This is a genomic window from Flavobacterium sp. GW823-FHT04A11 (assembly GCF_058796535.1).
This window is the reverse complement of the sequence record NZ_CM179503.1, coordinates 2,018,502-2,133,844: the sequence shown is the minus strand read 5'-3', so window position 1 is coordinate 2,133,844 and position 115,343 is coordinate 2,018,502. Positions and strand designations below refer to the sequence as shown.

103 protein-coding genes and 4 tRNA genes (2 of these 107 cut by a window edge) are annotated in these 115,343 nt (G+C 33.4%); 47 read left to right on the top strand and 60 right to left on the bottom strand.

Annotation, left to right across the window (positions count from 1 at the left end):
• Positions 1-336, bottom strand: partial view of a hypothetical protein gene (locus AC3QL1_RS09325; protein WP_492497020.1) — the 5' portion only. The gene continues 2,880 nt to the left of window position 1, outside the view; only the first 336 of its 3,216 coding nucleotides appear in the window; the start codon lies at positions 334-336; its stop codon lies off the left edge, out of view.
• 659 nt (positions 337-995) lie between these two features.
• Between AC3QL1_RS09325 and AC3QL1_RS09320 the strand changes: the two genes are divergently transcribed.
• Positions 996-1,067 (top strand) — tRNA-Glu (locus AC3QL1_RS09320).
• A 40-nt stretch (positions 1,068-1,107) separates the two neighbouring features.
• Here AC3QL1_RS09320 and AC3QL1_RS09315 read toward each other — a convergent pair.
• Positions 1,108-1,437, bottom strand: coding sequence for a hypothetical protein (locus AC3QL1_RS09315; RefSeq protein WP_492497019.1), 330 nt, complete (start codon positions 1,435-1,437; stop codon positions 1,108-1,110).
• A 123-nt stretch (positions 1,438-1,560) separates the two neighbouring features.
• On the opposite strand from AC3QL1_RS09315, the gene AC3QL1_RS09310 reads away from it, so the two are divergent.
• From AC3QL1_RS09310 to AC3QL1_RS09300, 3 genes are all read left to right on the top strand, one after another.
• Positions 1,561-1,773, top strand: a complete 213-nt coding sequence (locus AC3QL1_RS09310; protein WP_492497017.1) for a helix-turn-helix domain-containing protein — start codon at positions 1,561-1,563, stop codon at positions 1,771-1,773.
• Positions 1,774-1,996: 223 nt separating this feature from the next.
• Complete coding sequence (locus AC3QL1_RS09305; protein WP_492497015.1) at positions 1,997-3,091, top strand: exopolyphosphatase; 1,095 nt, start codon at positions 1,997-1,999, stop codon at positions 3,089-3,091.
• Between the two features lie 417 nt (positions 3,092-3,508).
• Positions 3,509-4,579 (top strand): acyltransferase family protein, encoded by a 1,071-nt coding sequence (locus AC3QL1_RS09300; protein WP_492497013.1) that lies wholly within the window; start codon positions 3,509-3,511, stop codon positions 4,577-4,579.
• A gap of 69 nt (positions 4,580-4,648) precedes the next feature.
• On the opposite strand, the gene AC3QL1_RS09295 is transcribed toward AC3QL1_RS09300, so the two are convergent.
• Together AC3QL1_RS09295 and AC3QL1_RS09290 are read right to left on the bottom strand one after the other, a co-directional pair.
• Positions 4,649-4,954, bottom strand: a complete 306-nt coding sequence (locus AC3QL1_RS09295) for a hypothetical protein (protein ID WP_492497011.1) — start codon at positions 4,952-4,954, stop codon at positions 4,649-4,651.
• A gap of 246 nt (positions 4,955-5,200) precedes the next feature.
• On the bottom strand, positions 5,201-6,061 hold the full coding sequence (locus AC3QL1_RS09290) for a leucine-rich repeat domain-containing protein (RefSeq protein WP_492497009.1): 861 nt from the start codon (positions 6,059-6,061) through the stop codon (positions 5,201-5,203).
• Positions 6,062-6,238: 177 nt separating this feature from the next.
• On the opposite strand from AC3QL1_RS09290, the gene AC3QL1_RS09285 reads away from it, so the two are divergent.
• Positions 6,239-6,727 carry a DUF1761 domain-containing protein gene (locus tag AC3QL1_RS09285; protein ID WP_492497007.1) on the top strand — a complete coding sequence of 163 codons (489 nt, stop codon included), beginning with the start codon at positions 6,239-6,241 and terminating at the stop codon, positions 6,725-6,727.
• Positions 6,728-6,845: 118 nt separating this feature from the next.
• On the top strand, positions 6,846-7,997 hold the full coding sequence (locus AC3QL1_RS09280; protein ID WP_492497005.1) for a peptidogalycan biosysnthesis protein: 1,152 nt from the start codon (positions 6,846-6,848) through the stop codon (positions 7,995-7,997).
• Positions 7,998-8,000: 3 nt separating this feature from the next.
• Here the strand turns inward: AC3QL1_RS09280 and AC3QL1_RS09275 are convergent, their stop codons facing one another.
• Positions 8,001-8,870 carry a diacylglycerol/lipid kinase family protein gene (locus AC3QL1_RS09275; RefSeq protein ID WP_492497003.1) on the bottom strand — a complete coding sequence of 290 codons (870 nt, stop codon included), beginning with the start codon at positions 8,868-8,870 and terminating at the stop codon, positions 8,001-8,003.
• 62 nt (positions 8,871-8,932) lie between these two features.
• Between AC3QL1_RS09275 and AC3QL1_RS09270 the strand changes: the two genes are divergently transcribed.
• Positions 8,933-9,895, top strand: coding sequence for an App1 family protein phosphatidate phosphatase (locus AC3QL1_RS09270; RefSeq protein WP_492497001.1), 963 nt, complete (start codon positions 8,933-8,935; stop codon positions 9,893-9,895).
• 206 nt (positions 9,896-10,101) lie between these two features.
• Here the strand turns inward: AC3QL1_RS09270 and abc-f are convergent, their stop codons facing one another.
• Positions 10,102-12,015, bottom strand: coding sequence for a ribosomal protection-like ABC-F family protein (gene abc-f / locus AC3QL1_RS09265; protein WP_492496999.1), 1,914 nt, complete (start codon positions 12,013-12,015; stop codon positions 10,102-10,104).
• Positions 12,016-12,089: 74 nt separating this feature from the next.
• Between abc-f and AC3QL1_RS09260 the strand changes: the two genes are divergently transcribed.
• Positions 12,090-12,473 carry a DUF983 domain-containing protein gene (locus AC3QL1_RS09260; RefSeq protein ID WP_492496997.1) on the top strand — a complete coding sequence of 128 codons (384 nt, stop codon included), beginning with the start codon at positions 12,090-12,092 and terminating at the stop codon, positions 12,471-12,473.
• Here the strand turns inward: AC3QL1_RS09260 and AC3QL1_RS09255 are convergent.
• From AC3QL1_RS09255 to topA, 8 genes are all read right to left on the bottom strand, one after another.
• Positions 12,454-13,527, bottom strand: coding sequence for an NAD(P)/FAD-dependent oxidoreductase (locus AC3QL1_RS09255; protein WP_492496995.1), 1,074 nt, complete (start codon positions 13,525-13,527; stop codon positions 12,454-12,456). The two genes, AC3QL1_RS09260 and AC3QL1_RS09255, sit on opposite strands and share 20 nt — an antisense overlap.
• 78 nt (positions 13,528-13,605) lie before the next feature.
• Positions 13,606-14,595, bottom strand: coding sequence for a type IX secretion system ring subunit PorN/GldN (gene porN, locus AC3QL1_RS09250; protein WP_492496993.1), 990 nt, complete (start codon positions 14,593-14,595; stop codon positions 13,606-13,608).
• A gap of 218 nt (positions 14,596-14,813) precedes the next feature.
• Positions 14,814-15,803 carry a type IX secretion system ring subunit PorN/GldN gene (gene porN / locus AC3QL1_RS09245; protein WP_492496991.1) on the bottom strand — a complete coding sequence of 330 codons (990 nt, stop codon included), beginning with the start codon at positions 15,801-15,803 and terminating at the stop codon, positions 14,814-14,816.
• Positions 15,804-15,848: 45 nt separating this feature from the next.
• Entirely contained in the window at positions 15,849-17,390 is a 1,542-nt protein-coding gene (gene porM, locus AC3QL1_RS09240) for a type IX secretion system motor protein PorM/GldM (RefSeq protein WP_492496989.1), read from the bottom strand.
• 53 nt (positions 17,391-17,443) lie between these two features.
• The gene (gene porL / locus AC3QL1_RS09235; RefSeq protein ID WP_492496987.1) at positions 17,444-18,091 is read right to left on the bottom strand and encodes a type IX secretion system motor protein PorL/GldL; all 648 of its coding nucleotides are present in this window, start codon (positions 18,089-18,091) and stop codon (positions 17,444-17,446) included.
• Between the two features lie 55 nt (positions 18,092-18,146).
• On the bottom strand, positions 18,147-19,553 hold the full coding sequence (gene porK / locus AC3QL1_RS09230) for a T9SS ring complex lipoprotein PorK/GldK (protein ID WP_492496985.1): 1,407 nt from the start codon (positions 19,551-19,553) through the stop codon (positions 18,147-18,149).
• Positions 19,554-19,816: 263 nt separating this feature from the next.
• Positions 19,817-20,968, bottom strand: a complete 1,152-nt coding sequence (locus tag AC3QL1_RS09225; RefSeq protein WP_492496983.1) for a formimidoylglutamase — start codon at positions 20,966-20,968, stop codon at positions 19,817-19,819.
• A 3-nt stretch (positions 20,969-20,971) separates the two neighbouring features.
• Positions 20,972-23,503 (bottom strand): type I DNA topoisomerase, encoded by a 2,532-nt coding sequence (topA, locus tag AC3QL1_RS09220; RefSeq protein ID WP_492496982.1) that lies wholly within the window; start codon positions 23,501-23,503, stop codon positions 20,972-20,974.
• A gap of 537 nt (positions 23,504-24,040) precedes the next feature.
• On the opposite strand from topA, the gene miaB reads away from it, so the two are divergent.
• The 9 genes from miaB to AC3QL1_RS09175 all read left to right on the top strand — a co-directional run bounded on the left by miaB (position 24,041) and on the right by AC3QL1_RS09175 (position 33,857).
• A complete protein-coding gene (miaB, locus tag AC3QL1_RS09215) occupies positions 24,041-25,486 on the top strand; it encodes a tRNA (N6-isopentenyl adenosine(37)-C2)-methylthiotransferase MiaB (RefSeq protein ID WP_492496980.1) in 1,446 nt (481 codons plus the stop codon).
• A gap of 46 nt (positions 25,487-25,532) precedes the next feature.
• The gene (locus AC3QL1_RS09210; RefSeq protein ID WP_492496979.1) at positions 25,533-25,916 is read left to right on the top strand and encodes a GxxExxY protein; all 384 of its coding nucleotides are present in this window, start codon (positions 25,533-25,535) and stop codon (positions 25,914-25,916) included.
• A gap of 162 nt (positions 25,917-26,078) precedes the next feature.
• A complete protein-coding gene (locus AC3QL1_RS09205) occupies positions 26,079-27,335 on the top strand; it encodes a sigma-54 interaction domain-containing protein (protein WP_042563870.1) in 1,257 nt (418 codons plus the stop codon).
• Positions 27,336-27,458: 123 nt separating this feature from the next.
• The gene (locus AC3QL1_RS09200) at positions 27,459-27,965 is read left to right on the top strand and encodes an LptE family protein (protein ID WP_492496976.1); all 507 of its coding nucleotides are present in this window, start codon (positions 27,459-27,461) and stop codon (positions 27,963-27,965) included.
• 92 nt (positions 27,966-28,057) lie between these two features.
• Positions 28,058-29,920, top strand: a complete 1,863-nt coding sequence (locus tag AC3QL1_RS09195) for a tetratricopeptide repeat protein (RefSeq protein ID WP_492496974.1) — start codon at positions 28,058-28,060, stop codon at positions 29,918-29,920.
• Between the two features lie 3 nt (positions 29,921-29,923).
• On the top strand, positions 29,924-30,265 hold the full coding sequence (gene secG / locus AC3QL1_RS09190) for a preprotein translocase subunit SecG (RefSeq protein ID WP_042563867.1): 342 nt from the start codon (positions 29,924-29,926) through the stop codon (positions 30,263-30,265).
• A 138-nt stretch (positions 30,266-30,403) separates the two neighbouring features.
• Complete coding sequence (locus AC3QL1_RS09185) at positions 30,404-30,679, top strand: co-chaperone GroES (RefSeq protein WP_012023920.1); 276 nt, start codon at positions 30,404-30,406, stop codon at positions 30,677-30,679.
• Positions 30,680-30,747: 68 nt separating this feature from the next.
• Positions 30,748-32,376, top strand: a complete 1,629-nt coding sequence (gene groL / locus AC3QL1_RS09180; protein WP_492496971.1) for a chaperonin GroEL — start codon at positions 30,748-30,750, stop codon at positions 32,374-32,376.
• Between the two features lie 272 nt (positions 32,377-32,648).
• Positions 32,649-33,857, top strand: a complete 1,209-nt coding sequence (locus AC3QL1_RS09175; protein WP_492496970.1) for an alkaline phosphatase family protein — start codon at positions 32,649-32,651, stop codon at positions 33,855-33,857.
• 252 nt (positions 33,858-34,109) lie between these two features.
• On the opposite strand, the gene AC3QL1_RS09170 is transcribed toward AC3QL1_RS09175, so the two are convergent.
• The 6 genes from AC3QL1_RS09170 to AC3QL1_RS09145 all read right to left on the bottom strand — a co-directional run bounded on the left by AC3QL1_RS09170 (position 34,110) and on the right by AC3QL1_RS09145 (position 39,178).
• Positions 34,110-34,949 carry an oxidoreductase gene (locus tag AC3QL1_RS09170; protein ID WP_492496968.1) on the bottom strand — a complete coding sequence of 280 codons (840 nt, stop codon included), beginning with the start codon at positions 34,947-34,949 and terminating at the stop codon, positions 34,110-34,112.
• A gap of 90 nt (positions 34,950-35,039) precedes the next feature.
• A complete protein-coding gene (locus AC3QL1_RS09165; RefSeq protein WP_492496967.1) occupies positions 35,040-35,948 on the bottom strand; it encodes a helix-turn-helix domain-containing protein in 909 nt (302 codons plus the stop codon).
• A gap of 308 nt (positions 35,949-36,256) precedes the next feature.
• Positions 36,257-37,786 (bottom strand): SulP family inorganic anion transporter, encoded by a 1,530-nt coding sequence (locus AC3QL1_RS09160; protein WP_492496965.1) that lies wholly within the window; start codon positions 37,784-37,786, stop codon positions 36,257-36,259.
• A gap of 258 nt (positions 37,787-38,044) precedes the next feature.
• Positions 38,045-38,257 (bottom strand): hypothetical protein, encoded by a 213-nt coding sequence (locus AC3QL1_RS09155; protein WP_154781253.1) that lies wholly within the window; start codon positions 38,255-38,257, stop codon positions 38,045-38,047.
• Positions 38,258-38,295: 38 nt separating this feature from the next.
• On the bottom strand, positions 38,296-38,877 hold the full coding sequence (locus AC3QL1_RS09150) for a hypothetical protein (RefSeq protein WP_492496963.1): 582 nt from the start codon (positions 38,875-38,877) through the stop codon (positions 38,296-38,298).
• Positions 38,807-39,178, bottom strand: coding sequence for a hypothetical protein (locus AC3QL1_RS09145; protein ID WP_492496961.1), 372 nt, complete (start codon positions 39,176-39,178; stop codon positions 38,807-38,809). The genes AC3QL1_RS09150 and AC3QL1_RS09145 overlap by 71 nt, the downstream gene beginning before the upstream one ends.
• A 179-nt stretch (positions 39,179-39,357) precedes the next feature.
• Here AC3QL1_RS09145 and AC3QL1_RS09140 point away from each other — a divergent pair, with 179 nt between their 5' ends.
• The 3 genes from AC3QL1_RS09140 to AC3QL1_RS09130 all read left to right on the top strand — a co-directional run bounded on the left by AC3QL1_RS09140 (position 39,358) and on the right by AC3QL1_RS09130 (position 42,346).
• Entirely contained in the window at positions 39,358-40,359 is a 1,002-nt protein-coding gene (locus AC3QL1_RS09140) for a sensor histidine kinase (RefSeq protein ID WP_492496959.1), read from the top strand.
• The gene (locus AC3QL1_RS09135) at positions 40,329-41,039 is read left to right on the top strand and encodes a LytR/AlgR family response regulator transcription factor (protein WP_492496957.1); all 711 of its coding nucleotides are present in this window, start codon (positions 40,329-40,331) and stop codon (positions 41,037-41,039) included. Before AC3QL1_RS09140 ends, AC3QL1_RS09135 begins: the two co-directional genes overlap by 31 nt.
• 167 nt (positions 41,040-41,206) lie before the next feature.
• Positions 41,207-42,346: a hypothetical protein gene (locus AC3QL1_RS09130; RefSeq protein WP_492496956.1), complete on the top strand. Its 1,140-nt coding sequence runs from the start codon at positions 41,207-41,209 to the stop codon at positions 42,344-42,346.
• Positions 42,347-42,631: 285 nt separating this feature from the next.
• On the opposite strand, the gene AC3QL1_RS09125 is transcribed toward AC3QL1_RS09130, so the two are convergent.
• Positions 42,632-43,051 carry a DoxX family protein gene (locus tag AC3QL1_RS09125; RefSeq protein WP_492496955.1) on the bottom strand — a complete coding sequence of 140 codons (420 nt, stop codon included), beginning with the start codon at positions 43,049-43,051 and terminating at the stop codon, positions 42,632-42,634.
• Positions 43,052-43,332: 281 nt separating this feature from the next.
• On the opposite strand from AC3QL1_RS09125, the gene AC3QL1_RS09120 reads away from it, so the two are divergent.
• From AC3QL1_RS09120 to AC3QL1_RS09110, 3 genes are all read left to right on the top strand, one after another.
• A complete protein-coding gene (locus AC3QL1_RS09120; RefSeq protein ID WP_492496953.1) occupies positions 43,333-43,800 on the top strand; it encodes a hypothetical protein in 468 nt (155 codons plus the stop codon).
• Positions 43,801-44,241: 441 nt separating this feature from the next.
• Positions 44,242-44,877 carry a hypothetical protein gene (locus AC3QL1_RS09115; RefSeq protein ID WP_492496952.1) on the top strand — a complete coding sequence of 212 codons (636 nt, stop codon included), beginning with the start codon at positions 44,242-44,244 and terminating at the stop codon, positions 44,875-44,877.
• A gap of 265 nt (positions 44,878-45,142) precedes the next feature.
• Positions 45,143-46,372, top strand: a complete 1,230-nt coding sequence (locus AC3QL1_RS09110) for a TMEM143 family protein (RefSeq protein ID WP_492496950.1) — start codon at positions 45,143-45,145, stop codon at positions 46,370-46,372.
• Between the two features lie 361 nt (positions 46,373-46,733).
• On the opposite strand, the gene AC3QL1_RS09105 is transcribed toward AC3QL1_RS09110, so the two are convergent.
• Positions 46,734-47,288 (bottom strand): DUF4494 domain-containing protein, encoded by a 555-nt coding sequence (locus tag AC3QL1_RS09105; RefSeq protein WP_492496948.1) that lies wholly within the window; start codon positions 47,286-47,288, stop codon positions 46,734-46,736.
• 266 nt (positions 47,289-47,554) lie between these two features.
• Here AC3QL1_RS09105 and AC3QL1_RS09100 point away from each other — a divergent pair, with 266 nt between their 5' ends.
• From AC3QL1_RS09100 to AC3QL1_RS09085, 4 genes are all read left to right on the top strand, one after another.
• Positions 47,555-48,256 carry a gasdermin gene (locus AC3QL1_RS09100; protein WP_492496947.1) on the top strand — a complete coding sequence of 234 codons (702 nt, stop codon included), beginning with the start codon at positions 47,555-47,557 and terminating at the stop codon, positions 48,254-48,256.
• An 81-nt stretch (positions 48,257-48,337) separates the two neighbouring features.
• A complete protein-coding gene (locus AC3QL1_RS09095; protein WP_492496946.1) occupies positions 48,338-48,802 on the top strand; it encodes an Mpo1 family 2-hydroxy fatty acid dioxygenase in 465 nt (154 codons plus the stop codon).
• Positions 48,803-48,807: 5 nt separating this feature from the next.
• A complete protein-coding gene (locus tag AC3QL1_RS09090) occupies positions 48,808-49,674 on the top strand; it encodes a class I SAM-dependent methyltransferase (RefSeq protein WP_492496944.1) in 867 nt (288 codons plus the stop codon).
• 81 nt (positions 49,675-49,755) lie between these two features.
• Positions 49,756-50,502 (top strand): hypothetical protein, encoded by a 747-nt coding sequence (locus AC3QL1_RS09085; RefSeq protein ID WP_492496942.1) that lies wholly within the window; start codon positions 49,756-49,758, stop codon positions 50,500-50,502.
• 114 nt (positions 50,503-50,616) lie between these two features.
• Here AC3QL1_RS09085 and AC3QL1_RS09080 read toward each other — a convergent pair whose 3' ends face one another.
• The 17 genes from AC3QL1_RS09080 to mraZ all read right to left on the bottom strand — a co-directional run bounded on the left by AC3QL1_RS09080 (position 50,617) and on the right by mraZ (position 74,036).
• Positions 50,617-51,516, bottom strand: coding sequence for a PorP/SprF family type IX secretion system membrane protein (locus AC3QL1_RS09080; RefSeq protein ID WP_492496941.1), 900 nt, complete (start codon positions 51,514-51,516; stop codon positions 50,617-50,619).
• Positions 51,517-51,578: 62 nt separating this feature from the next.
• Positions 51,579-56,552, bottom strand: a complete 4,974-nt coding sequence (locus tag AC3QL1_RS09075) for an MBG domain-containing protein (protein ID WP_492496939.1) — start codon at positions 56,550-56,552, stop codon at positions 51,579-51,581.
• A gap of 607 nt (positions 56,553-57,159) precedes the next feature.
• Positions 57,160-57,233 (bottom strand) — tRNA-Arg (locus tag AC3QL1_RS09070).
• A 72-nt stretch (positions 57,234-57,305) separates the two neighbouring features.
• Positions 57,306-57,755 carry a GatB/YqeY domain-containing protein gene (locus AC3QL1_RS09065; protein ID WP_074659845.1) on the bottom strand — a complete coding sequence of 150 codons (450 nt, stop codon included), beginning with the start codon at positions 57,753-57,755 and terminating at the stop codon, positions 57,306-57,308.
• A gap of 203 nt (positions 57,756-57,958) precedes the next feature.
• Positions 57,959-59,935, bottom strand: a complete 1,977-nt coding sequence (gene ftsZ / locus AC3QL1_RS09060; protein ID WP_492496937.1) for a cell division protein FtsZ — start codon at positions 59,933-59,935, stop codon at positions 57,959-57,961.
• A gap of 84 nt (positions 59,936-60,019) precedes the next feature.
• Positions 60,020-61,444: a cell division protein FtsA gene (ftsA, locus tag AC3QL1_RS09055; protein WP_492496935.1), complete on the bottom strand. Its 1,425-nt coding sequence runs from the start codon at positions 61,442-61,444 to the stop codon at positions 60,020-60,022.
• A 6-nt stretch (positions 61,445-61,450) separates the two neighbouring features.
• Positions 61,451-62,173, bottom strand: coding sequence for a cell division protein FtsQ/DivIB (locus AC3QL1_RS09050; protein ID WP_492496933.1), 723 nt, complete (start codon positions 62,171-62,173; stop codon positions 61,451-61,453).
• Positions 62,160-63,509 carry a UDP-N-acetylmuramate--L-alanine ligase gene (gene murC, locus AC3QL1_RS09045; RefSeq protein ID WP_492496931.1) on the bottom strand — a complete coding sequence of 450 codons (1,350 nt, stop codon included), beginning with the start codon at positions 63,507-63,509 and terminating at the stop codon, positions 62,160-62,162. The genes AC3QL1_RS09050 and murC overlap by 14 nt, the downstream gene beginning before the upstream one ends.
• A 156-nt stretch (positions 63,510-63,665) precedes the next feature.
• Positions 63,666-64,751, bottom strand: a complete 1,086-nt coding sequence (murG, locus tag AC3QL1_RS09040) for an undecaprenyldiphospho-muramoylpentapeptide beta-N-acetylglucosaminyltransferase (protein ID WP_492496929.1) — start codon at positions 64,749-64,751, stop codon at positions 63,666-63,668.
• 45 nt (positions 64,752-64,796) lie between these two features.
• A complete protein-coding gene (locus tag AC3QL1_RS09035) occupies positions 64,797-66,116 on the bottom strand; it encodes an FtsW/RodA/SpoVE family cell cycle protein (RefSeq protein WP_492496927.1) in 1,320 nt (439 codons plus the stop codon).
• Positions 66,117-66,198: 82 nt separating this feature from the next.
• On the bottom strand, positions 66,199-67,530 hold the full coding sequence (gene murD / locus AC3QL1_RS09030; RefSeq protein ID WP_492496926.1) for a UDP-N-acetylmuramoyl-L-alanine--D-glutamate ligase: 1,332 nt from the start codon (positions 67,528-67,530) through the stop codon (positions 66,199-66,201).
• A complete protein-coding gene (gene mraY, locus AC3QL1_RS09025; protein ID WP_492496924.1) occupies positions 67,531-68,760 on the bottom strand; it encodes a phospho-N-acetylmuramoyl-pentapeptide-transferase in 1,230 nt (409 codons plus the stop codon).
• A gap of 96 nt (positions 68,761-68,856) precedes the next feature.
• The gene (locus tag AC3QL1_RS09020) at positions 68,857-70,320 is read right to left on the bottom strand and encodes a UDP-N-acetylmuramoyl-L-alanyl-D-glutamate--2,6-diaminopimelate ligase (RefSeq protein ID WP_492496922.1); all 1,464 of its coding nucleotides are present in this window, start codon (positions 70,318-70,320) and stop codon (positions 68,857-68,859) included.
• Entirely contained in the window at positions 70,317-72,329 is a 2,013-nt protein-coding gene (locus AC3QL1_RS09015) for a penicillin-binding protein (RefSeq protein ID WP_492496921.1), read from the bottom strand. Before AC3QL1_RS09015 ends, AC3QL1_RS09020 begins: the two co-directional genes overlap by 4 nt.
• Positions 72,320-72,667, bottom strand: a complete 348-nt coding sequence (locus AC3QL1_RS09010; protein ID WP_492496919.1) for an FtsL-like putative cell division protein — start codon at positions 72,665-72,667, stop codon at positions 72,320-72,322. Before AC3QL1_RS09010 ends, AC3QL1_RS09015 begins: the two co-directional genes overlap by 10 nt.
• 12 nt (positions 72,668-72,679) lie before the next feature.
• A complete protein-coding gene (gene rsmH / locus AC3QL1_RS09005; protein ID WP_492496917.1) occupies positions 72,680-73,588 on the bottom strand; it encodes a 16S rRNA (cytosine(1402)-N(4))-methyltransferase RsmH in 909 nt (302 codons plus the stop codon).
• The gene (mraZ, locus tag AC3QL1_RS09000) at positions 73,563-74,036 is read right to left on the bottom strand and encodes a division/cell wall cluster transcriptional repressor MraZ (RefSeq protein WP_318802018.1); all 474 of its coding nucleotides are present in this window, start codon (positions 74,034-74,036) and stop codon (positions 73,563-73,565) included. The genes rsmH and mraZ overlap by 26 nt, the downstream gene beginning before the upstream one ends.
• Before the next feature lie 378 nt (positions 74,037-74,414).
• On the opposite strand from mraZ, the gene AC3QL1_RS08995 reads away from it, so the two are divergent.
• The 3 genes from AC3QL1_RS08995 to AC3QL1_RS08985 all read left to right on the top strand — a co-directional run bounded on the left by AC3QL1_RS08995 (position 74,415) and on the right by AC3QL1_RS08985 (position 76,656).
• A complete protein-coding gene (locus AC3QL1_RS08995; protein WP_492496914.1) occupies positions 74,415-75,179 on the top strand; it encodes an alpha/beta fold hydrolase in 765 nt (254 codons plus the stop codon).
• A 41-nt stretch (positions 75,180-75,220) separates the two neighbouring features.
• Positions 75,221-75,841 carry a ribosome biogenesis GTP-binding protein YihA/YsxC gene (gene yihA, locus AC3QL1_RS08990; RefSeq protein WP_492496912.1) on the top strand — a complete coding sequence of 207 codons (621 nt, stop codon included), beginning with the start codon at positions 75,221-75,223 and terminating at the stop codon, positions 75,839-75,841.
• 179 nt (positions 75,842-76,020) lie between these two features.
• Positions 76,021-76,656, top strand: a complete 636-nt coding sequence (locus tag AC3QL1_RS08985; RefSeq protein ID WP_492496910.1) for a hypothetical protein — start codon at positions 76,021-76,023, stop codon at positions 76,654-76,656.
• 110 nt (positions 76,657-76,766) lie between these two features.
• Here AC3QL1_RS08985 and gldC read toward each other — a convergent pair whose 3' ends face one another.
• The gene (gene gldC, locus AC3QL1_RS08980; RefSeq protein WP_026985662.1) at positions 76,767-77,102 is read right to left on the bottom strand and encodes a gliding motility protein GldC; all 336 of its coding nucleotides are present in this window, start codon (positions 77,100-77,102) and stop codon (positions 76,767-76,769) included.
• Positions 77,102-78,058: a gliding motility lipoprotein GldB gene (gene gldB, locus AC3QL1_RS08975; RefSeq protein WP_492496908.1), complete on the bottom strand. Its 957-nt coding sequence runs from the start codon at positions 78,056-78,058 to the stop codon at positions 77,102-77,104. Before gldB ends, gldC begins: the two co-directional genes overlap by 1 nt.
• Before the next feature lie 99 nt (positions 78,059-78,157).
• On the opposite strand from gldB, the gene nadE reads away from it, so the two are divergent.
• Positions 78,158-78,964, top strand: a complete 807-nt coding sequence (nadE, locus tag AC3QL1_RS08970) for an NAD(+) synthase (protein ID WP_492496907.1) — start codon at positions 78,158-78,160, stop codon at positions 78,962-78,964.
• Positions 78,965-79,057: 93 nt separating this feature from the next.
• Entirely contained in the window at positions 79,058-79,687 is a 630-nt protein-coding gene (locus AC3QL1_RS08965; RefSeq protein ID WP_026730588.1) for a response regulator transcription factor, read from the top strand.
• A 108-nt stretch (positions 79,688-79,795) separates the two neighbouring features.
• Here the strand turns inward: AC3QL1_RS08965 and dnaG are convergent, their stop codons facing one another.
• The 5 genes from dnaG to AC3QL1_RS08940 all read right to left on the bottom strand — a co-directional run bounded on the left by dnaG (position 79,796) and on the right by AC3QL1_RS08940 (position 85,770).
• Complete coding sequence (gene dnaG, locus AC3QL1_RS08960; protein WP_492496906.1) at positions 79,796-81,859, bottom strand: DNA primase; 2,064 nt, start codon at positions 81,857-81,859, stop codon at positions 79,796-79,798.
• A 129-nt stretch (positions 81,860-81,988) separates the two neighbouring features.
• Positions 81,989-83,044 (bottom strand): F0F1 ATP synthase subunit B family protein, encoded by a 1,056-nt coding sequence (locus AC3QL1_RS08955; protein ID WP_492496904.1) that lies wholly within the window; start codon positions 83,042-83,044, stop codon positions 81,989-81,991.
• 186 nt (positions 83,045-83,230) lie between these two features.
• Positions 83,231-84,001, bottom strand: coding sequence for a hypothetical protein (locus tag AC3QL1_RS08950; RefSeq protein ID WP_492496902.1), 771 nt, complete (start codon positions 83,999-84,001; stop codon positions 83,231-83,233).
• A complete protein-coding gene (locus AC3QL1_RS08945; protein WP_492496900.1) occupies positions 83,988-84,548 on the bottom strand; it encodes an RNA polymerase sigma factor in 561 nt (186 codons plus the stop codon). The genes AC3QL1_RS08950 and AC3QL1_RS08945 overlap by 14 nt, the downstream gene beginning before the upstream one ends.
• Positions 84,549-84,792: 244 nt before the next feature.
• Complete coding sequence (locus AC3QL1_RS08940) at positions 84,793-85,770, bottom strand: polyprenyl synthetase family protein (protein WP_492496898.1); 978 nt, start codon at positions 85,768-85,770, stop codon at positions 84,793-84,795.
• Positions 85,771-85,930: 160 nt separating this feature from the next.
• Here AC3QL1_RS08940 and AC3QL1_RS08935 point away from each other — a divergent pair, with 160 nt between their 5' ends.
• Complete coding sequence (locus AC3QL1_RS08935) at positions 85,931-86,791, top strand: hypothetical protein (protein ID WP_492496896.1); 861 nt, start codon at positions 85,931-85,933, stop codon at positions 86,789-86,791.
• 241 nt (positions 86,792-87,032) lie between these two features.
• Here AC3QL1_RS08935 and rlmN read toward each other — a convergent pair whose 3' ends face one another.
• A complete protein-coding gene (rlmN, locus tag AC3QL1_RS08930; protein ID WP_492496894.1) occupies positions 87,033-88,088 on the bottom strand; it encodes a dual-specificity RNA methyltransferase RlmN in 1,056 nt (351 codons plus the stop codon).
• A 323-nt stretch (positions 88,089-88,411) separates the two neighbouring features.
• Between rlmN and AC3QL1_RS08925 the strand changes: the two genes are divergently transcribed.
• The 3 genes from AC3QL1_RS08925 to AC3QL1_RS08915 all read left to right on the top strand — a co-directional run bounded on the left by AC3QL1_RS08925 (position 88,412) and on the right by AC3QL1_RS08915 (position 90,326).
• Positions 88,412-89,002: a YceI family protein gene (locus tag AC3QL1_RS08925; protein ID WP_492496892.1), complete on the top strand. Its 591-nt coding sequence runs from the start codon at positions 88,412-88,414 to the stop codon at positions 89,000-89,002.
• A gap of 171 nt (positions 89,003-89,173) precedes the next feature.
• Entirely contained in the window at positions 89,174-89,572 is a 399-nt protein-coding gene (locus AC3QL1_RS08920; RefSeq protein WP_492496891.1) for a hypothetical protein, read from the top strand.
• A gap of 112 nt (positions 89,573-89,684) precedes the next feature.
• Positions 89,685-90,326 carry an O-methyltransferase gene (locus tag AC3QL1_RS08915; RefSeq protein WP_492496890.1) on the top strand — a complete coding sequence of 214 codons (642 nt, stop codon included), beginning with the start codon at positions 89,685-89,687 and terminating at the stop codon, positions 90,324-90,326.
• A 100-nt stretch (positions 90,327-90,426) separates the two neighbouring features.
• On the opposite strand, the gene AC3QL1_RS08910 is transcribed toward AC3QL1_RS08915, so the two are convergent.
• The 7 genes from AC3QL1_RS08910 to AC3QL1_RS08880 form a co-directional block, all read right to left on the bottom strand.
• Positions 90,427-90,990 carry a phosphatase PAP2 family protein gene (locus AC3QL1_RS08910; RefSeq protein WP_492496888.1) on the bottom strand — a complete coding sequence of 188 codons (564 nt, stop codon included), beginning with the start codon at positions 90,988-90,990 and terminating at the stop codon, positions 90,427-90,429.
• 1 nt (position 90,991) lies between these two features.
• On the bottom strand, positions 90,992-91,351 hold the full coding sequence (locus AC3QL1_RS08905; RefSeq protein WP_492496886.1) for a Sec-independent protein translocase subunit TatA/TatB: 360 nt from the start codon (positions 91,349-91,351) through the stop codon (positions 90,992-90,994).
• 104 nt (positions 91,352-91,455) lie between these two features.
• The gene (locus AC3QL1_RS08900) at positions 91,456-93,702 is read right to left on the bottom strand and encodes a M1 family metallopeptidase (protein ID WP_492496885.1); all 2,247 of its coding nucleotides are present in this window, start codon (positions 93,700-93,702) and stop codon (positions 91,456-91,458) included.
• Between the two features lie 67 nt (positions 93,703-93,769).
• Positions 93,770-94,276 carry a DUF6702 family protein gene (locus tag AC3QL1_RS08895; protein WP_492496883.1) on the bottom strand — a complete coding sequence of 169 codons (507 nt, stop codon included), beginning with the start codon at positions 94,274-94,276 and terminating at the stop codon, positions 93,770-93,772.
• Positions 94,273-95,025, bottom strand: a complete 753-nt coding sequence (gene bamP, locus AC3QL1_RS08890; RefSeq protein ID WP_492496881.1) for a BamP family beta-barrel-assembly machinery protein — start codon at positions 95,023-95,025, stop codon at positions 94,273-94,275. The genes AC3QL1_RS08895 and bamP overlap by 4 nt, the downstream gene beginning before the upstream one ends.
• A complete protein-coding gene (locus tag AC3QL1_RS08885; RefSeq protein ID WP_492496879.1) occupies positions 95,015-95,740 on the bottom strand; it encodes a carboxypeptidase-like regulatory domain-containing protein in 726 nt (241 codons plus the stop codon). The genes bamP and AC3QL1_RS08885 overlap by 11 nt, the downstream gene beginning before the upstream one ends.
• Complete coding sequence (locus tag AC3QL1_RS08880) at positions 95,727-96,494, bottom strand: carboxypeptidase-like regulatory domain-containing protein (RefSeq protein ID WP_492496878.1); 768 nt, start codon at positions 96,492-96,494, stop codon at positions 95,727-95,729. The genes AC3QL1_RS08885 and AC3QL1_RS08880 overlap by 14 nt, the downstream gene beginning before the upstream one ends.
• 162 nt (positions 96,495-96,656) lie before the next feature.
• Between AC3QL1_RS08880 and pepE the strand changes: the two genes are divergently transcribed.
• The gene (gene pepE, locus AC3QL1_RS08875; RefSeq protein ID WP_492496876.1) at positions 96,657-97,364 is read left to right on the top strand and encodes a dipeptidase PepE; all 708 of its coding nucleotides are present in this window, start codon (positions 96,657-96,659) and stop codon (positions 97,362-97,364) included.
• 264 nt (positions 97,365-97,628) lie between these two features.
• Here the strand turns inward: pepE and AC3QL1_RS08870 are convergent.
• A tRNA-Gly gene (locus tag AC3QL1_RS08870) sits at positions 97,629-97,701 on the bottom strand.
• A gap of 106 nt (positions 97,702-97,807) precedes the next feature.
• Positions 97,808-97,880 (bottom strand) — tRNA-Gly (locus AC3QL1_RS08865).
• Between the two features lie 134 nt (positions 97,881-98,014).
• On the opposite strand from AC3QL1_RS08865, the gene AC3QL1_RS08860 reads away from it, so the two are divergent.
• Complete coding sequence (locus AC3QL1_RS08860; RefSeq protein ID WP_492496874.1) at positions 98,015-98,452, top strand: GNAT family N-acetyltransferase; 438 nt, start codon at positions 98,015-98,017, stop codon at positions 98,450-98,452.
• 1 nt (position 98,453) lies between these two features.
• Positions 98,454-100,043, top strand: coding sequence for a L,D-transpeptidase family protein (locus AC3QL1_RS08855; protein ID WP_492496872.1), 1,590 nt, complete (start codon positions 98,454-98,456; stop codon positions 100,041-100,043).
• Here AC3QL1_RS08855 and AC3QL1_RS08850 read toward each other — a convergent pair.
• Positions 100,032-100,754 (bottom strand): murein L,D-transpeptidase catalytic domain family protein, encoded by a 723-nt coding sequence (locus AC3QL1_RS08850; protein WP_492496871.1) that lies wholly within the window; start codon positions 100,752-100,754, stop codon positions 100,032-100,034. The genes AC3QL1_RS08855 and AC3QL1_RS08850 overlap by 12 nt on opposite strands.
• A 288-nt stretch (positions 100,755-101,042) precedes the next feature.
• Between AC3QL1_RS08850 and AC3QL1_RS08845 the strand changes: the two genes are divergently transcribed.
• Together AC3QL1_RS08845 and gpmI are read left to right on the top strand one after the other, a co-directional pair.
• The gene (locus AC3QL1_RS08845) at positions 101,043-103,472 is read left to right on the top strand and encodes a DUF5916 domain-containing protein (protein ID WP_492496870.1); all 2,430 of its coding nucleotides are present in this window, start codon (positions 101,043-101,045) and stop codon (positions 103,470-103,472) included.
• 141 nt (positions 103,473-103,613) lie between these two features.
• A complete protein-coding gene (gpmI, locus tag AC3QL1_RS08840) occupies positions 103,614-105,131 on the top strand; it encodes a 2,3-bisphosphoglycerate-independent phosphoglycerate mutase (RefSeq protein WP_492497551.1) in 1,518 nt (505 codons plus the stop codon).
• Between the two features lie 166 nt (positions 105,132-105,297).
• Here the strand turns inward: gpmI and AC3QL1_RS08835 are convergent, their stop codons facing one another.
• Entirely contained in the window at positions 105,298-106,554 is a 1,257-nt protein-coding gene (locus AC3QL1_RS08835; protein ID WP_492496869.1) for a DUF445 domain-containing protein, read from the bottom strand.
• Positions 106,555-106,808: 254 nt separating this feature from the next.
• On the opposite strand from AC3QL1_RS08835, the gene map reads away from it, so the two are divergent.
• The 6 genes from map (at position 106,809) to apaG (ending at position 113,932) form a co-directional block, all read left to right on the top strand.
• The gene (map, locus tag AC3QL1_RS08830; RefSeq protein ID WP_492496867.1) at positions 106,809-107,627 is read left to right on the top strand and encodes a type I methionyl aminopeptidase; all 819 of its coding nucleotides are present in this window, start codon (positions 106,809-106,811) and stop codon (positions 107,625-107,627) included.
• A 67-nt stretch (positions 107,628-107,694) separates the two neighbouring features.
• On the top strand, positions 107,695-108,099 hold the full coding sequence (locus tag AC3QL1_RS08825) for a GxxExxY protein (RefSeq protein WP_492496865.1): 405 nt from the start codon (positions 107,695-107,697) through the stop codon (positions 108,097-108,099).
• A 40-nt stretch (positions 108,100-108,139) separates the two neighbouring features.
• Positions 108,140-108,913: a class I SAM-dependent methyltransferase gene (locus AC3QL1_RS08820; RefSeq protein ID WP_492496864.1), complete on the top strand. Its 774-nt coding sequence runs from the start codon at positions 108,140-108,142 to the stop codon at positions 108,911-108,913.
• 116 nt (positions 108,914-109,029) lie between these two features.
• Positions 109,030-111,936 (top strand): DEAD/DEAH box helicase, encoded by a 2,907-nt coding sequence (locus AC3QL1_RS08815; RefSeq protein WP_492496861.1) that lies wholly within the window; start codon positions 109,030-109,032, stop codon positions 111,934-111,936.
• A gap of 269 nt (positions 111,937-112,205) precedes the next feature.
• Complete coding sequence (locus AC3QL1_RS08810) at positions 112,206-113,465, top strand: type IX secretion system plug protein (protein ID WP_492496860.1); 1,260 nt, start codon at positions 112,206-112,208, stop codon at positions 113,463-113,465.
• A gap of 80 nt (positions 113,466-113,545) precedes the next feature.
• Entirely contained in the window at positions 113,546-113,932 is a 387-nt protein-coding gene (gene apaG / locus AC3QL1_RS08805; RefSeq protein WP_492496858.1) for a Co2+/Mg2+ efflux protein ApaG, read from the top strand.
• Here the strand turns inward: apaG and pdeM are convergent.
• Both pdeM and AC3QL1_RS08795 read right to left on the bottom strand, forming a co-directional pair.
• Entirely contained in the window at positions 113,929-114,564 is a 636-nt protein-coding gene (pdeM, locus tag AC3QL1_RS08800; RefSeq protein ID WP_492496856.1) for a ligase-associated DNA damage response endonuclease PdeM, read from the bottom strand. The genes apaG and pdeM overlap by 4 nt on opposite strands.
• Positions 114,565-114,594: 30 nt before the next feature.
• Positions 114,595-115,343, bottom strand: partial view of a ligase-associated DNA damage response DEXH box helicase gene (locus AC3QL1_RS08795; RefSeq protein WP_492496854.1) — the 3' portion only. Its footprint extends 1,711 nt past the window's final position; the window shows 749 of its 2,460 coding nt (coding positions 1,712-2,460); its start codon lies off the right edge, out of view — the gene reads right to left on this strand; the stop codon is at positions 114,595-114,597.

Genomic DNA, 115,343 nt, shown 5'->3' with positions numbered 1-115,343 from the left:
ATCATCATTTTTATCTCTTACAGTACGAGTAATAACTCCACCAAAATTAAGATTCCATCCTAATCCAACATTCGAGGACACTTCATCTACCTTTATACCGTTTGAGCCATAAAAAAGTGATATCGGAGATTCTAAATCTTTTGCTTTAAAACTAATTAATGGAATCGAGAGATTCGCTGATCCCGTAAATAAACCTACAGGTACGTTCCCAAATTTTCCTAACTCTCCCGCTGTAGGTGACGGTGGTACTATATTAGGCAAAAATTTATCTGGATCAGACTGCGCAATACCACCTGCTGATATAAACATGAAAAGCAGCAAAAATAAAATTTTCACTGAATGCTTTAAAATTAACTTATACATTATAAAAATATTTTTAATGAATTGATTTTATGACTTTAACTGATTCCGTTTTAACATCGGTTTTTGATATAAATGATGGAAATTCCTGTTTAATCTGCATGGATTCTACCATACGATTTCTTCCAAAGAATATCTTGGGAATAACGAAAAAAGGGCAATAAAATAAGAAGTAATAAGTATAGTTTTTTCATAAAAACGCTTTTGTTATAAAGTTTTGGTTATTCTAGATTTGCGGGCAAATCTAAATCTCTCACTGGACAAAACTTTACGGCTTTCCTCATTTTGGAATAAAAATTTCGCAAATTATCAATATTTAAAATTTATAGTTTTCAAAATCAATTACTTTGGAAGATTCCCATATTTGGTTGTGATTATCCTGGATAGTAAAAAAAAAGAATATTCTTTCAAATTAAATAATTTGAAATATATATTATCATTTTATCAAGAGAACAAAAAAACTTGCTTGTCTATCTTTATATAAAATAATGAATTACTAATCAAACAACTACATCTAGTTCTGTTCAAAATCAATTAATGCTAAAATGGAATATTTTTAAAATAACTAAAAAAGTTTTAAAGAAAGTTTTGTGTATTTTAAAATTAATTGCATTTTTGCACCCGCTTAGAAAACAGGCCCGTTCGTCTATCGGTTAGGACGCATGGTTTTCATCCATGTAAGAGCGGTTCGATTCCGCTACGGGCTACTAACATAAAGCTTCAGAGAAATCTGGAGCTTTTTTTGTTTTAATTGTTTTTATCAATAAGCAGTTCATTAATCTCGCTTAGCAGCTCAAATTCATCCACAGGAAAGAGCTGCATTACGACTTCTAAAATAAGAGTCACATTAACAGATGAATTTTTCACCGTCCCAGAAATTTTTGGTGCCTCATGATCCAATGCCAAAATACATAATTTAAGCATGCTTGTAATAACACAGCCAAGCTCAAAATAATTTACTAACTTGATTTCGGCGGTATAAAATTCTGTTTTATCATTTGGCGCTTTTAATGTATTTAAATATAGAGCCATTAATTTTCTAAGATATTCTAGGTCTTTAACTTCTTTTATTTCCATTATAATATTATTCTCGTATGTTTATTTTTTACTTCTAGTAATTTGTACTTTTAGTTATCATATATGATAACCTGTTTATGCAAATATATGACAAAATTTGAATTATCATAAAAGATAATTATTTTGAAACAGACGATACAGCAAAAAGTTGGAAAAAGAATTCAGGAAATTCGGATTGAGAAGAATATTTCTCAACAGGAATTAGCTTCAAAATGCAATTTTGAAAAAAGTAATATGTCGAGATTGGAAAAGGGAAATGCAAATGCCACGCTTTCTACTTTAGAAAAAGTTTGCGATGCCCTTCAAATAGATTACAGTGAATTATTTAAGTTTTAAAAATAGAATTTTTAAAACATTCGTATATAAATCTTACAGTTTTAACCTTAAAAAACTTCTTAATAATTAAATAACCATATTTTCTTAAAATCAGTATTTATCTTAGTGATTGTTTTTATAAATTTGCGATCTCATATTAAAACCCATTATTTTTAATGCAAAATTGTGACTTTCATAATACCACAATTACTTTAAAGTCTTTAATTCAAAATAATTAAATCCAATGTTTAAGAAAAACAAATCCCAATTTTTATTTTTTATTCTTTTAAATCTCTTTTTTTCCAGTAATTCCTTTTCTCAAAAAAATCTTTATGCCGGAATTGAAATCGGACGCCGAGCAATAAAAACTTCAGTTCTGGATGTAGATAATATCAAAAAAGCTGATTATAAAATTCTTTATTTCTCGAATGAGAGACTTAGTCTTGCTGATCATATTACTGCTTCTGGCGAAGTTCCTCAAGATGATATTGAAAAAATTAGCGCTATCATTGTTGCGCAATTGAAAGAAGTTAGAGAAAAATTTAAAGTTCCGGAAGCAAATATATTTATTGTTGCTGCTCCAGTTTTTGCTTCTGCCCGCAACATCGATATTTTGAAAAATAAAATTTCGACTCAAACCAACAAGGGTGTTGATGTAATTAATGTTGACGAAGAACCTAAAATACTAGTTAAAGGCGCTATACCGCCTGTTGATTATTCTAACGCTATATTACTTGATATTGGTGCGCAAACTACTAAAGGCGGCTACATTGACGAACTTAAAGACAACAAATTAGAGTTTATTCCTTTAGAACTTGATTTTGGCACTATGACACTTACCGACGCAGTAAAGAAAACGGTTTTAAATCAAAGTCAGGCTAATGATATGTCAACTTATCAGGAAAAATCTTTTGATTATAATCCGGTTCTGCGCAAAAAGATCAAAGATATGCTGGACGCCAATCCTCTTATATTAAAAAAGGAAAAAATCTATTTGTCAGGAGGAGCCGTTTGGGCTTTTGCAACGCTTTATTATGATGAAAATGTTAAGGATCATTATATTTCTTTAAACTTAGAAGACGTTAACAATTATGATGCGATTCTTAAAAATAATTTTGTCAAGTTTACCAACCTTTCTAAAACCAATAAAGAAGTTGCCAGAGTTTTAAGTACCTACGACCAAAAATATCTTATATCGGCAAATAATATATTAGTAAACTTTCTGGAAAGTATTCCAAATGTAAATTCAAAGAAAATATATTTTGTAAAAGACGGGCAAGTAACCTGGCTAATGTCATACATCGCAGATCGTTCTAAAAAAGTAAACACAAATTTTTAAAACATCACATAAATCAACTAAAAAAAAGCTTCGGAGAAATCTGAAGCTTTTTTAGTTTACAGCCTTAGCAAAATTATGTCTTTCAATTACAGGCAATATTTAAGGCATTTTGTGTTATTTAAAATAAAGTTTTTAAATACTTCGTGTACTAATATTCTAAAACAAAAAGAATATTTAAATAATTTCTGACACAATATAAATCAAATAAATAATTTAAAAAATCATTAAAAAAAATCTATTTTTACCCGCTTTAATATTTGAATTATCTACATGGGGAAACTTTACTTTTTACAACTATCATTTTTATTAATAATTACATTAGGCGTTTACGAACTCCTATTAACCTATCAGTTCAATCTTGAGAAAAAATGTTTTGGCTGTCCTAATTATTCCGGAAAATAAAATCTCCTTTTCAAGATGAGAATTGAACAATTAACTTTCACCAGATTTATTGCGGCGGTATTCATAGTTATTTTTCACTATGGAAAAAATTCGGCTGTTTTTAATAATTCATACTTTGACTTTTTATTAAAACAAGCCAATATTTGTGTTAGTTATTTCTTTATTTTATCCGGTTTTGTAATGATTGTTGCTTATCAAAACAAATCTAAAATTGATGCCTTTGAATATCTTAAAAACAGATTTGCACGTATTTATCCCATTTATTTCTTCGGAATTGTTCTTGTATTAATTACTTTCATTCTATCCGGAACAGTTAATTCTTTGGATCTATTCCTAAATCTGTTCATGATTCAGGCCTGGATACCCGGAAAAGCGCTAACACTCAATTTTCCCGGATGGTCATTATCTGTAGAATGTTTCTTTTATATTGTATTTCCTTTTTTCTTTAATTCCGTTTACAAGAAATTCAACATCAAAATCATTACAATAGCTATTGCTGTATTTTGGCTAATTAGTCAAATCGTTTTGCATATCATGATTCCGGTAAATCCAATTAAAGGATTTCCATTAAGCACCACAGATTTACTTTATTCGCCATTGATGCATTTGAATGAATTTTTAGCGGGAAATATGGCGGGAATTTATTTCACTAAAAAATTATCTGCAAGTCAGAAAAATTTTGACTGGATAATATTATTGGTGCTTTTTCTAATTCTTATTACATTAAAATTCCCAATAGGATTAATATATCACAACGGAATGTTGGCCTTACTTTTTATTCCGCTTATTATACTTATTTCACTTAATAACGGAATTATCACCACTATTTTTAAAAGCAAAATCTGTGTTTTTCTAGGCGAAATTAGTTTTGGAATTTATATTCTTCAATGTCCGGTTTGGCTATGGATTACAGATTACAGGTTAAATAAATACTTTCATATTGATAAAGTCGAAGACTTTTCACTGGCCTTTTTTATTCGATTAATTGCATTAATAATAATTGCGGGTATTAGTTATATCTTTCTTGAAGTTCCTCTCAGAAATAAAATTAAAATTGTCGGATTAAAATTAAAGGAACAAGTTTAAATTGAATATACATCACAAAAAAAAGACTGCTCATTTGAACAGTCTTTTTTATTTTATATAATCAATAGCTTACGCCATGAACAAAGCATATTTGTTGTAGTTATACAATACCAAATCATAAGGAACTAACTTTGGTGCAATTTTTTCTGAAGAAGCATTGAATTTTATTCCATTATGTTTTCTGAATAAATAAATTTCCTTCAGACAATTCGATAAGCTTTGGTGAATTGATGTTGTAAAAGTTGGCAATTGTTTGTCGCCTACCAATAAATCAATTTGATAATTAGAACTACTTTTAGAAAGATTATTTCCAATAATTCTTATCGTAAAAGTGGTCGATTTTCCATATTGTTCGCCCTGATACTGTACTACCATAATATTAGTATTAAAAGTTTAAATTAATTTTTCCTGACTTCAACTTTGCTTCAGGCTGAATTAATATTAAAGTTATGAAAAAAAATAAGTTGTTTTACAAACTGATCCTTAAATATCAATCTCGGGCAAATGTACTATAATTCTGTTTTCAAAAAAATCATTCCTTAAAAACTTTACCGCATAAAAAAAACCGCAAAAAAATTACGGTTTTAATAATTAACTGATAGTAATTTTAATTCATAAGCATTATTCATTTTTGGTTATTAGTGTGGTTTCTTTTTCGGTATTTATTTCCAATAAAAACGGATTTCCATTTTTATCAAACATAGTCATATTTAGTGTATCTAACAAGGCTAAATTTTTAGAAACAGTTCCTTTAAATTTATTATAAGACAGATTGAGTTCTGCTAAATTATGTAATTTTTCGAGTCCGTTTGGGATTTCGCCTTCAAAATTATTATCAAATAAACTTAAATTTTGCAGCGCATGGAAATTTATAATTTCAGGCCTTAAAATTCCGGTTAGTTTGTTATTATTCAAAAGTAAAATTTTTAATGTCGAAATTTTATACAATGATTCCGGCAAATCGCCTTTGATTTCATTATTAAACAAAGCCAGAATTTCTAACCGATTTAATTTTCCAATTTCTAATGGTAATTCTCCCGAAATCTTATTTTTAAAAAGCTCCAAATCTTTAAGCTTCCTCAATTCGCAAATAGATTTTGGCAATAATCCGGACAATTTATTTTCTGAAATATCTAAAACTTCCAATTCTTTCAGGTTGGATATTGCACCGGACAATTGACCATCAATAGAATTCTGATGTAAATCAAGTGCGCGTAAAGACACTAAATTAAAAAAGTCAGGAGGTAATTCTCCTTGCAGATTATTCGCAGACAAATAAAGTCCGGTTACTTTTCCTTCTTCGACCTGAACACCATACCAGCTTGATACAGAAAGTGATAAATCCCATTTTATTTTCCATTGCAAACCATTTGTTGCATGGTAAAATTTAATTAAGGCATTTTTCTCTTTTTCTGAAACAGTATCTGCATAAATATTCAATGAAAAAACAAAAGCTATAAAAAAGGGGGCTAAGCTTTTCATAACAAAATTTGGGGTTTGTTTTCTGGTGTAAAATTATAATTTTTACAGACATAAAACATACGATGTCGAAAAAGTGTTGATAAGTAAACATTTACCTTATTTACTACTTATTTAAACATTGAAAATCTATTCTTTTTTTGATTAAATTTGACCAACTAATTATAAAAACCTGATATTATGGAAATTAACTTTATTGCATTATTACTGGCTGCACTTGTCACTCTTGTAGTTGGTTTTATTTGGTACAATCCAAAAGTGTTTGGAACAATCTGGATGAGAGAAAATAATCTCACACAAGAAGAACTGCGAACAGGAAACATGCTCAAAATCTTTGGGTTGACCTATGTTTTCTCTGTTATGATCACGATGACACTCATGTCATTAACGATCCATCAATCCGGAGCAATCGGAATGGTTGGCGGCCCGCCTTTAATTGATAGCGCGAAACCATCTTTTCAGGCTTTTATGGCTGATTATGGAACGGCATATCGTACTTTTAAACACGGAGCACTTCACGGATTCATGTCTGGTTTGTTTTTTGCTTTTCCAATAATTGGCGTTAACGGATTGTTCGAAAGAAAATCATGGAAATACATTTTTATCCACGCCGGATACTGGATTGTTACATTGACTTTAATGGGCGGTATTATTTGTGGATTTGCCTAAAAAAATAAAAATACAAACCCGTTTGAATGAAATCTCAAACGGGTTTTTCTTAATAATAACTTAAACCAAACCAGTTATTATAAATATTATCTAATTTTGAAAAAATTAGCAACTACACTTGACTACAACTTATTCTTTTCAAATATACAAAAGCGCGTCATTACTACCTTTAGAATGGAATTCGCTTGCAACTGACAATATTTTTTTAACTCGGGAATATCTCGAAGTACTCGAAAAATCTTCTCCGGTAAATATGATTTGTCATTTTATCGGAATTTTTAAAAGAGACAGATTAGTTGGAATCGCTTTAACGCAATTTTTATTTACAGAAAAACTCGAATCTTTTGGCGAACGCGATCAATGTTTAAAAACTTCGGTGCGCAATTTCGCTTTCAAAAAATTTGCTTCGCACGTTTTATTTATTGGCAACAATATGCTCACCGGGCAAAATGCCTTTTCGTTTGCCGAAAATGTAAATCAGGCTAAAATTATTAAAACACTTCATAAAGCTATTAATGAACTTAAAAAAGAATTAAAGTCTATTGGTAAAAAAGTTCACATCACCAGTATTAAAGATTTTACCGAAAGTGAAATTGAACCTTTAAAAGCTGAATTTAAAAACAATTTTACGTTTTCGACCCAGCCGAATATGATTTTTGAAATTCATAAAAACTGGCAATCAGAACAAGATTATATTGATGCATTATCGAAGAAATATCGCGATCAGTATAAACGTGCCAGAAAGAAAATGGACGGAATCGAAAAGAGAAAAATGTCATTAGAAGATATTATCAGACATGAAAATATCATTTATGACCTTTATTTTCATGTTGCTAAAAATGCTCCCTTCAACACTTTTTTTCTTGCAAAAAACCATTTCAGTATTTTTAAGGAAATCATGAAAGAGAATTTTCTTTTTTATGGTTATTTTTTAGAAGGAAAACTAATTGGTTTCAATACGCTAATCAAAAATGGAGACATTATGGACACTTATTTTCTGGGTTACGACGAAAGTATTCAACGCGAGAAAATGTTGTACTTAAATATGCTTTATGACATGATCGCCTACTCTATCAATCAGGGTTTTACCGAAATAGTTTTTGCCCGAACAGCCCTTGAAATAAAAAGTTCTGTTGGAGCAAAACCATTAAAAATGTACGGATTAATTACGCATAGCAATGCTTTAATTAATAAAAACATTGGTAAATTATTTGATTATCTGGAACCAAAAACCGATTGGAAAGAGCGAAATCCTTATAAAGAAAATTAATTTTTAAGGAACCGCAATTTTCATTTGTTTATGCAAAATATGAATTTCTAAATCCGTTTGAGCGCCGCAATATTCACCGTCAATTTGAAAATTAACCGGATAATCTGTTTTTATTGTCGCTTTATCTGTCGAAATAATTACAACATCATCTGAATCTATTGGCATGTTTCCGGTAATAATTTTGCCCAATAATAATATATCCAGGCTTTTTAGAATCACCAATTCAAACTTTCCATCGTTCATAGAACCGTTTGGATTAATGGTAACGCCCGTTCCGTATTTCTGAGAATTAGCAATTACAATAATCCTTGCCACATGTTCGACTGTTTTTTTATTTGCCGTAATTGTTGCTACAAAAGGCGCATCAGATTCTACTAAAGTAGTATATGCTTGTAATGCATAACCCCAAAAACCGCGCAAATTACTTTGTTCGTAATTTTTTACCAAATCAGCATTGATTCCAATATCGCTTAAATGAATACTTTTTTTACCGTTGATACAAATCATATCCATTTCGATATAATGACTTAAAAAGGCAATTTTAAGGTTCTCTTCGATCGTTGTTGGCAAATTTAAATCGACAGACAAGCCATTTGCAGAGCCTGCAGGCAAAATACCAATCACAATATCATGTTCTTCCATCGCTTCGGCAACCATTTTTATAGTTCCGTCGCCGCCGGCAACAATAATTCGTTCTGGTTTATATTGATTATAAAGTGATTGTATTTGTTTTAAATCACTGTTTCCTGTCGTTTCATAAACTTCAAGATCAAAATGATTTGTGGTCGCAAACTCTTGTACGGCTTCAATTAAATCTGTTTTATCCAGATCTCCCGAAATTGGGTTTACAACAAAAATGATGTTCTTTTTCAAAATTTTATTTTTTAAACCGATTAAAATAATTAATTTACACTATACATAAAAATACACAATTAATGAAACCAATCCTACAATTATATCGCGGTTATGCTAATGAACAAGAATTAATTGTTATGGGACACGTTTTTAAGAGAACTTATGACTATGATTTTGAGAAGAAGAACTTTAAAAACGCGACTTCGATAATCAATCAATACCGAATAAAAACGATTAAAAATCACGATGTTTACCTGAAATGCGGAAACAAAGAAATCCACTCGAAAACATTAGACGATGGTTATTTTAAATTTTGTATTCCGATAGAAAAGGAATATGATTTTGGATGGATGGAATATGAAGTGAATATCAAATATGAATCAGAAATTATAACTGCAAAAGGAAGTTTTATCAAACCTCACGACGGAAATCTTGGAATTATATCTGATATTGACGACACTTTTCTGGTTTCACACACCAAAAACATCTTTAAAAAAATATACATTCTTTTGTTTAAAAATGTAAATGACCGCAAAGTTTTTAAAGATGTTGTACCGCATTATCAAGCTTTAAGTTCCGCCGGAAGAAATAATAAAGACGAACAAAATGCCTTTTTTTATATTTCGAGCAGCGAATGGAATTTGTACCAATTTATTGTAAAATTCACCAAATTACATCAGTTACCCAGAGCCGTTGTTTTATTGAAGGATATCAGACGTGGTATTACTGATTTTTTCATGAGCGGACGAGGTGATCATAATCATAAATTCGAAAAAATAAAGCATGTTTTAGAGTTTTATCCTAATCTTAAATATGTTTTATTGGGAGACGATTCGCAACACGATCCTATTCTGTACGAGCGTATTTGCAAAATTTTTCCGGTAACGGTAAAAGCGGTTTATATTCGACAAACGGGTACACACAAAAAAGATTCTACAGAAGCAATTTTGAAAAACCTGGAAAATTTAGAAGTTTCTGTTTGTTATTTTAAAGATAGCAGCGAAGCAATTATGCACTCGAAATCTATTGGGATTATAAAATAGTTTTTTTTGTTTCAGGTTTCAAATTCTTATTGCAACCTGAAACTGAAGTTCTCCTAGCCCAGATTGAAGTGAAAAGCCCGGAGCAAAAAAAATTGCATTTCTTGTTGAAAAAAAGCGACTGAAAGAAGCTCTTTTTGCAACATTAGAAATGCATTTTTTTTGTGAGGACTTGAAACGAAAAGCTGGAATAGCTTCTAATTCAAATATTAACCATTAAAATTATCAATTTCTTCCTGAACGATTTCCCAATCTAAAAGTAACTGATCCAGGTCTTTTTTCTTTTTGTTATATGCTGTGAAAAATGAAGCATCTTCGATATGTTTGTCATAATTAGAAGCCAGCAATTTATCATCATGCTGAATATCTTTTTCTAATTGTTTGATTTGACTTTCTACTTTGCTTAAGCGGTTTTGAAGTGCTTTGCCTTTTTTCTGATCTTCGTAGGATGTTTTATTATTCTCTTTTGGAGCAGTAGTTTTAGCAACATCTTTTTTCTCAACTTCACGCATGTTTTCAAGATTGCGCTGCTCTAAGAAATAATTAATATCACCTAAATATTCTTTTATCTTCTGATCTTTAAATTCATAGACAATATTTGACATTCCCTGAAGGAAATCTCTATCGTGCGAAACCAATAATAAAGTCCCGCCAAATTTTTGAAGTGCTGCTTTTAGAACATTTTTAGATTTAATATCCAAGTGATTCGTAGGCTCATCCATTAGCAAAACGTTGATAGGCTGCAATAATAACTTACAAAGTGCCAAACGGTTACGCTCTCCTCCTGAAAGTACTTTTACTTTTTTCTCAACATCGTCGCCACGAAATAAAAACGACCCTAACATGTCACGAACTTTAGAACGGTTCGTATCCATTGCTGCATCTTCCATGGTTTGAAGCAAGGTAATTTCTCCATCCAGATATTCTGCCTGATTTTGTGCAAAATAACCTAACTGAACATTGTGACCCAATTTAATGTTTCCCTGATATTCAAATTCATTTACAATAGCTTTAATGAAAGTCGATTTTCCTTGTCCGTTTTGACCCACAAAAGCAATTTTGCTTCCGCGTTCTACTAACAAATCAATATCTTTTAAAATAACTTTATCACCGTAGGCTTTTGTAACATGTTCGGCTTCAACCACCACTCTTCCAGGTTCTTTTGAAACCGGGAAAGAAATATTCATAACCGAATTGTCGTCTTCATCAACTTCAATTCGTTCTACTTTATCTAATTTTTTAATCAACGATTGCGCCATCGAAGCTTTTGAAGCTTTTGCACGGAATTTCTCGATTAATTTTTCTGTTTCCTCAATTTTCTTCGCCTGATTCTTTTGAGTTGCTAATTGCTTCTCGCGAATTTCATGACGCAATTCTAAATATTGAGAATAAGGTTTATTGAAATCGTATGCTTTTCCTAAAGAAATTTCGATGGTACGATTTGTTACATTATCCAAAAACATTTTATCGTGCGATACAATAACCACAACGCCAGGATAGTTACGAAGGAAACTCTCTAACCAAATGATACTCTCGATATCAAGGTGATTCGTAGGCTCATCCAGAAGCAAAACATCATTTGACTGCAATAATAGTTTTGCCAATTCGATACGCATTCTCCAACCTCCTGAGAATGTTTCGGTTTGGTTGTTGAAAACTTCTCTTTTGAAACCTAATCCTAAAAGGATTTTCTCTGTATCTCCCACATAATTATAACCTCCTAAAAGTTCAAAACGGTGTGTGTAATCAGATAAATCTTCAATAATTTGGCTGTATTCTTCACTTTCATAATCGGTTCTCGTAACCAATTGATGATTGATTTGTTCTAGTTTTTTTTCTACAACCTTAATTTCGGTAAAAGCTTCATACGCTTCTTCTAATACTGTTCTTCCTTGTTCAAAATCAATATCCTGACGTAAAAACCCCATTCGGATATCTTTCTCCTGAGAAATAACTCCGGAGTCAGGAGCAAAATCTCCCGCTAACATTTTAAGCATTGTAGACTTACCAGCTCCGTTTTTACCAACAAGACCTACGCGATCGCCGGCTCCTAAACGAAAAGTAACTTCTTCAAATAAATATGTTCCTCCAAAAGAAACCGAAAGATTGTGTATATTAAGCATGTATTGTTATTTTATAACTAATTGATTGTGTAAATTTACACTCCCAAATCAATGGGTAATTTAATTTTTTGCAAATGTTAAAAAAAGGATCCAAACTAAATAGTATTTTAACAGGAAGTTGTCCAAAATGTCAAAAAGAAAGTATGTATTCAGACAAAAATCCACTTCATTTGACTAAAGTTCTAAAAATGAACGATCATTGTAGTCATTGTGGACTAAAATATCTAATCGAACCTTCCTTTTTTTATGGTGCAATGTATGTAAGTTATGGATTGAATGTTGCCGTAGGAATTGCAGCTTTTATAGTTTCATTTGTGTTTTTTGGCGCTTCGATCGAACAGTCTTTTTTGTCAATTGTCATCACCTTGATTGTATTATTTCCTTTTGTTTTACGACTTTCGCGTAATTTATATATCAATATGTTTATTTCTTACGATCCTAAGGCCGGTCAGAAATAATACTTTTCAAATATCTTTTTTGAAATCGCTTAATATCAATTTCAGGTGTTAACGGTATTTCATTTTCTATATTATCAAATAATGCCTTTGCCATTGATGGCCCTAACATCACGCCTCTTGTTCCTAATCCGTTAAGAATATGAAGTGACTTGCGATCGTGGTGTGTTCCTATTAATGGCCTTCTGTCTTTCACCGTTGGGCGAACTCCGCCGAAATGTTCTACAATTTCAAAATCACAGGTAATAATTTCTTTTATACGTTCTAAGAGTTCTTGTTTTCCTTCTTCGGTCGGTAAATCTGTTTTATCCTGCCAATTATAAGTTGCTCCTACCTTAAATAAATCATTACCTAAAGGCAATATAAAAACACTGGTATTGACGATAACATCTAAGTTTAGTTCAGGTGCTTTTATGATAAACAGTTCACCTTTTGTACCATCTAAAGGCAAATAATTAAAAAAAGGATTTTTATGCAGTCCAAATCCTTCCGCGAAAATGATTTGACGAGCCTGAATGTTCTTATACTGAATTCCATAATCAAAAAATTCAATATAAATACTATCAAAAAACTCTTCTAATAATAAATTATTCTCTTGTAAATATTCCTTGTATTTATCCAATAACAAAGCTGTATCAACATAACCAGTATGCAAAACTTCGCCATAATCATAGGGAGAATCGATACTTTTATATTTTTTGGAAATTATATTAGTAGACAAAAAAGGGGCGAGATTTCTTTTATCCGAAGCTGCAAACCAATTGTTTTGTTCTTCAATAGAAAAGAATTTTCTTAAAATAGGAAGTTTAAAGTTAAATTTGGTTTTTAGCTTAGCTTCAATATCATTATAAAAATCCTCCATTAAAACCAATTGCTCTTGTGCATTCCAGACTTCGCTAAAACGTTTTAAAATGACAGGATTGTATAAACCACCTGCCACTCTTGAAGATACCTGTGAGTTATTATCAAGAACTAAAATAGATTTATTGTTTTTGAGTGCTATTTCAGCAAATGAAATTCCGGCCAAACCAGACCCTACAATTAAGTAATCAAGCATAATATAATGGATGAAAAATAAAAAACTCTTATTACTGCAAAGGTAACAAGAGTTTATGTTATAATGTAATTTAGATGCTTAGTAGTTCCACATATCTTCCTCGAAATTGCGAATTTTTTCTTTCACTCTCTCAGATTCAAACAATTGATCCTGTGCATTATTTTTTATGTATTCTTTGATTTCTCTATCTCCATACATATTCTCTTCCTTATAAATTACAGCATTAAAATGTCTGGAATTCAGGATCTGATCGAATGAAATGGGGCGCGCAGAGTTGTTGTCATTAAATGCTTTTGCTTCATGCAGCACATCCCGCGCATTGGGAAAGAAAACCCAAAACAATTCAATATAATCTTTTTCATTACTATTCATCGTATAAACATCCGGAGTTACAGGACAAATTCCCAGCAGACGATATTTCAAATCACTTTCGCGCTTGTCAAAATACCAATAGCCTTTTATCTTATACTGCGTAACATCAGCTGCAGTTAAATCTTGTTTCAATATATACTCAGCCGGAACCGATCTTGTTGGCCCAACAGTTTCATCAACATAAGTGACTGATTTCTTTTTACCTGTACCGGTAACTACTTTTTTCTTTACAACACGTGTTTTATAGTCATCAGGATATTGATTAATCAGTTCTCTACCGGCATCTGTTGTATCAATACGGGATAATGATCCCTGAATATCTTTTAAAGATTTTTTTGTGTTGAAATAGCTATCAGAATACACTTCTGTTATTTTACCAGCTCTCATCGCTTTGGTCAGAACGTCATAAAGTGAACGTCTGTTAAAACCAATATTTGCTGTATCGACAGGAAAATATAAAGGAAAATTTATCTTTTCATTTAAATCGATAATCTCCCAGACCGTTTTTCCCATCAAAACATCTCTGTCATCTACATATCCATAAGATAACGGCTTATCATTATCTGCAATAAGCTGGGCAGCACTCTTTTGACCAATTTGGTCAACTGATTTAGCGTTCAATAAATTAGATTGTGCACTGGATGTTAAACTTCCCAAGACACAAATAATAGCGATCAATATTCTTATTGCTTTCATCATCATATCATTAAACATATTGAACGCAAAAATACGTATTTAATTGCTATTTTTCTTACATTATTTAAGAAAATTAATCTGAAAGTATAATTGGTTTCATTCCTTTATAAGAACAAGGCAGTAAATCATAGCCTAATTAGACAATTGCTCTGCGATGAGGCAAAAAAAAACTCTTACTAAAATAGTAAGAGTTTCTTATTATAATTTTGATTTAGAACTTAGTAGTTCCACATATCTTGCTCGAAGTTACGGATTTTCTCTTTCACTCTTTCAGATTCTAACAACTGATTTTGTGCGTTGTCTTTCATGTATTCTTTGATCTCACGATCTCCGTACAAGTTTTCTTCTTTGTAGACAACAGCATTAAAACGTCTTGAATTTAAGATTTGATCGAATGAAATTGGCAATGCTGAATTGCTATCATTAAAAGCTTTTGCTTCATGCAATGCTTCTCTTGAGTTTGGATAGAAAATCCAGAACAACTCGATATAATCCTTTTCGTCACTGTTCATAGTATAAACGTCCGGAGTTACTGGGCAAATACCCAATAAACGATATTTCAACTCACTTTGACGTTTGTCAAAATACCAGTATCCTTTAATTTTATACTGCGTAACATCTGCTGCAGTAAGGTCTTGTTTTAGGATATATTCAGCCGGAACCGTTCTAGAGGCAGGAACTGTTTCATCAACATACGTTACCACTTTCTTTTTACCTGTACCAGTAACTACTTTTTTCTTAACAACACGTGTTTTGTAATCATCAGGATATTGGTTGATTAACTCTCTACCAGCATCCGTTGTATCAACACGAGATAAAGATCCCTGGATGTCCTTCATAGATTTTTTAGTATTGAAATAACTATCAGAATACACTTCAGTTATTTTGCCATTTTTCATAGCCTTAGTCAAAACGTCATATAAAGAACGTCTGTCAGCACCAATATTAGCAGTATCTACCGGAAAGTATAATGGAAAATTAATTTTCTCATTCAAATCAATGATTTCCCAAGTAGTTTTTCCCATCAATACATCTCTATCATCTACATAACCATAAGCCAATGGCTTGTCATTATCTGAGATAAGCTGTGCAGGAGTCTTAAGTCCTATCTGAGCCGGTGTTTTTGCATTAAGCAAATTAGATTGCGCGTTAGAAGCGAACCCTCCTGCTATAGAAACAATAGCTATTAAAAAATTTCTTACTTTCATCGTGGTATCATTATAAGATATTGAACGTAGGTATTACCTACTTTATTATTGTATTTCGTAAATTACCGGAGCAGTTCTTGGTAATAAATAACTTCCAGCTCCAACAAGTTTAGTTTTAATTTCAGAAATAGTAACCTGATCTCCTTTTCCAGCTCTTGAAAGAATTTGTTTGCATTGTGCATTTAATCTGTTTCCAGTTACAACAACTGTAGGTTGTCCAGTAACTTTTAAGTTAAATCCAACAACATCTAAACCAACTTCGAAATCAAAATCAAGTAATTTAGCACCAATAGTAGCAATCTCTAAGTTAGATTTAGGTCCTTTAACAACACCCATCTCACCTCTAATTGTTCCTGTTGGTCCAGGAATACCTTTAATTCTGAAAGTTTTCTTATCTGTAACTTTATCTCCGTTTGGTAATGTTCCAGTAACTGCAATTGTAGCTTCTGTTCCTTGACCCGGGCTCATGTTATATTTACCTGGTTTACCAGCAGAAACTAATCCTGGAGCACTTGCCTGAATTTTGTTAGCATCAACACCAGCAAAAGATACAGAGATTGGGTTAACAACTCCTCTATAAACTACATTCATTTTATCAGCAGAAATAGTAGCTGAGTTTGGTCTTGGTACTACAACATATTTTCCAGCAAATTTAAGTGGAATGTTTTTACCATCTTCTAAGAAAGTAAATTGTCCATTAATATCCTGCTCTCCAACACCACCTGCAGTTAATGAGATAACAGCTTGTCCGTTAACAATTTGCCCAGGACCTTGGAATGAAGTTGGTTTTGTGTTTTCGTCATAACGACCTAAAACTACTTTACCAGTTACTTTTTCTCCTTGGAAATAAGCATTTTTGTCTAAAACAACGATTGCCTGGTAGTTGCTATAAGAAGCAGCAGCAACCGCAGCTTTTCCTAAAGCACTGTTGTAAACATCAGTTTCAGCTTTCTTAACGTCATTTTGCCAAGTTGAAAGTTTTGCAGCCGAAGCAATTGCAGGGAAACCTTTAAAGTGGTAAGCTAAGTATTTTTCTTTCAGACCTTCTTTGTTTTTTACGTCAGAAACATCAAATTTCTTTTCAATCTCTGCGATAATTGGACCATATTTTTTATCTGTTCCTAAAGCAGCTTTCATATCTGCTTTGTATTTTTGAATTTTAGCGATAATTTCGTTACCTTTTTTAGTATAACCGTCTCCAGTAAACCAATCGTCGATATTATCACCTCTGTCCATAGCTTCGTATGGTAACTTACCAGTTTCTTTTTCAACCTCAAATCCTTTGATAGACTGAGCTTTTAAAGTTCCGATATAGTCATAAAATTCTTTTGAAATTGCTTCAACTTTATGAGCAGTTACTGCAGCAACAGCGAATTCTCCTTTTGCTTCAGCAGCTTTTTGATCTAAAGATGTTAATAATGACGTGTTTGTTGCGATTGAAGAAGTGTTTGCGTCTTCAAATTTTTCGTTCATCAAACCAAAAGCAGAAATTACTTCTTTTGAAACGTTCATTGCCAACATTGCGATGAAAACCAGATACATCAGGTTAATCATCTTCTGTCTAGGGGTTAATTTTCCTCCTGCCATTTTTTTATAATTAGTTCTTTATTAATAAATTTAATATAATAGTTAAAAACTAATTATCCTTTGTTACTCATTGCAGAAAGCATACCACCATAAACACTGTTTAAAGAAGCAATGTTTGCAGTCATTGATTGCATTTGTTCTTTTAATTTAGAAGCATTTTCAGCGATTTCGCTGTTTGCCTGAGCGTTTCTTGAAGCACTTTCTAATTGTACTTTGTATAAACTGTTTAATGATTCCATTTGTGCAGCAGCCATAGACATTTCTTCAGCATATTTCTTTTGACCTGCAATAGAATCTACTGTTGGAGAAATTGCTTTTGCAGCTCCTTCGAAGTTTTTGATAGAATTTCCTAAACTTGACATTAACTCACCGTCAATTTTAGCTTCTTTCAACATAGCATCTAATTTTTGAGATAATAATCCCTGAGCATCAGCAGTAGATTCTGCTTTATCTTCTCTTTTTCTAGCTTGACCGTTAGCTAATTCCGGGTAAACAAGAGTCCAGTCTAATTCGTCTTCAACTGGTTCGAAAGCAGAAAGTGCAAAAATTAACGCTTCAGTTAACAATCCCACTGAAAGCATAACTGTACCTGTTAATGGTCCAATTTCAAAGTGAGTAATTTTGAATAATGCTCCAACGATTACTACTGCCGCTCCCATACCATAAGCGAAATTCATTGCTTTTTTACTTAATAATGCCATAATACTTTTTTTTAGGTTTTAATTTAAAATAGATTCGATTTGGTTATTGATTTAATTATAATTTACTTTTCTTTTTTCCGCCAGTTACCTGAGTTCCCATGTAATCTTGTACAGTTCTGAAACCAATGTAACTTCTTGCAGAGTCTGCGTATTCGTGATCGCGAGTACTAACTTGTAGGAAGTAAGCAACATCTTTCCAAGATCCTCCACGAACCACTTTTCTTTGGTTGTTTCCATCAATTACGTTAGGGTTCATTGTAGAAACATACTCGTATGCATTTGGATTGTAAGCTGAATCTGTCCATTCTGAAACGTTACCAGCCATGTTATATAAACCGTATCCGTTTACTTCATATGATTTTGCTTCAACTGTATACAACGCTTCATCAGCAGCATAATCTCCTCTGCTTGGTTTAAAGTTTGCTAAGAAACAACCTCTGTCACTTTTAGTATAAGGACCTCCCCAAGGATAAGTTGCAGATTCCAGACCTCCTCTGGCAGCATACTCCCATTCTGCCTCTGTTGGCAATCTGAAAGAGTTTACTAAGTCACGTCCTTTTTTCTTAGATTTAATGTAGCTGTTTTTGTTTAAAGTTCTCCAAGCACAGAATGCTTTTGCTTGTTTCCAGGTAACTCCAACTACAGGATAGTCTCCGTAAGCTTTGTGCCAGAAATAATCATTGTGCATTGGCTCATTATAAGAGTAAGCGAAATCTTTAATCCAAACTGTTGTATCAGGATAAATTCCGATTTGTTCTGTTTTAACGAAGTCTTTTCTTTTTCCAACTTTAGCTTTAGCTGCAGCCTGAATATCCATCCATGAATAACGGAATTTCAATTTATTTACGTCAACTGTTCTTAAACCATTGTATGATTCTTCAATTGGTAAATACATAGAGTCCATTACCTCAGCATAATACTCATCAGGATAAGCTTTAGTATCTTTAATTAATTTTACTTTCTTGTTTAATTTTCTACCAGCATACGGATCATCTTTTGTTCCTACACTATAGTAGTTATCGTACATGTACTTATCATAAGCCGTCATTTTATCTGGCTCAGAATCGTTAAATGCATAGTCAGAAATGCTACCAGCTTTTTTACCTTTACCATCTCCTGTACTTTTCTGTCCAGTTTCATCAGCTAAAATAGCTAAACGAACTCTCATTGTAGAGTCTTTTACCCACTCTACAAACTGGCGATATTCGCTGTTTGTAATTTCTGTTTCATCCATATAAAACGAACGAACAGTAACTGTCTTAGTAGGAGCATCTTCTACATTAGCTAAATCAGCATCTGATTTACCCATGATAAAAGAACCACCTGGAACCAAAGTCATTCCATATGGTTTTTCGGGATGCCATTTCCCTCCTGTAACACCAACTAACTCACCTTTGTCACCTGACTTACCACAGCCAATTACTAGTGTTAACATTGCTGCAAATGCAATAAACTTCTTCATATAAATTTGGGATTATCTATTCATTATTATAAGTCCGTAAACGTATTTATTATTTATTAAAAAAACAACACTACTCACGAAATTTATTTCACCGTTCAAAAATAATGTTAAATAAAATAAAAAAAAAATATTTTGTCGATAAACTAACTCAAAAAATCGACGTAAAACGTTAAATTTTGTATTTTATAAATCTTATCTTACTAATTTTATTTAACAATTTTTTATATTTTTTGCAAATTTAAGATTTTAGTTAAAATTCTCGTCTACAAAGCGTTTTTTCTTTGTGCTTTCCACCATCTTTCTGGCAATTCTTGGTTACAAGCGCACAAATATTCGTCGTAAGAACAGGGTAATAACGTATTTCTTTTCAATTTATTGTGACCATTTGATTCGAATGGAATTTCAATCCACCAACGATCTGTTTTGTCACTTTTATAAAAAATTAATTCTTCATCTTCCAGCGGCACTATATATTTTAAATAATTGGTTCTGCTTCCAAAAGGATACTCTTTAGAACGGTAATGAAACCCTTCTATAAAATACCAGATTATTTGCGAAATCATCGCTGACTCATATACGGTATTATTGTGATTAAAGATTCCAAAAGATGAAACTTTATCGCTAATTCCCGCGTATCTCGCTAAGGAACAAATCTCTTTCCCATTAAAACCGTTAGGTTCAAAATTCACATTATTACCCGAATCAGAAGATTTTACTGAATTTAAATCGATACTCACTAAATCAGCATCTCTAAAAACAGGCTCTGCCAAAGCTATATTATTCGAAATTTCACCTAAACGATAGGCATCAAAGAACAATTTTTCAATTAAATCAATTTCTTCCTGAGAATTGTAATAGGTCTGATACCCGATATTACAATAATTAAAAAGATTATTTGGCTCATCTATTATGATTTTTGTAAGGTAAGAATTGGCCGAAACCGTCTCATTTTCTTTACCAAAATCAAATCTGTTATCTACAGCGACCATGTTAACCATTTGCTCTAAATCATCATAAGCACGATACAAAGCATAGGTCAAATCCTGCGAACCTCCCAGGACTATAGGAATCACTTTATTCTTTATTAATGCCGAAGTTACCTTCTTTAATGCAAAATAAGTGTCCTCAACTGAATCTCCTGCCAGAATATCTCCTAAGTCAGCAATTGATGCATCCCAGTTGCCCGGAAACATACTGTAAAGCTTTTTACGAATAGCCGTCAGGTTTACTTCATTAACAATATCAATATTTCTACGATCTTCTAAAACTCCAACAATAGCAATAGTGATTTTGCTAATATCCGGAAACTGATCCTGAGTATGTAATACAATTTTGCTACCCAATTCTTGTGAAGACAACGAACTAATGAATTTTAAAATTCCTTCGTTAACTGGTTCTAGAAAATCAAATTCCATTTTTTATTTCTTTTTAGCAGCTGTTTTTTTAGCTGGGGCTTTCTTTGCGGTTGTTGCTTTTTTTGCCGGCGCTTTCTTTGCCGGCGTTTTCTTCGCTGGTGTTTTTGCAGCAATCATTTCCTGAACCTGAGCCAATGTTAATTTTGTTGCATCAACATCTTTACTCAATTCAATTTTGATTTTGCCTTTTGTAATCACCGAGCGTCCCCAACGCGCTTTCTCAACCAAAATTCCTTCATCTTCCCAATTGTGAAGAACTTTATCTATATTTTTCTGCAATTTATCTTCAATCAGTTCTTCAACGTCTTGTTGTGATAAATTATCAAAATTGTATTTTTTACTTACGTTTACAAAAAGACCGTTCCATTTAATGAAAGGACCAAAACGCCCCACACCTTTTTGAACCGATTCTCCTTTGTAAACTGCGATTGGCGCATCTGCAAGAGCTTTTTCGTCAATTAATTCCTGAGCTCTTTCTTTAGAAACTCCAAGCGGATCTTCTCCTCTTGGCAAAGAAATAAAAACACTTCCGTGACGCACATAAGGACCGTAACGGCCATTACTTACTTCCACTTCTTCTCCTTTATACTCTCCTAAGCTTTTGGGAAGCAAAAATAAATTTAAAGCTTCTTCTAGTGTAATATTTCCAATGTTCTGATCAGACATTAAGCTCGCAAACTTTTTATCTTCATCGTCCGCTTCTCCAATTTGAGCCATCGGTCCAAATTTTCCTAAACGAACAGATACTTGTCTTCCATCTGCATCTTTACCCAAAATTCTTTCTCCGCTTTCGCGTTCTGCATTGGCTTCAACTTCTTTTACATTTGGGTGGAATTTATTGTAGAATTCTTGCATCATGGTTGCCCAGTCAATATTTCCTTCAGCAATTTCGTCAAAATCCTGTTCTACTTTTGCCGTAAAATTATAATCCAGAATATTTCCGAAGTTTTTTACTAAGAAATCAGTAACAATTGTTCCGATATCGGTTGGCACTAATTTTCCTTTATCAGAACCTGTGTTTTCTTTTAGCAGCTTCTCTCCTACTTTACTGGCTTGCAAAGTAAGCTGTGTATAATTACGTTCCTGACCTTCAAGTGTTCCTTTTTCAACATAATTTCTGTTGATGATAGTCGAAATAGTTGGCGCATATGTAGACGGACGTCCAATTCCTAATTCTTCTAATTTTTTCACCAACGAAGCTTCTGTATAACGAGCCGGAGGTCTTGAATATCGTTCTGTAGCTGTAATATAGTTATTCGCTAATTTTTCGTTTACTTTTAATGCAGGCAGCATTCCTTCTTGTTCTTCCTCATCATCATCATGTCCTTCAAGATACACTTTAAGGAAACCTTCAAAAAGCAACACTTCTCCAGATGCGGTAAAAAGCTCCTCGTGATTATTTGCTTCAATTTTTACGTTTGTTCTTTCAAGTTGTGCATCGCTCATTTGAGATGCCAATGTTCTTTTCCAGATCAAATCATATAAACGAGCCTGATCACGATCAATATTTACGGTATGGCGCGACATATCTGTCGGACGAATTGCTTCGTGCGCTTCCTGTGCCCCTTTGCTTTTATTGGCAAAAGTTCTTGGTTTCGAAAACTCTTTTCCGTATGATTTTATGATTTCAGCTTCTGCTGCATCCATTGCATCTTTAGAAAGATTCACACTATCGGTTCTCATATAAGTAATAAGTCCGGCTTCGTACAAACGCTGTGCAAGCTGCATGGTGATTCCAACCGGCAAGTATAACTTTCTCGCTGCTTCTTGTTGCAATGTAGAAGTTGTAAATGGCGCTGTTGGCGATTTTTTGGTAGGTTTTGTTTCTAAATCTGCTACCTTATATTGTGATCCGATGTTTTGTTTTAAGAAATCTTCGGCTTCTTTTTTTGTATTGAAATTTTTTGGCAATTTGGCTTTGAAAGCTTTTCCGGCTTCATTCACAAATTCTGCCACTACAGAATAACTCGCAACTGCATTAAAATTCTGGATTTCGCGTTCTCTTTCTACAATCAAACGTACAGAAACTGATTGTACACGTCCTGCTGAAAGTCCGCCTTTAATTTTTCTCCATAAAACCGGAGACAATTCATAACCTACCAAACGATCTAGAACACGTCGTGCCTGTTGTGCATTTACTAAGTTATAATCAATTTCTCTTGGATTCTCGATTGCTTTAAGAATCGCAGTTTTGGTAATCTCGTGAAAAACAATTCTTTTGGTTTTTTTAGTATCTAGTTTTAATTCTTCCGCCAAGTGCCATGAAATAGCTTCTCCCTCGCGGTCCTCATCGCTTGCCAGCCAAACCATTTCGGCATTTTTAGATAGTGTCTTTAATTTACTTACTAAGGCTTTTTTATCAGGAGAAACTTCATATTTAGGTTTAAATCCATTCTCAACATCCACTCCTATTTCCTTTGACGGTAAGTCGGCTATGTGCCCATAACTAGACTCGACCTGAAAATCACTCCCTAGAAATTTCTCTATCGTTTTCGCCTTTGCAGGTGATTCCACTATTACTAAATTCTTTGCCATTGATCTATTTTTCTGGAACAAAAGTAGAAGTTTTTTTTAAATATCAACCTTGATAATGCATTTTTGAGGTATTTTGATATTATGTTTCCAAAAATTGCAGATTTATCTGTAAACTAATGCATAATATATATAGGTATAACTTTTTAAATATATAAGGTTTGGAAAGCTTCTTTTTTTAACACTAATCTTCCTAGCCCAGATTGAAGAGGAAAGCCCGGAATAAAAAAAGCAAAAGTTTCCTGGTCTAAAAAAGCGACCAACGGAAGCTCTTTTTTGAACATTGGAAACTTTGCTTTTTTTTATGAGGACTTGAAACGGAAAGCTGGAAATAGCTACAAAAAATATTCTAAATTTAGATTGTTGCTTTTAAATTAACCTCTTTGTCAACAGATTATTTTTATTTGATGGTTATTTACATTGTTATTATTAAATCTAAAATCAATCCCGAAGTCTCGGGACTAAAATCTAAAAATCTTTTCTCTGCCATCTTGTCATAATTATACCTTTTGCGTTATCTTTGCACTTTGAAATTATACAATGGAAAAGATTATTGAAGAAAGCAAGCAGGGCGAAAGTCTTGTTTTGGAGAATAAACCTGAGAATACAAAAAAACTTTTTATAGAAAGTTACGGTTGTGCGATGAATTTTTCGGACAGTGAAATCGTAGCTTCCATTTTATCCGGAAATGGATATAACACTACACAAACCCTTGAAGAAGCCGATTTAGTTCTGGTAAATACCTGCTCGATTCGAGATAAGGCGGAACAGACTATTCGTAAACGTCTCGAAAAATATAATGCCGTCAAACGTATTAACCCGAAAATGAAAGTAGGCGTTTTGGGCTGTATGGCCGAGCGTTTGAAAAGTCAGTTTTTGGAGGAAGAAAAAATTGTCGACCTTGTTGTGGGTCCTGATGCTTACAAAGATTTGCCTAATTTACTGGCAGAAGTGGAAGAAGGCCGTGACGCGATTAATGTAATTTTATCGAAAGAGGAAACATACGGAGATATTTCGCCGGTTCGTTTGATGAGCAACGGAATCACAGCGCTGGTTTCGATCACTCGTGGTTGCGACAATATGTGTACGTTTTGCGTGGTACCTTTTACGCGTGGACGTGAGCGTAGCCGTGAACCTCAAAGTATTATGTCTGAAATTCAGGATTTATGGGATAAAGGCTTTAAGGAAATTACTCTTTTAGGTCAAAACGTTGATAGCTACCTTTGGTATGGGGGCGGTTTGAAAAAAGATTTTGAAAATGCCTCAGAAATGCAAAAAGCCACTGCAGTTGATTTTGATCAATTGCTTGAAATGGTTGCTGTTGGTTTCCCAAAAATGAGAATCAGATTTTCGACTTCTAATCCGCAGGATATGCACGAAAGCGTATTGCACGTTATTGCGAAACATCCAAATATCTGTAAACACATTCACTTACCGGTTCAATCCGGAAGTAACAGAATTTTAAAAGAAATGAATCGTTTGCATACGCGTGAAGAATATATGACGCTGATTGATAAAATCAGAGCTATTATTCCGAATGCTTCGATTTCGCAGGATATGATTGCCGGTTTCCCAACAGAAACAGAACAAGATCACCAGGATACGATGAGTTTGATGGAATATGTGAAATATAATTTCGGTTATATGTATTCGTATTCTGAACGTCCGGGAACTTTGGCCGGAAGAAAAATGGAAGATGATGTTCCTGAAGAAACTAAAGCCAGAAGATTGCAGGAAATTGTCGATTTACAACAAAAACATGCCTGGTTTAGAAGCGAGGAATTCGTAGGTCAAATTGTTGAAGTTTTAGTTGAAAAAGTTTCTAAAAAATCAACTGAAGAATTCTCAGGAAGAAACTCGCAAAGTATTACAGTAGTTTTCCCAAAAGAAAATTATAAAATTGGGGATTTCGTAAACGTAAAAATCACAAGCTGTACTAGTGGAACTTTGAAAGGTGAAGCGGTGGGATTGAGTGAAATGAATTAATTTTTTTTAACCGCAAATTTCACAAATTTTCACAAATTAATTCTTCATGACTACCGAATATTATTATAAGAAAGATGAAAACTATCAAATAGTAGGGATATGTATGGAAGTGCATCGATTATTGGGTCCTGGTTTACTTGAAATTGTATATAAAGATGCATTAGAAATTGAATTTAAAAATCATAGAATTCCTTATCAACGGGAAAAGGAATTTGCAATTGAATACAAAGGAGTTATTTTACCTCATAAATTTTATGCCGATTTCATAGTTTATGATGACATAATATTAGAAGTAAAATCTGTAAAAGAAATTTGTAATGATCATCTTGCACAGACATTAAATTATATGAAACTAGCAGATACTCCCGTTGGAATAATTGCAAACTTTCAAAACAAATCATTAATACATAAACGATTAATAAATTCATAAAATAAATTTGCGCTAATTTGTGTAATTTGTGGTTGATTTAAAATTCATGCTAATCATTTTAATCTTTGGCAAAAAGAAAAAACTATTATTTGTGGTTTTAAGACTCGCATACATTCCGTAACTTGAAACCTGAAACAAATAAAAACTTGAAACAAGACATACATGGAAACAGTTCAAGCAATAAAACAACGATTTGAGATTATCGGGAATGACCCGAAATTAAATCGCGCCATCGAAAAAGCCATTCAGGTTGCTCCTACTGATATTTCGGTAATGGTAACTGGGGAAAGTGGTGTTGGTAAAGAAAACATTCCAAGAATAATTCATTCGCTTTCACACAGAAAACATGGAAAATATATTGCTGTAAACTGCGGAGCCATTCCGGAAGGAACTATTGACAGTGAACTTTTTGGACACGAAAAAGGCGCTTTTACAGGAGCAACAAGTACACGTGAAGGTTATTTTGAAGTAGCTGACGGCGGAACTATTTTCCTGGATGAAGTTGGAGAATTGCCTCTAACGACTCAGGTTCGTTTGCTTCGTGTACTTGAAAATGGCGAATTTATAAAAGTCGGTTCATCACAGGTTCAAAAAACGAATGTCAGAATCGTTGCAGCTACGAACGTGAACTTATTCAATGCCATTGAAAAAGGAAAATTCCGTGAGGATTTGTATTATCGTTTGACTACAGTCGAAATTACTTTACCGCCATTGCGTGAAAGAAACGAAGACATTCACTTGTTATTCAGAAAATTTGTGGCCGATTTTGCGCATAAATATAAAATGCCGCCGTTAAAATTAGACGACGATGCCGTTCAGCTTTTGCAAAAATTCAGATGGAACGGAAACATTCGTCAATTGCGAAATGTAGCGGAACAGATTTCGGTTTTAGAGACAAATCGCGATATTACTTTGGCAACTTTGCAATCGTATTTGCCTACTGAAGGAAGCAACTTACCATCTGTAATCAACGATAAGAAAAAAGAAAGTGACTTTAGTACCGAAAGAGACATTTTATACAAAGTGCTTTTTGATATGAAAAGCGATTTGAATGATTTGAAAAAACTGACTTTGGAATTGATGAAAAACGGCACATCAAAAGTGCAGGATATCAATCCAAATTTAATTCAGAAGATATACGGTTCACAGGAAAATGACAGCGAAATTGATTTCGAAGAAGAACCAAGAACAGCGGTTATGACACCTGCAACGCGCGAAGACAATTATCAGATTCAGGATGATAATTATTTATTTGCCGAAACAATTGAGGAAGAAGAGATTTTACGTTTAGAACAAAAAGAAATCGAAATGATCAAAAAATCATTAGAAAAAAACAAGGGAAAACGAAAAGCTGCTGCTGATGAATTAGGTATTTCTGAAAGAACATTATACCGAAAAATTAAACAATTCGACTTATAAAAATAAAATAAAATTCCAAAAATAAAATCCAAATTGCTTCGCCTGTTCGCTAACGCTCGGGTCCAAATTAGTATATTTGAAAAAAATTGGAATTTAAATATTGGAATTTCCACTAAACATCTTATGAAAAAAATATATTCTTTTTTCGCATTAATGAGCTTATTTATGTTAAGCGGCTGCGGATATTACAACTTTACAGGACAAGCAGGAAAAATTGATGCAAAAACGTTTCAGGTAAACTTTTTTCAGAATAATGCTGATTTGATTGAACCGGGAATCGACAGGGATTTTACATTGGCTTTGCAGGATTTAATTCAAAATCAAACCAACTTAAACTTAGTAAGTTCAGGAGGAGATTTGATTTATGAAGGAGAAATTATAGATTACAGAACAACACCAATGACTGCAACTGCAGATCAGCAAGCGGCACAAAACCGTTTGACAATTCGTGTAAATGTTCGATTTACAAACAAAAAGAAAGAAACAGACGATTTTGAAAAATCATTCGAATTCTACAAAGATTATCCTGGAACACAGCAACTTGTGGGATCTTCTTTAAATGCTGCCATCAAAGAGATTTACGACAGGATTACTCAGGACATCTTCAATGAGTCATTGGCAAAATGGTAAAAATGTTGGTTTGTTAAATCGGTTAATCGTTGAATCGGTTTTGCAAACGATTAAACAATTAAAAAAATAAACGATTAAACTAAAGAATAAAAATGAATGTAACTGATTATACATACCTAATAAACAAACCCGATGCCATTACAGAACAGCAAGCGGAGGCATTAGGCAATGTTTTGATTGAATTTCCGTATTTTCAAAGTGCCCGTGCATTGCGATTAAAAGGACTTTACAACCAAAATAGTTTTAAGTATAATTATGCTTTAAAAGTTACAGCCGCTCATACTGCAGATCGTTCTGTGTTATTTGATTTTATTACTTCGGAAACTTTTACCTCGATTCAGAATGATTTTTATGATAAAAAACTTCGAGATCTTTTAAACATCAACGTTTTTGACAGCGAAGTTGTTTCGCCTGACGAAATCAAAAAAAGTTTCGAAGTACGAATTGATCCAATCGAGCAATCAATATTAACTTCTATAAAACAAGCAACTTCAAATATAGTTGAAGAAGCGGTAAAAACAGAAGAAAAAATCAGCGAACCTATTATAGAAGAAACCGCTTCAATTCCGGTTGAAGAAACGAAATCTATTTTTGAAGAAGTAGTACAGCCAGAAGAAAATACTCAGGCTACTAATATTGAAGAATCACCGGAAACTTCAGTTGAAGAAACTAAACCAGTAGTTTTTGAAGATGTAATAACAACAGAAGAAAAACAAGAAGATAATATTGAAGAAGCTCCGGCAGCTTTGTCTGAAGAAACTTTACCTATTATTCTTGAAGAAATAAAAACAGAAGAAACAATCGATACTATTAAGGAAGAAACAACCGTAATTCCTGTTAAAGAAACAAGACATACTTTTTTTGAAGAAGTAGTCGATGACGAAGAAATTGAAGAAGAAACTATTCATCCTATTATAGAGAAACCTGTTTTGGCTTCTATTGAAGAAACTACGCCTGTTTCTGAAGAGCCTAAAAAGTTCAACGAAATACGAATTGATCCAATTGAAGAATCAATATACAATTCTATTAAAGAAGCTACCACTGTTGTTTTTGAAGAATCAAAACCTTCAGACAAAGAATCTTTGGCGATAATAGAAGAACCAAAATACATAGAAGATTTACCTAAAGAAGTAGCAACTTTAGTGTTTGAAGAAGTAAAAACTACTGAAGATAAACCTCTTGAAACTGATACAACTGTTTTTGAACAGCCAAAAGTTATTGAAGAAAATCCGAAAGAGTTAATTTCTTTTATTCTTGAAGAACCTATATTTATAGAAGCTAAAGAAGATAATGCAATTGTTTCCGAAGAAGTAGAAGAGGAAGAAGTAGAAGAGGAAGAAGTAGAAGTGATAGAAAGTGAGTTTATCGAAGCTATAACTTTAATTCCAGAAGTACCTCAAGCAATTGAAGAACCAGAAACTCCATCTCAGGAAACTGTGAAAATTGCTAAAGAAAATCTGGAGATCGGAAAGCCTTTGGATTTTTCTGTAAGCGAAAAACATTCTTTTCAGGAATGGCTTCAACTGGCAAGACCGGAACCTATTGACAGATCGAATGAAATTTCAACAGACGTAAAAGCAGAAGATAAAATTGTAAAAGAAGTAGAAAAAACTCCGGAAATTATTTTAGAAAAGGTTGTTCCTTTTGAAGTAATTGAAGACGAGAAAAAGAAGAAGGCACAGCTAATCGATAAATTTATAGAAACGAATCCTAAAATTCCGCCGATAAAACCAACACCGATAACGCTTCCGCCTGTACAGTTTGACATTAATCAGGACGATAATTCATATTTGATGACAGAGACTTTGGCCCGTGTTTATCTGGAACAAAAAAAATATACAAAAGCAATACAAGCATATGAAATATTAATTTTGAAATATCCAGAAAAAATTAGTTTCTTTGCAGACCGTATTTCGGATATTAAGATTTTACAACAAAATAACAATAATAATTAAGCAATGAGCACATTTTCAATTTTTTTAGTTTTAATCACAATAGTTTGTTTTCTATTGATCGTAGTAATCATGGTTCAAAACCCTAAAGGAGGCGGATTATCGTCTACAATTAGCGGAACTCAAATGTTAGGTGGAGTACAAAAAACAACAGACTTTTTAGACAAAAGTACTTGGACATTGGCTACTATTTTGATTGCTTTAATCTTACTTTCGAGTTTAAGCTTTACAGGATCTTTAAGCGATACTGATTCTAAACTTATTGAAAAAACAGAAGCTCCTGCAACAAATACACCAGCAGCTCCGGTACAGCAAACACCTGCTCCGGCAGCACCTGCAGCAAAATAATCATTTTGATATAATATGAAATGCCAGCCTGTCAAAGCTGGCATTTTTTTTAAGAAATAATGTCAGTTTTTAGACCATGGCATAATTTCTGAAAGTTTATTGAACATTAAAAAACGTATAACATAATAATATAAAATCATGGCCTTAAACATTAAACCGCTTTCAGACCGCGTACTTATCGAGCCTGTTGCAGCTGAAACCAAAACTGCCTCAGGGATTTTTATTCCAGATACTGCCAAAGAGAAACCACAAAAAGGAACTGTAGTTGCAGTAGGAAATGGATCTAAAGATCACACTATGACCGTAAAAGTTGGCGACACTGTTCTTTATGGTAAATATGCCGGAACAGAATTAAAACTTGAAGGAACTGATTATTTGATTATGCGTGAGGATGATATCCTTGCAATTATCTAAAAACATAAGTCTCAAGAATAAGTATCGGGGAAACCTGAAACAACTCAAACTTTAAACAAAAAATTAAAATGGCAAAAGATATAAAATTTGATATTGAAGCACGTGACGGATTAAAACGTGGTGTTGATGCATTAGCAAATGCTGTAAAAGTAACTCTTGGACCGAAAGGTCGTAACGTAATTATTGGAAAATCATTTGGTGGACCAACTGTTACTAAAGATGGTGTTTCTGTTGCAAAAGAAATCGAATTAAAAGACCCATTAGAAAACATGGGCGCGCAAATGGTTAAGGAAGTAGCTTCTAAAACTAATGATTTAGCGGGTGACGGAACTACAACTGCTACAGTTTTGGCTCAAGCAATCGTAAAAGAAGGTTTGAAAAACGTTGCTGCAGGTGCAAATCCAATGGATTTGAAACGTGGTATCGATAAAGCTGTTGAAGCTATCGTTGCTGACCTTGCAAAACAAGCTAAAGTGGTTGGAAGTGATTCTGATAAAATCAAACAAATTGCTTCTATCTCTGCAAACAATGACGAGGTAATTGGTGAGTTAATCGCTACTGCTTTTGCGAAAGTTGGAAAAGAAGGTGTTATTACTGTTGAAGAAGCTAAAGGAACTGACACTTTTGTGGATGTTGTTGAAGGTATGCAGTTTGACAGAGGATATCTTTCTCCTTATTTCGTAACAAATCCTGAGAAAATGGAAGTTGAGCTTGACTCTCCATACATCTTATTATACGATAAAAAAGTTTCTTCTTTAAAAGAATTATTGCCAGTTTTAGAGCCGGTTGCTCAATCAGGAAAACCATTATTAATTATTGCTGAAGATGTTGACGGAGAAGCTCTTTCTACTCTTGTAGTAAATAAATTAAGAGGTGCTCTTAAAATTGCTGCTGTAAAAGCTCCAGGTTTTGGAGACAGAAGAAAAGCAATGCTTGAAGATATTGCAATTTTAACTGGTGGAACTGTAATTTCTGAAGAAAGAGGTTATACACTTGAAAATACAACTATCGAAATGTTAGGAACTGCAAAAAGAGTTTCTATCGATAAAGACAACACTACAATTGTAAGTGGTGCTGGTGAAGCTGATATCATCAAAAACAGAGTAAACCAAATTAAAGGTCAGATGGAAACTACAACATCTGATTATGATAAAGAAAAATTGCAGGAGCGTTTGGCTAAATTAGCTGGTGGTGTTGCGGTTCTTTATGTTGGTGCTGCTTCTGAAGTTGAAATGAAAGAGAAAAAAGACAGAGTTGACGATGCTTTACACGCAACTCGTGCTGCTGTTGAAGAAGGAATTGTTGCCGGTGGTGGTGTTGCTTTATTAAGAGCAAAAGCTGCTTTAGCTGATCTAAAAGCTGACAACGCTGACGAAGCAACAGGAATTCAGATTGTATCTCGCGCTGTTGAATCTCCATTAAGAACTATTGTTGAAAATGCAGGTCTTGAAGGCTCTGTAGTAGTAGCAAAAGTTTCTGAAGGTTCGGGTGATTTTGGATACAATGCAAAAACTGACGAATATGTAGACATGCTTACAGCTGGAATTATCGATCCTAAAAAAGTTACTCGTGTGGCATTAGAAAACGCTGCATCTGTTTCGGGAATGATTCTTACTACAGAATGTGCATTAATTGATATTAAAGAAGAAAACGCTGGCGGAATGCCAATGGGTGGCGGTATGCCAGGAATGATGTAATTCATCCTTTTCTTAAACTTAAAACGCCAGATAAGAATCTGGCGTTTTTTTTGCCACGAATTCACGAATTAATTATCAGATCTTTACGAATATTTTTAGCCACAGATTACACAAATTAAAAGGTTTTAATCTGTGTAATCTGCGGTAAAAAAGTTAATCACAAAGAATTGAATAATTAATTCGTGAATTCGTGGCTATTTTTTTATTTAACATTCTCTTTTTCTTTAAAAAATCTCTTATCTCTATCTTTGCTCCTCTATTAAAATTGCAAAATGAGAAAATTTACCACTCACCTTTTATCTTTTACATTCTTACTTCTTACCACTCTTTCACATTCCCAAACCAATAAAGACGCTTATGTCGTTTTAGTCTCCATGGATGGATTTCGTTGGGATTATCAAAAACAATTTAATCTTCCAAATTTAAAGCAAATTGCCAAAGAAGGCGTTCACGCAAAGTCGATGAAACCTTCTTATCCGAGTAAAACTTTTCCGAATCACTATTCGATTGTAACCGGACTTTATCCGGATCATCACGGAATTATCAATAACGTTTTTTATGATAAAACTTTAAATGAATCTTTCGCTTTATCAACCAATGCAAAAAATGATTCTCGTTTTTATGGAGGAAATCCCATTTGGAATGTAGCCGAGCAACAAGGTGTAAAAGCAGCTTCTTTCTTTTGGCCGGGATCTGATACGGATCAAAAAAGACCTGGTATTTATAAAAATTATGATGGTAAAATTCCGTATGAAGCCAGAATTGATACTGTGATGAAATGGCTACAGCTTCCGGAAAAACAACGTCCGCATTTAGTGACTTTGTATTTTGATGAGCCTGATCATACCGGACATAATTTTGGTCCGCTTTCGCCGGAAAATAAAAAAATGGTCATCAAAATGGATTCTATTATGGGAGAATTATCCCGTAAATTAGATCAGTTAGCCATTGGAAAACAAATCAATTTGATTATTGTTTCAGATCACGGAATGACGGACATCAGCAATGATAAAAAAATAGCTGTTTTAGATTATTTAAAACAGGAATGGCTGGGTTATAAAGATGTAATTAATCCCATTATGAGTCTTCAGGCAAAACCGGGCTATCAGGATTCTATTGCAAAAGCGTTGAAAAAAGTACCCCATGTTAAATTCTGGAAATCAGGCGAAGTTCCTAAAAGATTACATTACGGAACCAATCCAAGAGTTCATGATTTTGTTATTGAAGCTGAAAAAGGATATAGTTTAGTCAACAATAAAACGCAAAACATAAAAGGCGGAACCCACGGGTATGACAATAAAGAAAAAGATATGCATGCTATTTTTTATGCAAAAGGTCCCGCTTTTAAAGTAGACAAAGAAGTAAAAACATTCCAAAATGTATCGGTTTATCCTTTAATTGCACATATTTTAGGTTTGCAAATTGAGAATGTTGATGGGAAGTTTAGTGATGTTAAGAATATGCTGAAAGAGAATAATTAGAGAATATGCCAATTGGATAATTAGATAATTTTAACTTGGATAATTTTCCAAAAACTGAATTGCCTCCAGCTTTAGCTGGAGGAATAAATTAGATTATAAAAAGGCTTTAGCCAAACTTTATAGTTCGGCTAAAGCCTTTTGTGTCTTCAATTAAAGACCTCCAGCTAAGCTGGAGGCAATTTACAATACGGTTTTCAAGATACAGTAAGTAATTATCTAATTTTCTAATTGCCACATTATCTAATTTCCCAATTAAAACCCTGTAGAAACAGAAACTGATTTCCATCCCTCCAATTCACCCTGAACACTTGCTATTTTTTGGTTTGCCATATCGTAGGCATCTTGTCCCAAAAATAAATGTAAAGGTGGATTTTGATCGTGACTTACTTTTATTAAAGCTTCAGCTAATTTTACCGGATCTCCCGGCTGATTTCCGTTGATATCATCTTTGTGAGCGCTTTCAGATTCTCTTACGTTTTTATATTCTGCAATTGGGTTTTCAGGCAATAATAATGAACTGTCTTTTAAGAAATCGGTTCTAAAATAACCCGGGTAAACAATAGTTGCATGAAGTCCAAATGGTTTTATTTCAGCAGCCAAAGATTCTGTTAAACCCGCAACAGCAAATTTTGTTGAGCAGTAAATTCCCCAACCCGGAAATTCTCCATAATAACCTCCAACAGAAGAAATATTAAAAATATGTCCTGATTGTGCAGCACGCATATAAGGCATTGTATTTCTGATTACATTCAATAACCCGAAAACATTTACTTCGTAATTTTTTCTGGCTTCTGCATCCGTTAATTCTTCTAATGTTCCTAATAAACCATAACCTGCATTGTTTACTAAAACATCAATTGTTTTAAAATGGCTTACCGCTAATTCGATTGCATTTTTCACGCTTTTCTCATTCACCAAATCCATTTCAAGAGGAAGAAAATTGTTAGAAGCATTTCCTAATTCCTTAATCAAAGCGCTTTCGCTTCTTGAAGTTGCTGCTACTTTATAACCTTCTGCCAATAATTTTTTTGCTAATTCTAATCCAAGTCCTTTTGAAGCACCTGTGATAAACCAAACTTTGTTATTTTCCATGATTTTAAATTTTTACGTTTAATTACAAGACAAAGGTATTGTCGAAGTGCTTGTAAAAACTTAAACCAATCAAATGAGAAGTTACGAAAATCAAACAATTTCCGTTACGCGATAGTTTTTTGGCGAAAGCTGAACATTTTTCTTAAAGAAATTGATAAAATGAGACAATTCTTCGAAGCCCAAACACCAGGCAATTTCATTAATATTCCAATTGGTTTGTTTGAGTAAAATCATAGCTTCCTGCACAATTCTTTCGGATATAATTTGAGAAGTTGTTTTTCCGGTTGTTTCTTTTAATGCTTTATTCAGATGATTTACATGCACATTTAACTGGCTTGCATATTCTGAAGGCGAGCGAAAATTAATTTGCTGTGAGATCGATTCAATTGGAAATTGTCTTTCTAATAATTCTAAAAACAAAGATGAAACTCGAATCGTTGCATTCGATTTACTATATAATGAAGTAGTTACGGTTTGTGTTTTGAGTGCAAGATGAATAATTTCGAAAACCAAATTTCGAAGTACGTCATATTTAAAAGCGTAATCTGAATTGATTTCGTCAAACATTCTTAAATAAACTGATTTTAAAGATTCAGCCAGTTCTTTTGAAATTGGAACAATAGGATTTCCTCCGGGTTGAAATAATGGATATTCTTTTAAATTTCCATATTGACTGAAAAAAGCATCTGTAAAAATGCAGAAAAACCCAGTTTGGTTTTCATCAATCTGTTCCCAATTATACGGAATTTGCGGATTGGCAAAAAACAAAGCCTGATCTTCAATCTCGGCGATCTTATCAGCATAATGCACTTTATTTTTTCCAATGATTAAACTGATTTTATAAAAGTCTTTTCGAGTGTAAGGAAATGGCTTGCAAATACTTCCAACGAAATCATCCAATTTAAAAACATTAAAATGTCCGATTTCTTTTTTAAGATTCTCGGGCATTCCGTTTACTTTGATGGTATAAAAATCTTCTAAGGTTTCTGTTAGTTTCATTTTACAAAGTTATAAAAATCAAATTATTTAAATTAGAAAATGTGTCAATTTGATAATTTGATAATTATAGTATCAATCAATTGTCACCCTGAGCGGAGTCGAAGGGCGCTCCAATTTGCACGTGAGCTTCGACTTCGCTCAGCCTGACAAACTAAACATAGAATTGCAAGTTAGATTACTATAGAGGTCTTGTAAATGCAACAAACCCGACAGGTTTTAAAAACCTGTCGGGTTGACTAGACGAAGACGTAATGCTGTCCGCTTCTTATTTTTCAATTATCTAATTTTCAAATTGGCACATTGACACATTAGCTCACCACCTTATACTTAGGATCTTCAATCACATTTACATTAATAACGGCATCTGCATTTTTTAGCAAAATCCTGCAATCTTCGCTTAAATATTTCAGTTCTATTACTTTGTTTAACTGATTGTATTTTTTAGTCAAATTATTTACCGCTTCAATTGCCGACATGTCTGCAATACGGCTTTCTTTAAAATCTATAATGACATGGGAAGGATCATTTTGAACATCAAATTTTTCCATAAAAGCGGCGATTGAGCCAAAAAATAAGGGCCCGAAAATTTGATAATGCTTCACTCCTGCTTCATCAATAAAATGTTTTGCACTGATTCTTTTGGCACTTTCCCAAGCAAACACCAAAGCCGAAATAATGACGCCAACTAGAACCGCCAAAGCCAGATTATGCAATACAATCGTAATTACAGCAACAAGAATTCCAACAAAAATATCGTGTCTCGGCATTTTATTAATGACCTTAAAACTTGCCCATTCAAATGTTGTAATGGCCACCATCATCATAACACCAACCAAAGCTGCCATTGGTAATTTTCCAATTACAGGCGCTCCAAAAAGTATGATTAATAAAATCGTCAATGCAGCAATTATTCCTGAAAGTCGGGCCCTTGAACCTGCACCAAGATTTACTAAAGTCTGTGCGATCATCGGACAGCCTCCCATTCCGAAAAAGAAACCGTTCAGAATATTTGATCCGCCCTGAGCGATACATTCTCTGTTGCTGTTTCCGCGGGTTCCGGTAATTTCATCTACCAGATTTAACGTCAATAATCCTTCGGTTAAACCAACGGCGGCCACAATTAAAGAATAAGGGAATATCACTTTTAAAGTTTCAAAAGAAATTGGAATATTCGGAATATGAAACGGAGGAAATCCGCCTTGAACTGAGGCAATATCTTCAACAGTTTTGGTTTCGATGTTAAAAATAATGACCAAGGCAAAAACCAACATAATCGCGACTAAAGAAGCCGGAACTGCTTTTGTAATTTTAGGAAAAAGCAATACAATACCAATTGTTAGCGCTACCAAACCCAGCATAATATAAAGCGGTGTTCCCTGAAGCCAGGAGACCTGACCGTTTACAATGGTTTTGAATTGTTCTAATTGTGACATAAAAATGACCACTGCAAGTCCGTTTACAAAACCAAACATTACAGGCTGCGGAACAAGTCTGATAAATTTTCCGAGTTTAAAAAGTCCGATGCAAATTTGTACTACGCCTCCCAGTGCGACGGCTGCAAAAACATATTCTATGCCGTGTGATTTCATCAATGCAATCAAAACAATCACCGTTGCTCCCGCTCCGCCTGAAATCATTCCGGGTCTTCCGCCAAAAATTGCCGTAACCAAACCTGCGATAAAAGCGGCATATAAACCAACCAAAGGAGGAAATCCGGCCAAAATTGCAAACGATAATGATTCAGGAATCATAGTCATTGCGACAGTTAAACCGGCTAAAATTTCGTTTTTGTAATTGACTTTTTGTGAAAAGTCAAAGAGAGAAAAAGCTTTTTTCATAAGTCGCAAATTTAAAAAAATAATGCGCATAAAGCCAAGAAACCTTTTCCCTTAAAAAAAGAGGAAAAAATAAGGAAAATATACAGGACACTTTTTATTTAAAACTGTTCCAGAAGCAACGTTATAAGCGAAAGAATAAAACTCAACATAAGTGAAAAATTAAAATTATTTTGAAGAAATTATTCCGTCAAAATTATTGAAAACGAAGTATAAAATAACGGGTATTTTTACCCTTTTTTATACTAAAATCAAGTTTAATTACTCTAATGCCACACAAACATAACCCAGACAATTTACATAATCTATAATGTTTTTAGGTTCAAGTTCTGCGCCTTCAACCCTTAAAATTTTATCGCAGTCTTCTAAATCAAAATTGATTTTATAATCAGGAAACTGACTTTGTATCACGGCAATAACATAATTTTTGTCTGCCTCTTTCTGAACATTTGTTTTAAAAACCTCAACTACCATAATTATTTGTTTAAATTATAATAAATCATGAATTTCGATTAAAAAGGATTGTATGATATTCCGAATCTAAAATATCCCTGCGTGTCTTCACTATGGTCATAAACATATTTATTGGTTCTTTCGCCCTTTTCGGTAATTCGGGTACTCAATACGTTATTAACTCCGGCTTTTATAAAACTGATTACTTTTGGCGTAATGCAGTATTCGTAAGTAATTCCGGATTTTAGCTCCAACTGATTCAACTCATAAATTCCTTTTAAATTTGAGGTGTTTAAATTTAAGTAAAAACTTTCAGAGTTTAATTCAGTTCCTAAGGAAATTCTTCCATTTTCCAGTAATTCTCTTCTAAACAATAATCTTTGAGGTAAAATGAAGTCAACATCCCATTTTGAATCCTTAAACTTATGATTATAAGTAAATAACGGCGTAAGCGGAATTATAGCTGACGGATCGAGCATGACCAAAGCACCTGCTGTTATTGTCGTATTTTCTGTTCGTTTCAAAACCAAATTTGCCGTAACAAATCCTTTTATACGCTGTACGCCATCTTCATTCTTTTTCTCTTGTATAATTGGTATCCGAATTATAATTGTAAATATCTCCAAATCCGTATGTTTCATATTTATAACGCAGCGAACCGGTTAAAATAAGACGCTTCGATTCTGATACATAAAATGGCATATTAAACGCCACTTTTAATCTGTTGTGATTTTCAATTCTGCCTCTTTCAAAACGATTCCCAAACAATTCCGAATCATAATTTGTTGGTCCTAATTGCTCGTATTGCACATCTAAAATTCTCGTCGTGGGAAATTTATCTGTAATTGCTTTTACCACGGTTTGCATCGGAGCATTTTTTTCCTGAGCCATTGTGTGCAAAGACGTACATACAAATAGAACTGAGATGATTCTTTTTCTCATAAAGTAAATGTGGTATTGTTGATTTTTGGAATGATTTAAACCCGGAGCAAATGTAAATGACAAGCTTCTTTTATAATAGTATAATTATACTAATGGCGTAACATTTATACCAACGGCGTTCGTATAATTTTTATAACGTAAAGAGGTAAAAACTATAATATTACCCTAATTTTGCCGTTATGAAGATTCTTAAAATTTATCAGAACTTTTTTCTTAGAAACCTCATCGTACACACTTTCATATTTTTGGTGATTTTAGCCTGTGTGTATGACGAATTAAGATTAGATGGCCACAGTTGGTCGTACATGATAAGCAAAATAGCTGTTGGTTATTTTCCGTGTATTGTATGGATTACAATTTTCAATCTTTTCATCATCAAACCTTTCTTATTCAAAAAAAAGGCTAAAATTTTCTTTATCCTTTTTGCCATTTACTGGACTTGTTTTTACTTTTTCATGAATTGGTTTTTTCCTCTCGTTGGTTTAGGAAATTTCAAAACACTTCAAATATTATCACTTATTATCAACGGAATGTTTTTCTATTTCATTCATGTGGTAATTACTAAAAAAATCATGGATGCCGATAAAGACATCATGAATTTTAAATCGGAACTTTCGTTTTTGAAACAACAGCTTAATCCGCATTTTTTGCTGAATGCGATGAATAATTTATACGGAGAAGCTTTGTCAGAACCGGATAAAGTTCCGGACAGAATTTTAAATCTTTCAGACATGCTTCGCTATCAAATTGAAGCGACCAAAAAGGATTATGTTTTATTAGAAGAAGAAATTGCTTTTATTAAAAAATATATGGAATATTATACTTTTAGAAATGAAAGACTGGCTATAACCCAAAAATTTGATGGTAATTTTGATTCCATTGATATTCCGCCTTTGTTCTTTTTGCCTCTGGTAGAAAATGCGGTTAAATTTTCGGCAGAAACGTCTGAGCCTTTTATTAATTTGGATCTAAAGGTAAAATGCAACGCGTTGTCTTTTACCATTAAAAATAGTTATCTGGAATCCGGCTCCCGAATTTCAGGAACCGGAATTGGTATTGAAAACCTAAAAAGACGTCTTGAAGTTCATGGTTTAAAACACGAATTGAACTGTAAAAAAGAAAAGAATATTTTTATCGTAAAATTAAATATATGGCACTTACCTACCGCTGTCTTATCATAGATGATGAATCGCCGGCACACAAGGCACTTGCATCACATATCTCAAAATTTGACGATCTGGAACATTCTGGAAGCGCTTTTAACGGAATGGAAGCCATAAAAATGCTCAACGAAAACACTTACGATATTATTTTTCTGGACATTAATATGCCCGTAATTTCGGGTGTTGAGTTAATGGAATTACAACCCAAAAGGCCTTTAACGATTGTGACCACCGCTTATTCTGATTTTGCGCTGTCGGCGTATCAAAACGATGTTATCGATTATTTACTCAAACCTATTTCATTCGAAAAATTCTCTAAAGCTATCGAAAAAGCAAAAATCTATTCCTCTGGAAACAGCTTAAAAAAAGAAGATAGCACTAACGAAAAAGTACTTTCGATTCGTGTAAACGGCCAAATGATGAACATTCCACTAGCGGATATTATCTACATAGAAAGTCTTGGCAACTACATGAAACTTTACAGCGCCAAACTCAATTTACCTTTAATTGTGTATGGCTCACTTTCGAGTATTGCCTCAGAAATTGACAGTAATAACTTTGTCCAGGTACATCGTTCTTTTATCGTAAACGCTGCTAAAATTACTTCTGTTACCTTCAAATCTTTAACGATGTGCAATAATGAAATTATTCCCATAGGTCGAAAATACCAGATTTTACTGGATAGTTTCTTTAGGTAAAGTTCATTAACCATAAATATACAAAAAGCTCAACTTTAGACAGTTGAGCTTTTTTATTTTTGTGCTTTGTAATAAAATACCGTATAAATACTTGGTGGTATTTTTGAGATTATTGGTAATATTGTTTTGAATATGTTAAAATATTTATTAACCAAAAACAACCAATTATGAAAAAATTAAAAATACTTAGTATTTCAATTTTATTAAGTACTCCATTTTATCTCTTTGCTCAAGTAAAAGCAAATTTGACAATGAAAAATTACATAAAAACAGACATGTCAGTTTATGTAGAAAGTTATGATAAAAAAGGAAATTTAAAAGTCAATGAATCATTTATTGTTGACAAGTCCAATACAAACAAGGAGGCTATTGCTGGAGGGAATACTTTCACTGAAACAATAATACCAACCACAAAGATGTTTAGTACAAAAGGATATAGAGGTGGTAATATTAAAATTAAATATAATCCAACTGAATCAAATACAAAATTTACAGTTGATCCAATTCAAGTTCCAGACAATAAGGATGATTTAAATCAAAGCATTCCACTTACTGGACTAGTCTTATATGATGTAAATGACAATAAACAGCGATTAATTTCAGTAGGAACAGATTTGAAATTTGATTCTTCTACCACATTTACAAGATTAATAGATGTAAAACAACAGTTAGGCAGTTTAATTATTGGTAAAAAAGAAGGCAACAAACTAATAATAATTGATATAATACCATTAAAGAATATAGATATTACCTATGATCAGCCATCAGTTATTCAACAATCGAGTGTTACAGAAAAATCTGTTGTTTCGCAGCTTAAAGTCGCCATACCAATATATGGAAGTGTAGAAGCAATGATGTCTAACTCTGATTTAAATCAGATTAAATGGGAGATTTCTTATTATCCATTTCTTAGTAATACAAGTTTTTCACAATTGATAACCGATTTAGATGTAATCAACAAACAGGCTCTTATTAATAAATTAAAATTAAGTGATCGCTCTCTGAGTATATTTATTTTAAGAAACTTTGATGTGATCGAAAGTGGTATATTTTCTGTGACAACTGGTACCAAAATAAATACTGAAGGAAATGCTGCAATTGCTTCAGTATTTACTGCAAACGCAGCATATGCATTTAGATCAGAGGATTCTAAGTTCGTTTCAATTCCCAACAAGGCATATAATTTAAATTATGAGAAATGGCAAACAGTTGGTGAATTGATAAGCAATCTTGAAGTAAAAATTCTTAGTTTACCACCAGATGGTAGAGTATCCACAAATATATTAGCTCCTTTAAATGGATATTAAAATATTACATTCTCACTTTATAATAATGAATACATAAGATTCTGTTAACTTTGTAGTATTTTATTAATCAAATTTAAAAATATTTATAGCTGATAGCGCGGATTTGCAATCCGTGCCCGCAACAATAAGACATAAAGTAAAATACTACAATCTAAGCATTAAATTACCACATAACCAAATACAAAAAAGAGACTTATGATAAGTCTCTTTTTCAATTTATATACTCCAGTAAAAAATTACTTCACTCTAAATAATTCCTCTAAATATTTGAAGTACTTCTTAAATCTACGACATCTTTTCTCTCAAATAACCAATCGCCCCGGTAGACCACAAAGCCAGAAAAATCAAAACAGGCTGAAAGAACAAACGAATCAAACGTGCCTGATCTGTGTCAAGTCCGAAGGCACTTGTACCGTTTAGATATTGAGCGATATTGCCAGGGAAAACTAATAGGTAAAATCCTGCCAACGCGATTCCGACATATACTCTGTATTTTTTTAGAAACAGCATACCAAGTCCCAGCGCTATTTCGACAATTCCGGAAAGTATTACCACAAGATCTTTATCCATTGGAACCCAATTGGGAACTTGTGCCTGAAAATCGGCTCGTTGAAAAGTAAAATGACCAAAGGCGGCCGTGATCATAAAGATTCCTAATAATATTCTAAAGAAATTTTGAGTTTTTGTAGTTTGTATATTTTCCATTATGTTTTGATTTAATTTTTTATGACAACATTTTATCAACAATGTTCTTACTCAAATTTACTTATAATAATTTATAAGCAATTTGCAAATTTGTAATAAAATACTTGTGTAATATCCATGTACTGAGGCGCTTTAGAACTTTTAGTTTTTCTTCAATAAACATTTCAAAAGTGCCCTACAAACCCTTCTGTTCAAAAAAACAATTAACATTAAAATAAATTTCTTACATAAATAATTATCTTCGCACTGCTATAAAACGATAACCCCCAAATTTTAGAAAAATGACCTTTTTCAATTTCTTATTTAAAAAACCAAATTTAGAGTGCCCACGATGTCTGGGAAAAAGATTTGTAGATTCTGAAGATATACGGCGCTTAAATAAACAATTAAAATGGGCACCCGGTCCTTGCGCTTATTGTGATGCATCGGGAAAAGTTACCGAAGAACTGCTTGCAAAAGTCCCGGTCGACATTACCTATCTCACTATTGATTTACCGGAATCTGAAATTGAAAAAATAAAAAATGGCGATCCTGAAATTTTAGAAAAAGGACGATTACAGGAACTTTTTATAGATAATTTAATAGAATACATTGAATTTCAATATCAGAATAATAATATGGATGCTGAAAGTATTGCCGATTTATATCTAAAAACAGAAGATGAAAAAGCCGTATTTTCAGTAGAAAAAGAAAATTTACTTCAATACATTCACAAAATAATTCAATTAAAAAAATCTGAACCGAATTAGTTCACTAGTTTTTAATGTCTGCTTCAAAAACACGTATAAATACGCATTGCCAAAACTTTATTTTGTGGTAAAATTGCCTCTGAATAATTTTGAATAAATTATAATTTCCCAAAAGGAAATTATTAAAAGTATTATTTTTGGAGCATAAAGTGAGATTTCAAATCTGTTATAGGATTGAAAATCTCATTTTTTGTTTTTCACTGTTTCGTAAAGTTTACTTCATTAAAAAATATTACAAAGATTATAATGAAATAAACACAAATTCCACAAGCTATTTATCCGACTTTGCTTAAAACATTTGCACTTAAAATGCTTATTTGGAATACTCTTGATAACTTTTAAAAAAGTTAAAAGTAAAAACGTTAATTATTCGTTGATTTTTATAGATTTGCAATCCTACATAGTATCAAAATTAGCGGAAACTATATAAAATCTAAGACAATGAAATTTATTACTTCTACATTTTTATTTTTCATGTTTATTTGTTCCAATTCTTACTCTCAATTGAGCTCTGATCAAATATTTGAAAGTTTTAAACAAGGAGAACGCACAAACTGTTCATCAATTGCTTTTATTAAAGCTTCTTTGAATGTTTATGGATTGGATAATCTTTTTATCACTGAAAAAGTAAACGATAGTTTATATAAAATAACATTAAAAAATAATGCTTCTTTTAATTTAAAAAAAGAGGAAGTGGATAAAGCTAATTTTTCTGCCGGTTTTGTCTATATTAAAGATAATCCCGAAAGCGAAAAAATAACTGAATATGCCGTGTTGACTTACGCTGTTATGGCAAAATACATGCAAATTATTGAGAAGAAGGAAACTTTTGATAAAGCTTTGGAAGACCTGGAAGATGGTGAAGTATATACGCCAACTATTTATAAATATTTAGGATTCAAAAAGGGAAAACAAATTCAAAAGTTAAAGAGACAATCAGGAAGTGAATTTTGTGGTGTTGTAGCCTTTTCTACAGCTCATGCCGTTTTTGTTTGTGAAGATTTCATGGATTATTACGGCAACAAAAAAAGTCTTTGGCTTCAATATCCGGGACGTTTCAGGATAATTAAATCGTGATTTTAAAACGCCTTTTTTTAACGGAGAGTTTTTTTTAACCGCAGAGTTCGCAAAGGTTTACGCAAAGTTCGCAAAGTTTTTATACAAAGCTTTGCGAACTTTGTGGTTTTACTAAACTTCGCATAGTTCAAAATAAACTTTGTTCACTTTGCGGTAGAATGTCAAAAACCTTTGCAACTTTGTCCCTCTGAACCTCTGCCCCTTTTTAAAAAAAACCTTTGTATCTTTGAGGCTTAGTACCGCGAACCTACAAGAACCTACAAATATGACACGAGAACATTATATTCCCTTTAATAAGGAATTCTTACTCGAGCAACAAATAGTTACTTTCTCTGAAGACAAAAAAAAAGCAGATGATTTTAAAAAACTATTCGATATTATCGAACATTATTATCATTATGAAGCTTTTAACCTTAACCGAAATCTAAAACAAAATTACGCCTTATTCGATCCGGATTTGAGTTTGAAGGAACGTGAAAGTTTTATTGGCAAAAGTGATTTTGCGGTTTTTAAAGAAACATTGCGTCAAGTTTTGGAACGTGGAAATTATACCCGAATCGATCAGGAAACTTTAAGCAAAGCTTTTAAAGATTCGGATTTGATTGGTTTGAATCTTTCTATTGATTTTAATGCTTTTAAAGACTATGAATTATACGTACGCGGCAGTCATAAAGCCAAAGAAAAAGTAAAGAAATATATTTTCTGGAAGAAAGAAATCGAGATCGAATATTACGATCGCGTTATGATTTACCTCAATTATAACGAAGCCGATTATCTAAAAGAAAACAAAGTTAAACTTGGAAAAATGCCAATTGATCCGGGTTCTATTGGTTTAAAAATCTTCAAGCGTGTTCCAAAAAATGATTTGGAAACGATTTTCCCAAATGCGATTCCAAGAATGTCTTTGAAAGATAAAATGCTGCTTTGGGTTCCGGGGCTTTTTGGTGGAATTTCGTTGTTGAGTGCAAAAGTAATTCCTGCCTTAATCAATATGTACGGTGCTTATGAAACTGGTGAAACAATTGATTTATTAAACAGTAAAACTTCCTTAAATCAGGGATTAATTGCCTTGGGAATTTTAGCAGCTTATTGCTTTCGCCAATACAATAATTTTGTAAACAAGAAAATCAGATATTCTAAAATGCTTTCGGACAGTTTGTATTTTAAAAATCTGGGAAATAATAGCGGCGCTTTTTATTCACTTTTAAATTCATCTGAAGAAGAAGTATTAAAAGAAACTATTCTGGCGTATGCTTTTTTACATAGAAGCGAAAACCCTTTAACGGCGCAGGAACTTGACAATCAAATAGAATCCTGGTTTAAAACAACATTTCAGGTCGATCTTGATTTTGATGTAAAAGATGCTTTACTAAAACTCAAAAATATTGGTCTCGGTGTTGAAACTAATGGAAAATGGAAAGTTATTCCGTTAGAAAAAGCATTGATTCAAATTGATGAACTGTGGGATAATGTTTTTGATTATAATCAGAAATGAAATTTGTAGACTTTTGTTTATTCTCGTTTTATAATCTTTGTCATGAACGCTGATGACGTGGATTAGAACGGATTTTTTTAGGAGCTAATCCCGCTATCCGTTTCAATCTTTTGCGGCGAACCCCGCCACAAAAGGATTTCCACTTCTATCGGGGCTAGGGAAATCATTTTCATAATAGTATTTTCGTCTAGTTTTGTCATTTCGACGAAAGAGAAATCGCATTTGCTGAATCCGCACAGTACGTTGCTCTCTGGATGTGATTTCTCCTTCGTCGAAATGACACAAAAACGCAGTTCATAAATTGTGATAAAACAAAAAAAGAGAACCTAAAGTTCTCTTTTTCTATATCATCAAAACTGAATTACTCGCTGTCAACCTCAACAAGATCTTCTATACTTTCGCCTGCATCTCCTACTGAAACAATTTCTGGTTTAGAAGCTTTTAGGGCATTAAATCTTTCTAGTTGTTCCAGGTCTCCTTCTTCTCCGCTGAAATATGGGAAAACGTCCATAATTGGCGATTCTGAAATAGCCGGAATTGTGTAATCGCCCATTGTATTTTTCATTGCTGAAATTGTGTTGTCATACGCCTCTTTTACATCATTTGCCTGAACTAAAAGATACATATTTGTTTTGCGTTCTTTTCCACTTTCTTCATCATAAGCCATTAAGGTAACTTTCGATTTAAACCAGCGATCTGCATTTTCAAAAGGATGAATTTCGGCATAATTTGCCACTTTTATATTCGTAATTTTAAATTCTTCGCTAACATACGCCTTCATTTCCTCGTTAATTCTGCTTTCTGCTTCTGTATACGATATCGCGTCTACCAAATAAGGTTCTGTTGTAACCTTTTGTGTTCCGATATCATCTGTTTTTCTATATTTTACTTTGCATTCGTACCAAGTTGCGCTCATTTATCATTTTTTTTAAGGTTGCCAAAGATAGATTTTAAAGGAAATAAAAATTCTTAATTCCTAAAATAGATATTCACAATTTGAGATAAATTATGATATCGATTTTTTTGCTCTTTTATGATTTATTTTTTGCTGATGATTTAACATAATGCTATTCTAAACCATGAAATAAACTGACAAATATTTAATAAGTTTGTAAGTATAATACAGTAAAAAACAATAATACCAAAACCCCAAAACTAGTGTAGAATTTAAAAAACAACAAAATGAAACTTACTAAATTTTTAGGCGATCAGGGTTATGATTTAATCGAAGGACCAATAAGAAGTCATAAACCGCTGCAATTATGGCTGAAAAAACCGTTTGACGAAGCTCAGCTTTATTATGCTAATATCAGCCACGCATTTAAGAGTGATGTTGAATTAATAGAAATAGAAAATCCGGCGTTAAGTGTTGATTATACTAAAAAAGACGATTACGGTTTCAATATTGGAATTACACTTTTGGAAGAAATCCTGAAAACATTAGGACTTGGCACTTTTGAAATTTCTGCAAAAATCAAATCCGGCAAAACCGTAACAATCAGTTATGAGAATTCGGTAACCAAAGAATATGCATTGGGAAATCTCGAAGAATATTTTTTCTCTGTTGATTTTCTGCATCCCAATCCAGCATTGCTAAAAAATGCTAATCAAAACAATATTCTTCTTATCACAGGAACTGTTTTTGCCAAAAATCTTGTCGTAGATATTGAGACTGATTTTACGGTAGAAGCTTCTTTAATTGCCAATTTGAATGCAATTGCCGATGGTAAACTGGATTTTACAATAAACAACCAGAATAAATTAAAAATGACTTCAAACATGGGTGTTTTTTTTCCAATTGCAGTTCAGGCCAGCAGAATAGATTTTGACAGAAGCCGCTTTAAAAAACTCATATTGGTAACAGATAATATTAATATCTTCTAAAAACGGGTTGGTAAATTTTTCTGGCTTAAACAAAGTCAGAAAAATTTTAATAGATTTGTTATACTATCTAAACCCAAAAAAATGAGAACATTAGACCAATGGTTTGACGAATATGCCGTAAGTCATCAAAACCCAAAAAACAAAGCAATACATTATGTTTGCGTTCCGGCAATTTACTTTTCGATCGTAGGTTTGCTCATGAGTATTCCGAGTGATATTATTGCCAATACTTTAAAACTGAATGCTCCCATTATCGAAAATTGGGCTGTTATAGTTTTACTTTTTGTACTTATTTTTTACATCCGGTTATCCGTTGCGATGGCTATAAAAATTGCAATTTTTTCTGCTATTTGTTTGGTCGTTAATTACTATATGGCGCAAGTTTTACCTTTGTGGATGTTCTCTGTTGGCGTGTTTGTAATTGCCTGGATTGGTCAATTTTACGGACATAATATTGAAGGCAAAAAACCGTCTTTTTTAAAAGATCTTCAGTTTTTAATGATTGGTCCGGCTTGGGTTGTAGAGAATTTGTTTTCCAGAAAGTAAGGCATATGAAAGCAGAAAGAACAAGCAGAACGGCTCAATATATGGCTTTTTTTAGAGCATTAGAAACTAAACGCAAAAACAAACTATTCTCTGACCCTTACGCAATTTATTTTTTGGATTTAAAGTTGAGATTTGTAACGCGTTTGTCGAGGTATTCAATTATTGCAAAATATATAAGTAATACGATACAAAAAAAGATTCCGGGTGCTTTATCTTCAGGAATTGCCAGAACAAAATATATTGATGAGCTGCTTGAAACTGCTATATTAAACAATGTAAAGCAAATTATCATATTAGGTGCTGGCTTTGATACGAGAGCTATACGTCTTGATTTTCTAAAATCTGTTCCTGTTATAGAAATTGATCATCCCAATACATCAAATTTTAAAGCCAAAATTTATCAGAATCGCATCGGCAGAATTCCTGAAAATGTAAAATTTCTCCAAATTGATTTTAACAACCAAGATCTGGATCAATTAGCATTAGAACACAATTTAGATTTTTCTAAACCCACTGCCACAATATGGGAAGGTGTAACCAATTATTTAAGCGAAGAAGCTGTGAAAAACACATTTTCTTTCATTTCTAAGTTTGCAAAAAACAGCTATGTCATATTTACTTATGTACATAAAGAAATTCTCTATAATCCCAGCTCGTTTTTACGTGGTGAAAAACTTTTAGAAGATCTTAAAGAACTGGAAGAACATTGGACTTTTGGCTTTATACCAAGTGAATTACCAGATTATTTAAAACAGTTTGATATCGAACTTATAGAAGATTTAGGAGCTAATGAATATCGGGAAAGATTTCTGCCTAACCGATCTGAAAAAGGTTACGAATTTTACAGAACCGCCGTTGGAAAAAAGCAATAATATTTACTGTCTTTTTTTAATGCAGATCTCAATTATAGTACAATATCATATCATAAATTTATTACTATAAGAATAAAAATTATGAAAATAAACAACACAGAAATTGAAATCGAACGCGATGATATTTTTACTTACAGAAGAATCAGGCGTTCAATTGGTTATTTGGGAATAAGTTTGCCTATACTTTTGGTTGGCTTGTCTTTTATTTCATTTTTCAAAACACCGCTTCAGCCTTCCATTAGTGATTTTTATTTTACTAATCTCAGGGAAATTTTCACAGGAACTTTATGTGCTGTGGGTTTATTTTTGATTTGCTACAAAGGTACAAGTAATGCTTCAATCTGGAAAAACGATAATTTACTCACCAATATTGCCGGAATAATGGCAATTGGTGTGGCATTAATTCCGGTGAATCCTGATGACTTTGCCATTAAAATTTACACTTTAATTCCCTATCCCGAAAAATGGCTCGGATGGCTTCATTATACCTTTGCCGCTTTATTGTTTTTGATTATGGCTTTGTTGTCGATTAATGTTTTTACAATTGGTCAGAAAAACGAAACCAGAGATCCTAAAAGCATTCTAAACGAAAATAATATTTACAGATTTTGCGGCTATTCAATTCTCGTTTTTATTGTAATGGTACCTATTTCAGAAGCCTTGAAATTGTTTTCTTATTCGACTTTAGTTTTTGAAGCGCTTGCTCTTTTTGCTTTCGGAATTGCCTGGCTGATAAAAGGACGTGCTCTTGGTGATAAAGGTATTATTGGCAAAAAATTATATCAGGAAAATAATCCAATCGATACTGAAAAAGTTTTTGAAGAATAGTTTTAGAATTTAAAACTGATTCTTATTACTAAAATCAAAAAAGCCAGTGATTTAATTTCACTGGCTTTTGCTGAGAAGACAAATCCTCTATTTTATTGTTATACAAACTCTTAATTACATTTTGTAATTCAATCCTACTTCGAAAGTGTTATTTGCATAAGCCCCTAAACTTCCAAAATATTTAGAGTAAGCCAGGAAAACACCAAATTCATCAAGTGAAAGTCCAAATGCTGTTGAAACAGTTTTGTTGGTATGATAGAACGCCGAAAGGTTCATTTTATAATCCGGAAAATTAAATCTTCCTCCCATATCTAAAATATCCTTGTGTCCTTTAATACCCCTGTAAGCAACCAATGGCTCGACATTTAGGTTTTCATCCTGGTTTGATAACAGGATTTTGTAACTTACCGCTGAATAAAAAGTAGAGCGATCTGCATAATTTTTCACTCCATTATCATTTTCATAAAAAAGATTATGAAGTTTTGGCACAGAGGCCTGCACTGTCAATAATCTGCTGGTATACGCAATCCCTAAATCTGCATCTATATTTGCTCCTTCATTAAAATTCTGCAGTACTACGTCATCTTTATCACCTACCATTTTCCCATAATCAATTGAAGAAAATTTTGCTCCTACAGATAATCCGAAATTAAGTTTTTCCTCGGCTCCTATCGGTAAATGATAAGCGTAAGTACCCATTATTCTTGTTCTGTTGATTAATCCGGCTCTGTCACTTGTTACATTTAATCCAAGTCCTGCTCTGTTTCCGGAATTGTATTCGAAAGTAGCATTCATTAATATTGGATTCCCCGGAACTTCATCCCATTGTCTTTGGTAACCCAGATTCAGTTTCACTCCTTCTTCTAACCCTGCCATCGCAGGGTTATTAATATATTGATTTTGAAAATACATAGACTCGTATTCTGTTAACTGCGCATTTGCGGAGTTTGTTCCTACTATTATCAGGAACATAAGAACCTGTAAGTAGATTGCTTTTATAGATTTTATTTTCATTGTTTTATTTCTGTGTGGTTACATCTAACCATTTTACTATTTTGTTTCTTTGCTCTAGATTTTTAGTTTCTAATGATTGAAATGAATCCTTTAATTTTAGGTGAACCATTTCCTAGGTCAATTAGATAGTAATAAGTGTCTTCGTTAAGTGGAGATCCTTTATAAGAACCATCCCAATCGCTGTTATAATTATTTTTAGAATACACTAATCTTGCTGCTCTGTCAAAAACTTTAACTGAATTGTTTGGATATTTATCCAGACCTTCCACTACCCAATAGTCATTTTTGCCATCTCCGTTTGGAGTAATAACATTTGTAGGTATAATTGCCTTCGGTAAAGCATCTGCTCTGTTTACAATAACAGTATATGTTTCTTGTGTTCCATCCTGAGCTGTAACCACAACTGTAATCACATTATCTCCTACTTTCAAATCTATCGGAGCTGTAATATCGGTAATAGTTACTCCGTCAACTACCATCACAACTGTTGCAGTTGGATCGATTGGTTTAGGTGTAATAACAATAGAATCCGTTTCATTTGGCACTTCTACTCTGTAATCTTTTGTATCTGTATTAAACGCCGGACTTAAAGTACCATCACTTAAAGCGATATCTGATAAACCTGCTTCATTAGAAGGTTCTCTTGTAACAATTACCGTATAAGTACTAATTGTTCCATCCTGAGCTGTAACCGTAGTAATGATTTCATTTTCTCCTACTTTTAAAGGAATTTCTTTTGTAGCACTTCCACTAGGTACTACTTCTCCATTTACTGTTATTACAGCTGTAGGATCAGCGCTAACTGGCGTAACTGTAATACCTGTAACATCATTAGGTACTGTAGCTGTGTAATCTTTGGTTCCTTCTGCAAAAGCCGGACTTAATACTCCCTCGCTGATAACTAAATCTGTCAGACCTGCATTACTTGAAGGTTCCCTTGTAACAATTACTGTATAAGTGCTAATCGTTCCGTCCTGAGCTGTAACCGTAGTAATGATTTCATTTTTCCCTACTACTAATGGAAATTTATCGCTTGGAGTTCCACTAGGTATTACTTTTCCATTTATTATCACCACTGCTGTAGAATCTGCAGTTATTGGTGTCAATGTAACATTTTCAATATTATTAGTTACTGTAGCTGTATAGTCTTTAGTTCCTTCTGCAAAAACCGGACTTAATGTACCTTCACTTATTGCTAAATCGATTAAACCTGCATTATTAGAAGGCTCTCTTGTAACAATTATTGTATATGTGTTAATCGTTCCGTCCTGAGCGATAACTGTAGTAACAATCTCATTTTTCCCCACTACTAACGGAAGTTTATCGCTTGGAGTTCCACTAGGCACTATTTCTCCATTTACTGTAACTGTAGCTGTAGGATCTGAAGTAACTGGTGTTACAGTAATGTTTTCAACATTATTAGGTACTGTAACTGTATAGTCTTTAGTTCCTTCTGCAAAAACCGGACTTAATGTACCTTCGCTTATTGCTAAATCTGTTAAACCTGCATTACTGGATTTAATCACAGTTAAAATACCTTTTTTAAAGGTAATAGTATAGTTTGATGAAGTTGCTTGATCAACTGTAATGTCATATTCTCCTACCGGACTTTCTTTAACTGCTATCGTTGTTATTTTAGCCTGTGTAGTTAAATTAGCTTCAGTATCTCCATTTCTAAATCCAACATAACTTGCTGTTAAAACCGGATTTTCAATACCAGACTGTCTTTGCTGATTATCTGCTGTAATAGTTAAGGCTGCAGGAGTAATAACTAATGATGCATTTGCTCCGTAAGTAATAGTATAGTTTGGCGAAATTGCTTCACTAGCTGTAATTGCATAAGTTCCTACTGGACTTCCTTTTGTTGCTGCAGTTTCTATCTTTACTGCTTTCGTTAAAATCGATTCAGTATCGCCATTTACAAAACCAATATAATTCGCCGTTAAAACCGGATTGTCAATACCATATTCCCTTTGCTGACTTACAGTTGTAATAGTTAAGTTAGCAGGAGTAATAGTTAATATCCCATTTGTATAATTAATAGTATAATTTGATAATACCGCTCCACTAGCCGTGATTGCATAAGTTCCTATTGGACTTCCCTGAACTGCAGTAGTTGCTATTATTGCAGGTGTTGTTAAACTTGTTACTGTATCTCCATTTACGAAACCAATATAACTTGCTGTTAAAACCGGATTGTCTGATCCGTAAACTCTATTCTTATCATTTGCAATTACAGATAAGACTGCAGGATTAATAATTAGTGATGCATTAGATCCATAAGTAATAATATAATTCGATGATGCCGCTCCACTAGCTGTGATTGCATAAGTTCCTATTGGACTTGCTTTAACTGCAGGGGTTGCAATTGTTGCAGGTGTTGTTAAACTTGCTTCATTATCTCCATTTACGAAACCAACATAACTTGCTGTTAAAACCGGATTTTCTGATCCATAAACTTTACTATTATTATTTGCAGTAATAAGTAAAGCTGCAGGAGTAATAGTTAATGACGCATTTGTATAAGTAATATTATAGTTCGCTAAAGCTGCTCCACTAGCTGTGATTGCATAATTTCCTATTGGACTTCCTTTAACTGCTGTTGTTTCAATTTTTGCTGCTGTCGTTAAACTTGCTTCAGTATCTCCATTTACAAAACCAACATAATTTGCTGTTAAAACCGGATTTTCTGATCCATAAACTTTACTATTATTATTTGCAGTAATAAGTAAAGCTGCAGGAGTAATAGTTAACTTACCATTTGTATAAGTAATATTATAGTTCGCTAAAACTGCTCCGCTAGCTGTAATTTCATAAGTTCCTATTGGACTTCCTTTAACTGCTGTCGTTTCAATTTTTGCTGCTGTCGTCAAACTCGTTTGAGTATCGCCATTTACAAACCCAACATAACTTGCAGTCAAAACGGGATTATCTGATCCATAAACTTTAGTAGCATCATTTGCAGCAATAGATAATGTTGCAGCAGTAATTGTCAATTTACCATTTGCATAAGTAATGTTATAATTTGATGAATCCGCTCCACTAGCTGTGATTGCATAAGTTCCTACCGAACTTCCTTTAACTGCAGTTGTTGTAATTGTAACTGGTGTTGCTAAACTTGCATCAGTATCACCATTTACGAAACCTGCATAACTTGCTGTTAAAACGGGATTATCAGATCCATAAACTTTAGAAGTATCATTTGCAGTAATTGTAAGCGGCGCTTTATTTACTGTACTTATAAAGATTGGGATATTTATAGTAGTTGTACCAGTACTTGTCAAAACTATATTACCTGAATAACCACCTACCGCAATTGTTCCCTTCAATCGAACATAAACTTTTGTTGATGGAATATAAGCTACCGTTCCTACACTAATTGTATCAGAAAAAGTAACTCCATCTGTACTTAATTCGAATCCTTCAGGCGCAGTAGCCAAAATTCCTCCAACCATAGCAGTCCCGGATAAAGTAAAATTACCAGATACCGATGGCGTACCATAAATTGTAGTTAATCCTGCTAAGCTATTTTTGTCTATTACTATTGTTGGTCCAACATTTACGATACCGTTATTAGAAGAAAAAAATGTGTTGTTTTTATTAACTGCATTTGAAAGTGAGCTTCCCCATGATCCACCAGATCCGGGTGTAATGCCTAGTTTTATAGTTTTGGCTGTATGTACCAAATTAGCCGTCAGATCAGCAACTACGCCATTTACTATTGAAAAAGTTTCATTTATTGTAGTTTTTGCACCAAAAGTTTTAGTTGCAGTTCCTGATAATGTAAGATTATTATATATTATAGAGCCCGTTCCTAAATTTTGTGAACCGCCATTAAATTCCACTGTACTGGTACCTCCGTTAAACTTACCTCCATTACCAACAACATTTCCTGAAATTTTGAAAATACAAGAACCTGCATTCAATGTTCCATCTGTTCTAGTCCAGTCACCAGTGACAGTATGAGTTAAACCCGTCCCTAAATTAAGTGTTCCTAAACCATTAATGATAAGATTTTTTGTATTCATATTTCCTGTAAAAGTTGCTACACCAGCACTTTTAATCATAGAAATTCCTTCTGTAGATGTAAAACTTGCAATAGTCTGATTCACTCCTCCCGTTAAATAAACAAATTTATCTGTAGTTAAAGAGCCCCAGTTATTGATAAAGTTACCTCCGAAATATAATTCAGTATTCGTTACAAGTAATGAAGCTTCTTCATTTATAAGAAGTTGCACTCCATCGTTAAATCTTTTTTCTGATTGAATAGTACTATTCAGGGTAACCGTGGTGCCTTGAATAATTTCAATTCCTCCCTTTGCAATAAATGGTGTGATCCATTCCGGACCAACTGTAATGGCTACTCCGCTATATTGTAAAGCAGCATTGACACCATACGTTGGAGCTGCAGAAGCTTTTGCTATACCCGCCATACTAAAAGTACCGTTTACTATTACGTCCGGAGTTACAGTTCTGACACCGCTCCCGGAAAATGTCAAATTATTATAAGTATAGGTACCTACATTTCGTGTTCCTATGCCATTATAAGTTACAGTTCCTACTCCATTGGAATTTAATGTTCCGCCGTTCATTATTCCTCCTATTGATAAATTTCCAGCTCCTGAAAAAGTTACATCGTTTTGAAGGTCGTTGCCTGTCATTACGATATTTCCTGTAACACTTATTTTTCCTGCTCCAATTCTTAAACTACAATCACTGGTATTTCCGCCAGTACTATTCATTGTTATTGATGCTGTAGTAAAAGATCCTGTCTTTACAGTAAGAGTAACATCACTGCCCGCAGTTGAATTTGACAATATAAGAGCGGCACAGGATGCTCCCAGATCAGATATTACAGGTTGATTAACAGCATTAGTTATTAGTACATCATCTACTGATGTAGGTGCTTCTCCAGTGTCCCAGTTTGAACCTGTTTCCCATGCTGTGCTCGTGGCACCTGTCCATGTTTTGAATGTTTGCCCATACCCTATATTAAATAAAAGAAAGGCTAATACAATAAGTAAATTTTTGTTCATTTTTATTTTATTTCTATCCATTTTTTGTTTTAGTTTTTTTAATTCATGCTTCTAATTTTCTACTCATCCATTTTGGTTTTTTAATTCATTTTTAAATTTATTTTCACTCCATTTTTAACTTTCAACTCCAACAATCTTTAAAACAATTCCATAAAATTCACTACCATTTGTTTTTAAATTCTCATAAAAAAATCACTTTAATAAGTGATCGCTATTTCCATAAAAAGAAATAATAAGTATAATACGCTGATTGCAAAACTATTGCAGAAAAACATTCGCAAGTCCTTTAATTACGGGAGATGCCGTTATTTGATTATTCAAATATTGCAACTATAAGTATCTAATACTTCCTTTAAAAGTTTTTAGATGAATAGATAAAGACATTTATTACAAACAGTGGAATTAAAAAGAAAAAGGAAGCTGGTACTGATCAGAATTTGTTGCGGTACGAGTAAACTATGCTATCTCACTTTAAATAAGAAATAAAATGTGATTAGAAAACCAAATGAGATGTAGTAGAAATTGGAAAAAAGAATATGAAAAATAAGCCAGCCTTATTTTTTGGCAAAAAAAAGGCAAAATACATTAAGTATTTTGCCTTTTGTTGTGACCGCGGAGGGGTTCGAACCCCCAACCCTCAGAGCCGAAATCTGATATTCTATCCAGTTGAACTACGCGGTCTTTTTTATTTTAGATTTATGATTTTAGAATTCAGATTCAATGTAAAATCTGAACTCTAAAATCTAATATTATTTAAACTAAAAGTTTTTTTACAATTGCAGAAATTGTTTTTCCTTCAGCAGTTCCGCCTAATTGTGCAGATGCTAATCCCATAACTTTTCCCATTGATGCAATTCCTGAAGCGCCTGTTTCAGCAATGATTTTTGCAACCACAGCTTCTACTTCTTCTTCACTTAATTGTGCAGGCAAAAATTTCTCGATTACAGCAACCTGAGCTAATTCCGGTTCTGCCAAATCAGGACGGTTTTGCTCTGTAAATATTCTTGCGCTTTCTTTACGTGTTTTAACCAATCTCTGAAGTAATTTTACTTCATCGTCTTCTGTTAATTCTTCTTTAGAACCTGAAGCAGTTGCAGCTAATAACATTTCTGATTTAATAGCTCTCAAAGCCTCTAAAGCCACTGTATCTTTTGCTCTCATGGCCGTTTTAATCTCGTCCATGATTAATGTTTGTAAACTCATTTGTTTGTTTTTATTTGAATAAGCATTGCTTATAAATTCATTAATATTTGAAAGTTGTTTTCGACTAGGTCTGAACTAACAATAGAAATTCACTTTAATTCCTGAGTAAAGAAGTCAAATTTCTAAATTCTGTGCGAAGATAAAAAAAATAACCCGAAAATTAAATCCAATTTTCGGGTTATCCTATTATTATGAATGTAAAATTAATCTACGTTATCGTGCAAAAATGAATTATTTGAACGCAATTGCAAATCATTATTACTATCTGTGCCAACAGAAATTCTTGAATTGGTTGTATTTGATTGATTGTTTGAAAGATCGATACCTAATCTTTTGTAAGCCGGCTCTTTTTCAAGTTCATCAATTCTTGAAACATTGTTATGGAATTTATAATTAAATTCTTTTAGTTTCTTTCTTCTTTCTTCTGCTCTTAAACGCAATGTTTCTTCAATAGTTAATTCCATCGGCGAAGCATGATCTGTAGTTGTAAAAGCAGCTTCCTGTGCAAAATCAACTCTTGGTTTCAATGTGATATTTAGTTCCTCAGGAACAACATCTTCAACCACTTTTTCAACTGGTTTTGATGTGATTAAATCATTCTCAACCTCCATATATTCCTCTAAAGAATATTTAATGATTCCGTTATCAGAAAGTTCCGTTACCGGTACAAATGAAACCGGGTCATTCACTTTTATATTGCGGGTTTCGTTTGTTAATTCAAACAAAACTCTATTGTCTTCAACAACAGGCTCTTTTTTCACTTCCGGCTCAGCTCTGAAAAGAGGTAGATCAAAAGAAAAAGTGGTTTGTTCTTCTTTTTCAAATACCCTTTGCTGAACAGGTTTTACTTCCTGAAAAGCCTGAGTCTGTGGAGCTGAAATAGTAAAATCGATATCTGTAATTGGCGAAACGATTTCAAAAGTTACATCAAGATTTTTAATAAACTCTGACATTACTACTAATTCATCCTGATTGATTACTGGAGCAACAGCAACCGGAGTTGGATTTACGGGAGCAACAGCCGTATCTTCCGTTAATTCAAAAACAATTTTTTCTTCTGATTTTGCAGTTGGTGTATTGCTTGTTGAATCAAAAGAAGCAAGTGCTCTGTTCGTTAAATTATGAACACTTCTTTGCTCATCTTCTAACGTATGAATGATTTTTTTAGGCTCTGTATTTACGATTTCATTTTGTTGTTCAACGTCAAAACCAGTAGCAATAATAGTTACGGCAATAGCCTCACCAAGAGTTTCGTCTTCACCAACTCCCATGATAATATTAGCATTGTAACCTGCTTCTGCCTGAATATGATCGTTGATTTCTCCAATTTCATCAAGCGTAATTTCGTTTGATCCAGAAACGATAAGCAACAATACGTTTTTGGCTCCTGTAATTTTGTTGTCGTTTAACAACGGAGAATCCAATGCAGAAATAATCGCATCTTTTGCTCTGTTTTCACCTTCGGCAACAGAAGATCCCATGATCGCAGTTCCACTGTTTGCAAGCACAGTTCTGGCATCACGTAAATCGATATTTTGAGTATAGTGGTGCGTAATTACTTCAGCTATACCTCTTGAGGCTGTTGCCAAAACTTCATCCGCTTTTGAGAATCCGGCTTTGAAACCAAGATTTCCATATACTTCTCTTAATTTATTATTGTTGATTACGATTAGCGAATCTACTTGTTTACGTAACTTTTCGATTCCTAAAAGCGCTTGTTCCTGACGCACTTTCCCTTCAAACTGAAAAGGAATTGTCACGATACCAACTGTTAAAATTTCTCTTTCTTTTGCTAATTGTGCAATAACCGGAGCAGCCCCAGTACCTGTTCCACCACCCATACCAGCGGTAATAAATACCATTTTAGTACCACGATCTAACATTTTTTCGATATCGGCAATACTTTCAATAGCAGATTGTTGTCCTACGTCAGGATTTGCTCCTGCTCCAAGACCCTCTGTCAGGTTCATCCCTAATTGAATTTTATTTGGTACAGCACTATTTTGAAGTGCTTGTGAATCTGTATTACAAACGATAAAATCTACCCCTTTAATACCTTGCTTGAACATGTGGTTGATTGCGTTACTTCCGCCTCCACCGACACCTATTACTTTGATCACATTTGATTGGTTTTTCGGTAAATCAAATGAAATACTTCCAAATTCTGAGTTGCTCATCATCTTTTTGGTTTTGAAATTCTTATTAAATACATTTTTTACTTCTTGACTTGGGGCAAAAAGTAATCCTTTTCGTTTATTATTCTATTATTCTGCGTTGTCTAAAAAATCTTTGATTTTATCGACATAACGATCAAAAAATGATCTTCTTATTTTTGTTTCGGTAGACTCGTCTTTTGTCGCCACATTATTTCTAACTTCTCTTGGCGGTTCAAAAGTTTCTACTCTTTCAACGTAGTTTTCTTCAACTTCGTATCGCTGCTGAACAGGTTGTTGCACTTGTGGCGGAACATTTCTGTAAACTACTTTTGGCTGTTCGTTTACAATTTCCATTCTAACAGCACTTTGCGTACTATTTTCGATACTGTTCATCACTAAACCAACTGCTGTTGCAAACAACGGACTTGAAATTTCTTCGCTTGAATTTCCTGCTAAATGCTCGTTTGGATATCCAATTCTAGTGTCCATACCAGTAATATACTCTACTAATTGTTTTATGTGCTTTAGTTGAGCACCACCACCTGTAAGAACAATTCCTGCGATTAATTTCTTGCGTGGATCTTCGTGTCCGTAAGCCTTAATTTCTGCAAAAACCTGCTCTACAATTTCCACAACACGTGCATGAATAATTTTAGATAAGTTTTTAAGCGAAATTTCTTTTGGCTCTCTTCCTCTTAATCCCGGAATAGAAACAATCTCGTTGTCTTTATTTTCTCCCGGCCATGCCGATCCGAATTTTATTTTTAAAAGCTCAGCCTGTTTTTCGATAATAGAACATCCTTCTTTGATATCTTCTGTAATTACGTTTCCTCCGAAAGGAATTACTGCAGTATGACGAATAATTCCATCTTTAAAAATGGCCAAATCAGTTGTTCCGCCACCAATATCTATAAGCGCTACACCAGCTTCTTTTTCTTCCTGACTCAAAACCGCATCTGCCGACGCCAATGGTTCTAATGTCAATCCGGATAATTCAATTCCTGAACTCTGAATACATCTTCCCACATTTCTGATAGAAGATGCCTGACCAACCACTACGTGAAAACTAGATTCTAATCTTCCGCCGTACATTCCGATTGGTTCTTTAATTTCAGATTGTCCGTCGATTTTAAATTCCTGCGGCAAAACATGAATAATTTCTTCTCCCGGTAACATGGCCAGTTTATTTACCTGGTCAATCAAAAGCTGAATATCATTTTCGCCAATTACTTCTTCCGGATTACTACGGCTGATGTAATCTGTATGCTGAATACTTCTGATGTGCTGTCCGGCAATACCAACAACAACATCTTTTATTTTATAACCTGAATTATTTTCTGCTTCTAAAATAGCTTGTTGAATTGACTGAATAGTTTGCGTAATGTTGTTTACAACACCTCTCGCCACACCCAGACTTTTGGATTTACCAATACCCAAAATTTCCAACTTGCCATACTCGTTCTTCTTGCCTATCATGGCAACTATTTTGGTGGTTCCAATATCTAGACCTACTGCAATGTTATCTTTTTCCATTTTCTATTATTTTGTGCAAACTACTTGTTCCGTAAACCTCAGGTCAATCTTATTGTATTTATATAACGAACTATCTAAAACTGCTTTTTGAAAAAAGGCCTTATAGTTTCTAAATTTCTTATCAACATTCATCGTTCTGCCAAAATCGATGAAGTAATTATAATTTCTATTAAACATTTTTAGGCTACCATTAGGCATAATTTGAATTGCAATGATGTTTTTTTTCAAAAACGCATCGTCATAAATTGTGCGAAATAAGGTAGCTAAATCTTCGTTATTTTTTTTATTTATTGCCCCTGAAACAAGAGGAACCCGCGCTGTAAAATTGTCTGATAAGGGCATTTTATTTCCCTCATAGTCAATATAAAAAGAGTTATCACCATCATAAACTCTTGCTATTGGTGTCTTCTGTTTTACTATCGCTTTTAGAACGCCGTCGATACTTACAAATACATCTGACTTTTCAATCATGTCTTGCGTATCAAGGTTTTTTTCTATCTTATTCAAATCTACTTCATCTTTTCGGATACTGGAAGCGTCCCTTTTATTTTCTATTAACAATTTATTAACCGCTTCAGGTCTTACAAACAAAGTATTTTCTCCTACAAAAACAACTGTCGATTTTTTCAGTTTTCTATTCCCGTTTCGATGCTGGGCGAACGAGTACAAAAAAAGTACAAGCCCAAAAATGAGCACCAATCTAATATTGGACCAATTAAATATTTTCATTGAGCATTTTTTTAATTGACGGCACCATTTCACCAATATCTCCAGCTCCTATTGTCACAATTATTGGCGCATCACTGGCTTTGATTTGCGCTAATAAATCTTCTTTTGCAACAATTTTTTTGTTCGAATTTGTCATTTTTTCCAACAGCCATTCTGATGTAATCCCTTCCATCGGTAATTCGCGTGCCGGATAAATATCCATCAAAAACACTTCATCAAACTGAGATAAACTGGCCGCAAAACCATCAGCAAAATCTCTTGTTCTGCTAAACAAATGCGGCTGAAAAATTGCCAAAACTTTACGATTTGGATACAATTCCCTAACTGCTTGATGTACAGCGTTTATTTCTGTTGGATGATGTGCATAATCATCTATATAAACTAATTTATTAGACTTAATCTGATACGAAAAACGTCTTCTTATACCGTTAAAAGAGGCTAGCGCTTTTGCAATCGAATCTGTCGAAGTTCCGAAAGTTTTTGCCATCGCAATAGCCATTAATCCGTTCATCAAATTGTGTTTTCCAGGCAATCCAAAACGTAAATCTTTCATGATTTCTGATGGCGTCTGCACATCAAAAACATAACTTCCGTTTTCTATTCTTACATTGAAAGCTTTATATACAGCATCTTCATTTATAGCACATTGAACTCCTTCAATCGGTAATTCTTTAGTTATAAAAAGATTGTTTTTATTTTCAACCTTCGAAGCAAATTCTACAAATGAAGCTTCAATAGCCTCGCTGGTTCCGTAAATGTCCAAATGGTCTGCATCCATCGAAGTGATACACGCAATATTAGGATGCAAATGCAAAAATGAACGGTCAAATTCATCTGCTTCTACAACTGTAACGGTTTTTCCGCTTCCAATTAAATTCGAGTTGTAATTCTCTACAATTCCTCCCACAAAAGCTGTAACATCTGCTCCGCTTTCATATAAAATATGCCCTAAAATGCTTGATGTTGTGGTTTTTCCATGCGTTCCCGCAACCGCAAAACTAAACGTATCTTTTGTGATAAGTCCCAGAACTTCAGCGCGTTTTTTAACCTCGTAATGTCTTTCTATGAAATAATTCCACTCTGAATGTGTAATTGGAACCGCAGGAGTAAAAATGACTAATGTATTTTCTACAAAATAGTCACTTGGAATCAAATTAATATTGTCTTCAAAATGAATATCAATACCACTTTCAATTAATTCATTTGTTAGCATTGATGGCGTTTTGTCGTAGCCTGAAACCTGTTTTCCAATATATTTGAAATAACGGGCCAGAGCACTCATTCCGATGCCTCCAATACCAATAAAATAAACGTTTTGTATTTGATTTAAATTCATTTCAATTTTTAATTTTGAGCTATTTACAAGTTTGTTTTTTCCTATAAAAAACTAGTAATTAAGCCTTTGTATTTTTCTTACTTTAATAACTCAAAACGCTTAAAAATAGCGTTCTAATTTTTTTATTTTGTTCTATAATTTCTTTAAAAAGTTATATTATAACAACTTTTTAATTTCTTCTACTATAACTTTTACAGCATCAGGTCTTGCCAGTTTTTTAATGTTTTCGCTCAATTGGATTTGTTTTCCGTGATCTTTCAATAAAGCTTCAAAAACAATACTAAACTGACTTTCCAATTCTGATTCTTTCAACAAAACAGCTCCTTTTGCATCTACAATTGCCTGTGCATTTTTTGTCTGATGATCTTCGGCTACATTTGGCGACGGAATAAAAATTACCGGTTTCCCCACAATACATAACTCCGAAACTGATGATGCTCCTGCGCGTGAAATAATCACATCTGCCGCAGCGTAAACAAAATCCATTCTTTCAATAAAATCAATCACTCTTACGCTTTGCTGATTGTGCTTTTTATAATCTTCAAAATATAATTTCCCGCATTGCCAGATAATCTGAACATCCTGAGAAAGTATCGTTTGCAATTCTGATTCAATTAACTGATTCACTCTTCTCGCACCTAAACTTCCGCCTAAAACCAATAATGTTTTTTTATTTGGATCTAAGCCATAAAACGCAATCGCTTCGTCTCTTTTACTATCAATATCAATTAAATCCTGACGAACCGGATTTCCTGTCAGAACAATTTTTTCTTTTGGGAAAAAACGCTCTAAATTTTCATAAGCAACACAAATGGCATTTGCCTTTTTACTAAGCAATTTATTTGTGATACCGGGAAACGAATTTTGCTCCTGAATTACTGTCGGAATTCCTGCTCCTCCAGCTGCCTGTAATAATGGTCCGCTGGCAAAACCTCCCGTTCCTATCACTACATTCGGTTTAAATTGTTTGATGATTCTTCTTGACTCTAACAAACTTGTTGCCAGTTTTAGCGGAAACATCATATTTTGCAATGTCAATTTTCTTTGTATGCCGGCAATCCAAAGTCCTTTTATTTCGTAACCTGCCTGCGGTACTTTTTGCATTTCCATTTTATCCTTGGCACCTACAAAAAGAAACTCAGCATCAGGAAATTGCAATTTTAATTCATTTGCAATCGCAATCGCAGGATAGATATGTCCTCCTGTACCGCCACCACTTAATATGAATTTATAATTTGTCATATTTTTAAAAGTTATTCGCTTAAAAAACTACTTTATTCTTATTCTTTATTTATTCAAAACTGCATTCATCGGATTTCTTGAATTGTCCTCGATAGAATACATTGGTTCTCCTTCATAAATTTCTTCTCTTTCATCAACAGGCAAATCTTCTTCTGCCAGTTCTTTATCAATTAATCTTTGAAGTGCTTCTTTTCTTCTTTCTTTTTCCTGCTGTTCTTCTACGATTTCTTCGTCTTTTTTAGTTACACTAATGATAATTCCAAGAGAAAAACACGTCATCCAGATCGAACTACCTCCACTACTTATCAACGGAAGTGTTTGTCCGGTTACCGGCAATAATTCTACTGCAACCGCCATATTAATCATCGCCTGAAATATCATCGGAAATCCGAGTCCGACGACAACTAATTTTCCGAATAATGTATTGGCTTTATGCGAAGCGATTACAAATCGGAACAATAACAATAAATATAAAAGCAAGATCGAAACTCCGCCCACTAAACCATATTCTTCCACAACAATGGCATAAATAAAATCGGAAGAAGATTGTGGTAAAAAGTTTTTCTGAACACTTTTTCCAGGTCCCAAACCTCCTAATCTTCCAGATGCAATGGCAATTTTTGCTTTTTCTATCTGATAATCGTCTTCATCAGGTTTATCAGTTGTAAAGTTGGCAATACGACTTTCCCAGGTTGAAACCCTGCTAAAAAATCTCGAATCAGGAAATGCTTTGGCAACCAATAAAAAGAATACCAGCATTGCTACTCCTGAACCAATTATAAAACCGATATATTTTAATGGATATTTACCAATAAATGTTAGCATCATTACCATTGAAAAAATCAAAGCCGTAGTCGAAAAGTTAGCCGGTAAAATCAATGCAAGCGTGATAAAAACCGGAATCCAAAGCTGTACAAATGAGGTTTGAAACGGCTCATTTTCTTCCTTGGTTTTTGATAAATATCGTGCTACATAAATGAACAAAACAATTGACGCCAAAGTCGAAGTCTGAAACGTGATTCCGATAAACGGAACCTGAATCCAACGGCTTGCATTTGCTCCGGCAATTACTGTTCCTTTCAATAAAGTATACAACAGTAAAATCCATACAACCGGCAAAGCTATCTTAGAAATGGCTCTGAAATAATGATACGGCACTTTATGCACCCAGTAAATAATCATGAAACCAATACAAATGTGTGCCAAATGTTTTACCAGATAACCCAGCGTATTTCCTGTTCCGTGACCGATATAAGCTAAATTACTACTCGCACTAAAAACAGGCATAAACGAAAACAATGCTAATAAAGCCACGAATGACCATATTACTCTGTCTCCTTTTAATTTATTTACTAGTTCTTTCATAATTCTGATTTTTGTTTCAAGTTTGTTTTGTTTCAAGTTTCAAGTTCCTACATAACGTGAAACCTGAAACTTGAAACTATTTTTACAGGTTATGAACTGCTTGTTTGAATTGCTTTCCACGATCTTCGTAGTTTTCGAATAAATCGAAACTTGCGCAGGCTGGAGATAACAAAACTGCATCACCTTTTTCTGTTAATCTTTGTGCCGTTTTTACAGCATCGTTCATGTTGTTTACTTCTACCATGATGTCAACAACGTTTCCAAAAGCATTGATTATTTTTTGATTATCGATTCCTAAACAAATAATTGCTTTTACTTTTTCACGAACTAATGACATTAATTCGTTGTAATCGTTTCCTTTATCAACACCACCCACAATCCATACTGTTGGTACATTCATACTATCCAGCGCAAAGAAAGTAGCGTTTACATTTGTTGCTTTTGAATCGTTGATGTATTGTACATTCTGAATTTTCAATACTTTTTCTAAACGGTGTTCAACACCTTGAAAATTTGATAAACTTTCGCGAATTGTTGCATTTCTAATTTGCATCAATTTTGCTACAGAGCTTGCTGCCATTGCATTTTTCATATTATGTTTTCCTTCTAACGCAATGTATTCTGTTTCCATTGTAAACTCTTCTTGGTTGATCTTTATTTCCATTTTGTTGTTATTTATAGAAGCTCCTTCGTCAAAACTTTTTGTCAGTGAAAAAGGAATTAATTTTGCTTTTGTTTTATTATTTTTTAACCATTCTGTACTTGCTTCATCATCTGCATCGTAAATCAGATAATCACTTTCCGTCTGGTTCATTGTTATTCGGAATTTCGAATTGATATAATTTTCATATTTATAATCATATCGATCTAAATGATCAGGACTTATATTGGTAATTATCGCAATATCCGGCCTGTAATCTATGATTCCGTCAAGCTGAAAACTGCTTAATTCAAGAACGTATGCGTCGTATTTATTTTCGGCTACCTGCCAGGCAAAACTCTTTCCGATGTTTCCTCCCAAACCTACATTCAATCCTGCTGACTTTAGCAAGTGATGCGTTAACATTGTTGTGGTAGTTTTACCGTTACTACCCGTAATTCCAATTGTTAAAGCTTCGGTAAACGGTTTTGCAAATTCAATTTCCGAAATCACCTGAACTCCCGCCGCAATAAGCTTCTTAACGATCGGAGATTTTTCCGGAATTCCCGGACTTTTCATGACGACATCGGCATTCAAAATCAGGTCTTCTGTATGTTGCTCTTCTTCCCAGGCAATCCCATTTATGATAAGAACTTCTTTATAACTTTCTTTTATTTTTCCAAAATCAGATACGAAAACTTCGTATCCCTGTTTCTTTCCGAGAATAGCCGTTCCAACGCCACTTTCTCCTCCACCTAACACTACAAGCCTCATTTATCTTAATTTTAAAGTAACAATTGACAATATGGCTAACATGATGGCAACAATCCAGAAACGGGTTACGATTTTACTTTCGTGATAACCTTTTTTCTGATAATGATGATGCAATGGCGACATCAGGAAAATTCTTCGGCCTTCGCCAAAACGATTCTTTGTATATTTAAAATATGCTACCTGAATAATCACTGAAGCACTTTCTGCAAGGAAAATTCCACAGAATAACACAATCAATATTTCTTTACGAACGGCAATTGCCAAAACTGCAATGATTCCACCAATCGTTAAACTTCCTGTATCACCCATAAACACAGAGGCGGGATATGAATTGTACCAGAGGAATCCAATTAATGCCCCCACAAAAGCGGATATAAATACCGTCATTTCTCCCGAATTGGGGATATACATGATATTCAGATAATTTGAGAAAATAATATTTCCGGATACAAACGTAAATATTCCGAGGGCGAGGACTGATATTGCCGAGGTTCCTGCGGCGAGTCCATCAATTCCATCTGTTAAATTAGCTCCGTTAGAAACTGCCGTGATGATAAAAATAACCACCGGAATAAAAATCAACCATGCCCATTTTTCATATCCGTCTCCTAAAAACGATAAAATTTCAGCATAATCAAATTCATTATTTTTTACGAAAGGAATCGTAGTTGCCGTAGATTTTTCTTCAATTGGAGCCGGCACGACAACAGTTGTATTTACATCTCTGTAGATATCTGTTCTTCCGGTATCAGTTCTCACAGTAACGGCAGGATTAAAATACAAAACCGTACCTACAATAAGTCCTAAACCAACTTGCCCAATAACTTTAAAAATACCTTTAAGTCCTTGTTTATCTTTTTTGAATATTTTAATATAATCATCCACAAAACCAATTGTTCCCATCCAAAGTGTGGTTACAATAAGCAATACGATGTAAATATTTTGCAAACGGGCAAACAATAAAACCGGAACAAGCGTAGCAAAAATGATAATCAGACCACCCATTGTTGGCGTTCCGGCTTTTTCATTTTGACCCGCAAGACCAAGCTCACGAACTGTTTCACCAACTTGTTGCTTACGCAGAAAATTGATAACCCGTTTTCCGTAAATCGTGGATAAAAGCAGCGAAAGCATAAATGCTAAAGCCGATCTAAAAGTGATGTACTGAAAAACCCCTGCTCCCGGCATGTCTAATGTTTTTCTCAAATATTCAAATAAATAATATAGCATATATCTTGGTTTATTTGGTTAATCGTTAATTTGTTTATTCGTTAGTCTGATTCCTAATTATTCGATGAAACGAATAATCAATTAACCGGTTAAACTTTATTTTGTTAGTTGATCTAAAATTTCTTTGACAATTTCCATATCATCAAAATGATGGCGAACACCATTTACTTCCTGATATGTTTCATGTCCTTTTCCTGCAATTAATATAATATCATTAGGCTGAGCCAATTGACAAGCGGTTTTAATAGCTTGTTTTCTGTCTGTAATTCTCAGCATTTTTTTATAATTCTGTGGTTCAACACCTTTTTCCATTTCATCGAGAATCACTTCGGGATCTTCGTTTCTAGGATTATCAGATGTTAAAATGGCTTTATCGCTCAAATCTGTTGCAATTTTAGCCATAATTGGTCTTTTCGTTTTATCTCTGTTTCCACCACAACCAACAACTGTAATCAATTGTTCGTTTTTAGTGCGGATGTCAGCAATCGTTTTCAAAACATTATCTAAGGCGTCCGGCGTGTGGGCATAATCTACAATTGCCGTAATATTTCCCTGAGAAACGATATACTGAAAACGTCCTGAAACGCTTTCTAAATCAGACAGTAAACGCAAAGCTTCTAAACTGTCCATTCCTAATTCTACCGCCGTTCCGTAAATTGCTAAAACATTATAAGCGTTAAAAGTTCCGATTAGTTTTACCCAAACTTCGTTCTCGTTTACTTTTAATAATAAACCGGACAATTGACTTTCTAAAATCTGAGCTTTAAAATCAGCATAGGTTTTTAAGGCATATGTTCGTTTTCTTGCTACTGTATTTTGCAGCATTACAGTTCCGTTTTTATCATCGATATTTGATAAAGCAAAAGCCGTTTTTGGCAATGAATCAAAAAATGACTTTTTTACATCTCTGTATTCTGCAAAAGTTGGATGATAATCTAAATGATCATGCGAAAGATTGGTAAAAATCCCTCCAACAAAATGCAAAGCTTCTGTACGTTTTTGGTGAATTCCGTGCGAACTCACTTCCATAAAGCAATGTGTAACGCCGGCCTCAATCATTTCATTTAAATAATGATTAATTGTGATAGAATCCGGAGTTGTATGTGTTGCATTATATTCTGTTTCATCAACCATAATTTTTACAGTTGATAATAAACCAACTTTAAAACCTGCCTTTTGAAACAATTGAAACAATAATGAAGCAATTGTTGTCTTTCCGTTTGTACCTGTAACGCCAACTAATTTTAATTTTTCAGAAGGATTTCCAAAATAATTAGCCGCCATAAAAGCCAAAGCCGTATTAGTATCCAGAACTTTTATATAAGTAATTCCTTTTGCAAGGTTTTGAGGCAATTCATCACAAATAATGGCAACTGCACCTAACTGAATTGCTTTTTCGATATAATCATGACCATTAGAAAGCGATCCGCGAATGGCTATAAAAACATCATTCTCTTCAATTTTTCTTGAATCAAAATCAATTTTATGGATAGCAATATCCGTTGAACCAGTTACAGATTCAATAGCTACTTTATATAATATGTCTTTCAGTATTTTCACGATAATTCTAATACTATAGTTGTGTTTTTACTAATATTTTGTCCAGCTTGTAAAGACTGTTTTTTTACTTTTCCTACTCCGTTTACTTTTACTTTCAAACCTAAGTTTTCCAATAAAGCAATAGCATCCATTCCCGGCATTCCTTTTAAATCAGGAATTTGATTTGATTTTTTATTGGCTTCAACTACATAATATTTATCATAACTTGAATCCTGTTTTGGAACTCTTGAATCCAGTTTTTTAACTTTATTTGTCGAAGGCGCATCTGTAAATATTTTTTGGGCGATTCTTTTAAAAACCGGTCCTGCAACGTCAGCTCCATAATAATTATTCTTTGAAGTATTGGGTTTGTGAACCACTACAATACAAGAATATTTAGGATGATCTGCCGGAAAATAACCTACGAAAGAAGAAGCATAATACAATGCCGATTTTCCTTCTTTGCCTGCATAATTCATTTGGGCTGTTCCTGTTTTTCCTGCCATCGAAAAATCTTTCGAATACAATTTAGAAGCCGTGCCTTTTTTAACCACATTCAGCAATACTGCTTTTAATTTTTTTATGGTTTCAGGCGAACAAACACGTGGATTAATTACTTCTACATCAAATTTCTTGATAGTTTTATTCCATTCTTTTATCTCTGATACAAATTGCGGCTTAACCATCACTCCATTATTAGCAACCGAATTGTAAAATGCCAGCGTCTGCATTGGTGTAACTGAAACTTCATATCCAAATGCCATCCACGGAAGTGAAATTCCCGACCAGTGTTTGTCTCCAGGTTTTGGTATATAAGGTCTTCCTTCTCCTTTAAAATGCAATCCTAATGGTTTATCTAATCCATAACTCTTAATGTGATTTACAAACCTGGATGGATTACTTTTATAGTTTTCATAAACTGCCTGAACCATTACGGTATTTGAAGAAAGTTCGAAACCACGTGCTAATGAAACTTTTCCGTAACCTCCGTGGTGTGAATCATTAACGGGACGCCCGTAATATCTTACTTGTCCGCCGTGACTATCGTAAACCGTACTTGTATCTGCTACTTTATCTTCTAAAATCGCCATTAAATCGACTAATTTAAAAGTTGAACCAGGCTCATGAGATTCTGCAACAGCATAATTTGTGGTTTCGTAATACGATCCGTCTTCTGCTCTTCCTAAATTCGAAATCGCTTTTACATGACCGGTTTCTGTTTCCATGACCACAACACAACCGTGATCTGCTTCGTAATCTTCTAGTTGTTTCAATAAAGCATGGTGCGCGATATCCTGAATAAAGACATCAATTGTCGAGATCACGTCGTAACCATCAATTGGATCAACTTCGTTTAAATCACGAATAGGTTTCCACTGCCCTTTTGCAATTTTTTGTTTTAAAATCTTACCGTCTTTTCCGTTTAGGTAATTTTTAAAAGCCCATTCGATTCCTTTTCCAACTTCAACTCCTGTTGCAGGATCAATTCTGTCGTAACCAATCGTTCTTTCGGCAATTTTCCCTATCGGATGTTTTCTAACTGTTTCCTGTTCGATGATAATTCCGCCTTTAAACGGACCTAAATTGAACAACGGAAATCCTTTTATTTTTACATATTCAGTATAACTCAAATTGCGTCCTATTAAATAGTAGCGATTTTTGTTTTCTCTGGCTTTTCTTAATTCTTTTTCATAATAACCTCCTGGTCTGTCCAAAATAGTCGCCAATGAATCTGCTAATGCTTTTACGTGTTTTTCAAAAGTTTCTGTTTTTGGCGCTTTTGCATCAAATCTAATTTCATAATTAGGAATTGAGGTCGCCAGTAAACTTCCGTCTGCCGAATAGATATTTCCCTTGTTTGCCGGAATTACAAAATTCTTGATGGTACGCTGTTTAGCGAGTTTTCTGTAATAATCTCCTTCAACCCATTGAATATTAGTTAACTTAACAACAATAGCAATTGCCATCACAAAGATGAAAACTGCTACTAGGTAAATTCTGTAGGATATATGTTTATCGTCTACTGCCATATTCTTTTAAAGAAACTTTTTTCTTCTTCTTTTTTAACTTCTATTTTAACCGGAGGAACTGTTGATGGAAAAATTTGCTTTTCAAGCATTTTATCCGAAATCGTTGACTCCATTTTTAATTTCATTAATTCTGATCTTCTGTCTACAAATTCAGATCGCAATTCTTTTACTTCGTTTCCTAATTTTGCAATTTCAAAAACCTTTTGTTCGTATCGCTGTGTATTGGCAATCATGATTATCGCAAGCAAAATAAGGAAAACAATAAACCGCCAGTTTTTGACAGCGTCATCGTTTAATAGAAATCTTGCTTTTAATATGCTAAATACTCCGCCTTTCATTTTATACCTTAATTATATCTTTTCAGCAATTCTTAATTTTGCGCTTCTTGCTCTGTTGTTGATTTTAATTTCTGCATCATCAGGAACAATCAATTTTCCGATGGTTTTAAACGGAACCGTAAAATTTCCGTAAAAATCGCGTTCCGGTTCACCTTCAAACATTCCGTTTTTTATAAATCTTTTTACCAGTCTGTCTTCAAGAGAATGATAAGAGATTACAGAAAATCTTCCGCCCGGATTTAAAATTTCTAACGATTGCTCGATAAATTCTTTTAAAACATCCATTTCCTGATTTACCTCAATACGAATAGCCTGATAAATCTGAGCCAATATTTTGTTTCGAACTCTTTCCGGTAAATATTTTGCCAGAACTTCTTTAAGCTCGTCTGTCGTTTTGATTGGATAACCTTGCCTTGCTTCTACAATTGTTCTTGCCAAAACCGGTGCGTTTTTCAACTCTCCATAATCAAAAAAAACACGACGTAAATCCTGTTCTTCATATTCATTAACCACACGGTAAGCATTTAAATCATTTTTCTGACTCATCCGCATATCCAGTTCGGCATCAAATCTGGTAGAGAAACCGCGCTCCGGAACATCAAACTGATGGGATGAAACTCCTAAATCGGCCAAAATTCCGTCAACACTTTTAACTCCGTGAAAACGTAAAAATCTTTTTATAAATCTAAAGTTCTCATTAATTAAGGTAAACCTTTCATCCGGCAACGCATTTGCAAGCGCATCTTCATCCTGATCAAAAGCAAACAATTTTCCGTTTGGTCCTAATCGTTTCAAAATTTCTTTTGAATGACCTCCACCACCAAACGTAACATCTACATATATTCCGTCAGGTTTAATATTTAAACCATCCACTGTAGGATGAAGTAAAACCGGATTATGATATTCCATTGTCGTCGTCATTAATATTTCCCATTACTTCTTCGGCTAAATCTGCAAAATCCATATCTTCGCCGCTTATTGATTTTTCATATAAATCCTTATCCCAAATCTCCACTATATTAACCGCAGATGAAAAAACCACATCTTTCGAAATATTTGAAAAAGCAACCAAATCCTTTGGAACCAATAATCTTCCTAATGCATCAATCTCTACTACTTTAACTCCCGCAGTAAATCTTCGAATAAAATCATTGTTCTTTTTTACGAAACGATTGAGTTTGTTGATTTTTTGCATCATCAAATTCCACTCATCCATAGGATATAATTCTAAACACGGCTGAAAAACAGAGCGCTTCAAAACGAAACCGTCCTGAAGAGAGGATGCCAATTGCTTTTTTAAAGGTGCAGGCATCATTAGCCTCCCTTTAGCATCGACTTTACACTCGTATGTTCCTACAATTGTGTTCAAGAAAAATTCATTAACATGTTATACAGCAAAAATATAAAAAATATTACCACATTTTACCACAAAATACCACTTTGTTAATAAGTTTAACCACTTTTACCCAAAACAGGCTAATTAATAGAGAATCAATTGGATAGATTATAATTAATCAATCAGCAATTCTATTTAACAATTGCAAAAAATACATAGTCATTCTCTTAAAAAACCATAGATTCTGTTAGTTTTTTAACATTTGGCAATTATTCATTTTTTATGAATAAAACCTGATTTTTAACCACTTAGAAGTTCTACTGAAATTATGTAGTTAAAAAATGGTAGCAAAAATCCATTTTTATTTATTAAACCCTATATTTGTCCAAATTGAAATTGGCATTAGATTAGATGGACAAAAACTACAAAAAAGAAGGCAAATACAGCTATTATGAAGCTGGAGAAGGAACTCCTATCGTAATTTTACACGGCTTAATGGGAGGTCTAAGTAACTTTGATGCTGTAGCAGAATATTTCCCAACGAAAGGATACAAAGTTGTTATCCCTGATTTGCCAATATATACCCAAAGTATTTTAAAAACGAACGTAAAAAGTTTTGCGAAATACGTAAAAGACTTTATCACTTTTAAAGGTTTTGATAAGGTAATTTTATTAGGTAATTCACTTGGAGGACATATTGCTCTTTACCACACAAAATTATATCCTGAAAAAGTTGCAGGACTTGTAATTACCGGAAGTTCTGGTCTTTACGAAAGCGCAATGGGAGATAGTTATCCAAAAAGAGGTGATTATGAATATATCAGAAAAAAAGCTGAAGATGTATTTTATGATCCTAAAATTGCTACCCCTGAATTAATTGATGAAGTTTATGCAACCGTTAACGACCGCATAAAATTGATCAAAACCTTAACCATTGCAAAGAGTGCTATTCGCCACAATATGGCAAAAGATTTACCAAAAATGACAGTGGAAACCTGTATCATCTGGGGTAAAAATGATGCTGTAACTCCACCAAATGTGGCCGAAGAATTTGATAAATTATTGCCTAATTCAACTTTGTATTGGATAGACAAATGTGGACATGCTGCTATGATGGAACATCCTCAGGAATTTAATGCAATTCTTGAAGAATGGCTTACTAAAAAGAATTTATAGCATCTAACTTTCGATTTCTGGAGGTTTAAAAAACAAAACACATGAAAATTACAACCGCCGAATTTATTATCAGTAATTCTGAAGTTGCAAAATGTCCAAAAGATTTTTTGCCGGAATATGCTTTTATCGGAAGATCAAACGTAGGGAAATCTTCGTTGATTAATATGCTTACCAATCATAAAAATTTAGCCAAAACTTCCGGAAGACCAGGAAAAACGCAATTAATAAATCACTTTAAAATTAATAACAATTGGTTTTTGGTCGATTTACCAGGTTACGGTTACGCTAAAGTATCTAAAAAAACAAAATCTGTTTTCCAGCAATTTATCACTGATTATTTTGAAACCAGAGAACAGCTTGTCTGCGCTTTTGTTTTAATTGATATTCGCCATGAAGCCCAGGCTATCGATATTGAATTTATGTCGTATATGGGAGAAAGCGAAATTCCGTTTTGCATTATTTTCACCAAAGCCGATAAAATCAGTAAAGTAAAAATAGATTCACACATTGCTGCATACAAAAAACAAATGTTTGCCAATAACTGGGAAGAAATGCCCCATTATTTTGTTACATCGGCTACAGAACAAACAGGAAGAGAGGATGTTCTGGCATATATTGACGAAGTAAATCAGGAGGTTTTTAAAAATAACTCTGAGTTTTAAAAATAAAATTCCAATACTGAAATTCCAATATTAGAATTATCAAAAATAGAAGTCTCAAATTCCAATTAAAAGTTGGAATTTGAGATTTTTTATTTGTAGTTAAAATCTTTAAATAAATATTTATAACGTATACAAGACAACTTTTTTAAACTACATTTGAAGCAAATCAAAATAAGTTTATGAAGAATTTTACATCGCTCTCTTTTCTTTTTCTCTTAATTTTATCTTCCTGCCAGACACCAAGATATATGTTTATCACCGGACAAAGAACCGGCGTTGATTTTACATCTGGAAAATGGCTTTTAAACGAATTGGATTGTCCAAAAAATTCAAAAGATAAAATGACCGATGAAACTCTAAAATTTTTCAGAAAAAGCGTTGGAGACAGATTATCTTATATTAATGACGTGAATGGATTATTGGTTACAAGAAAGATTCATCTCAATCCGAATAGCGTAAAACTAAAAGAACTCAAAGACGGCACCGGTTTTGATTTTTTCATTAATATTTCTACCAAAAAAAACAGCAGCGACTTTTCTTCCATAGAACTTTATCAGGGCGATAGTGAATCCGGAAAAAATGAAGCTTCTGTAATTCTCGAAATATATGATTTAAACCTGAAGCAAATCATTTATTCCCAAAATGTTGTGGGTATCACACATAAGGCAAACACAAAATCAATGTGGGAAACAGAAAAATCAGATAAGCTGCTTGACAATGTTACTTTTTATAAAAACTCGGATGCTTTGATGCTGGGCGCTTTAAAAAAGATATTTAAGGATTTAAAGAAAAGATCTGTAAATAATAAAATTTAAATTCCAATAATAAAAAAAAACCAAATTCCAATTTACAGATTGGAGTTTGGTTTTTTTTATTCGAAATTTCAACTACCAGAATTGGAATTTGGAATTTAAAAATTGGAATTTTACTTAGTAAGTTCCAGTTTCTCTGCAAAATAATCACAGAAGTCTTTCATAGTATCTGACATTTTTTCGTCGTCTGTAGCGCGTTTAAAAGTATCTGACATGGCAACCAATGTCTGGTGAAAGAAAATTTTCATTTCATCAACAGGCATATCTTTTGTCCATAAATCGATGCGCATGGTTTCTTTGGCTTTGCTGTCCCAAATAGACAACATAATCGCTTTTGCTTCTTCGGCCTGAACACCACCGTCCTGAGCGCTCCATGTTAATTTTTCAGGAACACGGTTTTCGTCTAATTCTATATTGAATTTAATTTCTGAGTTTATTGTATCTGACATTATTTCTTAGGTTTATATTTGGACTTTTCGAAAATTTCTTTTGCGTTTGTTTTTAATAATTCCGGCAGCGTTACATTATTATTTTTCATGTACGAACGCACCATTTGCCATCCAATCCAGGCACCAACTCTTCCGGGTGAATCATTATCTATTTCAAGATAAAATTTTGAAAACGGAGCAGGCGCAATAAATCGGGTGTTTAATTTAGGATCTTCGCTATACAGCATTTCATTTTCAATAAAATGACGCCACATATAACTTTCGTTTTCTTCACACCATTTTATTTGTTCCGGCGTGTAGCCCATTTTTTCAGCATCTGTATAATCAGGTAAAAGCAAATCTTTGGAATACAATTGTTTTCCTTCAAATATCATTTGAGAAAGCAAAGTTCTGTCTGTTGAAGCAGGAATTTTTCTGAAAGTAAAACTCGAAACCACATCGGGCATAATTTGTCTTTCTTCAAAATTCTCTTTTAAGTAATTTGGAAACTCATAAAACTTATGATTTTTCCCTAAGTATAACTCTAACGAGACAATAACAAGACTATCTGCATATATGGCTTTTGTGGTATAATCCATTTCTCCGATAACCGTAATTACTTTTGGAATTTTAGTTTCAGGAAAATAATATTTTACGTGCTGAAAAAGTGCGTTGAATTCTTCACGAACAGGTTCAAAATTTGAATATTTTTTTTGAACCTCATCATAAACTTCTCTCCAGATTGGATCCTGCATTTTATTCAGCCATACATTATCATCATTTCCGGCAGGAAAAAAGAAAGGATATTGTTTTTTTACTTTGGCTAAATCCTGAGGTTTGGTTTCAAAAAAAACTTTATCAAAACGTTCTACCTTAACATTCACCGGAATTTCCTCGACAGCTTTTTCTACTTTACTTTTTTGATCACAAGACAAAAAAAACAAGCACAGAACCACTACAAAGCGATATATTTTCATTTTATTTTAATTAGATTTGTGTTGCATGAATTTAAGTACAACTGATACTTAAAAATATTTGTGCAAATATACATTCCAGTATCTTAAACTTGACCTATTATGACTAAAAAAAGCACTATTCAGACAGAAAAAGTAAATACACACATTGTTGAGTGGTTAAAAAATTATGCTACCAACGCAAAAGTAAATGGTTTTGTAATCGGAATTTCCGGTGGAGTTGATTCTGCCGTTACCTCTACTTTATGCGCTCAGACAGGATTGAAAGTTTTATGTGTAGAAATGCCCATTCATCAGGCAGAAAGTCAGGTTTCCAGAGGAAGGGAACATATAGAGCAATTAAAAAAGCGTTTCTCTAACGTTTCTGATGTTAAAACAGATTTAACTGACACTTTTGAAGCATTTAAGAGCGCTATGCCTACTTCAGAAGATTCAACAAAAGTTAATTTATCACTTGCGAACACACGAGCACGTATCAGAATGACTTCTTTATATTATTTAGCAGGGATTAATGGCTTATTAGTTGCCGGAACAGGCAATAAGGTTGAGGATTTTGGCGTAGGGTTTTACACTAAATATGGAGATGGAGGCGTCGATTTGAGTCCAATTGCCGACTTAATGAAATCTGATGTTTATGCTCTTGGAGAATTTTTAACAATTCCGGAATCAATTTTAACGGCTGCACCAACAGATGGATTATTTGGCGACAACAGAACTGATGAAGATCAATTAGGAGCAAGTTATGATGAGCTTGAATGGGCGATGCTGGCCGCGGAGTCAGGAAAGACGCCAGCTGACTTCACTGGGAGAGAAAAATCTGTCTTTGAAATTTATAAACGTTTAAACACCAGCAACAAGCATAAAATGGATTCAATACCAGTTTGTTTGATACCAAAAACGTTAAAATAAACTTTTTAACATTTGTCTGCGATTAATTACAGAATTTATTTATTAATTTTACAGCTCCAAAAAACATGATAATAATTCTAAAAAGGTAAAATTATGATTAAAGTATGTCTTGCAGACAATCATCCTGTGACTCACTTTGGCGTTAAGTCTTATTTCAAAGACCACGATCAAATTTCAATTGTTGCCAACGTAGGCAATTTTTCAATGGTTAGAGATATTCTTCAGACGAAGGAGATCGATATTCTAATTCTGGATTTAGAATTAGAAGGTCTTTCGAGCATCTTCGAGGTGAAATCTATCCTGAAAAATTTCCCAAAAACAAAGATTGTAATTTTTAGTGACCTCGCTGAACAAATGTACGCTCCAAATGCAATTAAAGCGGGAGTTTCCGGGTACGTGCACAAAACAGAAAAACTTGAAACTTTAGGTCTTTCTATTATTAAAGTACACGAAGGAAAAATTATTATCAACGAAACTGTACGTAAAAACATGGCTCTTATTGCTAAACAAAGCAAAAGCGAACGCTTGTACAGAAAACTTTCGAACCGCGAAATTGAGGTTTTGCGTTACTTAAGTGATGGTAAGAAAAATAATGAAATCTCAAAAATTTTAAACCTGAACGAAAAAACGATCAGTACTTACAAATTGAGATTATTGACTAAATTAAACGTGACTAATTTAGTTGACTTAGTGAACAAAGCTAAGACATTAGAGATCATTTAATGGTGTAAAATTACTCTTCCTGATATCTTCCAAATATCAGATGAATAATCCAGAAACCGTAGACAAAAGCTCTGTACTATTTTAATGGTACAGAGCTTTTTAATTTTATTAATGATAAGGAACAACTACCCGACCCAGTTTTCTTGAAAAATTATTCAGGAGTTTAGAATAATCAATTACCATAGAAAGTAGCTCTGAGTTATCTTCCTGTGGATCAGACAGCAAAGATTGTTTGAGTTCATGGATTATTTTAGAAACCAAATACCAGCGCAGCGAGAAAATGGTATCTGAAACATTTTGTTCTATCGTTACATTTTTATGTTTCGGAAAAATATTTTGCCCTTCCCAATTGTGAATAGCAACTTTTTCATCTTCCATTAATATATTGGTCACTTCCTGAGCAAATTCAGTCGGTAAATGCATTAAATATTTATCCAAACTAAAACTTTCATTTTGGTTATAGAAATCAATCAAACCGTTGAAAATATTTTGGAATAATGAATTTGAAAGTTCTACCTCATCTTCCTGCAGGCTTAAATAAACTTTCTCATAAACTTTATATTTTCTTTTTTCTATAACTTCTTTGACAACACCTTCTTCGTCAGCTTTTAGGTAAACATCTTCAAAATCTTCCAGAACACTTCCGTAAAGCAATAATATTTCAATTATTTTACGTTCAAAACCATATAAGATATCGACTTTTTCTGTCTGTTGTCCCGGATATCCATATTCTCCCGGATAGTCGTCCGGCGGTCCTGTTCTTGGATCATCCGGATCTCCACCTGAATAGCCTGTGTTTTTAGGGTTTTGGTTTCTAACAACATCAAAAGGTTTTTGTTCCTGCTTTTGTCTTTTATTAGCTTCTGAAATATCTTTTTGAATCAACTGCGCCAGCGTACTTACTAAAACCTGCTCAGAAATATCCATTATTCGGGCACATTCCTGAATATATACTTCACGCTGAATACGATCCGGTATTTTAGAAATACTCGTTACCATATCGCGAATCAGATCTGCTTTTTTTATGGGATCATTCTTGGCTTCGTTCATTAAAATCGAAGCTTTAAATTGTATAAAGTCTTTACTGTTTTCTTCTAAATAAGCGACTAAAGCATCATGAGAATTTTTGCGCGCAAAACTATCCGGATCTTCTCCATCGGGAAAAGTACAAACCCTTACGTTCATTCCTTCTTCCAGAATTAAATCAATTCCACGAATAGAAGCACGTAATCCTGCAGCATCTCCGTCAAAAAGTACTGTAATATTTTTTGTTAAACGATTGACCAAACGTATCTGATCCGGCGTTAAAGCCGTTCCGGAAGAAGCCACGACATTCTCGATTCCGGCCTGATTAAACTGAATTACATCGGTATAACCTTCAACCAAATAACAATTATTTAGTTTTGCGATGGATTGTTTGGCCTGAAAAATACCGTAAAGCACTCTGCTTTTATGGTAAATATCACTTTCGGGAGAGTTTAGATATTTGGCTGCTTTTTTATCATTGGTTAAAATACGTCCCCCGAAACCTAAAACACGTCCGGACATACTTTCGATAGGAAACATTACACGGCCTTTGAAACGGTCAAAAGGACGATCTTCTCTGGCAATTGTCAAACCGGTACTTTCCAGAAATTCCAGTTTGTACCCTTTTCCCAAAGCTTCTTTTGTCAGTGCATCCCAGGTTTCCGGTGAATATCCTAAACCAAACTTTTTAATCGTTTCGTCTGTAAAACCTCTTTCCTTGAAATAGGAAAGTCCAATTGCTTTTCCTTCTTCTGAATGTAAAAGTGTATTATGAAAATATTCTTTTGCAAATTCTGAAACGAGATACATACTTTCACGAACATCCGTAATTGCTTTTTCAGCATCTGTCTGTTCGGTTTCTTCAATTTCAATATTGTATTTTCTGGCTAAATAGCGAATGGCTTCCGGATAAGTAAAATGAGAATGTTCCATCAAAAAAGCGACAGAATTTCCTCCTTTTCCGGAACTAAAATCTTTCCAGATACCTTTTGCAGGTGAAACCATAAACGACGGAGAGCGCTCGTCTGAGAAAGGACTCAGACCTTTAAAATTACTTCCGGCGCGTTTTAAATTTACGAAATCACCAATAACCTCCTCAACACGAGCGGTTTCAAAAACAGAATCAATTGTACTTTGTGAGATCAAAACGTAAAATATTTTTAAAAATTGAGAGCCTGTAAAAGTACATAAATCAATCTTGAAATTTGATCATTTTCCATAAAAAAAGTGCCTCTTTCAAAGCACTTTTTCTACTAACTAAACTCAACTCAATTCTTAATTTAAATCGAAACGTAATCCTAATGAAATATTTTTTTCTTCGACTACATTATCCTGAAACAACGGACTTAAATCGTATTTTGCATACAAACTCAACGATTTATACCCAATGTAAGAACTTAACCCGTACATAAAATTATTGACGTTGTAATCACCTTTTATGGTTGTTTTATATTTTAAATCTTCTTCTTCAAACTTTAAAATTTGTTTTGATTTTACATTAATTCCGGCATAGCCTCCAATTCCAAAACGGAAACTTTTATGGGTTCTAAAATAAGTTTTTCCGTTAGTTACAGTTGGTTTAGAAAAATCAAATTCTAAATGCAATGGCAATACTAAATACACGTTTCTAAATCGGGATTCATCCAGATTTATGGTATTTACTTCCAGATCCGTCTGATTTCCATTTACAACAAAGCTACGGTTGTCTGTTGGGCGAATATTATTGTACATTAAGGAGAGTCCGTATTTTGCATGTAATAAATTGTCGTTTTTCATTAATCGTGAATTATAGGTAAAACCCCATTCGTAAAAATGTGAGCCTATAAAACTGTAATTCGAATCCTGAAGTTTACCCTCGACCATCATATTGTTTAAACCCATTGCAAACACAAATTGCGAAGTCGTTCTTTTTTCACCATGAATAGAATCTCTTCTTTTTCTGTTTTGCTCATTCCAGTTTCTGTCGTTCCAGTGAATTATCAAAGTATGTTTTCCGGTCGAATCCTGCTCTTTGATTTTTCCATCTACTTTTTGCTGAACCAAATCATTGAGTTCGTTTTGTGCCAAAGTTATTTTCTCTTCAATGATTACTGCCCTTGCTTCTGCCAATTCCTTTTTGCGTTTATCAGCTTGTTCCTGCGTTATTTTCCCTTCAGATAATTGCACATTTACAGCTTCCACTTCTTCTTTTAAAGTTGCCTTTTCTTCTTTGGTAATTTTCTCTATTTTATTGGCAATTTGTTTTGCCCTTGATTCAAAAGTTTCCTGTCCCAGCACTTTGCTGACAAATAAGAAAACTAAAATTACGAGGTAAACGGTAAAATTTTTCATGATTGATTTTTGATTTTGATTGATGATTTTTTTTAATTATTAATTATTGATTGCGAATTTACTTTATCTCCATCGGGTTAATCCCGAAGCGTCGGAACGACGCTACAATATGGATCATTCCTCCGGAACTAAAAATCTATTTTCTATTTTCTATTTTCTATTTTCTTTTCTCTTTCTCTTGCTTCTTTATTCTTGCTTCTTTACTCTTTCTTCCTGCTGATTCCTATTCGCCAAAGCCACTTTTACCGTCTGATAGTTTTTATTGACTTTTGTAATTACTTTTTCCCGAAACGAAAGCTCTAATTCTCCATCAACCTGATTGAGTAAATCGCTGGCATTGACTTTTATTTTTGATTTTGGCTTAGCCTGATTTTCTGCAACAACAGTTTTCTCGGCTGTGTTTAACAATTGCTCGATATTTTCATTTTTAGAAGTTTCGACAACTGAAGTTTGATTATTGATTGATTGTTTTTCGGAATTGTTTTTGATGATGACTGAAGACTCCGCTATTTGATTTTGCTTGTTTTGAATTGTTTTATCTGAATTTGATTTTGAAACCCCGGACTGATTATTTCCTTGGTTTTCTAATTTTTCGATTGATTTCTTTTCTGAAATGGCGATTTCGGTTTTATTTGAATCTATTATATCCGAAGCTGGTTTTAGGGTTGAATCTTTCTTTACATTTTCTTCAGTAGCCACATTTATCTTTGGAGTTTCAATAGCATTTTTCTTCTGATTAAAAAAGAAAGTACTGACTAATAGAAAACCAATAATACTTGCCGCGATGTAAAGCCATCTTTTTTTTGATGCTTGCAGAGAGCGAAGTCGAACTGTGGGCTTTTTTTCTTCAGCAATACTCAACATGGCGTCTAATCGGTCCCAGGCTTTGTCGCTTGGTTCAATTTTACGTTGGTTTAGTTTGTCACGGAAATCCTTTTCAAAATTATTCGGTTCCATTATCTTGTTTTTTTAATGTATTAATTTGTGTCTGCAACATTTTTCTCGCGTGCGATAATTGCGATTTCGATGTTCCTTCATTAATTCCTAACATCTTGGCAATTTCATTGTGTTTATAACCTTCGATAGCATATAAATTGAAAACCATTTTATAACCGTCTGGCAAAGCATCTATCAAAAACTGTATCTGATCTATCGAAAACTGAATGTCGATGGCATTAAAACTTTCTTCGACATAAATTTCATCTTCGGTAAATTTTACTTTTTTCTGAACTCTTAAATACGAGATGCATTCATTCACCATGATTCGGCGAATCCAGCCTTCAAAACTTCCTTTATGTTCGAATTTATTTAAGTTGGTAAATACTTTCATAAAAGCGGTAATCATTACATCTTCTGCGAGTTGAATGTCTTTTATATATTGCCGGCAGACACTTAACATTTTTGGAGAAAACCGACTGTAAATTTGCTGTTGGGCTTGTCGATTATTTTCGACAGCCAACTTTATAATTGCAGCTTCTTCCTGATGTAAATGAATAATTTTCATTTATAAGCTTTTGGTTTTGGTTTAGCAACAGACTTCTATTAGCATAGACGATTATGGATTTGAAATGGTTGCATGGGGTGGAAAAAATTTCAATAAAAAAATTCCAAATTCCAAAAATTGTGAATAAAATTTCAATAAAAAAATTCAAAATCCCAACAAAAAAAAAAGAAAAAGCACCTAAATATTAAGCGTTTAAGAATAATTTTCTAATTGACAAATTATCTAATTATCTAATTAAAAAAAACTATTTCTTTCTCTCAATAACGTAGTTTACCATCAAAATAAGTGCGTCTTTAAATTCAGAATCGGGGAAATTCTGTAATAATGAAAGTGCTTCCTGCTGGAATTCCACCATTTTATTTTCGGCGTAAGCCAAACCATTATTGTCTTTTACAAAAGCAATCACTTCTTTGACGCGTTTTTTGTCTTTATTGTGGTTTTTGATGGAGTTGATCAGCCACTTTTTTTCCTGCGGAGTACAGGTATTTAAAACGTGAATTAAAGGCAAGGTCATTTTTTGCTCCTTAATATCGATTCCGGTTGGTTTACCGATGGCTTCTTCGCTGTAATCAAACAAGTCATCTTTGATTTGAAATGCCATTCCGATAAGTTCACCAAATTTGCGCATATTTTCAACCTGAACATCATCTTCAATTACCGATTTTGCGCCAAGAGCACAACAAGCCGCAATAAGTGTAGCGGTCTTTTTTCGGATAATCTCATAATAAACATCTTCGGTAATGTCGAGTCTTCTGGCTTTTTCGATTTGAAGTAATTCTCCTTCACTCATTTCGCGAACGGCTACAGAAATAATTCGGAGTAAATCAAAATCGCCATTATCTATGGAAAGCAATAATCCTTTTGAAAGTAAATAATCTCCAACCAAAACGGCAATTTTATTTTTCCAAAGCGCATTGATAGAGAAAAATCCGCGGCGGCGATTACTGTCGTCAACCACATCATCATGAACCAAAGTTGCTGTGTGAATTAGCTCAATTACAGAAGCACCACGATACGTTCTTTCGTTTACAATACCTCCGGAAACCATTTTTGCAGTCAGAAAAACAAACATCGGACGCATTTGTTTTCCCTTTCTGTTTACAATGTAATAGGTAATGCGGTTCAGCAATGCAACCTTTGAAGTCATCGATTCGTGGAACTTTTTTTCAAAAAGTTCCATTTCGTTAAAAATGGGCTGTTTTATTTGAGAAGTAATATTCATTTCGATTCCAAATATACTATTTTAAATAAAAAAACGTTGTCTATTTTATGTTAGTATATGAACAAATTATTTACTAATTAAAATTTTAACCAAAAAAACATCTAATTCCAATTCCTAATTTGAATTCATTAATTAAAAGTAAAACCTAAACTTATTTATTATGAAAACAAAATTTTTATTAATTGGAACTTGTATCACTTTATCATTTTTTATTAGTTGTAATTCTGATGAAAGTGGAAATGACGGAACTACGGCTAAAATCTCGAATGATGAGATTATTACGAACTCTAAAATTGATGCTTCGATTGAAGATGTTACTAATATTGCCGAAGATCAATTTGATGCGCAACAAAACAGCGCTAATAAACCAAGCGGGCCTGTAAAAAACTTTTTGCCAAGCTGCGCTACAATTACAACAGTTTTAACCAATAATACCTGGACAAGAACAGTAGATTTTGGTGTTGAAGGATGTACGCTGGACAACGGAAATTTTGTAAAAGGAAAAATGGTTGTTTCGTTCTCAAATGATTTTACGGCAGCAACACAAACAATCAGTTATACTTTTGAAGGTTTTTATCACAATGGCAGAAAACTTCAGGGAAGCAAAAGTATTGTTCGAACTAAAAAAGCCACAGATTTACTCGCAGAAGTACATCCTGTTTTAACAGCAACAATTGATTTAACCATTACTTTTGATGACGGCGGTGTTTATTCCCGAAAAGGGACTTTGACAAAAGAAACGATTTCAGGATATAATACCTGGTTTAATTGGGATGATAACAAGTCTGTTGTAACAGGAAGCGGAACCACAACTTTTCCAAATGGCGATACTTATTCGGCCGAAATTACGACTCCTTTAGAGTTTAATGCTGCCTGTAAAAAACCATTTGCTGTAAAAGGGGTTTTATCCTTAACTAAAAATGGTGCAAATGCCGTAATTGATTACGGAAACGGAGATTGCAATACTTTGGTAACTGTTACTAAAGACGGTACAACCGAAGAAGTTGACTTAAAAAAATAATACCTTTTTTGCCCAAAAAAAAGCATTAAAAACAGGATGGGATCTTGTCTTTAATGCTTTTTTATTTATTTGAAATTTATAAACGTGTAATCCCTACGGGATATATTTACTGGTTGTTATTGTTTTTTCTACCAATATGTAATTCCTAACGGAATTTATTTTTATTCAAATATCTCGGCGATTTTAAATGTTGGCAGAAAATCAATTCGTGTATATTTTTTATTCCCTGGGAACTATACAATTATTCAGTCAAATTACCTTCTTTGTTCGCTAATTGTCCACATGCGGCATCAATATCTTTTCCGCGGCTGCGACGTACTTTTACCACTACTCCAATATTTTCAAGTGCTTTTATATAAGCCATAATCGATTCTTCTGAAGCTTGTTGAAACTCTCCGTCGTCGATTGGGTTATATTCGATTAGATTGACTTTACAAGGCACATATTTGCAAAACTTAACCAAGGCATCAATTGACGCCTTATCGTCGTTAATTCCTTTCCAAACTACGTATTCGTACGAAATTTTGCTTCTGGTTTTTCTGTACCAATATTCAAGTGCTTCACGCAAATCTTTTAAAGGGAAATTTTTACTGAAAGGCATGATCTTCGCGCGAATTTCATCAATTGCAGAATGCAGAGAGACCGCCAGTTTGAATTTTACATCATCGTCGGCCATTTTCTTAATCATTTTCGGAATTCCGGATGTCGAAAGCATAATACGCTTTGGTGACATTCCCAAACCTTCCGGCGACGTAATCATATCGATTGCTTTAATAACATTATTATAATTCATTAAAGGTTCTCCCATTCCCATAAAAACAATATTCGAAAGCGGATGATTATGATACAAACGGCTTTCTTTATCAATTGCCATAATCTGATCGAAAATTTCTCCCGGCTCCAGATTTCGCATGCGCTTTAATCTTGCCGTTGCACAAAAATTACAATCCAGACTACAGCCAACCTGACTCGAAACACAAGCTGTTGTTCTGGTATCAGTTGGGATCAAAACTGATTCTACAACCAAACCATCATGCAAGCGAACAGCATTTTTTACCGTCCCGTCGCTGCTGCGCTGCATTGTATCAACTTTAATGTGATTGATCACAAAATTATCTTCGAGCATAGAACGTGTTGTTTTGGCAACATTGGTCATATCCTCAAAACTGTGCGCTCCTTTGCTCCACAACCATTCATAGACTTGATTTCCGCGAAAAGCTTTGTCATTATTGGCAACAAAAAAATCTCGTAATTGATCTTTTGATAAGGCTCGTATGTCTTTTTTCTCCATTTGCATGGTGCAAAGTTAATCACTTTTGTCATTTTTTTAAAATTTAGATGCATTCTTAGCAAAACAAAAAAATGGCAAGAAAAAATAACACAATGAATTAGGAAAGAAATACGGCGTTTAAGTTCAATTTTCTATAGGAATGAGCAGGCTCAATATTGTTTTTCAGATGAATATTATAATTATTAAATAAATTTTCAACTATGATTTTTATCATTCTATTTCCTGCTTGTGCGCAATAAATTTGATCAGGAAATAAGACCAGTTTTGATCCTGTAACTTATCGAATTACAACTTTCTTATTTAATGAATAACCCACAATATTATCAAAGATGAAAACAATTAAATCAATTTTATTGACAGTGATTTTAATAACAATGTCAATACAGTTAAATGCGCAAAGAAATTATAATATAGCAAGATCAACTTTTGAAGTTGCAGGAACTTCAAATATACACGATTGGTCAATGAAATCTTCAGAAGGAAACGGGATTGCTAATTTAACAGTTATAGATTCTAAAATCGCAGATATAAACAACTTAACTATTACATTATTAGCAGAAAGCATAAAAAGCGCGAAGACCAGTATGGATGACGTGGCTTATGAAACTCTCGATACAAAAACATATAAAAACATCAAGTACGTTTTAAAATCTGCAAGTAAAGTAAACGAAACAACCTGGAATTTAACCGGAGTTTATACAATCGCAGGAATCAGTAAAGAATATAAAACTGTTGTAAATGTAACCGCCAACAATGGGAACTTTACTTTGAAGGGATCTAATCAGGTTACTTTTGCAGATTTTGGAATGTCACCTCCCACTGCGGCACTCGGTGTTGTCAGAGCAGGAAAAGACCTCACTATAATTTTTAATCTTACTTTTAGTGAATTAAACATGAAAGGATCTTTGACACAAAATTGATCTAAAAAATTTAAATTTAAGTTTTCGAAAACATAAATTTTGGCACGAGAATTGTCTTGCTCTGAAAAGAAAAATAATCTTACGAAGAGCGCTTAATTTTAAAATTTGTACTTTTATTTTTTCAGCTTTATAACCTTTATATTTTATCAACTTTTTAAAAATGAATTAATCATGAAAAAACAAATTTTAAGCTTAGCTTTTATTGCTTTATTGGCATTTGCCGTACAATCTTGCGGAAATAAGGAACAAAAAACTGAAGAAGACAATCTAACTCTTGGAAACAAGGTTGATACACTTACAACAGATATTGAACAAGCTAAGGATACTGCTGTCTTAAAAGTAGAAAACGCTGCTGCTGAAGCAAAAGATGCTACTAATAATACAGTTCAGGAAGTAAAAGACGCTACTAAAAAAACAGCAACTGAAGTTTCTGATGCTGCTAAAAAGACAGCCGCAGACGTAAAAGAAGCTTCTAAAAAAGCTGCAGATAAAGCAGAAGCCGCTGCTAAAGCTGCTAAAGACGGAACTGTAAAAACGGCTAAAGATGTTAATGAAGCTTTGAAAAAATAATTCCCATTGAAATCAAAATTAAAACCATTCGTCGCGGCGAATGGTTTTTTTTATGGAAAAAAGCGAGCAATATTTTTTTGTATTTTTGCTTTCAAATTACAACATACATAAAATGCATTTTATATCACAGGAATTAGAAGATTATATCGAAAAGCATTCTGAAAACGAACCGGAATTGTTAGCGAAACTGAATAAGGAAACATACCAAAAAATACTTTTGCCAAGAATGTTAAGCGGACATTTTCAGGGTCGGGTTTTAAGTATGTTATCAAAATTGATTCGTCCGGTAAATATTCTTGAAATTGGAACTTATACCGGTTATGCGGCTTTGTGTTTGTGCGAAGGAATGCAGGAAATTGGACAATTGCATACTATTGATATAAAAGAAGAATTAGTTGATTTTCAGCGTAAATATTTTGACGCCTCGCCTTGGGGAAAACAGATTTTTCAGCATTTAGGGGAAGCAATTGATATTATTCCAACGCTTGACGTAAAATTTGATTTGGTTTTTATTGATGCAGATAAAGAAAACTACCTGAATTACTGGGAAATGATTGTTCCTAAAATGAATAAGGGTGGCATTATTTTATCTGATAATGTTTTGTGGAGTGGAAAAATCCTGGAGCCGGTTCATCCAAATGATATGAGTACAAAAGTGCTTTTAGAATACAATTTACTTTTGAAAAACGATCCAAGAGTAGAGACTGTTTTATTGCCAATTCGTGATGGTTTGACGGTGAGCAGAGTACTTTAGAAAAGTTGCTAAGGTTCTGAGGTACTAAGATTCTAAGTCTTTCAATTTAAAAGAGAACTCAGCATCTTAGTACCTCAACAACTTAGAATCTTTAAAAAAATTATCCTGGAAAATATTGCGGTTTTAGTTTTCGATATACTAAATAAAGTAAAGAACCAAAAACTGCTCCGAAGAAATAACCGGTAAGAATATCTCCCGGATAATGCAATCCTAAATAAATTCGGCTATAAGCGAAAATTAAAGGCCAAAGAAATAAGAATCCCAAATACTTGAAATAGCGTTTTAAAATCAGGAATAAAAAGGTTGCAACTGCCATTGTGTTTGCAGCGTGCCCTGAGAAAAAACTATAGGAATTACGCACCTGAACAATACGAATAATTGACTTAAGATCAGGATTATTACACGGACGCAAACGTTGAAAAGTATGTTTAAACAAATTGCAGGTTTGATCTGTAAAAGCGATCAAAACAGCTATAAAAAGCAAGATATATAAGGTTTGCTTTCCTCCTACTTTTTTATAAATAATATAAAAAAGGAATAAAAAGAATGGTGTCCAATACAATTGATTGGTAATAATAAGCCAGAAACCATCGTATTTTTCAGAACCTAAACCATTAAGAAATATCAATAAATTGACATCCAATTCATTTATTTTTTCAAGCATATTACATTTGGCGTTTTACAGGTCCTGAGATTGTTTCAATATCTTCTTTTACTTTGTCGATTTCTGTAGCAGTATCTCCTAATAAATTTGTGGTCATACTTGTAGTATCACCTAATAAATTAGTTTTTGCCTCATTAATCTGAGCATTGATATTGCCTGTAATATCCGTTAAAGTTTTAGAATCAAAACCATTAGCTTCGGCTCCTTTATGGATTTCACTTTTAATATCGTTGGTTGCATTTTTTAATTGCGCCATTGCTTTTCCCATTGTACGGGCAATTTCCGGCACTTTATCTGAACCAAAAAGCATTAAAACTATAAATAGTATGAAAACTAATTCTCCTCCTCCTATACCAAACATAACTTTTATTTTTGTGTGTCACAAAGATATTAAATTTTGTGCCTGTGAACTTTAAAATTTCCTTAAAAAAAAAGACTCTTTTCAGAGTCTTTTTAGTTTTATGTTTAATCAAATTTTGATTTTTCTTCTACTTTCGGCCAAGAGTTATTGGTTACATCAATATCAGCAGTCATCAATTTTGGATCGATCTGAATGCTTTTTATTGCTTTTTCTGTAGCATATACTTTTTTGGCAGTATCATTATTTTTTCTCCAGATTTGAGCCGGATACTGGAAGTTTTGTTTTGTACCATCTTCATAAGTTATTTCAACTAAAATTGGCATAATCATTCCGCCTGGTTTGTTGAATTCCACTTCATAGAAATATTTAGGCGATTTTAAACTAGCTTTTTCCTCGGCTGTAAAAGTTTGGTTTACATAATCAGATAATAATTTTACTTCGTCAACTTTCAAAGCTTTTTTCTTTGCTGTATTAACTTCCGCATTATCACTTGCTACTAAATAAACAAATGGTCCTTTTTCGAATCCAAAACGTCCTTTTCTCACTTTTACATCTTTAAGATCAGCAGTTGGAGTATCAGAAACGTAATATTGTTTTACATCTTTAATTCCGATATCTACAAAATCAGTGGAGTAAAACCATCCTCTAAAAAACCAATCTAAATCTACGGCAGAAGCATCTTCCATAGTTCTAAAGAAATCTTCCGGAGTTGGATGTTTAAATTTCCATCTGTTTGCGTATGTTCTAAAAGCATAATCAAACAATTCTTTGCCCATAACTACTTCTCTTAAAATGTTAAGACCTGTAGCCGGTTTTCCGTAAGCATTATTACCAAACTGAACTATAGTTTCTGAGTTAGACATAATTGGTTCTAAAAACTTTTGGTCACCACTCATGTAAGGAACAATGTTTTTTGCAGGTCCGCGTCTTGAAGGGAAATTTGGATCTAATTCCTGTTCTGCCAAATATTCTAAAAACGAATTTAAACCTTCGTCCATCCAGGTCCATTGACGCTCATCTGAGTTTACAATCATTGGGAAAAAAGTGTGTCCAACTTCGTGAATTACTACACCAATCATTCCGTTTTTAACTTCTTTGCTTGTTACTCCATTTTCGTCAGGACGACCAAAATTCCAGCAAATCATAGGATATTCCATACCCTGATCTTCTGCAGAAACAGAAACTGCTTTTGGATAAGGATAATCAAAAGTATGTGATGAATAACTTTTTAAAGTATGCGCTACTGTCATTGTCGAAGTTTCTCCCCAAAGTGGATTCGCTTCTTTTGGATAAACAGATTCTGCCATAACGATTTTACCGCCTAACTGGACAGCCATTGCATCATAAATGAATTTTCTTGAAGAAGCAATACCAAAATCACGTACGTTTTTAGCACTAAATTTCCATGTTTTTTTCTTTTCAGAGAATCCTTTTTCAGCTGCTTCAGCTTCTGCCTGCGTAACAATTACAACTGGTTTATCAAAAGATTTTTGAGCCTGTTCGTAACGTTTTACCTGTTCTGGAGTAAAAACTTCTGCTCTGTTTGTCAATTCTCCTGTTGCATCAATAACGTGATCTGCAGGAACTGTAATATTTACATCAAAGTTTCCAAAAGGCAAAGCAAACTCTCCGCTTCCCCAAAACTGCATGTTTTGCCATCCTTCAACATCGTTATAAACGGCCATTCTTGGATAAAACTGAGCAATTACGTATAATTTATTTCCGTCTTTTTCGAACAATTCATAACCGGAACGTCCGCCTTCTTTTCTATAATTATTGATATTGTACCACCATTTAATTGCTAACGAAATTTTCTCTCCCGGTTTTAAAGGAGTTGCAAGGTTAATACGCATCATAGTTTCATTGATGGTATACGACATCGGATTTCCTTTTGCGTCTTTTACCTGTTCAATATTAAAACCACGTTCTAAATCTTTTTTCAAATATTTGCTTGAAAAACCATCAAGTGCTAAAACCTGATTAATTTTTTCGCTTTCAGCCAAAGTTGACTGTGTATTTGGTCTTGCCTGATTTTGATCTAACTGAATCCATAAATATTCTAAACTATCCGGAGAATTGTTTGAATAAGTAATAACCTCAGAACCTGTTATTTTTGATTTCTTATCATCTAATTCGATATCAATTTTATAATCTGCCTGTTGTTGATAATAAGCAGGACCAGGCGCTCCGGAAGCCGTACGAAACATATTAGGCGTTGCTAATAAATCATACATCTGGCTGAATTTATTCGTATCGTATTTCCCTTGTTGTTTTGGAGCAACGGTAGAAGTTGATTTTTCCTGAGCCATTAATAAAGCAGGAAAAATTAATAATAATGAAAGCTTTTTCATAAATATGTAATAGGTAGTTTTGTCAGGGTGTGAAAATAACAATTATAATGGTAATTTTACTCGTCCATTAATACTTTAACACTTCTTTCCTTGAAGATTCCGTAAAGAGAACGCTCTTTTTCATCCCAAAAGCGGTAACATGTGTAATATTCTGCTGTTCGGCGTTCCAATCAACCAAAATTGTATTCGAAATTTCGATTGTTTTAAACTTGTCAATATCTTTAATTCTGGAGTAACAAATCAAAACATCTCCGGCTTCCACTTCTTTAGACAAAAAAGTGATTGCCTTAGATTGCCCGTTTATTTTTATGGTGAAATTTTCTGAAAGATATTTTTTTAATAAATCTATATCTTCCTGTGTTTCTTTCTCTGTGCCGACAAATGTTTTTTTATGGTATTTTTTTTCCATACCATTATTCAGATCATCAATAAAAATACGTGATGTAATTTGAATCATCTTTTTTTCGGACACATAATTGACCTGATAAACGCCCATATAAAACTTATGAAACGCAAAAGAGGATAACGATATAAATAAGACTCCGATTAAGGAATAAACTAAACTCTTTTTCATTTTTTATTCATCTCGACTTTTTTGAACTCCTTATTTTTATTGATCATGAAGTCCATCAATTCAAACTTTTCTTCCGGTTTTAAATGTTGTTTCGATTCTGCATCGTTAGAGCAATACATTAAAAACAGGTCTATTTCATCTTGTTTCAAACCTAATGTTTTAGTATAAAAATCAGGCGTAAAATTATCTTTCGCATATTCAACAAAAGCAATATCACTTATCGCCTCTTCTTTTACATCTTCATCTTTACGGAAAAGTTTTTTTACATCTTTAAATATTCGAACAAAGTCTGTTCCGTATTTAATAGTCTGATCTGAGTACATTACTTTATTTTCCGGACTGGATAATTTATCGTCTTCAAACTGCATATCGACTATACCTTGTGATCCGCCTTGTAACGATTTAACTTTTAATTCTTTATGAACCAAAACTTCTTTCAGTTCGATATTTACTAAATCCAAAGGCACAGAAAAAAGTACTTCTGCACAATCTTTTTCTGTCAGCACAACCTTTTTAGATTGAAATGCAATTCCTGTAAATAACAAAGTATCTTTAGGTCTTGCCATGATATCAAACAATCCGTTTAAACCAATAAAAGTTCTAACATTGGCATTTACATTCATCACATAACCACTTTCGATGGTTAGAGATTTATTAATTACTTGTCCGTGTAATGGTTTTCTTGAGTTTTGTCCCAGCGCAATTTGGCAAAATAAACACACAACAAGTATTCTTAGGCTATTTTTCATTTTCGAGAATTTTTAGATATTTTCTGGCTAATTCAGTTATTAAAAACATACTCATTGTTTTGTTCTTACTACTCAAAGATACGGCAAATTCCGCATCATCTATGCAATATAATTGAAATCCTTTAATATCTTCTGTCGAAATTTTCAATCTTTCCGTATAATAATTCTCTTCAAAAAGATATTCCATTTTCTTAAAAAGCACCTCTTTTTTCTCTACGGCAGCTTCTTTTTTCAACATCGAAGTTCTTCCTGAAATTGCATTCAGCAAAGCATCACCCGGAGTTGAAGTTGCCGTATACACCTTTCTTTCTGCCGGCGTATATTTTTTTTGATCTTTTGAAATTATCCCCAGGTTTTCTGCCGTAATATTCGCGTTTTCATTCACAACAACTTCTTTCAGTTCAATTTCTTTGGCAGCCATTTTTATTTGAAGCGAAGCAAGTTTCAAATCCTCAGCCGTAATTCTGCGTTGAAGCGGTTCTAAATTCACGGATGAAAATACCAGCACATCGCCCTCCTTAACTACAATCGAAAACATTCCGTTTGCATCAGAAACCGTTGTAACCTGAGTTGTATTATTGATGATATTCACGCCTTCTACAGAAGTGGATTGTTCAAAAATTTGTCCGAGAATTTCTTTGGCACCGGTTGTTTGTCCAAACGAAATTTGGGTTATCCACAGAAAAAATATCAGTAAGGCTTTATTTGTTTTCAACAGCTAGTATTTCTTTATATTTCACAGCTAATTCTCCTAAAAGAAATTCTGTTGAAGTTTTATTTTTAGAATTCAAAATCGTGGTGAATTTGTCATTTTCCACAGCATAATATTCAAATCCTTTTACATATTCATTTGGAATTTTCAGTCGGTTCACAAAATGATCCAGACTAAACATATTCTCTAAAAGTTTCATGAAAAATTCTTTTTTCTCGACCGCAACTTCTTTTTTAAGCATTGCGGTGCGTCCTGATAAAAAATTCAATAAAGGATCTGCCGATATTGAACCTCCGGCAAGCGATCCTGCATTTGCAGTTGCATTCAAAGCCGTCGCAGTATGCAATTTCCTTTCGGCCTCGGTATATGTTTTTTGCCCGGCAGGAATAATTCCAAGCGCAACAGCATTTATATTATCATATCTTCTGATAATTACTTCTTGCAACTGATGCATTACCAGATTTAGTTTTACTGTAAAATTAAGATTTGAAAAATCTTCAGGAACTAATAAAACTCTGTTTTCTTTAAATTGAATAGATGAAAAAACAAGCGTATCTCCCGCTTTCGCTAAAATCGAAAAAGCTCCTTCCGCATTTGTGGTTGTCATGATTTCTGTTTGCGCATTAACTACATAAACACCTTCTAAATCATTTGTATTAGAAACAATTTTTCCGCTTATAATAATACGCTCCTGATTTTGAGTCCACGCAGTTTGACTCAAAACAACACACAAAACACATAAAACTTTGTTGATCAAAATGAAAAAATTAGAATTATTCTTAAAAGTGTAAAAATATCTTAATGTGTTCCAAATTTAGTATTAACGGCTTGGTAAAAAAATGTTAATTAAACTTTGGTTTTTCAATCCTCAAAAAGGATTTTTTAATATCTTTAACGGCAACAATCTGAGTTTAAATTTATGAAAAGCATTATCATTGCCAGCACTTCTACCTTGCACGAAGGCAGCTATTTAGAGTATTTATTACCTACTTTGGAAGTTCATTTTAAAAACTGCAAAAGCATTTTATTTATTCCTTATGCGCGTCCCGGCGGAATTTCGCATGACGAATACACTTCGAAAGCAACGCAGGCATTTGCAAAAATTAACATAACCGTAAAAGGAATTCATGAATTTGAAAACCCGGAAGATGCCATAAAAAATGCAGAAGGGATATTTACCGGAGGCGGAAATACTTTTTTACTGGTTACTAAATTATACTATCATAATATTATGCAGGTTCTTTCTGAAACTGTAAAAAACGGAACACCTTATTTAGGTACAAGCGCCGGAAGCAATATTTGCGGATTATCAATGCAAACTACGAACGACATGCCGATTGTGTATCCTCCAAGTTTTCAGACTTTAGGATTAATTCCTTTTAACTTAAACCCGCATTATTTAGATGCCGATTTACAATCAAAACATATGGGTGAAACCCGCGAAACAAGAATTAAAGAATTCCATGCTTTTAATTCTATTCCGGTTTTAGGATTAAGAGAAGGAAGCTGGCTTGAAGTAAAAGGAGAAAAAATCACCCTGAAAGGAAATCTAAAAGCACGTTTGTTTTTACAAAACGAAGAACCTCAGGAATTAGAAACCGAAAGCGACTTAAGCGCACTAAAATAATTTTTCACCATATAAGTTATATAAGAAAATTTAAGCTTTTGTCTAAAACTTTTTAAATGAACTTATATAACTTATATGGTTTAAAACAAAAAACCTCAGGAATTAGAAACCGAAAGCGATTTAAGCGCACTAAAATAATTTTTTCACCATATAAGTTATATAAGAAAATTTAAGCTTTTGCCTAAAAACTTTTTAAATGAACTTATATAACTTATATGGTTTAAAACAAAAAATCCCCAAACGAGATGTTTGAGGATTTTGAAGAGCGAAAGACGAGGCTCGAACTCGCGACAACCAGCTTGGAAGGCTGGAGCTCTACCAACTGAGCTACTTTCGCATTAACAGGGTGCAAATATAAATAATTAAATCATTTAAAAAAATAAAAATCAAAAATTATTTAAGTTTGATAAAAAAACCGAAACAATGAAGCTTCGGTTTTTTAGAGCGAAAGACGAGGCTCGAACTCGCGACAACCAGCTTGGAAGGCTGGAGCTCTACCAACTGAGCTACTTTCGCATTACTGGTGCAAATATAAAAAATAAGTTCAGTTCAAAACAAGCTTTTTTTCAAAAAAATTAATTAAAAAACAACGATTTCTTATAACCTATTTAAAACTAAAAAGTTATACTTTTATTATTTTTTACACATTTATGAATATTATCAAAGAAATTCCATCAAAAGACACCTATATCGTTCGTCAACCTGTTCTAAGAAAAGGAAAACCTATCGAAAGCTGCATCTTTGATGGCGATGATTTAAACACTACACATCATTTCGGATTATTTGAAAACGAAGAATTAATAGGAATTATTTCGTTATTCTCCCAAACCAATACTATATTTGCCGACGAAAATCAAGCTCAGATTCGAGGAATGGCCGTTTTGGATTCTCATCAAAAGAAAGGTTTTGGTGAAGCTCTGGTAATACATTGCGAAAAATATTGCCATGAAAACAATGTTGATCTCATTTGGTTTAATGCCAGAACAGCTGCCGTTGGGTTTTATAAAAAAATGAATTACCAAATAATTGGCAAGCCGTTTGATATCAAAGACGTTGGCGAACACTATTTAATGTTTAAAAAACTATAAAATGAAGAAACTTTACTTTCTGATTGTAATAAGTATATTTATAAGTTGCAAAAAAGATGAACCTAAAATTCCTGTAAAAAAAACTCCTCCACCGGCAATTATACTTACTGACGAAAGAAAAGTAGTTATAGACACTGCATTAATCAATGTTTTTAAAAGTGAAACACTGAAACAATTTTATATCGCATCAGAAAACAAAAGCGTTTGGGGAAATCTTAAAAAACGAACTTTTGTTTTATCTCAATTAAAAAAATGCGAAGAATTAGGTTTAAATCCGGAAGATTATAAAGCTGCGACGCTTGAGAAATACGAGAAAAAAATCAGCTCTTTAAATGATAAGCAATTAGCAACTTACGATATATTGCTAACGTATAATTTTGAATTATACTTAACGCATTTATATAAAGGAAAACTCGATCCGAAAAAATTATATACAGATTGGGATTTGGAAGAAAAACCATTTGACCCAAATAGCACACTTATTAAAGCTTTCAACAAGAACAAATTAGACAGTATTGTAGAGAATATTCAGCCAAAATCACAAACGTACAAAGAACTATTAAATGCGCTTAAAGTCATCAATACTTATCCTGATGAAGAAGCAATGGATACTATTAAAGCTGCAGATAAAATAGTTTTAAAAGACACTAACAATGCTTTATTAAATATTAAAAAGAAACTTTTATTCTGGAAAGACCTTACAGGAAAAGACAGTTTGACTAATATTTATGATCAAAAAACATTTGAAGCTGTAAAAACATTTCAGGAGCGACACGGTTTAGCTGCTGACGGCGTTATTGGAGCAGGAACTTTGAGTGCTTTAAATTTCACTAAAGAAAAAAGAAAACAGCAAATTATTGCGAATCTGGAAAGATGGAGATGGTATAATAATGATTTTGCCGAAAACTATTTCATTATCAATATTCCAAACTATAGTTTGAATGTTATTGAAAACCAGGACACAATTCTTGTACGAAATGTGGTTGTGGGAACAAGTAAAAGAAGAACACCTATTATTACATCAAAGCTAAAAACGGTCGTTTTTAACCCAACATGGACAGTTCCTCCCACTATTTTAAAAGAAGATATTATTCCTGAAATGAAAAAGAACAGGAACTATTTAGCTAAAAAAAGAATCACCATATTTGATTCTGCAAATCGTGAAGTAGACCCTAAAAACTGGAATGAAAACAAGCCAAATAGTTATCGCTATGTACAAAGTCCGGGTTATAATAACTCTCTGGGATTAATGAAAATTTTATTCCCAAATCACCATAGCGTGTATTTGCACGATACGAATCATCGTAATTATTTTGGAAGAAACAATCGTTCTTTAAGTTCAGGATGTGTTCGTATAGAAAATCCATTAGAATTAGCAGAACATATTTTGAATGATACTATTGCAACAAACTGGCCGAAAGAAAAAATTGATTCTATTATTGAAACTAAGAAAACAATAAACATCAGAATCACCAAGAAATATGCTTTATACCAATGGTACTGGACAGCATGGAGCAAAAAAAATCAGCTCATTTTCAGAGCTGATATTTATAATCTTGATTCGGATTTGTATTCTAAATTAAGAAATTAGTTTTTCTTCCATCGCAAAACTTCTTGAAGGATGATAGATATACAAACACGATTTATTTTTTATTGTTTGGATAATTTCGTTTGTTAATTCAAACGGAATTGCCGGACAACCCTGGCTTCTGCCTAATCTTTTGTTATTTCTGATAAAAGATTCAGAAACATAATCGGCACCGTGCATTACAACAGCTCTTTCGCGGGCATTGTCGTTCACACCTTTTTCTAATCCATCAAGCTTTAATGAAGCTCCATGTTTTCCCTGATAAATTTCACCAGTGGCATAAAAACCTAAACTGCTTTTAAAAGACGAGTTTGAATTTGAAAAAGCTTCAGCAAATTCTTCTCCGGTATTTCTGCCGTGAGCAACTAAAGAGTGAAATAAGATTTTATTTGCATTCAAATCAATTACCCATAAGCGTTTTACGTTTGATGACAAACTAAAATCAATAAGGGTTAAAATGTCTTTTTGAATAACTCCTTTTTCTTTCAATAAGTAAAAGCCTTTTAATGCTTCAGAAAAAGTTTTAAGTTCAGGTAACTCAAAATGATTAGAATTTAATGTATTATAAACATTTTCAATTTTTGCGTCTACAGAAAGTTTTTCAACTTTGGCAATACTTCTGTTCGCTGTCTCTTTTACTTCAAGAGTGTTTTTTGTGTCTTTTCCAAAAGACAATAGCAAAAACACCAACAAGGGATAAATTTTGTAAATCATTGAAATTCTTTAGGTTAATAATAAACTTGGGTTCGGCAAATGTATAAAAAAAAGATAGCGCACAAAATAAAACTCTGTAAATCAGTGACGTTTTGTTTAAATTTTAACAAATGGGAAACAAAAAATTAGCATATCAGCAGAAAAAACCTATTTTTACCGCTTAAATTAACGTTTTATTGTATGGAAAAAATCCTACAATATTGAAAAGATATAATTTTTGAATATTTAACTGTAACATTTAACACAATTTGATGTCTATATTAATGTTGATCATCTTCATTACTTAAAATGAAAAAATTAGTTTTTTTTAGTTTCCTCCTATATATGTCTTTCGGCTACAGCCAAAAGAAAACCTTACAGGCTCAGCCCATTTCTCAACCAATTGCTATTGATGGAAAATTTAGTGAAGCTGCCTGGCAAAATGCTGCAATAGCTTCTGATTTTGTGATGTTTGATCCTGATAACGGAAAACCAATTCCTGAAGGCAAAAGATCTGAAATCAAAGTTTTATACAATAATGACGCTATATATATTGGTGCAACCCTTTATGATGATGAGCCAAATAAGATTTTGAAAGAAATTTCGCAACGTGATAATTTTGGAACTGCCGATATTTTTGGTGTTTTCATCAATGGTTTTAACGATGGACAGCAAAACTTTGAGTTTTTTGTTTCTGCAGCAGATGTTCAGGGCGATTGTATTATGACTGATGCTATTGGTGAAGATTATTCATGGGATGCGGTTTGGATTAGCAAAGCTGTATTAACAGATAAAGGATGGAATGTAGAAATTAAGATTCCGTATGCGGCATTGCGTTTTTCTGCAGAAAACAAACAAACCTGGGGAATCAATTTTTTCAGGGAAATTAAAAGAGAACGTAAAAAATACACCTGGAACTTAATTGATACTAAAATAGGCACTTTTACGCAGCAAAACGGTAATCTGGAAGGAATTGAAAACATCAAACCTCCTACCAGATTGTTTCTTATGCCGTATGCTTCTTATTATTTGAATGCAGGTGATGGCCAAAAAACGTACGGAACGATGAAAGGCGGAATGGACATTAAATATGGAATTAATGATGCTTTTACGCTTGACGCCATTTTAATTCCTGATTTTGGTCAGACAAAATACGACGATCAAATCCTGAATTTAGGTCCATTTGAACAGCAATTCAACGAAAACAGGGCATTTTTTACGGAAGGAACAGATTTATTCAATAAAGGAAATATGTTTTATTCGAGAAGAATTGGAGGAAAACCATCCATAGATCCGGATTTGAATGATGATGAAGAAATAATCGAGAACGTTCAAAACGTCAATCTTATTAATGCTTTAAAAGTTTCAGGGCGAACTAAAAACGGTTTGGGAATTGGTGTTTTAAATGCGGTTACCGAAAAAACATTTGCCGTAATTCAAGATACCATAACCGGCGCTACGAGACGCGCAGTTGTTGAACCTTTGACCAATTATAATGTGTTGGTTTTAGATCAGCGCTTTCGCAAAAATTCATCGGTAACTTTAATTAATACAAATGTTACCAGAAATGGACATTATCGAGATGCAAACGTAACGGGTCTGGCCTGGGATTTAAATACAAAGGCGAATACGTATAATTTATCCGGAAATGTAAAATATAGTCTGATTAATGCCGAAGAAGATAAAAATGGTATTTATTCGACTATTGGCTTTGCCGAAACAAGCGGAAATTATCGCTATAGCTTTGGTTCTGATTTTGTCTCTAAAGACTTTGATCCGAATGATTTGGGAATTAATTTCTACACGAATTATTATAACTTTTACGGAAATGCCAATTACAGAATCTTAAATCCGACCAAGCTTTTTAATAGTTTTAAAATTAATTTAAATCTGTACTCGGAGTTTAACAAACAATCGGGAAAAGTGCAAGACAACAGCATTAATGCAAATGTGAACCTGACGACTGTAAAAAACAATTATTACGGAACCGGAATTACGTTTTACCCTTTAGAATCTTATGATTATTATGAACCAAGAACCGAAAACAGATATGTGGCACTTCCGCAAAGAATAGAATGGTGGGGCAGTATTTCGACCAATTACAATCATAAGTTTGCTTTAGATTTAAATCCCTCATTTTTGATCTTTAATGAATCAGGAAGAATAAATTACGGCTGTGATATTGGCCCGAGATATCGTTTTAATGATAAACTATTGTTGACCTATACTTTTAGTTATTTTAGAAAAAACAATAATAAAGGATATATTGACAGCACTGACGATGACAATAATGAAAGTACGCCTGAAACTATTGTTTTTGCAAACAGAGATGTGATCACTTATTCTAATACTTTGGGAGGAAAATATGCCCTAAATAGCGCCATGACAATTAATCTTGCTGTGCGTCAATATTGGTCGTATGCTGAAAACAAAGATATTCTGGAACTGGAACAAAACGGAACTTTATCGCCATATCCGCAATATACTGAAAACAAAAATTCGAGTTTTTATTCCTGGAATGCAGATTTATCCTATTCATGGTGGTTTGCTCCAGGCAGTCAGCTTTCTGTTTTATACCGAAATAACACAGCAAATTTTGAACGCATTATCGACAAAGAATTTAAATCGAACGTAGCCGATTTATTAACTAATACAGCACTAAAACATGTTTTTTCTGTAAGCGTCAAATACTTTATTGACTATAATGCTGTCAAAAATAAGATTAGAAAAAGAGCCTAGCCTGAATTAATTTTAAAAAATAAAGACTTATATAATTGAATTAATATTTTTCGAGACAATTCATTTTATTAAATATAAATTGTGGCATTGCTTTCTTACGCATTTTAGAAATGGCTTATCTTTGTAGAAAACTAAAAAATGATGAACAAAAAAGTAATCCTTATGATTTTAGATGGTTGGGGAAAATCTCCTGACCCTAAAGTATCTGCAATAGACAATGCACATGTTCCTTTTATAAACAGTCTTTACCAAAATTACCCAAATGCACAGTTAAGAACCGACGGTTTAAACGTAGGTTTACCGGAAGGTCAAATGGGAAACAGCGAGGTAGGACACATGAATCTTGGTGCGGGAAGAATCGTATATCAGGATTTAGCCAAAATAAATCTGGCTGTAGCACACAAAACGCTTGCAAAAGAGCAAGTATTGGTTGATGCTTTTAAATATGCCAAAGAAAACAATAAAAAAGTACACTTTTTAGGATTAGTTTCTGATGGTGGAGTTCACTCTCATACGTCGCATTTGCGCGGATTAATTGATGCTTCTCAGGAATATGGTCTTGAAAATGTTTTTATTCACGCTTTTACAGATGGTCGTGATGTTGATCCGAAATCAGGTGCAAAATACATTCACGATTTAGAAGAATATATTAAAGAGACGCCTGTAAAAATCGCTTCGATTATTGGTCGTTACTACGCAATGGATCGTGACAAACGTTGGGAACGTGTAAAATTAGCTTACGATTTATTGGTAAACGCAAAAGGAACTCCTTCTCAAAATGCCGTTGCAAGTATGCTAAGCAGTTATGAAAATCATGTTACCGATGAGTTTATCGAACCAATTGTAATGGTGGATGAAAAAGAAAATCCATTAGCTACAATTGTTGAAGATGATGTTGTAATCTTCTTTAATTTTAGAACAGACAGAGGCCGTGAACTTACCGAAGCACTTTCTCAACAAGATTTCCACGAGCAAAACATGCACAAATTAAAGTTGTATTATGTGACGCTTACCAACTACGACGAAACGTACCAAAACGTAAAAGTGGTTTACAATAAAGATAATATTACGGAAACTCTTGGTGAAGTTTTAGAAAAAGCAGGCAAAAAACAAATTCGTATTGCCGAAACGGAAAAATACCCACACGTAACTTTCTTCTTTTCAGGCGGTAGAGAAACTCCGTTTGAAGGTGAAACCAGAATTTTAAGAAACTCTCCAAAAGTAGCGACTTACGATTTACAGCCGGAAATGAGTGCTTATGAGTTGAAAGATGCGCTTGTTCCTGAATTAAACAAAGGCGAAGTTGATTTTGTATGTTTAAATTTTGCCAATGGCGATATGGTGGGACATACCGGAATTATGAGCGCTGCAATTTTAGCCTGTGAAGCTGTTGACGTCTGTGTAAAAGGGGTTATCGAAGCGGCTCTTGCAAACGATTATACTACAATTGTAATCGCCGATCACGGAAATTGTGAAACGATGATTAATCCTGACGGAAGTCCAAATACCGCACACACAACAAACCCGGTGCCGATTATTTTGGTTGACAAACAATTGAAAAACATAAACGATGGTGTTTTAGGTGACATCGCTCCTACTATTTTAGAATTAATGGGCGTTCAGCAACCAGCAGCAATGACTTGCCATTCATTGTTGTAGAAAATCATCTATTGCATAAAAAAAAGAGACAAGTTTTAGAATTTGTCTCTTTTTTACTTTATAAACATATAGCCTCGTTTGTCACCCTGAGCGTAGTCGAAGGCTTATGAAACCGAAAGGGCTTCGACTACGCTCAGCCTGACATTTGGTGTTTCAATAAATTTTATCACATTACAAAATAATGATACGTCCATTCAACGCCATAAATCACAAGTCCGATCATTCCTCCAACCAAAGTTCCGTTGATTCTGATGTATTGAAGATCTTTTCCGATTTCTAATTCTAATTTTTCAGAAACTTCTTTTCCGTCCCAGCTTTTTACTGTGGAGGAAATCAAATCTCCAATCACTTTTTTATTATTTAAAAGCACTGATAATAAATCTTTTTTGATGAAATTATTGATTTTATCGATCATCACAGCATCTTCTTTTATTCCGGTTCCGAAACCCTGAATTAAACCTGCAATATTCTTCTTGATTGAAGATTCATCTCCTTTTCCTAAATCGGTCGAAATAGATAATTTTATTTCATCCCAAATTCCGTTTACATAATCCTGAACTTCTTTTTTTCCGGCAAACCCAAGAATTAAATTATTAATTTTTATGCGCATTTCTTCTGAGTTTTTGACTTCATCGAGGAAATTATAAACGTATTCGTCAATTTTAATTCTTACGGCACTTTCAGAATTTTTGGCTTCGTCTAAAAATTCAGCCAGACCATTAAAAATACCTTCAGAAATACTTTTATCAGCTAAGCCAAAACTCAAAAATGGCGTTGATTCTTTTACTTTTTTCCGAATCAGGTCTTTATTATTCGCCAATTCTGTGCTCATTACTTCCAGAAGATTCGTCAATAATTCATCTTTCATATTCCCTTTCTGCAAAGGTTCTAAAGCCAGCGCAACCCAGTCTCCAAAATTAATTCCTTCGAGTTTTTCCTTAAACTGAACCTGAATAAATCGTTTTATATCTTCGTCTTTAATGGTTTTTATAACACCCGGAATAATATTTACGGCAACCAGATTGGCAATTTTATTGGCATTTTCTTCCTGAGAAAGCCATTCTGAAGCTTTTGTCGCAAAGTTGAATTCTTCTATTTTAATTTCCAGTTTCTCGCGATTCAGAAATTCTTCTGAAACAAAATTCCCCAGGTTTTCTCCGATTTCATTTTTCTTGGTTGGAATAATGGCTGTATGCCAAATCGGAATTCCCAGCGGATGACGAAATAAGGCGACAACTGCAAACCAATCCGCGATTCCCCCCACCATTGCGGCTTCACTAAACGCCTGAAGCATTGGGATTTTAAAATAAATAGCGATGATGAACAAAAGAACGGCAACACCCAAAAGGGCCAATGCATTACTCTTCATTTTCCTTAAAGCTTTTACTTTAGATATATCCTGATCTATAATAGTAGTTTTCATAATTAAACATTTTACTACTAATTTATGGCTTTTTTCTGAAATATCCAGCTGTTTTGGCTTCTTAAATAGCCCCGCATTCACGAATTTTTCTAAAAATTATCTATTGAATTTTAAACAAATACAATTTGTAAAATCAACATTCCATTATAATTCGTGAATTTGTGGAGAAAAAATTAATTCACAGCAAAAAGAACTCATCAGGTCGAAAAATTTATATTAAAATCGTACTTTTGCGAACTGAAAATCTGAAAAATATGATTATCCAAAAAAGTAGAGAGGAAATTGAATTAATGCGCGAAAGTGCTTTGATCGTATCGAAAACATTAGGAATGATTGCTTCTGAAATTAAAGAAGGAGTTACTACATTATATCTTGACAAATTAGCCGAAGAATTTATTCGTGATCATGGCGCAGTTCCTAGTTTTCTGGGATTGTATGATTTTCCGAATTCACTTTGTATGAGTCCAAATGCACAAGTTGTACACGGAATTCCAAATAATACACCTTTGAAAAATGGTGATGTTATATCCGTAGATTGTGGTGCGTTCAAAAATGGATATCACGGTGATCACGCCTATAGTTTTGAAATTGGAGAAGTTGCTCCGGAAGTTAAAAAACTTTTGAAAGTAACGAAAGAATCTCTTTACGTAGGAATTAGAGAATTTAAAGCGGGAAATCGCGTGGAAGATGTTGGAAACGCGATCCAAAAATATACTGAATCTCACGGTTACGGAGTTGTTCGTGAACTTGTTGGTCACGGTTTAGGGCAAAAAATGCACGAAGAACCGGAAATGCCAAACTACGGAAAACGTGGTCGCGGAAAACTTTTTGTTGAAGGAATGGTCGTTGCCATTGAACCCATGATTAACATGGGAACAAGAAACATCAAACAACTTAAAGATGGCTGGACAATCCTGACTGCTGACGGAAAACCAAGTGCGCATTTCGAACACGACGTTGCTTTGATCGACGGAAAACCAGAATTGTTATCGACTTTTCAATACATCTATAAAGCGCTGGGAATCGAAAGCAATGAAGAAGATGAATTTAGAAAAGTGCCTTTAGTACTATAGTTATTTCACAGAGATTCACAAAGATATACGCCAAGATGCACAAAATATTATTTTACAAGCCTTTTAAATGTTTGAAGAAAACAACGAATCTCGAAATAAATTAGATGCAATTACATATAAAATTATTGGTCTCGCAATTGAAGTTCACAAACAATTAGAACCCGGCTTATTAGAATCCGCTTATCAGGAATGTTTATATTATGAAATTATAAATTCCGGTTTAACTGTTGAAAAACAAAAAATTCTACCAATAATTTACAAAGACATAAAACTTGATCATGGATATCGAATTGATTTATTGATCGAAAATAAAATAGTTATTGAATTAAAAACTGTTGAAGCTTTTACAGATGTTCATTTTGCCCAGATATTAACCTATTTAAAACTTGGTAATTATCCATTAGGACTTCTTATTAATTTTGATTCAAAAATTTTAAAAAACAACATAAAAAGATTTATAAACACTTTGTGAAGCTCCGCGCTTACTTTGTGAAACTCTGCGAAACAGCCCCATGAAGAAACTTTTTAAACTAATACTTAATACAATCCCGCGTCCATTGTTAATTCGTTTGAGTTATGTGGCGCGTCCCATTTTGGCTTTATCCTTAAGAGGAAATAAATTTACTGATCCTATTGACGGGAAAAGTTTTAGATCATTTTTGCCTTACGGATACGGAAAACAACGTAATAATGTGCTTTCGCCAAGTACACTTTCTTTAGAAAGACACCGTTTACTTTGGTTGTATCTAAACGATCAGACTGATTTTTTTACAGCTCCGAAAAAAGTGCTGCATTTTGCACCGGAACAAGCTTTTTATAAAAGATTCCGCAAGCAGAAAAATCTTGATTACACTACAACCGATTTGTTTTCGCCTTTGGCAGATGTAAAAGCAGATATTTGCAATTTGCCTTTTAAAGACAATGAATATGATGTGATTTTATGCAATCACGTTTTAGAACATATTCCGGATGATACAAAGGCAATGCAGGAATTATTTCGTGTACTAAAACCAGGCGGAATGGCCATTTTACAAATTCCGCAGGACTTATCGAGAGAAAAAACCTTTGCTGACGATACGATTACAGACCAAAAAGAGCGCGCTAAAATATTCGGTCAATACGATCATGTTCGTATTTACGGGCGCGATTATTTCGACAAATTAAGAAGCATTGGTTTTATTGTTATCGAAGAAGATTATACCAATAAAATTGCACCTGAATTGGTAGAAAAATATTGTTTGGCAAAAGGCGAAATTATTCCACTTTGCTTTAAACAGGAAAACTAAATATTTTCACATATAAGTTCATTTAAAAAGAGTTTTCAAAATAGCAATAATTTGAAAACTCTTTATTTTTTTGCCAAACATCAAAATTAATTACAAGCCAACCAAATCCCTAAACCTTGGAACCTACAAATTCATTTCAATTTTGTTTTGACATCAGTTTTGAAAAAAATCTGAACCATTATATTCCAACTGCTTATATTGTTGAGGATCGTAATGATATTAAATATTTAAATAAAAAAGCAAGTGCTGATGTACTTTCAGGATTTGGAATTGTTTTTGAAAATTTAGATTCGAATACAAAAAAGATATTAACCGCTTGTGAATCATTAAAGTCTGATTTTATATTTAAAAAATTCAGCACAAAAATCAAATCGGCAAAAACAATTGCTGATTTGCAGAAAGATTCTAAAATTGATTTTGCCATTCGCCAGCATTTAAAACTCAATTTGGATTGTTTTTATACTTTAATTGTCAAAGAACAATTTCCGTTATCCATGAATATGGGCGTTGAAAAGGATTTTTATCGCTCCAGAGTTGCTATTGATCCTTTATATTTAGAACCACAGATTCAATTTGACAAACATACTGAAGGAATCACTTATACTTTATCTTTAAAAGAAAACGAAACTACATTTCTACCCATGAATAGTAAAGTTGATATTCTTTTGGATGAACCAAGCTGGATTATTATCGACAAAAAATTGGCACAGCTGAAAGAGCTGAATTCTAAAAAACTTTCTCCGTTTTTAACAAAAAAATCAATCGAAATACCTTCAAAATTAGTTGATAATTATTTTAAAAATTTCATTCCTGAAATAGCCAGAAAAATTGATATCGAAGCGACTGGTTTTGAAATTGAACTTCGCGATACAATTGTTTCTTGTACGATTCAGCCTGTTTATGATTTCTTTAAAAACTGTTATTATCTCAATCTTTTTTTTGATTATAACGGGTATTTATTTGACAGCAGTAAAACTAAAAAAACACATTCGTTTGTTGATTTCAGTATTGCCAACGAACCCAAAATAATTCAGTTTAAACGAAGTTCTGATGAAACTTTGTATACAGACAAATTACTTGAAATTGGTTTTATAAAAATCAAAAATGAATTATTCGGATTAAATTCAGAAGCAGAAATTCAGGATCCTTATCTTAATATTCAATTGGTTATTGATCGCAAAGAAGAACTGGAAAGTTTAGGATTTACGATTCAAAACCTGAAACTGGAAAGCAAAGAAATCATTACAGAAAATTATAGTGTTTCTGCTTCAAAAGAAACAACTGGAGATTGGTTTGATATTAAAATCATCATTACGATTGGGAATTTCAATATCAATTTCAGTGAAATTATCCCGAATATAAAAAGTAAGGAAAGACTTTTTTTATTGCCTGACGGAAACTACTTTTTGATTCCGTTAGAATGGCTCAGCAAATATAGTTCGCTGGCAAAATTAGCTAAAACAGAAAACGGAAATCTACTTTTGCGTAAAAGTAATTTTGCTGCTTTAGACACGATTTCAGAAATTAAAAGTGATGCAGAACCTATTTACAAAGCTGAGTATGTTGCTTCTGATTTACTAAAAGCAACATTAAGACCTTATCAAATTGATGGGGTAAAATGGCTTTTGGGTCATTTTAATTCAAATTTAGGCGCTTGTCTTGCCGATGATATGGGACTTGGAAAAACATTACAAACTTTGGCTGTTTTGGTTGCAGTTCAGGAACAATTAGGATTTACAACAAAAACCACAAATTTTGATTTGTTTCAAAATGAAACTACTGTAGAAAGAGAACCTTTAAAAACCCTGATTGTTTTGCCTTCTTCATTGGTTTTTAACTGGTATAATGAATCTCAAAAATTTACACCGCATTTTTCAAAAATGCAATATTTGGGCAATGACAGAAAATTATTAGCACAACGATTAGAATCTTCTGATTTAATTTTTACGAGTTACAGCATCGTTCATCGCGACATTTCAATTTTAGAAAAATACAATTTCCGCTATTTAATTTTGGACGAAAGTCAATACATTAAAAATAAGAATTCTAAAATTTTTAAAGCGATTAATAAAATAAATACGGAGCATAAAATAGCTTTAAGCGGAACGCCAATCGAAAACTCTCTTGACGATTTATGGTCGCAAATGCAATTTATAAATCCGGATATTTTAGGTACTTATGCTTTTTTTGCAGAAAATTTTAAAATTCCGATTGAGAAAAAACAAGATGAAAACAGTTTAGCTGAATTAAAAAATCTGGTTCAACCTTATATTTTAAGAAGAACCAAAGAACAGGTTTTAAAGGATTTACCGGAATTAACAGAACAGATTTATTATTGCGATATGGATCCGGAACAGGAAAAATTATACGAGCAGGAAAAATCAAAAGCCCGTAATTTTTTACTAAAAACCGATGGATCGGGTCCTGATAAAATTAGCATTATCAATACTTTGATGAAGTTAAGACAGTTGAGTAATCATCCGAAAATGGTCGATCAGGAATCAGAAATTGATTCCGGAAAATATATTGCCGTTACTAATTATCTGGAAAGTTTAGTAAAAGGAAAACAAAAAACGATCATTTTTAGTTCGTTTGTTACGAACCTGAATTTTTACACAACCTGGAGTAAAGAAAACAAAATACAATTTTGTGAAATTACAGGCGAAACTCCGGCTGCTAAAAGAGAACAACAAGTAAAACTATTTCAGGAAAACGAAGAACCTTTGTTATTTTTTATTTCGCTTAAAGCGGGCGGCGTTGGTTTAAATATTACCAAAGCTTCGTATGTTTTATTCTTAGATCCATGGTGGAATCCTTTTGCTGAAAAACAAGGAGTTGGAAGAGCGCACCGAATTGGACAGATGAATAAAGTAAATGTTATTCGTTTTATTTCGAAAAATACCGTTGAAGAAAAAATAATCAAATTGCAGGAAAACAAAAAACTGTTATCTGATTCGCTTTTGGAGGAAAGTTTTGTGAATGATGAAATCGAAACTAATTTAGAATACATTTTGGGTTCTTAATAAATTGTTCTTAAAACCAATAAATTGTCTGATTTTTCGTTGTATAAATTGTTATATTTACAATCTTACAAAAAACGTTGAGTATAATTTAAACACATAGAAACATAGATTTTATGTGTAATAAAAGAATTTAAAAGAGAAATATATTTTCTCTCACATAGCGGACTATTGTGTATTTAAATAAGTGAAACGCTTTTTTGATATTACAAAATCTATGTTTCTATGTGTTAGAAAAAATTATATGCAACGAGTTTATACAATTTAAAAAGATGCCAAAATTTTTGTTTCAGAACTTTCTTTTGTTTTTCATTTTTACTTTCGCGACAGCGCAGGAAGTACAAACCGAAGTTATTCCACCTTATAATATCAAAACAGTTTCGTTTGTTCAAAATGGAAATAATGTTGTACCAATATTTGAATTAGGTTCTGCATTTGAACTGCAATTTGATGATTTGTTTGGCAATGAAGCCAACTATTATTTTGATATTACACATTGTGATTACAACTGGAAACCAACTGATATTCCGAAAACAGATTTTATTAGCGGATTTGATAATCAAAGAATTACCGATTATTCAAACTCTTTCAATACACTGCAGGTTTATTCTCATTACCGACTTGCTTTTCCAAATCAGTTTACAACGCAATTAAGACTTTCAGGAAATTATATCCTAAAAATTCTGAATGAAGATAAAGAAGTTGTTTTCTCAAGAAAATTTATTTTATACGAAGAACATTCAACTGTTGCTGCCCAGGTAAAAAGAAGCCGTAACCTCAGCAATATAGATTACAGGCAAAATCTTGAATTTACGATACTTTCTAACGATATTGTTTTTCAAACGCCTTTGCAAAATGTGAGAGTTGTTTTGTTGCAAAACGGAGATTTCAATACAAGCATTAAAAATATTCCGCCTCAATATACCATTGGCAATCAATTGGTTTATAAATATGGTCAGGAAACTTTATTTTGGGGAGGAAATGAATTTTTATATTTTGAAAATAAAGACATTCGCGCCGCAAGCAACAATGTGGGAAAAGTAGGTTCTAATAATGATATTTACAATTCGTATTTATACACGAATCAGGCAAGAGGTAATCAAATTTATACTAATTATGAAGATGTAAACGGAAATTTTGTTGTTAAGAATATCAACGGTTCCAACAACGAAATTGAAGCAGATTATGCGTGGGTTTATTTTACACTTTCAGCTCCTGCTTTCAGGTTAAACAAAGACATTTATATTACCGGAATGTTCAATAATTATAGCTTATCGCCAGAAAACAAAATGGATTATAATACTGATAAAGCGGTATATGAAAAGGCAATCATGATCAAGCAGGGTTTTACTAATTTTGAATATAAAGTTGCCGATAAAAAAGGGGTTATTGATTATGAAAATGCCATTGACGGTAACTTCTATCAAACCGAAAACAATTATACAATATTGGTGTATTACAAGCAAAGTTCTGACCGATATGAGCGTGTAATCGGAAAAGGAAATGCTAACTCTATCAATATCACCAATTAAAACATTGTTAAAGGATTTCGGGTAAAGGATTTTTTTTCGTAAGTTTGCCACTATAACACTCACATATATACGACGTTAGTATGGTTTCTCAGATAACAAGAGGCATAAAAATATCTGTTTTAACTAGTTTTGAAGGTACCTACTTCAAGAACTACAAGATTCATTTTGCCTTTAGTTACGTCATCACAATCGAAAATCACAGTAAAGATTCAGTTCAGTTAACTTCTCGTCACTGGGAAATTTTCGATTCTTTAAACGATATTGAAGTTGTTGATGGTGAAGGAGTTATAGGCAAAAAACCAGTTTTAAAACCTGGTGAAAATCACACTTACAGTTCTGGTTGTTTGCTTTCATCTCCTTACGGAGCAATGCAGGGTCATTTTAATATGATCAATTTTACCACTACAAAAACATTCAAAGTAATTGTTCCTACTTTTAGAATGTGCGCTCCGTTTGCGTTAAATTAATTTATTGCAACTTCTATTATTCCTTCTTTTGTAATTGCGTACACTCTATCTTTTTCTGTTGGAATTAGGTATGAATTTCCTGTAAATTCTCCAAAAGCCGGAAAAATTAATTGATTTGGTTTTAGAAAAAAACACGATAAACTCAAAAATTGTCTTCCCAATCCACGCAGTTGTATCCCCGGATGAATGTGTCCGCAAAAATTAAAAAGATTTTCTTTTTCTGTTGGATGATGTGTCAGCAGGAAATTATCAATTTCTAATTCATTATAAATTTCAATATTTAAATCTTCATAATGTGTTTTTGAAATAATATCATGATTGCCTTCTACCAAAATTATTTTCTGCGAATGCTGTTTGGTCCATTCGACAAATAAATCCCATTCATTATTGATTTTGCTGTGAAATAAATCTCCCAAAAAAACAATTGTTGTGGGATTAAATAATTCTAAAACATTTTTTAAACGGGTAAAATTTTCAAAAATAGCATTGTTCGGAATTCCGATTCCGTGTTTTCTAAAATGTGCCACTTTTCCAAGATGCACATCAGATATTAGCAGCATTTTTTCCTTTTCCCAAAAAACAGCACCAGACTGATGCAAAATGAAATCCTGATTGTTTATTATTATATTCATATTAATTTTTATCCAAAAATCAGTCCAAAATTATTTCATGTAACTGGCTGTCATTTTTTTAATTCTTTCTGCCAATGTTTCACTTGATAATTTTTCCCTGAGTCGGTCTGTAATAATTGGAAAACTAAATGGCGTTGGTTTTTTGCATTGTTTCCATACAATTGTTTGCCTGTTTATTCTTTGTAAAGCCTGAATCAAACGTCCTTCTTCCAACTGATGTTCAAATGTTTCTGTATACGCTTGCTGAAGCAGTAAATTATCCGGTTCATAATCTCTAAAGACTTCAAATAATAACTGCGAACCACTTTGCAAATGTCTGGTTTTTACTGGTTTTCCGGGCATTCCTGTAAATACTAAACCGGCGATTACTGCAATATCCCTGAATTTTCTTCGCGCCATTTCCGTTGAATTCAGACTTTTTTGCAAATCATGATGTACATACTCTGTCGAAAATAAATCATTGTCAAAAACAGCTTCCATATCGATTTCTTGATCCGAAAGCAGTTCAAATCCATAATCATTATAAGCTAATGAAAAGGTAATTGGCGACAATAAACTAATGCGATACGACAACATACTTGCCAAAGCTTCATGCACAAAACGGCCTTCAAAAGGATAAAAAACAGCATGAAATCCTTCACGCGTTTTAAATGTTTCGATCAAAAATTCATTCGTATCGGGAACGATGCTTTCTTTTCGCTGCCTTGTAAAAATTGGCTGAAGCGCTTGTAATTCCGGAGTCAGATTATCTGTATTTGCTGCGTATAATTCTTCGCGTA

Excerpts from the sequence above, each read along its gene's own strand:
- AC3QL1_RS09315 (WP_492497019.1), bottom strand. The coding sequence starts at position 1,437 with ATGGAAATAAAAGAAGTTAAAGACCTAGAATATCTTAGAAAATTAATG.
- AC3QL1_RS09305 (WP_492497015.1), top strand. The coding sequence starts at position 1,997 with ATGTTTAAGAAAAACAAATCCCAATTTTTATTTTTTATTCTTTTAAAT.
- AC3QL1_RS09300 (WP_492497013.1), top strand. The coding sequence starts at position 3,509 with ATGAGAATTGAACAATTAACTTTCACCAGATTTATTGCGGCGGTATTC.
- AC3QL1_RS09295 (WP_492497011.1), bottom strand. The coding sequence starts at position 4,954 with ATGGTAGTACAGTATCAGGGCGAACAATATGGAAAATCGACCACTTTT.
- AC3QL1_RS09290 (WP_492497009.1), bottom strand. The coding sequence starts at position 6,061 with ATGAAAAGCTTAGCCCCCTTTTTTATAGCTTTTGTTTTTTCATTGAAT.
- AC3QL1_RS09285 (WP_492497007.1), top strand. The coding sequence starts at position 6,239 with ATGGAAATTAACTTTATTGCATTATTACTGGCTGCACTTGTCACTCTT.
- AC3QL1_RS09270 (WP_492497001.1), top strand. The coding sequence starts at position 8,933 with ATGAAACCAATCCTACAATTATATCGCGGTTATGCTAATGAACAAGAA.
- abc-f (WP_492496999.1), bottom strand. The coding sequence starts at position 12,015 with ATGCTTAATATACACAATCTTTCGGTTTCTTTTGGAGGAACATATTTA.
- AC3QL1_RS09260 (WP_492496997.1), top strand. The coding sequence starts at position 12,090 with ATGTTAAAAAAAGGATCCAAACTAAATAGTATTTTAACAGGAAGTTGT.
- AC3QL1_RS09255 (WP_492496995.1), bottom strand. The coding sequence starts at position 13,527 with ATGCTTGATTACTTAATTGTAGGGTCTGGTTTGGCCGGAATTTCATTT.
- porN (WP_492496993.1), bottom strand. The coding sequence starts at position 14,595 with ATGAAAGCAATAAGAATATTGATCGCTATTATTTGTGTCTTGGGAAGT.
- porN (WP_492496991.1), bottom strand. The coding sequence starts at position 15,803 with ATGAAAGTAAGAAATTTTTTAATAGCTATTGTTTCTATAGCAGGAGGG.
- porM (WP_492496989.1), bottom strand. The coding sequence starts at position 17,390 with ATGGCAGGAGGAAAATTAACCCCTAGACAGAAGATGATTAACCTGATG.
- porL (WP_492496987.1), bottom strand. The coding sequence starts at position 18,091 with ATGGCATTATTAAGTAAAAAAGCAATGAATTTCGCTTATGGTATGGGA.
- porK (WP_492496985.1), bottom strand. The coding sequence starts at position 19,553 with ATGAAGAAGTTTATTGCATTTGCAGCAATGTTAACACTAGTAATTGGC.
- AC3QL1_RS09225 (WP_492496983.1), bottom strand. The coding sequence starts at position 20,968 with ATGGAATTTGATTTTCTAGAACCAGTTAACGAAGGAATTTTAAAATTC.
- topA (WP_492496982.1), bottom strand. The coding sequence starts at position 23,503 with ATGGCAAAGAATTTAGTAATAGTGGAATCACCTGCAAAGGCGAAAACG.
- miaB (WP_492496980.1), top strand. The coding sequence starts at position 24,041 with ATGGAAAAGATTATTGAAGAAAGCAAGCAGGGCGAAAGTCTTGTTTTG.
- AC3QL1_RS09210 (WP_492496979.1), top strand. The coding sequence starts at position 25,533 with ATGACTACCGAATATTATTATAAGAAAGATGAAAACTATCAAATAGTA.
- AC3QL1_RS09205 (WP_042563870.1), top strand. The coding sequence starts at position 26,079 with ATGGAAACAGTTCAAGCAATAAAACAACGATTTGAGATTATCGGGAAT.
- AC3QL1_RS09200 (WP_492496976.1), top strand. The coding sequence starts at position 27,459 with ATGAAAAAAATATATTCTTTTTTCGCATTAATGAGCTTATTTATGTTA.
- AC3QL1_RS09195 (WP_492496974.1), top strand. The coding sequence starts at position 28,058 with ATGAATGTAACTGATTATACATACCTAATAAACAAACCCGATGCCATT.
- secG (WP_042563867.1), top strand. The coding sequence starts at position 29,924 with ATGAGCACATTTTCAATTTTTTTAGTTTTAATCACAATAGTTTGTTTT.
- AC3QL1_RS09185 (WP_012023920.1), top strand. The coding sequence starts at position 30,404 with ATGGCCTTAAACATTAAACCGCTTTCAGACCGCGTACTTATCGAGCCT.
- groL (WP_492496971.1), top strand. The coding sequence starts at position 30,748 with ATGGCAAAAGATATAAAATTTGATATTGAAGCACGTGACGGATTAAAA.
- AC3QL1_RS09175 (WP_492496970.1), top strand. The coding sequence starts at position 32,649 with ATGAGAAAATTTACCACTCACCTTTTATCTTTTACATTCTTACTTCTT.
- AC3QL1_RS09170 (WP_492496968.1), bottom strand. The coding sequence starts at position 34,949 with ATGGAAAATAACAAAGTTTGGTTTATCACAGGTGCTTCAAAAGGACTT.
- AC3QL1_RS09165 (WP_492496967.1), bottom strand. The coding sequence starts at position 35,948 with ATGAAACTAACAGAAACCTTAGAAGATTTTTATACCATCAAAGTAAAC.
- AC3QL1_RS09160 (WP_492496965.1), bottom strand. The coding sequence starts at position 37,786 with ATGAAAAAAGCTTTTTCTCTCTTTGACTTTTCACAAAAAGTCAATTAC.
- AC3QL1_RS09155 (WP_154781253.1), bottom strand. The coding sequence starts at position 38,257 with ATGGTAGTTGAGGTTTTTAAAACAAATGTTCAGAAAGAGGCAGACAAA.
- AC3QL1_RS09150 (WP_492496963.1), bottom strand. The coding sequence starts at position 38,877 with ATGAAACATACGGATTTGGAGATATTTACAATTATAATTCGGATACCA.
- AC3QL1_RS09145 (WP_492496961.1), bottom strand. The coding sequence starts at position 39,178 with ATGAGAAAAAGAATCATCTCAGTTCTATTTGTATGTACGTCTTTGCAC.
- AC3QL1_RS09140 (WP_492496959.1), top strand. The coding sequence starts at position 39,358 with ATGAAGATTCTTAAAATTTATCAGAACTTTTTTCTTAGAAACCTCATC.
- AC3QL1_RS09135 (WP_492496957.1), top strand. The coding sequence starts at position 40,329 with ATGGCACTTACCTACCGCTGTCTTATCATAGATGATGAATCGCCGGCA.
- AC3QL1_RS09130 (WP_492496956.1), top strand. The coding sequence starts at position 41,207 with ATGAAAAAATTAAAAATACTTAGTATTTCAATTTTATTAAGTACTCCA.
- AC3QL1_RS09125 (WP_492496955.1), bottom strand. The coding sequence starts at position 43,051 with ATGGAAAATATACAAACTACAAAAACTCAAAATTTCTTTAGAATATTA.
- AC3QL1_RS09120 (WP_492496953.1), top strand. The coding sequence starts at position 43,333 with ATGACCTTTTTCAATTTCTTATTTAAAAAACCAAATTTAGAGTGCCCA.
- AC3QL1_RS09115 (WP_492496952.1), top strand. The coding sequence starts at position 44,242 with ATGAAATTTATTACTTCTACATTTTTATTTTTCATGTTTATTTGTTCC.
- AC3QL1_RS09110 (WP_492496950.1), top strand. The coding sequence starts at position 45,143 with ATGACACGAGAACATTATATTCCCTTTAATAAGGAATTCTTACTCGAG.
- AC3QL1_RS09105 (WP_492496948.1), bottom strand. The coding sequence starts at position 47,288 with ATGAGCGCAACTTGGTACGAATGCAAAGTAAAATATAGAAAAACAGAT.
- AC3QL1_RS09100 (WP_492496947.1), top strand. The coding sequence starts at position 47,555 with ATGAAACTTACTAAATTTTTAGGCGATCAGGGTTATGATTTAATCGAA.
- AC3QL1_RS09095 (WP_492496946.1), top strand. The coding sequence starts at position 48,338 with ATGAGAACATTAGACCAATGGTTTGACGAATATGCCGTAAGTCATCAA.
- AC3QL1_RS09090 (WP_492496944.1), top strand. The coding sequence starts at position 48,808 with ATGAAAGCAGAAAGAACAAGCAGAACGGCTCAATATATGGCTTTTTTT.
- AC3QL1_RS09085 (WP_492496942.1), top strand. The coding sequence starts at position 49,756 with ATGAAAATAAACAACACAGAAATTGAAATCGAACGCGATGATATTTTT.
- AC3QL1_RS09080 (WP_492496941.1), bottom strand. The coding sequence starts at position 51,516 with ATGAAAATAAAATCTATAAAAGCAATCTACTTACAGGTTCTTATGTTC.
- AC3QL1_RS09075 (WP_492496939.1), bottom strand. The coding sequence starts at position 56,552 with ATGAACAAAAATTTACTTATTGTATTAGCCTTTCTTTTATTTAATATA.
- AC3QL1_RS09065 (WP_074659845.1), bottom strand. The coding sequence starts at position 57,755 with ATGAGTTTACAAACATTAATCATGGACGAGATTAAAACGGCCATGAGA.
- ftsZ (WP_492496937.1), bottom strand. The coding sequence starts at position 59,935 with ATGATGAGCAACTCAGAATTTGGAAGTATTTCATTTGATTTACCGAAA.
- ftsA (WP_492496935.1), bottom strand. The coding sequence starts at position 61,444 with ATGGAAAAAGATAACATTGCAGTAGGTCTAGATATTGGAACCACCAAA.
- AC3QL1_RS09050 (WP_492496933.1), bottom strand. The coding sequence starts at position 62,173 with ATGAAAATATTTAATTGGTCCAATATTAGATTGGTGCTCATTTTTGGG.
- murC (WP_492496931.1), bottom strand. The coding sequence starts at position 63,509 with ATGAATTTAAATCAAATACAAAACGTTTATTTTATTGGTATTGGAGGC.
- murG (WP_492496929.1), bottom strand. The coding sequence starts at position 64,751 with ATGACAAATTATAAATTCATATTAAGTGGTGGCGGTACAGGAGGACAT.
- AC3QL1_RS09035 (WP_492496927.1), bottom strand. The coding sequence starts at position 66,116 with ATGAAAGAACTAGTAAATAAATTAAAAGGAGACAGAGTAATATGGTCA.
- murD (WP_492496926.1), bottom strand. The coding sequence starts at position 67,530 with ATGAGGCTTGTAGTGTTAGGTGGAGGAGAAAGTGGCGTTGGAACGGCT.
- mraY (WP_492496924.1), bottom strand. The coding sequence starts at position 68,760 with ATGCTATATTATTTATTTGAATATTTGAGAAAAACATTAGACATGCCG.
- AC3QL1_RS09015 (WP_492496921.1), bottom strand. The coding sequence starts at position 72,329 with ATGGCAGTAGACGATAAACATATATCCTACAGAATTTACCTAGTAGCA.
- AC3QL1_RS09010 (WP_492496919.1), bottom strand. The coding sequence starts at position 72,667 with ATGAAAGGCGGAGTATTTAGCATATTAAAAGCAAGATTTCTATTAAAC.
- rsmH (WP_492496917.1), bottom strand. The coding sequence starts at position 73,588 with ATGACGACGACAATGGAATATCATAATCCGGTTTTACTTCATCCTACA.
- AC3QL1_RS08995 (WP_492496914.1), top strand. The coding sequence starts at position 74,415 with ATGGACAAAAACTACAAAAAAGAAGGCAAATACAGCTATTATGAAGCT.
- yihA (WP_492496912.1), top strand. The coding sequence starts at position 75,221 with ATGAAAATTACAACCGCCGAATTTATTATCAGTAATTCTGAAGTTGCA.
- AC3QL1_RS08985 (WP_492496910.1), top strand. The coding sequence starts at position 76,021 with ATGAAGAATTTTACATCGCTCTCTTTTCTTTTTCTCTTAATTTTATCT.
- gldC (WP_026985662.1), bottom strand. The coding sequence starts at position 77,102 with ATGTCAGATACAATAAACTCAGAAATTAAATTCAATATAGAATTAGAC.
- gldB (WP_492496908.1), bottom strand. The coding sequence starts at position 78,058 with ATGAAAATATATCGCTTTGTAGTGGTTCTGTGCTTGTTTTTTTTGTCT.
- nadE (WP_492496907.1), top strand. The coding sequence starts at position 78,158 with ATGACTAAAAAAAGCACTATTCAGACAGAAAAAGTAAATACACACATT.
- AC3QL1_RS08965 (WP_026730588.1), top strand. The coding sequence starts at position 79,058 with ATGATTAAAGTATGTCTTGCAGACAATCATCCTGTGACTCACTTTGGC.
- AC3QL1_RS08955 (WP_492496904.1), bottom strand. The coding sequence starts at position 83,044 with ATGAAAAATTTTACCGTTTACCTCGTAATTTTAGTTTTCTTATTTGTC.
- AC3QL1_RS08950 (WP_492496902.1), bottom strand. The coding sequence starts at position 84,001 with ATGGAACCGAATAATTTTGAAAAGGATTTCCGTGACAAACTAAACCAA.
- AC3QL1_RS08945 (WP_492496900.1), bottom strand. The coding sequence starts at position 84,548 with ATGAAAATTATTCATTTACATCAGGAAGAAGCTGCAATTATAAAGTTG.
- AC3QL1_RS08940 (WP_492496898.1), bottom strand. The coding sequence starts at position 85,770 with ATGAATATTACTTCTCAAATAAAACAGCCCATTTTTAACGAAATGGAA.
- AC3QL1_RS08935 (WP_492496896.1), top strand. The coding sequence starts at position 85,931 with ATGAAAACAAAATTTTTATTAATTGGAACTTGTATCACTTTATCATTT.
- rlmN (WP_492496894.1), bottom strand. The coding sequence starts at position 88,088 with ATGCAAATGGAGAAAAAAGACATACGAGCCTTATCAAAAGATCAATTA.
- AC3QL1_RS08925 (WP_492496892.1), top strand. The coding sequence starts at position 88,412 with ATGAAAACAATTAAATCAATTTTATTGACAGTGATTTTAATAACAATG.
- AC3QL1_RS08920 (WP_492496891.1), top strand. The coding sequence starts at position 89,174 with ATGAAAAAACAAATTTTAAGCTTAGCTTTTATTGCTTTATTGGCATTT.
- AC3QL1_RS08915 (WP_492496890.1), top strand. The coding sequence starts at position 89,685 with ATGCATTTTATATCACAGGAATTAGAAGATTATATCGAAAAGCATTCT.
- AC3QL1_RS08910 (WP_492496888.1), bottom strand. The coding sequence starts at position 90,990 with ATGCTTGAAAAAATAAATGAATTGGATGTCAATTTATTGATATTTCTT.
- AC3QL1_RS08905 (WP_492496886.1), bottom strand. The coding sequence starts at position 91,351 with ATGTTTGGTATAGGAGGAGGAGAATTAGTTTTCATACTATTTATAGTT.
- AC3QL1_RS08900 (WP_492496885.1), bottom strand. The coding sequence starts at position 93,702 with ATGAAAAAGCTTTCATTATTATTAATTTTTCCTGCTTTATTAATGGCT.
- AC3QL1_RS08895 (WP_492496883.1), bottom strand. The coding sequence starts at position 94,276 with ATGAAAAAGAGTTTAGTTTATTCCTTAATCGGAGTCTTATTTATATCG.
- bamP (WP_492496881.1), bottom strand. The coding sequence starts at position 95,025 with ATGAAAAATAGCCTAAGAATACTTGTTGTGTGTTTATTTTGCCAAATT.
- pepE (WP_492496876.1), top strand. The coding sequence starts at position 96,657 with ATGAAAAGCATTATCATTGCCAGCACTTCTACCTTGCACGAAGGCAGC.
- AC3QL1_RS08860 (WP_492496874.1), top strand. The coding sequence starts at position 98,015 with ATGAATATTATCAAAGAAATTCCATCAAAAGACACCTATATCGTTCGT.
- AC3QL1_RS08855 (WP_492496872.1), top strand. The coding sequence starts at position 98,454 with ATGAAGAAACTTTACTTTCTGATTGTAATAAGTATATTTATAAGTTGC.
- AC3QL1_RS08850 (WP_492496871.1), bottom strand. The coding sequence starts at position 100,754 with ATGATTTACAAAATTTATCCCTTGTTGGTGTTTTTGCTATTGTCTTTT.
- AC3QL1_RS08845 (WP_492496870.1), top strand. The coding sequence starts at position 101,043 with ATGAAAAAATTAGTTTTTTTTAGTTTCCTCCTATATATGTCTTTCGGC.
- gpmI (WP_492497551.1), top strand. The coding sequence starts at position 103,614 with ATGAACAAAAAAGTAATCCTTATGATTTTAGATGGTTGGGGAAAATCT.
- AC3QL1_RS08835 (WP_492496869.1), bottom strand. The coding sequence starts at position 106,554 with ATGAAAACTACTATTATAGATCAGGATATATCTAAAGTAAAAGCTTTA.
- map (WP_492496867.1), top strand. The coding sequence starts at position 106,809 with ATGATTATCCAAAAAAGTAGAGAGGAAATTGAATTAATGCGCGAAAGT.
- AC3QL1_RS08825 (WP_492496865.1), top strand. The coding sequence starts at position 107,695 with ATGTTTGAAGAAAACAACGAATCTCGAAATAAATTAGATGCAATTACA.
- AC3QL1_RS08820 (WP_492496864.1), top strand. The coding sequence starts at position 108,140 with ATGAAGAAACTTTTTAAACTAATACTTAATACAATCCCGCGTCCATTG.
- AC3QL1_RS08810 (WP_492496860.1), top strand. The coding sequence starts at position 112,206 with ATGCCAAAATTTTTGTTTCAGAACTTTCTTTTGTTTTTCATTTTTACT.
- apaG (WP_492496858.1), top strand. The coding sequence starts at position 113,546 with ATGGTTTCTCAGATAACAAGAGGCATAAAAATATCTGTTTTAACTAGT.
- pdeM (WP_492496856.1), bottom strand. The coding sequence starts at position 114,564 with ATGAATATAATAATAAACAATCAGGATTTCATTTTGCATCAGTCTGGT.